Raw genomic sequence first — 115,343 nt, 5'->3', positions numbered from 1 at the left:
TTTAAATTTAAGCTATGGAGAGCTTGAGGTTGAAGTGATGAATGCTGATGAGGTTGGAGTAGAAGAAACAAATATTCATTATAGTGAGCATATGGCTTGTTTTGATTGTAAAATTTCTTTTACACCGCTTGAGCCACTGACTTTTAGTTTTAACTCAGTTAAAGGAGCTTGTGAAGAGTGTGATGGGCTTGGAGTTAGATACACAATTGATATAAATAAGATAGTAAATGAACAAAATAGTGTCCAAAAAGGTGCTATTAAACTATTATATGGTTTTAATAAAAGTTATTATCATAAATTTATGATTGCATTTTGTGAACAAAATGATATTCCAACAAACATGCCATATGGTGAGCTTAAAGAAAGTGATAAAAAACTTATTTTATATGGAAATAGCAAAGAAATAAAATTTGTATGGAAAAGACATGCATTAACTCGTAAATTTGAAGGTGCATTGAAATATGTTTATGAAATGCTCAAAAATGAGAGTGATTTTGAGGATTTCATGACAGAAAGAACTTGTCCAACTTGTAAAGGACATAGGCTAAAAGCACAAAGTTTGGCTGTTTTGGTTGCTGATAAAAATATAGCCGATATAATAGATATGAGTATAGAAAATTGTGTTGAGTTTTTTAAAAATAATAAAAATTTTAGCTATTTAAGTACTCAGCAAAAAACAATTGCAAAGCCAATATTAAAAGAAATAAGAGAAAGACTTATGTTTTTAAACAATGTAGGTCTTGGATATCTAAGTTTGGGGCGCGATAGTAGGACTATAAGTGGTGGAGAGGCTCAAAGGATAAGGATTGCTTCACAAATAGGAAGTGGCTTAAGTGGGGTTATGTATGTCCTTGATGAGCCAAGTATTGGGCTTCATGAAAGAGATACTTTAAAGCTTATTAAAACACTTGATGATTTAAGAGATAAAGGAAATACCTTAATCGTTGTTGAGCATGATAAAAAAACTATTGAAAATGCTGACTTTGTGGTAGATATCGGACCAGCTGCAGGAAAAAAAGGTGGGGAAGTTATATTTGCAGGAGATGTAAAAACACTCTTAAAAAGCGATACTCAAACTGCAAAATATCTAAATGGCATAAAAAAAATCAATCATCAAAAAAATAGACCACAAAAAAATTGGCTTACTTTAAAAAATGTAACGATTAATAATATTTCAAATTTAAGTGCCAAATTTCCCCTTGGAAATTTAGTCTGCTTAACAGGTGTTAGCGGAAGTGGAAAAAGCTCACTTTTACTTCAAACTCTTTTACCAACAGCACTAGAAGAGTTAAATCATGCTAAAAAAGTAAAAACTTTAAAAAATGCAAAAATTGAAGGACTTCAAAATTTAGATAAAGTTATCTATCTTGATCAAAGTCCAATAGGAAGAACTCCAAGAAGCAATCCAGCAACTTATACTGGCGTAATGGATGAGATAAGAAATTTATTTGCACAAACCAAAGAAGCAAAAGCAAGAGGTTATAAAATAGGTAGATTTAGCTTTAATGTAAAAGGTGGAAGATGTGAAAAATGCAGTGGTGATGGTGTTATAAAAATAGAAATGCACTTTTTACCAGATATTACTGTTGAGTGTGATACTTGTCATGGAACTCGCTACAACGACCAAACTTTGGAAATTTTATATAAAGGAAAAAACATAGCTGAGGTTTTGGCAATGAGCGTGGATGAGGCTTTTGAGTTTTTTAAAGCAGTTCCAAAGATAAAAGCAAAACTAAAAACTATGAAAGATGTTGGGCTTGGTTATGTAACTTTGGGGCAAAATGCAACTACCCTAAGTGGTGGCGAAGCTCAAAGAGTAAAGCTTGCAAAAGAGTTAAGTAAAGCAGATACTGGTAAAACTCTTTATATTTTAGATGAACCAACCACTGGGCTTCACTTTGCAGATGTTGATAAGCTTGTTGGAGTTTTGGGTCATTTAGTTGATCTTGGAAATTCAGTTTTTGTAATAGAGCATAATATGGATATGATAAAAAATGCTGATTATATTGTAGATATGGGCCCAGAAGGTGGGAGTAAAGGGGGTAAAATTATAGCTGCCGGAACTCCAAAAGAGCTTGCTAAAAACTATAAAAAAACAGGATCTTACACAGGTGAGTTTTTGGTGCAAGAATTAAAAGATATGGAATAATTTTTTAAAGGAGAAATTTGGATGAGTATATATTTAATAGATATAGAAAATGTAAATTTAGAACTATTTTTAAAAAGTAAAAAATTTGAGAAAACAGATAAATTTTATCTTGTTGGTAATTCAAATTTAAAATTTAGTATGTCTGTTTTGGAGTTTTTTGAAGATATTGAGTATAAAATTTATCATTTTAATAGTGCTGATAAAAACTATGCTGATAAAATTCTTTTTACTATTTTAGGCTCTATACTAAATAGACCCGAATATGTAAACGATAAAATTTATATGGTTAGTAATGATAATATTTTCTCTAGTCTTAGGTATACTAAAAAACTTTTCAATAAAAATGTAGAAAATATTAAATTTGACAACTCTACATCATTAGTTCCTGTAAAAAAGAAAGATTTGATGATTGTTAAAGATGATGCTACTATAGATAATTTATATAGGATAAATAAAGAAAAAATAAAGAAAATACTAATAAAAACAGATAAAAACTCAGATTTTCATAATGAACTAGTTAAAGAATTTAACAAAGATGGAATTGAGCTATACAGATTTATTAAAAACTACGATTCTAGTTTTGATCCCATGATATTTTATGTGCAAAAAAGATTAGATATCGATATTATTATTCAGGCTTATAAAGATGAAAAAGATATAAAATATTTTTTGGTTGATAAATTTTTTAATGATGGCGAAAAGCTTTTTGAGTTTTTAAAAGAAATAAATTTTATTGACAATACAGTTCAAAAAAGCAAAGAGGAAGATTTTTACAACAAACATAAAATAGAAATAGAAAATATAAAAAAATTATCTAATAACATGGGTGAATTTCATAACGCTTTGGTAAAAAAATATGGAATGGAAATAGGAAAGCACATTTATAAATTTATAAAAAATATGTAATTTAGAGGCAGCTTTCGCCTCTAAAAATTAAAAATTTTATTTAAAAATTGGTTTTTCTTTACCATTTATATTGAAAATTCCTTCGTTATTTTTATAGAAAATTTCAACTTTTTCATCTTTTGTAACAAGTCTTATACCATTTGCACTAACAGCCCTTTTAAGATCAAAAGTTCCTAGATCTGTTACGCTTAAAATTGCACTTTCAAAGTTATCATCACTATAGACTTTATATAAATTTCCATTTACATCTTTAAAAATTTCTAGTGTTGTTTTGGGAGCAACTACACCATAGTAATTTTTATAAACGCCATTGCTTCCTGCACAACCTGCTAAAAATAATCCTACAAAAGCACAAAAAATCATTTTTTTAAACATGTTTTCTCCTTAGATAATTAAATTGTGATAGAATTATACACAAAAATCACTAAATTTAAGGAAAATTTATGAAAACACTTACGATTATTGATACTTTTGGCTTTTTTTTTAGACTGTATTATGCGATGAGTTCCTTAAAAAGCAAAGATGGAAAGCCAAGTTCTATGGTATTTGGATTTGCAAATTTTATATTAAATTTGAAAAATGAATATAAAAGCGATTATTTAATTTTTGCACTTGATAGCAAGGGAAAAACTTTTAGAAGTGAAATTGATCCAAATTATAAAGCCAATCGCCAAACTCCACCCGATGGACTTTTAGCCCAGCTTCCAGTTTGTATAGAAATGATAGAAAAGATGGGACTTTGCAGTGTTTCTTATGAAGGATATGAGGCTGATGATATTATTGCAAGTGCTGTAAAAAAGCTAGAAAACGAAGATGTTTTTATAAATGTCGTAACACATGATAAAGATCTTTATCAACTGATAAAAGATGGAAAAGTTTCTATTTATAGTCCATCAAAAAAACTTTTTTATGATAGTGCGGCTTGCTATGAGAAATATGGTGTTTATCCAAATCAAATTAGAGATTTTTTAGCAATTACAGGCGATAGTAGTGATAATATTCCAGGAGTTAAAGGTATTGGCGACAAGGGAGCCAAGAAACTTTTAGAAGAATTTAAAAACATTGAAGAAATTTATGAAAATTTAGATAAAGTTTCAAATAAAAGACATCAAAATTTACTTCTTGAAAGCAAAGAAAATGCTTTTTTAAGTAAAAAACTAGCATCTTTATATGATAATTTAGAAATTCCAAATTTAGAAAATGCTAAATTTCCAACCTTAAATCCACTTTTGAAAGTTACAGATATTTTAAAAAGTTACTCTTTAAGTAAAATTTTAGCTACTTTGGAAACCCATTTAAATTTTGGTAATAATGAGGTTCAAAATGATGAAAATTTTAAAGAAAATAATGATAAATTTGAAGCTATTTTACTGAATGATGAAAAAAAACTTAAAGAAGTATTAGAAAAAATAGATAAAGACTCAATTGTTGCTTTTGATACAGAGACAACAGGACTTGATAGTAGAAATGCTAAAATTGTTGGGTTTTCATTTTGTTTTGAGTCTAAGAAAGCTTACTATGTTCCACTAAATCACAACTATTTAGGTGTGGATAGGCAAATTGATTACAATATTGCAAAAAAAGCTATTTTAAAGCTTTATGATTCGATCCTAGTAGGGCATAATTTAAAATTTGACTTTGATATTATAAAACATAATTTTGACATAGATACACCTAAGAATTATTTTGATACTATGATTCTATCATGGCTTGAAAATCCAGAAAAAAGTGCTGGGATGGATAATTTAGCAAAAAGATTGTTTGATTATGATACGGTTAAATTTGAAAATATTGTAAAAAAAGGAGAAAATTTTTCTAATGTATCTTTAAAAAATGCTAGTAAATATGCAGCTGAAGATGCTTGGATAACACTCAAATTTTATCAATATTTTAATAACAATCTTGATAAAAAACTTTTAAATTTGGCTCAAAATTTAGAATTTCCTTTTATAAAAGTGCTTTTGCATATGGAAAATTTAGGAATTTTAACTGATTCTAAAAAATTAAAAGAAATGAGTATTTTTCTAGATAAAGAGCTTAAAGATTTAACTAATAAGATTTATGAATTAAGTGAAGAAAAATTTAATATAAACTCTCCAAAACAGCTTGGCATAATCCTTTTTGAAAAACTAAATTTACCTTCTAAGAAAAAAACTAAAACTGGCTATAGCACAGATGAAAGTGTCCTAAACTCACTTTTAAACGAACATAAAGTTATAAAAAAACTACTTGATTACAGAGAACTTTACAAACTTTCAAGTACTTATGTGGAGCCACTTTTAAAATACTCTTTAGAAGATAAGAGAAATGGTGGTGAGGGTAGGATTTATACTCAGTTTTTACAAACTGGAACAATCACAGGAAGATTATCATCCAAAAATCCAAACCTTCAAAATATTCCAGCAAGAGGAATTTTGGCAAAAGATATAAGAGATTGCTTTGTTGCTAAAAGTGGTTTTAGTTTGATTTCACTTGATTATTCTCAAATTGAGCTTAGACTTTTGGCTCATTTTAGTAAAGATCCATCGCTTCTAAAAGCATTTAATGATGGTGAGGATATTCATACAAGAACGGCTATTAGCATATTTGGAAACAGTGATAAAGATAAAAGAGCTATTGCAAAAAGTATAAATTTTGGACTAATATACGGAATGGGAGCTAATAAGCTTTCAAATGAACTTGGAATTTCAAGAAGCGAAGCAAAAGATTATATCGAGCGTTATTTTAAGGCTTTTGTTACAATAAAAGAGTTTTTAGAGAGTATAAAAATAAGTGCTAAAAATAGTGGTTTTACAACTACTATTTTAGGAAGAAAAAGATTTTTTGATTTTGCAAATGCTAGACCGAGAGAATTGGCTATGTACGAAAGAGAAAGTGTTAATACTAAATTTCAAGGAAGTGCAGCTGATATTATAAAAATGGCGATGGTAAAAATTTATCCTTTGTTAAGTGAAAATGCTAGGATGCTTTTACAAATTCACGATGAACTTATTTTTGAGGTAAAAGATGAAATGATTGATGAGTTTGGAAAGACAGCTAGGGATATTATGCAAAATGTTTATATGCTAAATGTTCCATTGATAAGTAGTCTTTCAGTTGCAAAAAGTTGGGGCGAGCTAAAGTAAATTAAGTAAAAAGCCTTAACTTTAAGGCTTTTAAAATTCTAAATGCAACTATTCACAGCTTCTTTTAGATTTTGAACATATCCATCTTTGTCAGTTATTAAAGCTCTTTCACAACAGTTTTTTTCAGGGATTGTTGAACAACCATTATCATCGCATACATTAACCATAGTGCCTGTTGGTTTACAGTTTTCCCAAATGTAGATTTTATTTCCAGCCGAGTTTTGTCTTGTTGAGGTTGGATTTCCCCAAGTGTTTATTATTGTGTCTATGTGGAAGTTATTTTTATTATTGTTTATCTTTTCTTTTGACTTAGACATCTCTTCTTTTTTTGTGTTTTCCATTGTGGTTTTACCAATATTCCAATTTGAAACACTACATCCAGATATAAAAAGAGCTATCATAAAGATACTAAAATTTATTTTTTTCATAACCTATCCCTTTATTTGTTGAATTCTTAAACCTTCATTATATCTTAAATTTGATTAAATATTTTTTATAGGTTATTTAAAACTATTCCTTATATTAAAAATTCATAATATTTTAATGAAATTCCTTATATAATATGTCTACATTTTAGCAAAAAGGAGAAAATATGAAAAAGTTATCAATAGTTCTTTGTTCAGCTTTAGCTCTAAACTTTGCTTTTGCAAGCTCATTAGCTGATGATGCAAAAAATTTAGGTCTTATGCCTTTACCAAAAAGTGAAAAGAATTTAAAAAAGCTAATTGAAGATAGTTCGCCTGATGCACAAGCTTTCCCTACAACAAAGGAAAGAGTTGAGCTTGGAAAAATGCTATATTTTGATCCAAGACTTTCTAAAAGTGGAATTATTTCTTGTAATACCTGTCATAATTTAGGATATGGCGGAGCTGATAATATACCTGCTTCAACAGGACATAAATGGACTCCAAACCCACATCATGTAAATGCTCCAACAGTTTATAACTCAGTATTTAACTCAGTTCAATTTTGGGATGGTAGAGCAGCTCATCTTGCAGAGCAAGCAGCTGGACCTATGACAGCTATGCCTGAGATGGCATCAACTCTTGAAAGAGTAGAAAAAGTTATTAACTCAATTCCTGAGTATGTTGAGTTGTTTGGAAAAGCATTTGATCTTAAAAAAGATGAGCCTGTAAATTTTGATCTTGTAACTACAGCTATTGGAGTTTTTGAAAGAACATTGGTTACTCCAACAAGATTTGATGATTTTCTAAATGGCGATAAAAATGCTCTTACAAAAGATGAACAAGATGGTTTAAAACTATTTTTAGAAAAAGGTTGTACAACTTGTCACAATGGTGTAAATTTAGGTGGCAATATGCAGGCATTCGGCGTGGTTGCTAAGTATAAATTTGCCAATGTTGGTGACTTTACAGGAGATAAAAATGGAATGGTAAAAACTCCTGTTTTAAGAAATGTTTTATTAACTCAACCATATTTCCATAATGGAGCTATTTGGGATGTAGAAGATGCCATAAAGGAGATGGGAAGTATTCAGCTTGGCATCCAAATTTCAGATGAAGAAGCTGCTTCAATAGCAACATTCTTTGAATCATTAAATGGTAAAATGCCTGAAATAATTTATCCTGTTTTACCAGCTTCAACAAAAAATACTCCAAAACCAGAACTTGACTATTAATCATAGATAAGTTAAGTAAGTTCAAAACCTTGTATTTTAAGGTTTTGAACTGTTAAGAATATAAATATTAAACTTATAAAAATTGGATGACTAAAAAAATTATAACTGCCCTCACTTTATCTAAGTAGAATTATAAAAAATAAGCTTAGATTAAAATTTTTAAGATATAATAATCAGCTTATGGATCATTTTGGCTTTTTAAAATCTTGTTATAAGGCAAGTGCCAAATGGTTACTTACCAAAATATAAAGGATGGTTTGATGTATGCAATTATCAAACACAGCGGAAAACAGTATAAAGTTAGCGAAGGTGACTTTCTAAATTTAGACCGTTTTGAGGCTGAGAAAAAAGACACTATCGAGATTACTGATGTTTTGGCAGTGAACAAAGATGGTGATTTAAAGGTAGGAGCACCGTTTGTAGAGGGTGCAAAAGTTGTCTTGGAAGTAGTAAATCTTGGAAAAGATAAAAAAGTTGTTATCTTTAAAAAAAGACGCAGAAAAGACTCAAAATTAAAACGCGGTTTTAGAAGACAATATACTCGCGTAAAAGTAACTGAAATTTCAGCCTAAGGAGTAGATATGGCACACAAAAAAGGTCAAGGTTCAACCCAGAATAATAGAGATTCTATTGGACGCCGCTTAGGTGTTAAGAAATTTGGCGGTGAGTTTGTAAGAGCTGGAAATATTATTGTTCGTCAAAGAGGTACCGCAACACACGCTGGAAATAATGTAGGATTAGGAAGAGATCATACACTTTTTGCATTAACTGATGGTTTTGTTAAATTTGAAAGATTTGATAAAACCAGAAAACAAGTTTCTGTTTATCCAGCAGAATAAAATTTACGGCTTAAAGCCGTAAATTCTTTAATTTTATACAAACTTATATTTTTAATTTACTTATATTTCAAAAAGGTAAAAATTTGTTTATCGATAGTGTTAAATTTAGCGTAAAAGCTGGAAAAGGTGGCGCTGGAGCAAAAAGCTTTAGAAGAGAAAAGTATATTCCATTAGGCGGACCAGATGGTGGTGATGGTGGTGATGGGGGCAATGTCTATTTTCTAGTAGATAACAATACTCACGCACTTGCACATTATAGAGGAAAAAAATACTTTAAAGCTAAAAATGGCGAACCAGGTGGTGGCAAAGGAATGACTGGAAAAAATGGTGAAGATTTGATTTTAAAAGTTCCACCCGGAACTCAAGTTTTAGATGAAAATGGAACTATTTTGCTTGATTTAGTAGAAAGTGATAAAAAGGTTCTTTTTTTAAAAGGTGGAAAAGGTGGTCTTGGAAATGCCAGATTTAAAAACTCAACTAATCAGGCACCAAATTATGCTCAGCCAGGACTTGATGGTGAGAGTAAAAATATCTCATTAGAACTTAAATTAATAGGTGATGTAGGACTTGTTGGATTTCCAAATGTTGGTAAATCAACTTTGATTTCTACTATTTCAAACGCAAGACCTCAAATTGCAAACTATGAATTTACAACCCTTTCGCCAAAGCTTGGTATGGTTGAAATCGATGAATTTAGTTCTTTTATAATGGCAGATATTCCTGGAATTATCGAAGGTGCAAGCGATGGTAGGGGTCTTGGAGTTCAGTTTTTAAGACATATTGAAAGAAATAAGATTTTACTTTTTGTTCTTGATAGTGTAAACCATAGAGATTTAAAAGAACAGTTTATAACCCTAAAAGATGAAATTTCAAAGTTTTCTTCATCATTATCCGAAAAACCATTTGCTATTATTTTTACAAAATCTGAAATTTGTGAAAGTTTAGATGAAATTTACAGTGCATTTTTAAACGAATTTGGTTTTGAAAAAAAACAAAATATAGATATTTATAATAAATTTGATACAAAAAAACCATATTTTGTTTTACCAATTTCAAGTGCTGCAAATTTAAATATCGATAAGCTTAAAAATTATTTGCTCGAAATGTTAAAAATATTAGATTAAAAAGGGGAGTAAATGAGAGTTATTTTTATGGGAACACCAAGCTATGCGGTAGCTATTTTAGATAAACTTATAAAAAAAAAATATAATATTGTTGGTGTTTTTACTCAACCAGATAAAGTCGTAGGTAGAAAAAAAATATTAACTCCGCCTGATGTTAAAAACTATATTTTAAAAAATAATTTAAATATTGAAATTTTTCAGCCAAATAGCTTGAAGGAAGATACTATTTATGAAGAAGTTTTAACTTTAAAACCAGATATTATAATAGTTGCAGCTTATGGGCAGATTTTACCAAAAAACATTTTAGAAATTTGCCCTTGTATAAATTTACACGCTTCAATTCTTCCAAAATACCGAGGAGCTAGTCCAATACAATCAGCTATTTTAAACGATGATAAAATTAGTGGTGTAACAGCTATGAAAATGGGTGAAAAACTCGATGATGGAGATATGCTTGGATTTTCATTTTTAGATATCAGCCGTTTTAAGAGTGATGAGGTTTTTAAACAAATGGAAGAATTAGCTTCAAATTTAACAGTTAAAATTTTAAAAAATTTAAATAATATAGAAAATTTTTCCCAATTTGATGCTCTTTCATCTAAATGTTCAAAGATAAAAAAAGATGATGGTTTAATTAAATTTAGTGATGATGCAAAAGAAGTTTTTCAAAAATTTAAAGCATTTTATCCATGGCCTGGAATATTTTTAGAAAATGGAACTAAACTTTTAGATATTGAGTTTATTGATGATAATGAAAGTAGTGATTTTGGAAAAATTGTAAATTTGGATAGAAAAAGCTTTGATTTGCAATTTAAAAATGGCGTCATAAAGGTTTTTAAAATACAGGAAAAAGCTAAAAAGCCACTTTTGGCAAGTGATTTTATTAATGGAAAAAGATTAAAAATAGGTGATATTTTATGAAAAATTTTTTAATTGCATTTGCTATTTTAGCTATTGTGATTGGTTTTTATAAATATCAAAAAATAAAAGAGGAAGCTAAAATAGAAGCTGTTAAAAAGTTATCAGATGAAGAACTTGAAGATTTGTGTTTGAATAAATATAATAAAGCAGCTTGCACGGTTAGAGGCACGAGATTTATAAAAGGAAATAAATAAATGGAGATTTTTTATATTCAAACTTGTTCTTCAACCCAAAATGAAATTTTAGAAATTTTAAAAGAGAATGTTAAAAAACCTCCATTTGCAATTGTGTCAAAAACCCAAACTAATGGTATTGGCAGCAGGGGAAATAATTGGCAAAGTAGTGAGGGAAGTTTATTTTTATCATTTTGTATCGAAAAAAATGATTTAAATAGTGATATTAATACATCATCTTTAAGTATATATTTTTCTTATATTTTTAAAATTATTTTAAGTGAACTTGGCTCAAGTGTTTGGGTCAAGTGGCCAAATGACTTCTATATTGATAAAGATAAGATTGGCGGAGTTATAACCACTAAATTTAAGGATATTTATATTTGCGGAATAGGACTTAATTTGGTTTCAAATGGTGAATATATTAAACACTTAGATATACAAGTAGATGTTAACGAATTACTCATAAAATATTTTAAAAAACTAGAAGAAAAAATTTCATGGAAGAATATTTTTAGCAAGTTTTTGATAGAATTTGAAAAATCAAAAGAGTTTTGTTCGCACATCGATGATAAAAGTGTTTTGTTAAAAAATGCTATATTGTGCGATGATGGATCGATTTTAATAGATAATAAAAAGGTGTATAGTTTAAGATGATTGAAATTATTACTATTGCCAACCAAAAAGGTGGAGTTGGTAAAACGACAACAGCTATAAATTTGTCAGCTTCTTTAGCAGTTGCTGGAAAGAGAGTTTTGCTAATTGATGTAGATCCTCAGGCAAATGCAACAACAGGACTTGGATTTAGTAGAAGTGAGTATGAGTTTAATATTTATCATGTTTTAACAGGTAGAAAAAAACTCTCTCAGGTTATACTGAAAACTGAAATTCCAACTTTATTTTTAGCACCTTCAAATATTGGTCTTGTTGGAATAGAACAAGAATTTGCAAATAATGATGGGGATTTTAAGTTGATTTTACAAAAAAAAATTAATGAAGTTTTGGATAGATATGATTATATAATCATTGATTCACCCCCAACTCTTGGAAGTATAACTGTAAATGCTCTTAGTGCAAGTGATAGTGTGATAATACCAATACAGTGTGAATTTTATGCATTAGAAGGATTGGCGCTTATTTTAAATACGGTTAAAATTATTAAAAAAACAATAAATCCAAAACTTACAATAAAGGGTTTTTTGCCTACTATGTATAGTTCGCAAAACAACCTTTCTAAAGAGACTGTTTCAAATTTAGAACAACATTTTAAAAATAAACTTTTTAAAACAAAAAACGACCATGGTTTTGTTGTAATTCCTAGAAATGTTAGACTTGCTGAAAGTCCAAGTTTTGGTAAACCTGCTATACTTTATGATGCTAAATCAATAGGCAGTATTGCTTATCAAAATTTAGCAACTTGCATTATGGAGATACAAAATGGCTAAAAGTAAAAAGTTAAGTCTTGGAAGAGGATTAGATGCTATTTTGGGTGATGTTGAAATGGCATATACAAAAGAATTTGAAAGTGGAAAAAAAGATTTTGTTTTAGAGATAAGCGTAGATAAAATAAAACCAAACCCATATCAACCAAGAAAATATTTTGATGAAACTGCTATAAATGAGCTTAGTGCTTCCATTAAGAGACATGGACTTATTCAGCCAATTATTGTTTTTAAAAAAGATGACGAGTATGTTTTAATAGCTGGTGAAAGAAGATTAAGAGCTGTTAGGCTTTTAGGAAATAGCACCATAAAGGCAATTGTTGCTGATATAGAGTCCAAAAACTTAAGAGAGCTTGCGTTAATAGAAAATGTTCAAAGGCAAGATCTAAATCCTATGGAACTTGCAAATTCATATAAAGAGTTAATTGATGAGTATAAAATAACTCAAGATGATTTATCTGATATTATTAAAAAATCTAGATCGCAAATTACAAATACTCTTAGGCTTTTGACGCTTTTAGATAAAACAAAAGAAGCACTAAGTGATAATAAAATTTCACAAGGTCATGCAAAAGTTTTAGTTGGTCTTAATAAAGAAAATGAAGAAGAAGTTTTAAACACAATAATTGGTCAAAAATTAAGCGTTAGACAAACTGAAGATCTAGTTAAAAAAATTAAAAATGGCAAAAAACTAGGAATAAAAAAAGAAAAATTAGATTTTAATTTTATCAGTGAGATTAAAAATCTAAAAACAAAACTTTCGAATTTTGGAAAAATAAGCATTAAAGATAGAAAAATTTCAATAGAATTTAAAGACATTAGTGAAATTAAAAAATTAATCAATAAAATTAGTTAAAAAAATTTTTAGCTTTAATCAAACTTTCATAAAATTTATTGTATGATAGCCGAGTTATGTTTTTGAATAAAAGGAGTGCAATGTGATAGAAATCAGTGTATTTGCATATATCTTCACCATAGTAGTATTTATAGGACTTATTGGCTATCTGAACAGGCGCCTTTATCAACCTATGCTTAATTTTATGGATGCAAGGGATGCTGCTATACAAAAGGATGAAAAACTAGCTAATCAAAATTTAGCAGATGTCGGCTCTGAGGCTTTGGAAATAGAAAATATTCTAAGTAAAGCAAGAGATGAGGCTGCAAAAATAAGAGAAGCGGGACTTAGTGGGATAGAGAGTGAAAACAGCAAAAAAATAGAAGAAAAAACTACTTCTTTGGAAAATGACTTGGCTTCGTATTTGCAAGATTTATCTAAACAAAAAGATGAAATTAAAAAAGCTCTTGAAAAACAAATTCCTGATTTTAAAGCAGGAATAAAAGAAAAATTGGCAAGGATATAATATGAAAAAATATCTATTTTTATTTATTATTCCGGTAGCAATTTTTGCTAGTGATGGTTCAAAAAATTATGATATAATCCCAAGGCTTTTTAACTTTGTTTTATTTTTTGGAATTTTATTTTATCTTTTAAAAGATTTTGCTATAAAAGCATATAATGCTAGGATTAAGTCAATTGCGGATAGGCTAGATGATATCCAAAATAAATTAAGAGATTCAAAAGCAAAAAAAGAACAAGCTAAAAAAGATGTAGAACTTGCCAAAGTTAGAGCTAAAGACCTTCTAGAGGTAGCAAAAAATGAAGTTGAAACAACAAAGACAAAATCAGCTGATTCATTAAAACAAACTCTACTTGATTTGGAAAAAAATTATGAAAATAAAAAAGAATTTGAAAGTAAAAAGGCAACAAAAGAAGTTGTCGCTGATGTTTTAAGTCAAACTTTTAATGATCCAAGTGTAAAGCTAGAGCAATCAAAACTTATAGATATCATAAATAAGAAGGTTGGCTAATGAGTAGTGCAATAGTAGAAAAATATGCAAAAGCTATTATGAGTGAATTTAAAGGCAGTGAGCTTGATCAATTTCTGTTAGATTTAAAAACCATCTCTCTTGCCTTTAGAGAGGATAAATTCAGTTCTCTTATAAACTCTCCAATAGTTGATACAAAAACTAAAGAGCATTTGGTTATGTCTCTTTTTGAGAAAAAAATATCACAGAAATTTGAGAATTTATTAAAGCTTTTATCACAAAATAAAAGGCTTGATTTAATACCAGATCTTTTTGAAAGGGTAAGTTCTATTTTAAGAACTTCCAAAAATAAATTTAAAGGTGTGATATATTCAAATGAGGATCTTACAAAAGATCAAATTTTAAAACTTGAATCAATTTTTTCTAAAAAATTTGATGCAGATATATCTTTAGATTTTGATAAAGGAGATTATAGTGGTGTTAAAGTTGATTTAGAAGAACTTGGAGTAGAGATAAGTTTTTCTATGGATAGATTAAAACACGATATGAGTGATTATATATTAAAAGCAATATGATAAGGAGAAAAAGGTGAGTTCTAAGATTAAAGCTGATGAAATTAGCAGTATTATCAAAGAAAGAATTGAAAAATTTGATATTGGTATTGATATCGAAGAAACGGGAAAAGTAATAACAGTTGGTGATGGTGTTGCAACTGTTTATGGTCTTAAAAATGTTATGGTTAATGAGATGGTTGAGTTTGAAAATGGAACTCAAGGAATAGCACTTAACCTAGAAGAGAGCATTGTTGGTGTTATTATATTAGGTAGCATGGATGGTATCTCAGAAGGTGTTAGTGTAAAAAGACTAAATAAGCTTTTACAAGTTCCAGTTGGAGATGGACTAATAGGCAGAGTTGTAAATGCTTTGGGTGAACCAATTGATGGTAAAGGCACTATTGAAACAAAAGAAACAAAATTTGTTGAGGAAAAAGCCAAGGGAATTATGGCTAGGAAAAGTGTTCATGAACCACTTCAGACAGGTCTTAAATCAATTGATGCACTTGTTCCAATCGGTAGAGGCCAAAGAGAGCTTATTATTGGAGATAGACAAACAGGAAAAACAACAATAGCTCTTGATACGATAATAAATCAAAAGGGTCAAGATGTTATTTGTATTTATGTAGCTATTGGTCAAAAACAATCAACTGTTGCTCAGGCTGTTAAAAAACTTGAAGAATATGGTGCTATGGATTACACTATAGTTGTAGCTGCTGGAGCTAGTGATCCTGCTACACTTCAATATCTTGCACCTTACTCTGGTTGTACAATGGGTGAATATTTCAGAGATAATGCAAGACATGCTTTAATAATTTATGATGATTTAAGTAAGCACGCTGTTGCCTACCGTGAAATATCTCTTATTTTAAGACGTCCACCAGGTCGTGAAGCATATCCTGGAGATGTTTTTTATCTTCATTCAAGACTACTTGAAAGAGCAAGTAAGTTAAATGATGAGCTAGGAGCTGGTAGTTTAACTGCGCTTCCTATCATTGAAACACAAGCAGGAGATGTTTCAGCTTATATCCCAACCAACGTTATTTCAATTACGGATGGTCAAATTTTTCTTGAAACAAACTTATTTAACTCAGGTGTAAGACCAGCTATTAACGTTGGATTATCAGTTTCAAGAGTTGGTGGTTCAGCACAGATCAAAGCTATTAAAAAAGTTTCAGGCACATTAAGACTTGATCTTGCTCAATATAGAGAGCTTCAAGCTTTTGCTCAGTTTGCAAGCGATTTGGATGAAAGCAGCAGAAAACAACTTGATCGTGGTCAAAGAATGGTTGAAATTTTAAAACAACCTCCATATTCACCGCTTGCTGTTGAAAAGCAAGTTGTTATTATTTATGCAGGAACAAAAGGCTTTTTAGATGATGTTGCAGTATCGGCTATCGGCAAATTTGAAGCTGAGCTTTATCCATATATAGAGGCAAGATATCCTCAAATTTTTGAAGATATAGTCAATAAAAAGACTTTAGATAAGGATACTGAAGAAACTTTGGTAAAAGCATTAAATGAATTTAAAGCGACTTTTTCTGCAGAATAGGAAAAATTAATGGCAAATTTAAAAGACATTAAGGCTCAAATCAAAAGTGTTCAAAACACACAAAAAACAACAAAAGCCATGAAGCTTGTCTCTAATGTCAAATTAAAAAGAGCAAAATTTGCTGCTCTTCAATCAAGTGCTTATGCTATAAAAATCAATGAGGTTTTAAGCGAGATAGCAAATTATGCACAAGATATTGAAGAAGGAAGTAAATTAAAAAGACTTTTTGATACGAATAATGAGATAAAAGTAATGGATATTATCTTTGTTACTGCTGATAAGGGACTTTGTGGCGGCTTTAACGCTCACACTATTAATGCTGTTAAAAACCTTATCAAAGAGTATCAAGATAAAAAAATAAAAGTAAGATTAAGAGCTGTTGGTAAAAAAGGTATAGAGTATTTTAAATTTCAAGGCGTTGAAATTTATAAAAGCTTTATAGGAGTAAGTTCGTCACCTACATATGAAAAAGCTCAAGAGATTATTGAAGAGGCAATTGATGAGTTTAACAGAGGTGAGACAGATAAAGTTGTCATGGTTCATAATGGCTATAAAAATATGATAACTCAAGAAATAAGGATAAATGATATAGCTCCAGTTCTCCCACCTGTTAAGTCTGATATTTCTCAAAATAATTCTGTTATAGAATTTGAACCTGCAAAAAACAGTGAAAAAATTCTTGAAGAATTAATGGTTAAATATTTGGAATACAGCATGTATTATGCATTAGTTGATAGTTTAGCTGGCGAACACAGTGCTAGAATGAACGCTATGGAAAATGCCAGTAATAATGCAAAAGAAAGAGTAGCATATTTAAACCTTGCTTATAATAAAGCAAGACAGGGTTCTATTACGACTGAGCTTATTGAGATTATCAGTGGCGTTGAATCAATGAAATAATTTAAGGAGAGTTTATGAAAGGTATGATTAGTCAGGTTTTAGGGCCTGTTGTAGATATAGATTTTTCTTCTGATTATCTACCGCAAATTAACGAAGCAATTGAAGTTAAGTTTAGCGTTGAAGGTATTGAAAGAAGACTTATTTTAGAAGTTGCCGCACATCTTGGCGACAATAGAGTTAGAACTATTGCTATGGATGCAAGTGATGGTCTTACAAGAGGTCTTGAGGTTACAGCTCTTGGAGCTCCTATCTCTGTTCCAGTTGGTGAAAAAGTTTTAGGTAGAATTTTCAATGTTGTAGGTGAACTTATTGATGAAGGTGAGGAGACTGAGTTTGAAACAAAGTGGTCAATTCATAGAAGACCACCTGCTTTTGAAGATCAAAGTACAAAAAGTGAAATTTTTGAAACAGGTATAAAAGTAGTTGATCTTTTGGCCCCTTATGCAAAAGGTGGAAAAGTTGGACTATTTGGTGGCGCTGGTGTTGGAAAAACGGTTATTATTATGGAACTTATCCATAATGTTGCTTATAAGCACAGTGGTTATTCAATCTTTGCTGGTGTTGGTGAAAGAACAAGAGAGGGTAACGACCTTTATAACGAAATGAAAGAAAGTGGAGTTTTGGATAAAGTTGCCTTATGCTATGGACAGATGAATGAGCCACCAGGGGCAAGAAATAGAATCGCTTTTACTGGTCTTACAATGGCTGAGTATTTTAGAGATGAAATGGGACTTGATGTTTTAATGTTTATTGATAATATCTTTAGATTTTCACAAGCAGGATCTGAAATGTCAGCACTTCTTGGAAGAATTCCATCAGCTGTTGGTTATCAGCCAACATTAGCGAGCGAAATGGGAAAACTACAAGAAAGAATTACATCAACAAAAAAAGGTTCAATCACATCAGTTCAGGCTGTATATGTTCCTGCAGATGACTTAACTGACCCAGCTCCAGCAGCTGTTTTTGCTCACCTTGATGCAACAACAGTTTTAAATAGAAGTATAGCTGAAAAAGGTATTTATCCAGCTGTTGATCCACTTGATTCAACATCAAGAATGCTTGATCCTCAAATTGTTGGTGAAGAGCATTATGAGGTTGCAAGAGGCGTTCAGCAAATTTTACAAAAATATAAAGATTTGCAAGACATAATTGCAATTTTAGGTATGGATGAGTTAAGTGAAGAAGATAAACTTGTTGTTGAAAGAGCTAGAAAAATAGAAAGATATTTATCTCAGCCATTCTTTGTCGCTGAAGTATTTACAGGAAGTCCTGGTAAATATATAACCCTAGAAGAGACAATTGCTGCCTTTAAAGGAATTTTAGAGGGTAAATATGATGATCTCCCAGAAGCAGCATTTTACATGGTTGGAAATATTGATGAAGTAATAGCTAAGGCTGAAAAATTAAAAGCATAAGGATAAATTATGAAAGATAAATTTCAGTTAGAGATAGTTACTCCAAAAGGTACAATTTTCTCAGGTGAAGTTAAATCTGCTCAATTTCCTGGAAGTGAGGGTGAATTAGGAGTTCTTCCTAATCACTCACCATTAATAACACTTTTAAATACAGGCCTTATTGAGCTAGTTGATGAAAATAATGAAAAAGATATGGTTGCTATAAACTGGGGCTATTTAAAAGTTGATGAAGAAAAAGTTACTGTTCTTGCAGATGGTGCCGTATATGTTGGTGGAAAATCTGATAGTTCGATAGCTGAATCTTTAGATAAAGCAAAAGAGTTAATTGAATCAATGGGAAGTGAGAATGTTACATATGCTTCAACCATAGCAAAAATGGAAAATATGGCAAGGTCAAAATAAATAAATGCTAGATATTTTTCTTAGTTATATATCAAGAAGTTCATTTATAACTTTATTTGTTTTAATTTGGTTGTCTATTTATTTTATTACAACTTTTTCTATTTTAATTTCAAAGATGATATCTCTAAATTTATGGATATCATCTGAGATTAAAGCACTTGATTCTCTTTTGCTTGGTGGTAAAATTTCAAATTTAACTACAGTTGTTAAAAAATATGCAACAGGAGAAACTACAAAGGAAAAACTTTCTGTTTGTAAGGCAATGGCTGAGAAAAATTCTACATCAGGACTTACTTGGTTATCAATAATAGCTTCTACATCTCCTTTTATAGGACTTTTTGGAACTGTTGTTGGAATACTTGAAACTTTTACAAAAATAGGAACTTCAAATGCAAGTTTGTCTGTAATTGCTCCTGCTATAAGTGAAGCTTTAGTTGCAACAGGTGCTGGTATATTTGTAGCAATTCCTGCATATACTTTTCATCTTTTGCTAAAAAGAAAATCATATGAACTCATGAATATTATATCTAGAATTATAGATGTTGTTTTATTAAATTCACAAGAAAGAGCAAGTAAATAAATGTTTGATTATAGTGAAAAGCCAGAGCTTAACATCACACCATTAGTTGATGTTATGCTAGTTTTACTTGCTATTTTAATGGTTACAACACCAGCTATAATATATGAAGAAAACATTTCTTTGCCAGATGGTTCAAAAAAAGAAGTTTCAAATTTAACCTCTGAAAATATTATTATAAGAATAGATGATAAAAGAAAAGTTTATATAAATAAAGAATCTATGAGTTTTAGTGAATTTAGTGATAATATAGTATTGAAATCTGCAAATTTAGATCTAAATTCGCCAGTCTATATACAAGCTGATAAAAATTTAATCTACAATGATGTTATGTATATTTTAAAAACACTCAAACAAGCAGGTTTTACGAAAATATCTCTTCAAACAGCTGGATAGTGGAGTCTTTTGTGAAAAAAGATAAAACTATAAATTTCTTATCTTTTATTTTTAGTACTTTAATTTATATTTTAATTATACTTTCTATGCTTTTTTTTGCATATAATTCTAAAGTTAAATATTTTGAAGGTCAAAAATATACAAAAGACAAAGATGCCTTTATGGATATTATGATAATGGACATTGATGATTCTCTAGCTCCTGTTTCAAAAGATAGTCAAGAATTAGAGGATGAAAAAGAAGAAATTATTGAAAAAAAACCAAATTTACAAGATGAAGATGAAAGCTTAAAAACCACAAATAAAAAAGTTTCACCAAAAGAAGAAAAAAAAGAAACTCCTAAGCCTGTAGAAAAACAAAAAAATGAAGAGTTATCTGATCTTTTTAAAGACATAAATAAAACCAAACTTGAGGAAAATATAAAACAAGAAGATCTTGTCCAAAGTAGAAAAAAGAGCGATAAAACTACAAAAACAATTCAAAAAACAGCTTCTAAAAATAATACATCCAACATAAAAGGCGAAAAAGCAAAAGGCAAATCACAAAGAACTGGAGTTTATAATAAATTTATAGGTGAAGTCCAAAGTATTTTAACTAATGTTTGGAGCACATATAGGGCCTTGCCAAATCAAGATGCGACAGTTGAAATCACAATAAATAAAAATGGAAGATTAAGTTATGAAATTATTGAGTTATCATATAGTACAGAATTTAATCAAAAATTTAGAGATTATCTAAATAGGCTTGAAAATATTCAATTTCCAGCCCCACCTAATGGTGAAATTTATAAACATAAATATAAAATGAAAGATTTAATACGATAAATTTAAAAATTAGTATTAAAATTACAAAAATTTCTAAAGGAGAAATAAGTGAAGAAAATTTTTTTAATGTTTAGTTTTTGCATTTTCATGTTTGCAAGCGATGCAACAACTACTATTGTTAATGAAGGCTTGAATTTGCCAAAAATTACAATTCAAGATGCTTCAAACCTAAATGATAAAAATCTTCAAAGTCAGTTTTTTAAACTAATACTTGGAGATTTAAAAGTGGGCGCAACTTTCGATGTTGATGATGGATACTATACAAGCTCATATGATGGTGGTTATAGTTCAAATTTAACAACCAATTCATCACTAATTGTTCGTTATGAATTAGATGGTGATGTATATACGGAGTTAGTTTTAAAAATAAAAGTAATTGATGGTAAAAGTGGTAAAACATTATATGAATCAAATTTTTCTCAAAAAAATGGTGCAAAATTTCCTTTTTTAGCACATAATGCAGTATCTGAAATAGTTAAAAATTTTGGTTATTCAGATGTTGACTGGATGAATAAAATGCTAATTTATGCAGTTTATACATCTTCAGCAAATAGTTCTATTTTCGTATCTGATTATACTTTAACCTATCAAAAAGAAGTATTAAGTGGCGGGCTTAATATTTTTCCCAAATGGGGTTCAAAAGATCAAGATGAGTTTTATTACACACATTATGTAAATGATGTTGAGCCAGTTATTTATAAGTACAATTTAAAAAATGCTAAAAAAACTAAAATATTGGAAGGAAGTGGTATGCTTACAGTGTCTGATGTAAGTAGTGATGGTACAAAACTGCTTATTACAGATGCACCAAGTGATCAGCCAGATATTTTCTTATATGATTTAAGAAGTAGAACCAAAACTAAAATTACAAATTATCCTGGAATTGATGTAAATGGAAATTTTGTAGACGATGATACAAAAGTTGTTTTTGTAAGTGATAGACTTGGTTATCCAAATGTTTTTGCCACTGGTATAAATGGTGGTGGGATAGAACAAATGGTATTTCACGGTAAGAATAATAGTTCAATAAGTACCTCTGGAAATTATGTAGTTTATTCAAGCAGGGAAGAAAATAGGGATTTTAATCTTTATTTAATATCAACAAAAACAGATTATATTCGCCAATTAACAGCTGGTGGAAAAAATTTATTTCCTAGATTTTCACACGATGGTGGAACTGTGGTATTTATAAAAGATGCAAATTATCAAAGCGCTGTTGGAATTATAAGAATAAACGAAAATAAAAGTTTCCAATTTCCTTTGAAAGTTGGAAAATTTCAATCACTTGATTGGTAAAAATTTAAATTTTGTGGTATAATTCTGACAAATTTCATTTTAAAGGAAAATTATGAAAAAAACAGTTTTAACTTCAATCGCTATAGTTGCCATACTAATGGCTGGTTGTAGTAAAAAAAGACCAGAAGTTGCAGTTCAAGAAGCTCCTGTAATGTCAGATGCTCAAATGCTTGCTCAGCTTGCATCTCAAATTCAAAATCAAGTTCAAAATGTATATTTTGATTTTGATAAATACAATGTTAAACCTGAGATGCGCTCAGTTGTTAATAGCAACGCTGCATTATTTAATCAAGCAGGTGCAGACAGAATCAATGTAAAAGTTGAAGGAAACTGCGATGAGTGGGGAACAGATGAGTATAACTATGCACTTGGTCTAAAAAGAGCTAAATCTGTAAAAGATGCTTTAGTTGCAAATGGCGTAAGAGCAGATAGAATTTCTGTTGTAAGCTATGGTGAAAGCAACCCTGTGTGCAAAGATAAGAGTAAATCATGCGATGCTCAAAATAGACGCGATGAGTTTAGAGTATTTTATTAATAAATGAGAAAAATTTTATCAATGGTGGTTTTTTTAGGAACCACCATTTTAGCACAGGAAGTTTCTGTTTTTGGAGCGGGAAATATAGCTTCTGAAAATCCTTATGGATTAACAGAAAATGAACAAGTCTTATTATCAAATAAAAAAAGAGTTGATGAAGTTGAGAGCAAGCTAAACTCATACAACGAAGATATGATAGGTGTAAAGAGTGTAGTTGAGGGAACAAATTCTCAAATAGCTAAACTTGAAAGCAGGGTTTCTGATTTGGAAATTAGAACTACTGGTAAAGTTAGCAAACTAGCAAATAAACAAACTTCTGTCGTTACAGAACAAGATATTTTAGATTTAAGAAACGATATAGCTGATTTAAAAAGACAAGTTGAAATAATTAATCAAAGATTAGAAATCAATGTAAAAAAAAACTCTGAAGTAGTGGTTACTACCAAAAATCAACCAAAAAAAGAATTTACAAAAAAGCAAGAGGCTTTGCCACAACCAAATAAACTAGAAACAAAAGAAACACAAACAAAAAATACAAATAAAGTTGTTGCATTTGATGATATGAAACCAAGTGAGATTGAAAAAATAGCACATAGGCTTTTTAATGAAAATAAATATATTGAATCAAAAATTCATTATGAATATTTAGCAAGTAAAAAATACAATCTTGCAAAAACAAATTTCATGTTAGGTGAAATTGCTTTTAATCAAAAATCTTATGCAAACGCCATAAAAAACTATCAAGAAAGCATAAAAAATGATGACAAGGCAGACTATATGCCAAAACTTTTGCTTAATGCTGGTATTAGTTTAGAAAAAATTGGTGATAAAAATAACGCAGATAAGTTTTTTAAAGTTTTAAAATCACAATTTCCTAACAGCCCACAAGCAAAATCACTTAAATAATTATTTATTTCTTAATCTTTTTATGATAAAATTAAAAAACATTTTAATAGGAGAATAATATGGAAAATAGAGTTATAACTATGTTTTATGAGTTAAAAGACAAACAAAATAATGAAATTTTGGAAACAAATTTTAATCTTGAGCCATTTAAATTTCTAACAGGTTTAGGACATGTTCTAGAAAAGCTTGAAAATGAAGTTTTAAATTTAAGAGCAAATGAAGAAAAAATTATAAATATTTCTAAAGAAGAGGGTGCTATAGAGTATAATCCTGATGGAGTAAGATCTATTCCAAAAGAAGAATTCGCTGGAATTGAGCTAAAAGAAGGAATGGAGCTTATCGGAGAGAGCGAAGATGGAAGAAGTGCTAGAGTTATAGTAAAAGAAATTGGTGATGATGAAGTTATAGTTGATTTTAATCATCCTTATGCTGGTAAAGATTTAGAATTTAGAGTTAAAATTGTAGAAAATAGACTTGCAAGTGATGATGAAGTAGCAAGTGGAAGAGTTGAGGGTGAGCATGTTTGTGGTTGTCATAGTGATGATGATTGTTGTGGTGGGCATCACCACGATGAGCATGAGTTCTGCGGTGGTCATCACCATGATGAACATGAGTGTTGTGGAAAACATAAGTAGGCAAATATGAAATACGCTTTTATTTTTCCAGGACAAGGATCGCAAAAAGTTGGAATGGGCAAAGATGTATATGAAAACTTTGCTCAATCAAGAGAGATTTTAGATAGAGCTTCAGATTACTGCGAGATTGATTTTAAAAATTTACTTTTTACTGAAAATGAAAATCTTAGTAAATCTGAATTTACCCAACCAGCTATTGTACTAAATTCATTTATGGCTTATTTAGCAATTGAAGAAACGCTTGCTTTAAAGCCAGCTGTTTGTTTGGGTCATTCATTAGGAGAGTTCAGTGCGCTTGGCGTAAGTGATGCTTTTGATCTTTTAGATGCAATAAAACTTGTAAATAAAAGAGGCAAATTTATGCAAAAAGCATGTGAGGGAAAAAATGCTTCTATGATGGTAGTGCTTGGATTATCTGATGAGAGTATAGAAGAAATTTGTAAGAATGCTCAAGATAGTGGCAAACAAATTTGGGCGGCAAATTACAACTGCGATGGACAAGTAGTTGTAGCTGGAAATAAAGATGATCTTGCTTTATATGAAAAAGAATTTAAAGATGCAGGTGCAAAAAGAGCTATGCTTTTAGATATGAGTGTTGCAAGCCATTGTCCTATTTTAGAGAGTGCAAGCCTAGAACTTGTAAGTGAGCTTGAACCACTTTTAAGGGATGAGTTTGGCCCTGTTGTATCAAATGCTTCTTCACAAATTTATTGTACAAAAAGTGATGCATTAACTCTTTTAAAAGATCAGCTTGTAAAGCCTGTTTTATATAAACAAAGCATTGAAAATATTGATGATATGGTTGATTGTTATGTTGAGTTTGGAGCAAGTGTTTTGGGTGGTTTAAACAAAAGAATTACAAAAAAACCTACTTTTAGTCTGTATGATGTAAAAACAATTAATGAATTTATTAAATACGCAAAGGAAAATAGTTGAAAATAGCCATTTTGGGAGCCATGCCAGAGGAAATTGAGCCTTTTTTAGAAAAATTTGAATGCAAAAAAGTAGATTATGCAAACAATAGCTTTTATTTTACAAATTTTAAAAATCATGAGTTAATCATAGCTTATTCTAAAATTGGCAAAGTAAACTCCACACTAACTGCAACCATTATGATAGAAAAATTTAAAGCTGAAATTTTACTTTTTTCAGGTGTTGCTGGAGCGTTAAAAGATGGACTTAAAATTGGAGATATGTTAAGTGGCTCATCATTAGTACAGCATGATCTTGATATTACGGCTTTTGGACATCCTTATGGCTATGTTCCAGGAAGCCCTATATTTATTAATAGTGATGAAAAACTTAATCTAATTGCGCAAAAGACTGCAAAAGAGTTGGATTTAAAGCTTCTTTCTGGTATTATCGCAAGTGGTGATCAATTTATCTGTGATGAAGATAAAAAAGAGTGGATAAAAAATATCTTTAAAGCGGATATGACAGAGATGGAGGGTGCAAGTGTAGCCCTTGTTTGTGATGCTTTAAAAGTACCATTTTTCGTAATTAGAACAGTTAGTGATGAAGCTGGCCATAAGGCTGAGTTTGACTTTGATAAATTTATGGTTAAAAGTGCCAAAATAAGTGCAAATTTCATACTAAAAATGATAGAAAAAATAAATTAATTTTTTATGCAAATTAGTAAAAAACTTCTTAGAATTGTCGGTCAAACAAATGCAAAATATGAAATGTTTGAAGAAAATGACAGAATTTTACTTGGTTTAAGCGGTGGAAAAGATAGTCTTATTTTATCTCACATCTTAAATCATTTTCAAAAAGTTAGTCCTAAAAATTGGAAATTTAAAGCTGTTACTGTGGATTATGGTATAGGGCAAGATTTTTCTTATTTAATAGAGCATTTTAAAAATCATTGTATTGATTATGAGATTATAAAGACAAACTCTTTTGATATTATGCAAGAAAAGGCTAAACAAAATACTACGATTTGTAGTTTTTGTGCAAGGCTTAGGAGAGGGCATTTATATACTTATGCTTTAAAAAATGGCTTCAACAAAGTAGCTTTAGGGCATCATTTAGATGATGCGGTCGAAAGCTTTTTTATGAATTTTACATATAATGGAGCTTTAAGAACATTAGCTCCAAAATATACAGCCAAAAATGGACTTGTTTTAATAAGGCCATTAATTTTTGCAAGAGAAAGGCAAATAAGAGATTGTGCTATAAGAAATGAGTTAAAAGTAGTGGGTGATGAGTGTTGTCCAGCTTATAGTATGGAAAATAAAATGCCTCATGCAAGGGCAAATACAAAAGAACTTCTTTTAAATTTAGAAAAAAATAACTCAAAACTTTTTATAAGCTTAAAATCTGCATTTGAAAACATACATAAAGATACATTTTTTTAATAGTAGCTATAGTTGGTTATCTTTTTTTAGATGCTCTGTTATTTTGATGTATTTGAAATGTTTGTACTATTTGTATAGACTAATAAAAGATATTGATAAGATTTAAAAAATTGAAATATTTTGTATGTAATATCACTTATAATTTTATTGTTAAAAATAGTTAATATAGTATCTTGATATGTAAAATAATAAAAATATTATATTTATAAATCGGCTTAATCTATTTTTTAAAAAATAATATAAATATGCACGACTTTTGTAGAACTTATACATACAATTTTATCTACTGCGTGAGCTATGCTATTTCTAATTTTATTTAAGCAAAATTACTTATTTTTAAGCTGTATTTTACTTTTATTTTCATTATTTATTCCCCAACCTATGCTTATTTTGTATATATTTAGTTTATTATCTTCACGAATGACCAATACTATTATATCTTTTAGTATTGTATAGCTGTGTATAATTGCGATTTTTTTCTGTATTATTTTGCAAGATTATATTAAAAGAGTGAAAAACTTTGAATATATAAGACATCTTCAAAATCATCAAGTTCTTTTAAAATATGTTTATAAATTTTATTTTTTTTAAATTTTTTAAAGCTAGAATCTTTATTCTAAGTTGCATAACTAACTTTCATAGATTACATATTTGAGATGCTTAATGCATTGAGAAAGGGAATAAACACTAAATTAAAATTATCAATATTGATTTAGTAAGCCGTAGAATATCTCTTGCATTTCCATGTTGGTAAAAAAACTCCAATTACTTTTTTAAAGTAATTATTGGTGTTATGACAGATATTATTCTCAAGGTTGTATTCAAAAACATTTCATAATAAACGCCTTTTATATTTAATTATATTTTTCTTAAATTTGATATGATTCCACTCATTGTAAAACTCATCAAAGATAAGGAACTAAAAGAATGAATTATGTCTAAATAAAATTTTATTATTTGTTTCTAATCTTTTTTAATATGTTTCAAAATATTCAAAATTTTCAAGTAATTCATCCTAGTTTATACTATATTTCATAATACAATATTTTGAAACTCCTATTTTTAGAGAAAAATCAAGCTGTTTTTTATATTAATAATATAAAATATTTTATATTTCTTTTTCACTTATGATTTTTTTATAATTAAAATATTATTTTCATCTTCTAAGACTTCGTAAAACAACCTCCTGGATTTAAATTTAGTTCCAATTATAAAAAATTTATAAATTTTTATAATTTTATACAAAGCTCAAGCTATAAATTTCTCATCTTTATGCATTTCCAATTTATTTCATAATTAGCTGTTTTTGTAGGTTTTCTATTTGTTTGAGCTCTTACTTGCAGATGTCATATTCAATACTTTTATTAAAAAGATTATTAATGAAAACATGGTATAATTTTACAAATTAAATGATTACTTTTTTTGAGTTAAAATATTCAATTAGACAAATAATGTCCAAAATAATCTTTATAATTAACCGTGAAATTAAATTAAAGGAGTTATTATGATTAGTTGGACAGTTATTATCGCGATGATTGAAAGTGGGGCTATTGCAGACGTTGTATCTTTATATTGTGTAACTAAAAAAATTTTAGATGAAGTGTTTGGTGATTAAAACAATAAAAATCAATAAAACATTTATATATTTTTCAAAAAAAGAGATGATTTTAAATGTAAAGATAGTAAAATTGAACAAATCATACATCAAAAAAGAAAAAAATAGATTAAATAAATTTATCAATTTTTAGAAAATAACGATTCCAAAAACTTTTTAAAATTTTTTTAAATAGTATAGTTTAATGACTTTACTTTTTAGATTAACAAAAATTCAGAGTTTAAATGTGAATGAAAATTTTTATTTGGTTTATTGTATCAAACAAATTTTAATTTTATTAAAGACTTGATTTATAGTATAAAAAGATTGGGATTTTAAAATATAATTTTAATATAAATATATACAATTTTATTGAAAATATTCAAAATATTTTTTAGTAAGTAAAAGAAATGCGAGACATAAATTAAATAAAATGTTTTTTAAAAAACAGAAAAAGAAATTTATTATTTTAAATAAAACTGATGAATATAAAAATATCTATTTTGAGCATATTAATTTATTTGTTTTGCTTTAAAATGTTGTAATAGCACTGAAGACCATTTGGATAAAAATTAAAAATTATGTTTTATACGCACTGAAGTAATCAATAAAGCATAATAATCAAAACCCTTCCTTTAAAATTTCATAAAGTCTATCAACTTCTTCATCATTTAAGTTTATTGTTGATATATTTTTGTAATATTCATAAATTTTATTTTTTATAAAACCGTTCTTGCCGATACACTTTTCGTGAGCTGGTAAAAAAGCTCTTGCTAATGCTATTTTTTCATTTCCTATTTTTTTATCACAAAAAAAACAAATTTCTTCGTCATGAAGTCTTCCTTCAAATTTTAAAATTTGAATATAACTTTCTAAAAAAACTCTTTTTGGATTTTGTTTTTCAATCTTTATGGCTGATTGATCTAAAATTTCTAAGTAGAATTTATTAACTTCTTCAAGGTCCTTTAGGTGATTGTAAAAAAGCCTAATAAACATTTGCCAATATAAAAGTCTATCTCTGTCTAAAAGCCAATTATAACCAAGGTGCATTGTATTTTTTAAAGATGGTAAAAAATTAATTGAATTTTCCAGTTCAAAATCAAGCTTATATCCTAGTGTAATTTTAGAATGTCTTGCACCATAAAATCTATAGCAGCAAACTAATAACTCATTTGTTAAAATGTAAACTATACAATCTTCATCTTTTACTTTTTGAACTCTTAAAATATATCCTTGCATGAGTGTATTCTAGTAAAATTTGAATTTATTTTTGCTAAAATTAAGCTATAAAAGAAAAGATAAGGTTAGTTTTGTTATAATGTTGATTATTTTTATGAAGGTGGTAGAATGAATTTTGGTGATATATTTTCAAAAATAAGAAGAAAACAAGCAGATCCAAGCGAAGCTCCTACACATTGGATTAAGTGTCCAAACTGTCATTCTTTGATGTATTACAAAGAGGTTGAAGCATCATTTAATGTCTGTCCAAAATGTGCTCATCATATGCGATTATCAGCAAGAGAAAGAATTTCCATTTTAGAAGATGAGGGAACTTTTGTAGAATTTGATAAAAATTTAGAGCCAATTGATCCATTAAAATTTGTAGATAAAAAGTCTTATAAAAAAAGAATAAGTGAAGGGGAAAGCAAAACTGGAAGACAAAGCTCAGTTATTAGTGGTGAGATTGAAATTTATGGTATTGCTGCTCAAATAGTTGTATTTGATTTTGCATTTATGGGTGGATCTTTGGGGTCTGTTGAAGGTGAAAAGATAGTAAGAGCAGTTAAAAGATGCATTGCTAAAACACAACCTCTTATAATAATAAGTGCTAGTGGTGGAGCAAGAATGCAGGAAAGTACTTATTCTTTGATGCAAATGAGTAAAACATCAGCTGCGATTAAAAAACTTGGAGAATATAAACTTCCTTATATTTCTATTTTAACAGATCCAACAATGGGCGGAGTAAGTGCTTCTTTTGCTTGGCTAGGAGATGTTATTATAGCTGAGCCAGGTGCTTTAATAGGCTTTGCAGGTCAAAGAGTTATTAAGCAAACCATTGGAGCTGATTTGCCAGAAGGTTTTCAAAGATCTGAGTTTTTATTAGAACATGGTTTAATTGATGCAATTGTTCCAAGAGGTGAGCATAAAAAATATCTAAGTGATATGTTAGAGCTTTTAGGTGCCCATAGAAAAGAAAATGTTAAAATGGATACTATAGAGCTGAAAATAGAAGATAAAGAGATAGAAGAAAACAAAGAAGAGATAAAAGAGTAAAATTGGAAATTTTAGTTTATTCAATCTCAAAAGAAAAAATTGAGTTTTATTCTGAGATTAATGAATATATTAAGATGTCTAAAAAATATGCCAATATCAAAGATAAAGTTCTTTTTAATAATCAAATAGCAAAAGCCCAATCAAGTTCAAAAGATATGGCTTTAAAAGCCTATGATGAGGCTTATGAGCCTTTAATAGATGGGTTTTGTATTGGGCTTGATGAGGGCGGAAAGATGTTTGATAGTTTTGAGTTTAGCAAACTTTTTTTAGCCAAAAATAAAGTTTCGTTTTTTATAGGCGGGGCTTATGGTTTAAGCACCGATTTTAAATCAAAAATGGATAAAATTATAAGCCTTAGCAAAATGACATTTGCACACAAGATAGCAAAACTTGTTTTATATGAACAAATTTTTAGAGGGCTTTGCATAAATGCAAACCACCCATATCATAAATAAAGAGGTAATATGAAAAAAACCGAGTTAGAACATTTTAAAAATATTCTTGAACAAAGAAAGCAAGAGATTATTGATAATATTAATGATTCTACAAAACAGATTGATGAATTAAGACAAAATGGTGCTGTGGATGAATTTGATGTGGCAAGTATAAGCACAGACTCTGATTTGGAATATTCAATAAGCAGCAAACAAAAAATAGAGTTAAATGCAATAAATGAATCTTTAAGAAAAATAGCAAATGGAACTTACGGAATATGTGAAATGTGTGATGAAAATATATCCATTGCGAGACTTAAGGCAAAACCTAATGTAAAACTTTGCATAACTTGTCAAGAAATTTCAGAGAAAAACAACAATTAGCAAAAGGAGGTTTTTATGAGATTAAAGCATTTTATAGTATATTCGCTTATTTATATAGGCTTAGTTGGCATTTTTGCTTTTGTACAAAATGCATCTAGTTACAAAGTTTCTTTGTTAGGTGTTGGGCTTGAACTTCCTGTAGCATTGTGGTTTGTCTTGCCAATTATCATATTTGCAATTTTAGCTATTTTTCATGTTGCTTGGAGTGGGATTGCAAATTTTAGACAAAAACAAGCTATAAAAAACGATGAAGATATTTATGAAAATTATGCAAAAGAAATACTTTTAGGCATTGAAAGTGATAAAAAATTTAAGACTGATACTTTCAAAACTTCAAATGAAATAACTAAATTTTTATCTCCTTGGCATACACATTCAGTAAATATTGAAAATGAAGATATTTCAGAAATCATCAATGTTCTTGAGAAACTAAAAAACGGAGAAGTTGTTGAACTTAAAAAGTATAAATTAAATAATGACAATCCTTTAGTTATTCAAAATGAGTTTAATAAGCTTCAAGAAAATAGCTCTTATGCAAAAGAAATCTTAAAAGATAAAAAAACTCTTGATGATGAACTTAGTAAAAAAGCCTATAAAGTTGCTCTTAAAACATTCAGTTATTTTGATATAAAAAAATTTCCTTTTGAAATTTCAAAAGATGATGCTTTTCTTCTTGTTGAAAGATATGCAAAAGAAGAAAATTTTGAAATGACAAAAGATGATCTTTTGAATCTTTTGATTATATGTGATTTGGACAAATACGGTTATGTAAATGTTGCTAAATCTTTGAATAAAAAAATAGAACCAGATGTTTTAATAGCCTTATTTAATAAACTTAATTCTGAAAAGGAAAGTGCATCTTATGCATATTTATATCTTTTATATGAGTTTGGAATGATGGAAGAGTTAAAAGATATTTTAAATTACAGCGATGAATATCCGGAGTTTGAAATTTTAATGGATTTAAGAGACCAGGGCAAAAACATCTCTGCAAATTACTTTTTTAGATAATAAATGATTGATTTTTCTAAAAAGCCACTTTTTTTAGCTCCTTTAGCTGGATTTTCAGACATTGCTTTGAGGGGTGTTGTAAAGCGTTTTGGTTGTGATGTTACAACCAGTGAGATGATAAGTTCAAACGCACTTGCTCATAATGATAAAAAAACTATTAAAATGCTTGAAAAAAATGAGGAAGAAGTTCCTTATATTGTTCAAATAGCAGGAAATAATACTGACATTATAAAAGAGGCTGTTTTAGTTTTAAATAAATTTGATTTTATCGATGGTATAGACTTAAACTGTGGCTGCCCTGCTACAAAAGTGGTTAAAAACGGTTCTGGCTCTGCACTTTTAAAAGATATAGACCTATTAAAAGAAATTCTTTTCACCATAAAAGAATATTCCAATAAAAAATATTTAAGTATTAAAATCAGACTTGGTTTCGATGAGAAAATTCCTGAAATTCTAGTTAAAGAAATAGAAAAATGTGGTGTTGATTATATTGCTATTCATGGCAGAACAAAAGTTGGAGGATATAGCTCAAAAATTGATTATGAGGCTATCTTAAGAGCTAAAAATACAACTTTTATTCCAATTATTGCAAATGGAGATATAAGTTATAAAAATGCAAAAGAAGTTTTAAATTATACAAAAGCTGATGGACTTATGATAGGTAGAGCTAGTATTGGAAACCCATGGATTTTTTACGAAATAAAACATAATGAAAAAGTTAGCGATAAGATAAAAAAAGAGATTATTTTATGTCATTTTGATGAGATGATAAAACACTATAAAAATCAAGGAATTGTTATTTTTAGAAAGCATCTTCATCAGTATTCAAAAGGATACGATGGAGCTAGTGAATTTAGAAATGAGATTAATCATATAAATGATGAAAATTTAATGAGAGAAAAAATCGAACAGTTTTTTTAATAAACTAATTATTTTTGATGTTTTTATTGTCTTTTTGGCTGTACGATGCCTAGATAATGTGTTAACTAGGATAATAAATACTTAATTTTTTTTAAGATAAATATGTGGTTTATACAAAAGAAGAGCTAAAAAAGCAGTTAAACTAAGCAAAAAACCATAATAGCTAAAAATAGTAATTTAGCAAATGAGATTTTAAGATATAGTCAAGATTTAAATCCTGAAAATTATAGTGGCAGTTTTTGGTTTTGCTAATTTATGGTTGTTAATTATATCTTTTTTATGGATCGGACTCCTGAAAGTAATAAATAAAGTATATAATATTGAGATTTCAGGAGAACTAATTTGGTGTTAAGTTGTAAGCTAAACCATTAATACCAAATTAGATACTAGAAGTAGTTTTTTATTATTTGTGATATTTGTTAAAGTTTGTTTTTTAAATCTCTTTCATCTTTGCTATTTCATCTCTTAAACTTGCTGCTTTTTCAAACTCTAAATTTGATGCTGCTTCAAGCATCTGTTTTCTTAACTCTTTTATGATTTTTGCTCTTTCACTTGCTGGCATTTTTTCTAAATTTTTACTTGCTCTTAAAATTTCAGCTTCATCTTCTATTTTTAAGCTATCTTCTAAGTTTCTAGTTGCTGAATGTGGTGTTATACCATTTTTTTTGTTGTATTCATCTTGATATTTTCTTCTTTGTGTTGTAATATCAATGGCTTCTTTCATTGAATTTGTAATTTTTTTATGAAACATTACAACTTTTCCATTTACATTTCTTGCAGCCCTTCCCATTGTTTGAATTAAGCTTGTTTGAGATCTTAAAAATCCCTCTTTATCAGCATCCATTATGGCTATTAAGCTAACTTCTGGCAAATCAAGTCCTTCTCTAAGTAAGTTTATACCTATTAACATGTCAAATTTTCCTTGTCTTAGACCTCTAATTAGCTCATTTCTTTGTATTGCATCAATGTCTGAATGCATATATTTTACTTTAATTCCAAGTTCAAGATAATATTTTGTTAACTCTTCTGCCATTTTTTTTGTTAGAACAGTTACTAAAACACGCTCATTTTTAGCTATCACCTCTTTGGCCATATCGTATAAAATTTCAACTTGGTTATCGCTATCTTTTAAAATTATTTCAGGATCCAAAAGTCCAGTAGGGCGAAGTATTTGGTAAAACACCTTACCTTTTGAAAGCTCTATTTCAAGATCATTTGGAGTAGCTGAAACAAATAAAAATTTCCCTTTTTTATTTATAAACTCTTCAAATTTAAGTGGTCTGTTATCAAGAGCTGATGGAAGTCTAAAACCATACTCAACAAGAGTGTCTTTTCTGCTTTTATCTCCTGCATACATACCGCGAAATTGTGGCAAACTTACATGACTTTCATCTACAATTACTAAATAATCTTTGTTTTTTATCTCATAGTAATCAAACATAGAATATGGCGTTCCACCTGGCTTCATACCTGTAATATATCTAGAGTAGTTTTCAACGCCTTTTGTTGAGCCAGTTGCTCTAAGCATTTCTAAGTCAAACTCAACTCTTTGTTTAAGTCGCTGTGCTTCAACTAGCTTTCCAGTATCTTTGAAAAATTTAAGTCTTTCATCTAGTTCTATTTCTATTCCTTTTATAGCTTCTTTTAACCTATTTTGACCAACAATAAACTGACTTGCTGGATATAAAATAAATTTATTTATGGTTTTAGTTCTTTTGTTTTCTAAAAAATCAAAATGATAAATTTCATCTATTTCATCACCAAAAAATTCAATTCTTACTGCTTCATCGTTAAAATAAGCTGGATAAATATCAATTACATCACCATTTACTCTAAAATTTCCTCTATCAAAAAAGTTATCATTTCTTGTATAGCCCATTTCAACTAGTTTTATAAGCATATCTTTTTGTGAGATTTTAAAACCATTTTCTAAAAACATAACCATACCTTGATACTCAGCTGGATTACCTAAACCATAATTTGCTGAAACAGAGGCTACTGTTATAACATCATCAAAGCTTAGTAAATTCGCAGTTGTACTAAGTCTAAGTCGCTCTAATTCATCATTTATTGAGCTATCTTTTTCTATAAATAAATCTTGCCTTGGAATGTATGCTTCTGGCTGATAATAATCATAGTAACTTATAAAATATTCAACTTTGTTTTTTGGAAAAAAACCCTTAAATTCACTATATAATTGAGCTGCAAGACTTTTATTGTGCGTCATTATTAAAGTTGGAATATTTAAATTTTTAATAATATTTGCCATTGTGAAGGTCTTACCACTTCCTGTAACGCCTAGTAATGTTTGATATTTATTTCCTTTTAAAATAGAATTTACAATGTCATCAATTGCTTTTTGTTGATCGTTGCTTGGACTAAATTTGCTAATTAATTCAAAATTTTTCAAAAAACTCCTTTATTATTAAGCACATTTTTGATACAATCGAACATTATAACAAAAAAAGGTATAACAATGTTTGAAGAACAAAAAATAGTTCCTACTTTGGGTGATAAAATTAAGGAGTTAATTGAAAAATACAAAGAGGCTACTAGTGAAAACGAGAAACTGAGAAATGAGATAGTTGCCGTTAAAGCTCAAAATGAAGCACTTACTTCAAGGCTTGGAAAACTTGAAGAGGATATGGTGGTTAAAAATTTAACCGAGGATGAACTTTTCAAAGAAATTGAAAATGTTTTAGATAAATGAAAACAATAGAAGTAAATTTAACTAGTAAATCAATCTCAAGATCATACAAGATTAAAGTTGATGATGAGTTTGCTTTGGTCTTATCAAAAGAATTCGCCATGATGAGTGATGGCAATAATGATCTTGATGCAAAAGATTTATTAAGTGCTTTTGTAAAAAAAAGTTATGAAAAATATATGCAAACAAAAGAGTTAAATAAAATACTTGAAGAACTGAAAGGAAAAGAATATGAAAAAAGGTTTTAGTATAGGACAAATGGTTTTTTTAATAGTTGCAGCAATTGTTATTTTTAAAGTAGTTATCCCAAAATTCATGAATAAAACTGGTGGCGGAATTGCTATTTATCAAGCTGCAAGTGAGCTAAAAACAGGAATTGATGATATAAGAAGTTATTACTTTAGAAATGGAAAATTTACAAATATTGGTATTATGACAATATCTGCCGGATTTGAAGATAAAGATATTCTGTTTGATTTTGATAAACCTGTACGATATGGTGTAAATGAAAAAGGTGTTATGAATTACTGTGTAGAAGTAGTTGCAAAACAAGAAAATGGTGGTGAATATATTTACGTAAATAATACTTCAAATAGTAGTGATGTTTGTAGGGAATTTAGAGAGCATTCTATTGTGCAAGACTTAAAAAAAGTAAATTTAGCATATAATTAAAATTTTAGGCTCAAAAACTGAGCCTAAAATTAAAATATAAATTTTTCAAAGCCAAATTTCATCATAGCTCCAACACTCATTAAAGTTAAAAGTCCTGCAAAAAATCCAGCTAACACATCATCTAAAACGACACCATATCCACCTTTTACTTCTCTGTCAATCCTACCAATTAAAGATGGTTTGTAAATATCAAAAAGTCTAAAATAAATAAAAGACAAAATAATAACTAAATAACTCATTGTGCCATTTTCTAGATTTATAGCAAGTCCCATACTCAAAGTTATCCAAATTCCTATAACTTCATCTATAACTATACTTGAATTATCGTGTTCTCCACCATTTGCCTCATATGCATTTACCTCTTTTATAGCAATTAAGCTTAGTAAAATTGCAAGTAAAAAAAGAGTTGTAATTCCTAAAAAATAGGCTATTAAAACTCCTAAAATAAGACCAAAAAAACTCCCCCAAGTTCCAGGGGCCGGTCTTAAAAGCCCACTATAAAAAAATGTTAAAAAAAGTTTATTCATAAATTTCCTTTAAGTTAAAGATCCAGTTTGATAAAGCTTAGCAAGTTCTTTATAAAAATCTTCATAAGTGTGAGTTTCTAAAATACCTGCATTAGGAAAAATTTCATCATAAATTTGCTGCAAATTTTCAAATCTATTTGGAAATAAGTCACTTAAAATAATGCTAGAAATTTCTTTTCTCATTAAAATTGGCGGCGGTAAAACTCCATTTAAAAGAAGTGTTCTTATAGTTGGACTGTGGTATTTTATATGATGATGTTGTCCATGAGGGCATGTTTTTACACTAACTATTGTTTTGCATTCATTGCAATAAACATATTCAGGCATTACTAAAATTTCAATATCAAAGTTTTTTCTTATTTTATCGATTATAGTATGGGCTTGATTGTCATCAAAAAACATCCCAATTGAGCCATGATTTTGTCCAATTATTACTTTATTTGCACCAAAATTATATGCAGCGATACATTCAAGCTCTGGATTTTTATGAGCTGAAAAAAGTGTTGTGTTTTCTAAATCTATTAATAAAACCTTGTCTTTTGGTAAAAAGTTATTTATAAAATATTCCATTGTTTTTTTTCTAAGAGCATGGTTTAGTCTATTTTCTCGTGTACTTCTTAAAAGAAATATTATTAAAAAATCAGCCTTATCAATAGTTAGTCTAATAAGCCTTTCATGGACTCTATGAAAAGGATTTGCACAAAGCATTAGTGATGTTACTTTTTTTAGATTAAGTTCTTTTTTTAAGGTTTGAATTTTATTTTTTATCAAAGCTATTTTATCTTCATAAATTTCTATAAAACCACTTATGCAAAAACTTCCTATAAGCTCATCATTTGGACTATTGGATGCATCGGCTTCAAATATTGAAAAAAACTTCCAATATCCTTTAAATCTAAAATTATTTGTTACAATTACCTTTCCAACTATTTTTTCTTCACATTCTAAAAGTAAAGTTTGTGAAAATTCTACATTTTTTGCTATTTTTTGATTTTCTTCTCCAGGTGGGGCAAAAATATAGGCATATGGAATAAGCTCATTATTCAAATACCCACTTTGTATAACCTCATCTATTTCATTTTCATCCATTAGCTTATCAAAATTTGACAAAATTTGATTTTTTATAAGAGTTAAAGTTCCAAGTGTTTCTCTTGAAATTTTTAGAGTTTTATTTTTGTTTTTGGATGCCATATTTCTTTCTCTTTTCCCATAAAGATTTTCTTGAAATTCCAAGTTTCTTTGCTAAATCAGTATCTGAAAAAAGCTTTTGATTTTCTTTTATTATGTATTCAAAATACTCATCAACCGATAAAATTTCACCTTTAGCTATACTTGGTTTATCATCTTCAATAAGCGTAATTTGATCAAAGTTACTTGTATTTTCTAAGCCCATTCCATTTATGATGACTGGTTTGTTTTGAACTATTTCAAAAAGTTTTGTTTGATCTTTTAAAAGATTAGCGCTTAGAATATAAATTGGCATATCAAAACTTTCATTTTCTAGTGTTAAAAGCGCTTCAGGTTCATTTAAAAACAGTATCTTAATACCTTTTTTTACCCATTTTGAGTATTCATAAACAAATTTATCCGCCATTTTTTTTGAATTTGTTTCTATAAAAAGTGGAAATTTTAAAGATTCAAAGTTAAACTCAGGTATTTTTACAGAGGCAAAACTTTTTTCAAAATATTTCATAAAAGAGTTATTTATAATTTTTAATTTATTAAATTCTTCAAAATGATTTATTTTTCTTATTAGTTCTTCTACCATAAATGGTTTTTGGATATAATCATTTGCTCCTGCTTTTATTGGGCGAGATACTGTATCGTTGCTAATATATGGGATTAGCAAAATTATAATGGAACTTTTAAATTTTTTAATTATTTCATATATTTCTTCACCAAAAATACTTGTTGATAAAAGAACAGCATCTTTTTTTGAAGTATTTAATATATCTTTTATCTTTGTTAAAATCTCGCAATTATGTCCCAAAGAAGTAAGCTTATTTGCAATACTTTGAGCTAGGTACGCCTCATTTTCTACTATTAAAATATTCAAGCTTTTGTCCAATCAAAGTATTTAACCATAACACTTGCCATTACACTAATTCCCTCGCTTCTTCCAATAAAACCAAGTTTTTCTGTTGTTGTAGCTTTTATATTTACTCTATTTATGCCTAAAATTTCACTCACTTTTTTTTGCATATCTTTTTTAAAATATCCAAGTTTAGGACTTTGGGCTATGATTGTGATATCTGTATTTACTACTTCATATCCATAGCTTTTTATCTTTTTAAGTATATCTTTTAGTAAGATAACTGAACTAATATCTTTAAATTTTTCATCATTATCAGGATAAAGCTCTCCAATATCTCCAAGTCCGCATGCTCCAAGTAAGGCATCAGATAGTGCATGAAGTGCTACATCCCCGTCACTATGAGCAATAAAATCATACTCACAAGGCACTTTTATGCCACAAAGCATTATTCCATTTCCATTTGTAAATTTATGTACATCAAAGCCGTTACCAACAAAAAAGTCATTTGCAGGCGCTTTTAAGCATATTTTCTTTAAATCATCCTTATAAGTTATTTTAAGTGCTTTTTCATCACCCTTTACAAAGCCAAGTTTTCCGCCAACGCTTTTGATCGCTGCACTATCATCTGTGAAAATTTCATCTTTTAAAAGAGCTTTTTTTAATAAATTTGTTTTGCTTAATTGTGGTGTTTGAATTAATTTTATTTTTTTTCTATCTATTAAATTTGTATCTAAATACGCAGTATCCACAACTTCTAAATACGGGCTTATGCAGTCAAAACCTTCATCTTTTTTTGAGATTATTTTTTCTACCATATCTATGCTAACTCCAGCTCTAGCTACATCACTTACCAAAACCCACTCGCTATTTACCAAATTTAAAGCATTTTTAAGTGAAACTTGCCTTTCATTTCCACCTTCTACAAATTTAAAACCATCATCAAAGCTTTTCATATACTCTAAATCATCTTTATTTGAAACGATAATAATATCATCAAAATATGGCTTAAATTTATTAGCCACATGCTGCCAAAGAGGTTCGTGTCCAACCCTAATCCACTGTTTTTTTACACCAAGATTAAATCTAGTTGAACCTCCAGCAGCCAAAAGTATTAAAGAAATCAAATTTTGCCTTTTATTTATAAAGTTGTAGTATTATACATAAAAAAAGCTTTTAAATTTGTTACAAGGAAATTTATATGAATAAAAATGAAGTTTTAGAAAAACTTAAAAGTGTTATTTATCCAGGCTTTAAAAAAAGTATTGTTGAGTTTGGATTTGTAAAAAATATTGAGATTGGAGATAGAATTTTTATAGAAGTTGAGATAGTTTCAAGCAAACCTGAAGTTGCTCAAAAGTTAAAAAAAGATATCTCAGACATAATTCCAAATAGTGAAATTTTAATCAAACAGCCACAAATTCAAAAAGAAAAAAGCAATACAATAAGTGGTAAAAATATCGCTCCTCAAATTAAACATTTTGTTATGGTAAGTAGTGGAAAAGGCGGTGTTGGAAAAAGCACAACAACTGTAAATTTAGCTATTTCTATGGCAAAACTAGGTTTTAAAGTTGGTGTTTTAGATGCTGATATTTATGGGCCAAATATTCCTAGAATGCTTGGATGTGATAAAGTAAAGCCTGTCGTTGTTGGAAATATGTTAAAGCCTATCTTAACTCATGGTATACAGATGATGAGTATGGGAATTTTAATTGAAAGTGGTCAAGGGCTTATGTGGAGAGGTGCGATGATAATGAAAGCAATAGAACAGCTTTTAAGAGATGTTTCTTGGGATGAGCTAGATGTGCTTTTTATCGATATGCCACCAGGAACTGGAGATGCGCAAATAACTCTTGCGCAAAGTGTTCCAGTAACTGCTGGAGTCTGTGTTACAACACCACAAGTTGTAGCTATGGATGATACTGCAAGAAGTCTTGACATGTTTGAAAAACTTCATATTCCAATTGCTGGAGTTATAGAAAACATGAGTGGATTTATCTGCCCTGATAATGGCAAAGAGTATGATATTTTTGGAAAAAGTGGAAGCAGTGAACTTGTAAAAAAATACAATACTGAAATTTTAGGTGAAATTCCAATAGAAATTGCTATTAGAGAAGGTGGAGATAGTGGAAAGCCAGTAAGCTTTTATGAGCCAAATAGCATAAGTGCTAAAAGATATGAAAAAGCATCTTCTAGACTTTGGGAAATAATGCAAAATATAGATAAAGAAAACTTAGCTGGAAATGAGGCAATTCAACCACGAACTGATGGCAAGGCAAATTGTCATTAAAATTTAAAAAAGGAAAAAAATGAATAAAATTAAAAATATAGATGAGTTTAACAAATTTGTTGATGAAATTAAAAAAAGTAAATTTTATAAAGAGCCGATAGCTTGGGCTTTTGGAAGAGTTAATAAAGGCATTGTTGATACAAAAAAAACTTTAAGTGTTGATTATGCAGTTGTTAATTATAAAGAAAATTTAGGCTCAGCAGCAGTTGTTTTATGGGCTTTAAATGAATGCGGTGTTAAGTTAGGCTTAAATGATAGTGAGGTTGTTTTTGAGATAGATGATAAAATTACAAAAAAAGTTTTAAGTGTATTTGAGTTTTTAAAAGATGAGGCTGAGGGAAATAAACATAAAAATTTACAAAATTTAATGGTTATAAATGAAATTTTAACTAATAGCGAGTATGGTGATGAAAATCACTTTTGCGTTACTTTTTTATTTAGTGATGAAAAGCCAAAAAGTGTTGCAAGTGTTTATTTAAAACTATATCTTTTATCTCTTGGTAAGGTTGAGCTTAGGAGTATAAATTTAGATGGAGCTTTTGGAGTTCTTCCAAATGTTGCTTGGGATGAGTTTGCAAAACCTGTTGAACTTGAATGGTTAAGAGAAAATGAGATATTTTTAAAGATGAGTGGCGCATATCCAGTGATTTCAAGTGTTGATAAATTTCCAAGGTTTTTAAATCATATTATTCCTGATGATAGTGTTAGAATTTTAGATGCCGCAAAAGTTAGAATGGGCGCTCAAATAGCAAATGGAACAACAGTAATGCCAGGAGCAAGTTATATAAACTTTAACGCAGGAACTACTGGAAAAGTTATGATTGAAGGAAGAGTTTCAAGCTCAGTTGTAGTTGGAGAGGGAACTGATATTGGTGGTGGAGCAAGTATTTTAGGTGTTCTTAGTGGCACAAGTGGAAATCCAATAAGTATTGGAAAAAGATGTCTTTTAGGGGCAAATTCTGTTACTGGAATTCCATTGGGAGATGATTGCATAGTTGATGGTGGAATTGCTATTTTAGAGGGCACAAAAGTTTATATTGATGAAAAAAATAGAACTTCACTTGGCAAAATAAATCCAAATTTTGATTTTAAAAACGAAATTTATAAGGCAAAAGAGTTGGCAAATTTAAATGGACTTCATTTTAGACAAAATAGCCAAACTGGACAAATAACTGCAAGTTCAAGTAAAAAAGCAGTTAAGTTAAATAAAGATTTACATTAAGGGTGAAATGTGGTTGAAGTACATGGTTTAACTATGAGATTTGGTACTCAGTTATTGTTTGAAGATATTAATTTAAGCCTTGATAAAGGAAATAGATATGGACTTATTGGTGCAAATGGAGCTGGTAAATCAACATTTTTAAAAATTTTAAGTGGTGAAATAGAAGCAAGCAGTGGAGAGGTTTTAATTGATAGTGGTTTAAAAGTTGGAGTTTTAGGTCAAGATCAGTTTGCTTTTGAAAATTTTACTTTAAAAGATGCGGTTTTGTATGGAAATAAACGGCTTTATGATGCAGTTAAGGAAAAAGAAAAGCTTTACTTAAGCGAGGAATTTACAGATGAAATAAATGAGCGTTTAGGTGAGCTAGAAATGATAACAGCTGAGGAAGATCCAACTTATGAGTATGAAACAAGATGTGAAAAAATTCTCTCATCTTTGGGGCTTAATGAGTATGATAAATTAATGAGTGAGGTTGAAAACTCAGATAAATTTAAAGTTTTATTAGCTCAAGTTTTATTTCCAAAACCAGATGTGCTTTTTTTAGATGAACCTACAAACAACCTTGACATTGAGGCAATTTCATGGCTTGAAAATGAGCTTAATCATCACGCTGGAACACTTGTTGTAATAAGTCATGATAGACACTTTTTAAACAGAGTTTGCACTGATATTTTAGATGTTGATTTTAAAAAGATTAGAGAGTTTGCGGGAAATTATGATGATTGGTATATTGCCTCAAACTTGATGAATAAAAAAGCTCAAATGGAAAGAGATAAAAAGCTAAAAGAAAAAGAGGAATTAGAAAAATTTATCGCTCGTTTTAGTGCAAATGCTAGTAAGGCAAAACAAGCAACAAGCAGACAAAAAAGACTTGACAAACTTGATATTAGTGAAGTTATGACAAGCTCTAGAAGAGAACCAAGCATTTTATTTCGCCCAAATAGGGAAATAGGAAATGAATTAATTAGCCTAAATGAAATTTCAAAAAAATTTGATAAAAAAGTAATTTTAGATAATTTTAACTTTAAACTTGAAAAGGGTGATAAGGTTGCAATAATTGGTAAAAATGGTGTTGGAAAAAGCACACTTTGTAAAATCATAATGAATGAAATTGCCCCTGATAGTGGAAATGTACATATTGGAGCAACTATTGAGCTTGGGTACTTTGCACAAGACATAAATAATAAATTAACAAGCAATTTAAAGCTTTATGAATATCTACAAGATAATAAAAATAAAGATTTAGATGAAATTAGAAAATGTCTTGGTAGGATGCTTTTTAGCGGGGCTGAGCAAGAAAAAAGTGTAAAAGATCTAAGTGGAGGTGAAAAACATCGCGTAATGCTTAGTAAATTAATGCTAATAAAGCCTAATTTGCTTATTTTGGATGAGCCAAACAATCACCTTGATTTAGAGGCAATTATTGCTTTAGGTGAAGCACTTTATCAATTTAAAGGAAGTGCAATTTGCGTAAGTCACGATAGAGAGTTAATTGATGCTTTTGCAAATAGAATACTTCATCTAAAAGGTGATGGAGAAATAGTTGATTTTAGGGGAACTTTTGAAGAGTATAGACAAAGTTTGGGTCAAGATTAACGCTAAAGAGGTTGAGGTTAAAAATGGTACAAAATTGCTTGAAATTATAAAAGACTTTAAATTTGACATTAGTCGTATTGCTGTTGAAAAAAATGGCGAAATTTTAAGCAAAAATCTTTGGAAATACGATCTTGTAAGCAAAGATGATAATTATGAAATAGTTGAGTTTGTAGGTGGTGGATAGTATTTTATGCAAAAAAAATATTTCGAAAGCGAAATTTACAAAAGAAATGATGAGTTAGTTACAAAAAAAGTTAAAAATTCTAAAGTTGTGATTTTAGGACTTGGCGGACTTGGTTCAAATATCGCTTCAATGCTTGCTAGAGTAGGAGTTGGAAATTTAAAACTAGTTGATTTTGATAAGGTTGAATTAAACAATCTAAATCGTCAGTTTTATAATAAAACCCATATTGGACTTTTTAAAACAGATGCCTTAAAATCCGAACTTGAGCTAATAAATCCTTACTTAAATTTTGAAATTTTAAATTTAAAAATTACAAGCCAAAATTTAAATTCCGTTTTAAAAGATGATTTTTTAATATGTGAGGCTTTTGATAATGCTGATTTAAAAGCCTTACTCATGGATTACGCCTCTAAAAATTTAGATAAATATTTTGTTTTTGGAAGTGGAATGGGCGGATATGAGAGCTCAAATTTAATGAAAGTAAAAAGATTTGGTACAAACTGCTATATTTGTGGCGATTTTAGTTCAAAAGCATCATTAATGGCTCCAAAGGTTGTGCAATGTGCCTCAATGCAGGCAAATACAATTTTAAGAATTATTATGAATGAGTTTGAAATTTAGCATTTAAATTTTCAAATTTTAAAAAATTTATCATTTTATAAAACTAAAACAGTAGAATTTTATTTATTTTAATTATAAAAGGATAATTTTTATGGAAAATGATAATCTAAAATTAGGCGAATATGAGTTTAATTCAAGGTTTATTTTAGGCTCTGGCAAGTTTAATCCAGAACTCATAAAAGCTTGTGTGGATGAAGCAGGAGTAGAGATTATAACATTAGCACTTAGACGAGTAAATGAAAGCCAAAATAAGAATATCCTTGATTTTATCCCCAAAAATATTACTATTTTACCGAATACAAGTGGAGCTAGAAATGCAAATGAAGCTGTGAGAATTGCAAGACTTTGCAAAGAACTTAACGTTAGTAAATTTATAAAACTTGAAGTTATAGATGACTCAAAATATCTTTTTCCAAATAATTATGAAACTTTAAAAGCAACTGAGATTTTAGCAAAAGAAGGCTTTATAGTTATGGTTTATATGCATGCTGATTTAGGAATAGCACGAAGTTTGGAAAGTGCAGGAGCAGCAGCTATTATGCCTCTTGCATCTCCAATTGGCAGTAATCAGGGCTTAACCCAAAAAGAAATGATTAAAATATTAATAAATGAGATTAAAACTCCAATTGTTGTTGATGCTGGCATTGGTAGACCATCACAAGCTTGTGAGGCTATGGAAATTGGGTGTGATGCAGTTATGATAAATACTGCAGTTGCAACAGCTGGGAATTTACCACAAATGGCAAGAGCTTTTAAAAATGCTGTAATTGCAGGTCGAGATGCTTATTTGGCAGGTTTTGGAAGAGTTAAAAAAACAGCTTCGCCAAGTTCACCGTTAACTGGATTTTTAAGAGATTAAAATTATGAAAAATTCTAATCCATTCGCATATCAAAACGGCATGATTGATATAAAAAGTGATATTTTAAAAATAGTTTTAGATGAAACTTCTAAATTTGAGTATAAAAACTATACAAAAAATGATATATATAAGGCATTAAATTCTAAAATTAGAACGCAAAATGATTTAAAAGTGCTTTTAAGCATTGAAGCAGGGGAGTGTTTAGAAGAAATTGCAGAAGTTTGTAAAAATGAAACAAGAGCAAAATTTGGTAAGAATATAAATATTTTTACTCCACTTTATATATCAAATTTTTGTGATAGTCATTGCGTTTATTGTGGATTTAATACAAAAAATAATATTAAAAGAGCAAAACTAAGTTTTGAAGCTATAAAAACTGAGCTTATAAATATAAAAAAAACAGGCTTAGAAGAAATTTTGATTTTAACAGGAGAAAGTAGAGTTAACTCAGATGTAGAATATATCGCTAAAGCATGCAAAATGGCAAGTGGGTATTTTAAAATAGTTGGAGTTGAAATTTACCCATTAAATGTTGATGAGTATTCATTTTTACATGAAAACGGAGTTGATTATGTAAATGTCTATCAAGAAACATATAATCCTTCGAAATATCAAAAAATTCACCTACTTGGTGAAAAAATGAGTTTTATATATCGTTTTAATTCTCAAGAAAGGGCAATTTTAGGTGGTATGCGTGGTGTTGGGTTCGGTGCACTTTTAGGTATTGATGATTTTAGAAAAGATGCTTTTGCTACTGCGCTTCATGCAAATTTAATATATCAAAAATATCCGTTTGTTGAAATCTCACTTTCAGTTCCAAGGCTTCGTCCTGTTATAAATAACTCTCGAATAAACCCACGCGATGTTCATGAAAAAGAGCTTTTGCAAGTAGTTATGGCATATAGGCTTTTTATGCCACATGCAACTATTACGATTTCAACTAGGGAAAGAGCTGGATTTAGAGATAATGCCATTAAGATTGCAGCCAACAAACTTTCAGCTGGAGTAAGTGTAGGAATTGGTGGTCATAGTAAAAAAATAGGCGATGAACAATTTAATATAAATGATGAAAGAAGTGTTGATGAAGTTTGCAAAAGCGTTGAAAATAGTGGATTTTATCCTTTAATGAGTGAATATATTTATGTCTAATTTAGTTGTAATTACTGATTTAAAGCTTTGCGAGGACAATATTTATAAAAGAGTTTTTAAATTTTTAAATTATGGTGCAAATGTAGTTTTAAGAGCAAAAGAACTTAGTGAAAATGAGTATTTTAAATTTGCAAATGAGGTTTTTAAATCTTGCGCTAGTTTTAAAGAGCAAATTTTTATACATAAATTTGTAAATATTGCATTGAGCTTGGAATGTAAAAATATCTGGTTACCACTGAAAGAGCTTGAAATCTACAAAGGTGATTTAGTTAAATTTGATAAAATTGTAGCCTCAACTCATAGTGTAGATGAAGTAAAAAGTGCTTTAAATTTAGGAGCTAGTTCAATCTGTCTAAGTCATATTTATAAAACTGATTGTAAATTTAATCTTGCCCCAAAGGGGTTAAATTTAATTAATGATGTAAGAAAATTTTATAATGGTGAAATTTACGCACTTGGTGGAATAAATAGTTTAAATTTCAGGAATTGTTTAAACGTAGGAGCTAATAAAATTTGTATAATGAGTGAAGCTATGAAATGCAAAGATGAAAGTGAGTTTGTAAAAAGTTTTTGTTAAAAGCATAACAAGTTTTGTTGTGCTTTTAAAATAGGCTTAAAATTTATAATTTTTTACTAGAAGTAAGCCGCTTTTTGGCTTACTTCTTAAAATTTACATTTTTTTAGCAGCAGTTTCTACAACATATAAAACTTCTGATAAGTCTGTATAGGCAATTCTACTTTTTCCATCTGTTCCAGTGAAATTTGTAGTTAGTTCTATGCCAAGCTTGTTTGATAAAAACTCATAAAGATCAGCTCTTTGGTTATTTGCACCATCTTTATTTGCATATTCTTTTAATGCATCTAAAACTTTTTGAATTTTATCCATTTGGTCTGTGTTTATAGCCATTTTTTATCCTTTTTATTAAAATTTAGATAATTATACTAAAATTTTATAAATAAAAAAACTTTACAAATTAACAATGAAGAACTTTAATATATTAAAATTAAATCTTATTGTTTTTACTTATTTTATTAATAGCATCATCGACGCTTAATACAATATCACTATCTGGTTTTAAAATCTTATTATTTTCTTTTCCATCATATTCAAAATTATAAAGTATAGATTTTATTGTGTTTATGCGAGCTTTTTTCTTATCATTAGCATCTATTATCATCCATGGGTTTTCTTGTGAACTTGTTTTTATAAGCATATTGTAAATTGCAGCTGAGTAATCATCCCAAAGAGTTTGTGCTTTTTCATCAACAGTTGAAATTTTATAAGACTTTAGTGGATTGATTCTTCTGTCTTTAAATCTTTTTGCTTGAGTTTTCTTATCAATTGAAAGAAAAATTTTAAAAATTTTAATGCCCGATTTACTTAAAAGATGCTCAAACAAAGGCACATCTTCTAAAAATTCTTTTGTTTGTGAGGTGGTGCAAAATTCCATAACAGGCTCAACTACAGCTCTGTTATACCATGATCTATCAAATATCACTATTTCACCACCGCTTGGGAGATTTGCAACATATCTTTGAAAATACCACTGAGTTATTTCAACATCACTTGGTTTTGGTAGCGCAACTATGCGAGCACCTCTTGGGTTTAAATGTTCAGTTATTCTTTTTATCGTACCACCTTTTCCAGCAGCATCTCTTCCTTCCATAATAATAAGAAGTTTTAAAGAGTGTTTTTTTATATGATTTTGAAGTTTTAAAAGCTCAATTTGTAACTTTACAAGCTCTTCTTTGTATAATTTCATTTTTTTAGACCTTGTGATAAATTAGTTATATTATACAGTAAAAATATAAAATTTTTATTTTATTTAGATAAATATATTAAAATGCATCTCATGATTTTTAATAAAAGGTTAAATTTGATAAGAAATATTTTTTTATTTATTCTTACGATATGTTTTTTAAACGCAGAACCAGTAAATGTAAGTGAAGCTTTTAAAATTAATGAAAAAGCTGGTTCTTCTGGCATTAGCTTTGATATAGCTATAGATAAAAGTGTTTATCTTTATGAAGATGAGTTTAAGGTGTTTTTAGGAAGTGAAAATATTACAAAAATTTTAGATTTACCAAAGCCTAAAAAACACAAAGAGTATTTGATTTATGATGAAAATTTTACTCTTTTTATACCATCAAATTTGATCTTAAACAATTCAACTATAACGCTTAAATTTTTAGGTTGTGCTTATAATGGATATTGCTACAATCCTCAAAATTTCAAATTTAGTCTTTTGAAGGCTGAAAATGGATTTACAATATCAAAAGTTGAAGATAAAAAAGTTAGCAATAATAATAAAAATTATGAAAATAAAATTTCATCAGATATAAAAAACAATAATTTTTTTATCACTATAATAACATTTTTTGGGTATGGACTTTTGTTGGCTTTAACGCCTTGTGTTTTTCCTATGATTCCGATTTTATCATCTATTATAGTTTCAAAATGTAAAAATAGTAAAAACAATAATAAAAAAGCTTTTCTAATAAGTTTTATTTATGTTTTTGCTATGTCGCTAGCTTATTCTATTGCTGGTATTTTGGCTACATATTTTGGCTCCAGCGTTCAAGGATTTTTACAAATTCCTTGGGTTATTATTTTATTTGGTTTAATTTTTATAGTCTTAGCTTTTAGTATGTTTGGATTTTATGAGTTACAGCTTCCTGCTTCACTTCAAAGTAAAATTAGTAAAAAAAGTGAGAGTAAAAATGGGCTAATTGGGGTTTTTATAATGGGTTTTTTATCAGCTTTGATAGTTGGCCCTTGTGTGGCTGCACCACTTGCTGGAGCATTAGTCTACATAGCTCAAAGCGGTAATTTATTACTTGGTGGAAGTGCATTATTTATAATGAGTTTTGGTATGGGAATGCCACTTTTGCTGATAGGACTTGGAGCTAATAGGTTTTTACCAAAACCTGGATACTGGATGAATGAGATAAGTAAAATTTTTGGATTTATTATGTTATTTATGGCAGTTTGGATGCTTTCAAGACTAATAAGTTCAAATTTGAGTCTGCTTTTATACGGAGTTATTGGTATATTTTTTGGTGTAAGTTTATTTCCTGTAAAAAAAGATAGTGCCACATTTAAAAAATTCAAATTTGGATTTAGCTTATCGATAATAATTTACTCAGTTATCTTAATATTTGGTTTTGCAAGCGGTTCAAATAGTCTAATCAATCCGCTTAATATTACTTTTAAAAGCCAACTAAAAGAAAATTTAAATTTCAAAAAAGTATCAAATTTAAATGAATTAAAAGAAGTCGTTAGAGGCAGTAAAAAACCAGTTTTAATTGACTTTTGGGCTACTTGGTGTGTTAATTGTAAAGAGTTAGATGATACTTTAAACTTAGCAGAAATTTCTGAAATTTTATCAAATTTTGAGCTTATAAAAGTTGATGTTACGAAAAATAGTAAGGATGATTTGGAGTTGATGAAAGAATTTCAAATATATGGACCACCTGCTTTAATATTTTTTAAAAATGGCAAAGAACTTCAAGAATACAAAGTTATAGGTGATATAAAAAAAATTGAACTTGCTAAAAATTTAAATGAAATTTTAAATTTATAAAAAATTTATTTTTTAAATAGTATAATCAAAGTTTTTGATGCCTTATAGTTTAGTGGTAGAACTGCTGACTCTGGATCAGCTAACACTGGTTCGAATCCAGTTAAGGCATCCATTGAATTGTTTATAAAATCCTCTTATGTATCATAAAATCTTATTTAAGCCTTATTTTAGGCACTTTTATTACTCTCACTATTTAAGTTGTATTATAAAATACAAAGTAATATTAGGTCATGTAAAACATTTTTGTGGTATTGTTGTGGAATGGAATAAAAAGTTAAAAATCATTTTTTATAAAAAAATGTCAAAGATACCAAAGCCATTCAACAATATATCTAAAAAATAGTTTACAAATCTTCTAAATAATTTTTATTAATAAGGAATAATTTATGACCGATAAAGATATTGAGAACGTGGCTATATTGATTAAAGAGTAAGGAATTAAACTTTCTAATAATTTAGTTTGATAGCTAAAAAGTATAAAGACTTTTACTTAGAAACAACCTTGAATATTATTGTAAAAACTAGATGGATTTTTCAATGAATCTTAAGTATTTTTTTATAGTTAAAACTATATTATGTCAGTCATTTAAATGTGTTAAAAATAACTAAAATTAAATTACTTCAAAAGCATCATTTTCTATTTTGAAGTAAATCTCATCACCAGTTTTTAAGTCTAAATTTTTAGAAGAATGGCATTTTAAAAGATAATCTCCAAATTTGATTTTTACCAATAAAGTATTTTTATTTATTAATGATATTGAATGCAAAAGTCCTTTATAAAAGTCTTGTGATGGCATTTTTTCAAGTGTGATTTTACTTGGATCTATAGCTACTTTTCTAGTTTCTTTAAATGGGATTTTGTAGTTTAAATTTTTACCAAAATTTATTTTTCCATTTTTTGTTTCAAATACATTTTTATACTCAAATTTTGCAACTTTTCCATTATATAAAAAAATATTTTCATCTGTTAAAACGCTAAGCCATTTTTCATCATGACTTGCTATTATAAAGCCACAATTATGTTTTAAATTTAGCTCTTTTATGGCTTTACTAAAAAGCCTCGCGGTTTGTAAATCAACACTATTAGTTGGTTCATCAAGCAAAATAAGCCTATTTTTTATGGCAATTATTAAAGCAAAAGCAACTCTTACAGTTTGCCCACTGCTTAATTCGTAGTATTTCTTATCCAAAAAACTTTCATTAAGTCCTGCGTAATTTAAAGATTTTTTTACTCTTTTTTTAAACTCACTCATAAGTCCATTATTTTTTAAAACAAATTCAAAATTTTTCCTGATACTTCTTTTTAAAAGCATTGGTTCAGGCAAAAGTATCGATATGTCTTTTGTGGAAATATTTAAATCAACAGTTCCACTAGTTGGCTTCTCAATGCCGGAAATTATTCTTAAAAGTGTGCTTTTTCCACTTCCATTGGTACCTGTTAGTCCTATTATTTTTGTAGTGTCAATATTTAAATTTTTTATATCTAAAATAAGATGTGAATTATATATTTTGGTTAAATTTGAAATTTTCATTTATCAAACTTTTTTAAAGCATAAATAAATAAATTTACTAAAAATGCTATTGTTATAAGGACGCTTGCAAGGGCTATTCCCATTGCAAATTCTCCTTTATTTGTCTCAAGGGAAATAGCGGTTGTGATGGTTCTTGTATGCCATTTAATGTTTCCTCCTACCATCATTGCAACTCCAACTTCTGCAACAATTCTGCCATAAGTGGTTGCTATAACTACCATTAATGGGTATCTATTTTCAAATAAAACAGTTAAAATTTGTTTATAGCCTCTTAAATGATAACTTTTTATAAGTCTTAAGTGTTTTATTTCCATATTTTCTATCACACTTGCAGTTAGAGAAATCACTATTGGTAAAGATAAACAAATTTGACCAATTATAACAGCTTTTAAAGTAAATAAAAGACCTAAATTGCCAAGTGGGCCTCTATTTGAAAACAAAGCGTATAAAATAAGTCCAATTGCAACAGTTGGCATAGCTAGACCAGTATCGCTTAAAATTCTTAAAAATTTTTTTCCAAAAAAGTTAAAATATCCCAAACAAAATCCAAGTGGCATACCGATAATTAAGGCTATAATGATGGAAAAAAATGATGAATAAAGTGTTGTTTTAATGGCAAAATAAGTCTCTTCATCAAAAGAAATAAGAAGTCTTAAAGCTTCATAAATTCCATCTAATATAAAATCCAAGATTTTCCTTTTCATATAATTTGAAATATTTTATTAAGTTTATTTAAAATTTCTTTTATATATGCTGAAAAAATATAATTAATATGCAAAATTTACATATTTTCAATTTAAATATGATAGAATATTTGAAAATTTATTTAAAAGGATAAAAATGCAAAATAAATTAGCTTTATTAGCACTTAGTTTTATAACTGCTTTGTCATTAAATGCAAAAGATAGTGATTTGGTTATGGCAACAACTACAAGCACTGATAATACTGGCTTGCTAGATGCCATTGCTCCTGTTTATAAAGATAAAACTGGAGTTGAACTAAAATGGGTTGCTGTTGGAACAGGTCAAGCACTAGAAATGGGTAAAAACTGTGATGCAGATATTTTATTTGTTCATTCACCTGCAGTTGAGAAAAAATTTGTAGAAGATGGTTATGGCATAGATAGAACAGCTGTTATGTATAATGATTTTATTTTAATTGCTGATAAATCTTTAGCTGGTAAATTTAAAGATAAAAGCTTATCTGAAATCTTTAAAATTATCAAAGATGAAAAGATTAAATTCTTTAGTCGTGGTGATAAGAGTGGAACTCACAATAAAGAAATTTCTGTTTGGAAAAAAGTAGCTGGGGATGTGCCTGAGAAAGAGAGTTGGTATAATCAAACAGGACAAGGAATGATAGCTACTATAAATATAGCTGCAGAGCAAAAAGGTGTAACTTTAACTGATAAAGGAACCTTTATAAAATACGAAGATGGCTTAAAAGGCAACTCAAATATGGAAATTATAAGTCAAGGTGATGAAAGTTTAAAGAATTTCTATTCAGTAATGGCTGTAAATACTAAAAACTGTCCAAAAGCTGATTATGAGAATGCAAAAGAGTTTATAAATTGGATAGTAAGTGATGAAGCTCAAAAATTTATAGCTGATTTTAAACTTATGGGAAAACCTTTATTTACTCCTGATGCAGGAAAAAGAATAGAGTAGTTATTTATCAAAGCTCCAAATTTTTTGGAGCTTTGTCTTAAAATAAAAGTGAGTTTCCACCACCAGTTCCGTCTTCATATCCTAAATCAAGTGGTAATGTATCTTGATAAGGAAGTGGTGAAGTTGTAGTATAAAGCTCATCTTTTCCTTTGTAAATTTTATGATAGACCCCTTCTGGAGCATTGAAATTTCTTTTTGTTTCTGGGTGAATTGTTAGGTAGTTTTCCATAAATTTTTTAAATACAGGGGCTGAACTTCTACCACCAACTTCAACATATCTCATAGGCTTGTAGTTATCATTTCCATACCAAACCATGACTAAAAGCTCAGGTGTATATCCACAAAACCATGCATCAATATTGTTATTTGAAGTGCCTGTTTTTCCAGCTATTTCTATACCATTAACTTTTGCGTTTCTTGCAGTTCCTTCATTTACAACATCTTTCATCATATCAACCATTAAATATGCTTGTTCAGGTTTTGTAACAGTAACTTGTTCAGCTTTAAAAACAGTTTCAATACCACTAAAGCTAGTTGCTCGTTCTATAAATTTAGGTGTTGTGGCAATTCCACCACCAGGAAATATAGAGTAAAATTTAGAATATTCTAAAGGTGAAATTCCATAACTTCCTAATGAAACTGAAAGTGCATATGGTATATTTCTAAAACCAGCTTCTTTTAGCCTATCAATTACATTTTTAACACCAAGTGAATGCATTAAATTTACAGTTGCTAAGTTTCTTGATTTTAAAAGTGCTCTTCGCATAGTTATGTAGCCTTCATAGTTTTTGCTAAAATTTTTTGGTGTCCACTCTTTATTTGAGCCATCATTAAAGCTTCTTGGAATATCTGGTATTTCGCTAGCTGGTGAATAACCCTCATCAAGGGCAATTTGATAAATAAAAGGTTTAAAGCTTGATCCAGTTTGTCTTTGGCTTTGTGTTGCGCGATTAAAATTACTTTTTTGATAATCAACTCCACCAACAAGAGCTAAAATATCACCATTTATTGGATCTGTTACAACTATTGCTCCATTTAGTACACTCTCATTTGCATCTTTATCTCTTTTTAAAATTTCATTATATCCCCAAATAAGAGCATCTCTTGCTAGATTTTGAACTTCTAAATCAACGCTTGTGTAAATTTTATATCCAGCTGTTTTTATGTCTGGTAGAAATCTTGAAGCCTCTTTCATGACTTCGTCTGCGACATAAGGAGCTTTATTTTTAGTTAAGCTATCATCATAAATAATAGGTTCTTCATTCATAGCAAGCTCGTACTCATTTCTTCCTATCCATCCTATTTCATACATCCTCTCAACAACTCTATTTGCTCTTGATAGGGAAAGATCCGGATGTCTTGTTGGATCATAGCTACTTGGTGCTTTTGGAAGTCCTACAAGTATTGCTGCCTCTTTTAAACTAAGTTCATCCAAATCTTTTCTAAAATATCCTAAAGCTGCAGTTTTAATTCCATAGTATCCATGCCCAAAATAAACTTCATTTAAATATCGTTCTAAAATTTGTTCTTTTGTTAGCTCATTTTCAAGTTTTAGAGCTAAAATTATCTCTTTTATCTTTCTATCGATTTTTTTTTCATTGCTTAAAGCTATGTTTTTTATAAGTTGTTGAGTCAGAGTAGATGCTCCTTGTGTAAAACTCATAGTTTTTAAGTCTTTTATAATTGCTCTAAAAATAGCCTCAACATTTATTCCTTTATGTTCAAAAAAATTTGTATCTTCTATGGCAACAAGGGCTTCTATTACGCGTCCAGGAATATCATCATATTTTACATAAACTCTATTTTCTTCATCAAATACATTTGCTATGAGGTTATTGTTTCTATCATAAATTTCAGTTGTAAGCTTTGGATGATAGTTAATGATAGCATTCATATCATGTTTTACTTCTGTATAAAAATACATAAATATCCCACCAGCTGCAAAAAAACACACCGCAATAAAACCAAAAATAAATCTAACTATCATATATAAGCCTTTAAAATTTCAGCATTTAGTCCCATTGCTGTGCTTGTATTTCCTTTTTGTGATACAATATACTTTTTATTAAAACCTTCTATCATCATTGCTCCTGCTTTTCCAATATATTCTCTTTTGTCAATATAGTTTTTTAAATCTTTTTCATCAAATTTTTTAAATCTAAAAGTTGTAATACTTAAATTTATAAGTTTGAGTTTTTTGTCTTCATAAATCATAGCCGTTATTACACTTGCTTCATTGTTACTTTGTTTTTTAAGCATATAAAAAGCATCTTCATCATTTTTTGCTTTTCCAAAAATTTCATTATCAACTATAACTGAGCTATCGGCAAAAAGTAAATTTTCCAAATTTGGATAAACTTTTTTGAACTGTAAATATTTAGCACATACAACATTATAGGCATAAGTTAAAGGCTCTTTTTTTGCAATAAAACTTTCATCATAATTAAACAAAACTTGTTTAAAGTTAAATCCAAAATCTCTTAAAATTTTTGCTCTAGTCTTTGAGCTTGATGCCAAATTTATCATTTAAAACTCACTATAACAACTCCTAAATAGGTACTTATAAGTAAAAGCACAATATCAAGGATCATAAAATAATTTACAGCAATTATTAAGTGCTCGTTCATCTCATCATAGTCAGCTTTTTTATAACATTCCTTTGCAAGGAAAAATCTATAAATTATATAGCTAAAATTACAAAGCAGTAAAAAAGCAATTGCATATTTTGTATTTATAACACTTTCTATCATTGGATCCGAAAATTTAAAATCTCCATTTTGAGATAGTAAAAAACCAGTTAACACTGTAACACTAAATGTTATAAAAAAGGCAATTGCCAAATTTTTGCAAGATTTGAAAATAAAACTATAGTTTTTTTCTAAATTTAAAAACCTAGTTATACAGATTATTAAACCTTGCAAGGTTATAAGTACTACGATAGAAACAATGTGCAAAAATGGCAAAATATGATCTATTCTTGCAAATGAGCTATCAATTTCGCTTGTTAAGATAGTTTTTCCTTTATATATTTTAGGCCAAATTTCAAAGCCTCTTTACTTTTTGAAATATCTTTTCCGCCTGCTGTTGCAAAGTCATCTCGTCCACCACCATTTCCACCGACAATTAAAGCAGTTTGTTTTACTAAATCCCCAGCTTTTATAGGAGCATTTTTAACTCCTGCACAAAGTGTGATTTTATCATCTTTAATGTTTTCAAGTAAAACTACAACTTTTTCATATCTGTTTTTAAGCTCATCAATTTTAGTTTTTATATCACCATCAAACTTGCTAACTATGACACTTACTCCATTTATATTATGAACTTCAAGCTCTTTATTGTTTGAAGTTTTTTTAAGTTCGTTTTTAAGCTCTTTTATCTCATTTTTAAGCTTATCAATGGCAATAAGTGGTTCGTTTGATTTAAGCTCTGAATTTATTGTCTCTAACTCATCCCTTAAATGATTTGTGTAATTTATTACTTCTTTACTGCAAATTGCTTCTATTCTTCTAACTCCAGCACTTACACCACTTTCTTTTGTAATTAAAAATGCTCCAATTTCAGAACTGTTTTTTACATGTGTTCCACCGCAAAGCTCTTTGCTAAAGTCACCAAAGCTCAAAACTCTTACTTTATTTGCATATTTTTCTCCAAATAAAGCAATTGCACCACTTTTTTTAGCTTCACTTAGTTCCAAAATTTCAGTTTTAGCAGGAATAGCTTTTAAAATTTCAAAATTTACCAAATTTTCAACTTCTTTAATTTCTTCAAAATTCATAGCTTTTGGATGAGTAAAATCAAATCTTAATCTACTTGCTTCTACACTACTTCCAGCTTGTGATATATGATCTCCTAAAACTTTTCTTAGTGCTGCGTGAAGTAGGTGAGTAGCACTGTGGTTTCTTTTTATCATCTCTCTTTCGTATCCAACAACGGCTTTTATTATTTGATTTGTTTTGAAATTCTCAGCTGCTTTGACAAAAGATAAATTCAATTCAAAAAATTTCTCAGTTTTTAAAACTTCACTTTTGCTAATAGTGCCCTTATCGCCGCATTGTCCACCACTTGTTGCATAAAATGGAGTATTATCTAGCATTATCCAACCATTTTCACCATTTTTAAGATCATCTATTATTTTAAAATTTTCATCTAAAATAGCTAAAATTTTAGCTTCACATTCTAATTTTTCATAGCCGACAAAATTATTTTTACCAAATTTTTCTAAAAGATTTTTAAAGTCACCTTCTGTTTTTGCCTTATCTCCACTTCCTTTCCAGCTAGCTTTTGAGCGGAGTTTTTGCTCTTTCATGAGTTCATCAAACTTAGCCTCATCAACTTTTAAATTTGACTCTCTTAGCATATCAGCAGTTAAATCAAGCGGAAAACCATAAGTATCATAAAGTTTAAACGCAACTTCGCCACTAAAAATATCTTTTGTGTTTTTAAGCTCTTCATTGAATAGCTCAATTCCAGATGCTATTGTTGTGTAAAATCTTTCTTCTTCAAGTTTTATAAGCTCTTTTACAAACTCTTTTTTATCTTTTAAGTAAGAGTAGTGTGAGCCCATAACTTCACACACAATATCTACTAACTTATACATAAATGGCTCTTTTAGCCCAAGTAAATACCCATGTCTTACAGCTCTTCTTAAAATTCTCCTTAAAACATATCCACGACCCTCTTTATCGAAATTTGTACCTTGAGCTAGTAAAAACACAGTTGATCTTATATGATCTGCAATAACTCTATAACTTGCTCCTTTGTCATATTCATATTTAACACCTACAAGATTCTCAATTTTTTTAATTATTGGCATAAAAAGTGAACTGTCAAAGTTGCTAAAAACTCCTTCTTTTATAGCAACAACCCTCTCAAGTCCCATTCCGGTATCAATGCTTGGTTTTGGAAGTTTTGATATATTTCCTTTTTCGTCTTTTTCGAACTGCATAAAAACCAAATTCCAAATTTCCAAAAATCTATCACCATCGCCACCCATATAATCTTCATCAGAGTGAAATTTCTCACTTCCTTGATCATAGAAAATTTCACTACATGGCCCACAAGGTCCAGTTTCTCCCATGGCCCAGAAGTTATCTTTATCTCCAAATTTATAAATTCTTTCTTTATCAATGTGAGTTTGCCAAATTTCATATGCTTCATCATCACTTTCATGAACTGTTACATAAAGCCTATCTTTAGGAAGTTTTAAAACCTCAGTTATAAATTCCCAAGCATATGAAATAGCTTCTTTTTTAAAATATTCTCCAAAGCTAAAATTTCCAAGCATTTCAAAAAAAGTATGATGTCTAGCGGTGTATCCGACATTATCAAGGTCATTGTGCTTTCCACCAGCTCTTATGCAAGTTTGGCAACTTGTTCTAATTGGTGGGGTAGGGCGAGGAACTTTTCCTGTAAAAATATCCTTAAACGGAACCATTCCCGCGTTTGTAAAAAGTAATGAGTCATCATTTGGTACTAGCGCGGCACTTGGAACAACCTCATGCCCTTTGCTTTTAAAAAAATCTAAATATGCCTTTCTAACATCCATGAAATTTATCCTAACTTTATATAAAATTTTTAAAGCCCATTTTATCTAAAAATTATTAAATTTAAGCTTTTTGAGTTAAATTTAAAGTTTATTTAGTTAAATTCAAGGTATAAAAACTAAATATTTATTGAGTTAAGATATAATAGATTTTAAACAAAAAACTCAAGGATTTTGATGAAGAAAAAGATTTCGATAATTGGACTTGGAAAAATCGGTAAAAAACATTTTAGCGAGCTTAGAAGATCTGATTATTTTGAGCTTGTTGGAGTCTGCGATAAGGATGAAAAGCTTGATAATTTCGCAAGATTTGAGTTTTTTAGTGATATTGAAAATATGTTTGTAACTTCAAAGCCTCAAGCTGTGATAATAGCAACACCATCAAAAACACATAAAGAAATCATTTTAAAATCTATGAAGTATGTGAAAAATATATTTGTTGAAAGTCCTTGTACTGAAAATTTAGAGCAAGTTAGAGAGATGCGCTATGCTGCAAATACAAGTCAAACAAAGATAGCTGTTGGATTTAATGAAAGATTCAATCCTACCGTAATATCTCTTTTAAGGGAATTTAAAAAAGAAAATGAAGAAATTTATTCTATTAGCATTATTAGATCTTGTGATTGCTATCAAAATATAGATATAATAAACGATTTGCTTTTAAAAGATTTGGACTTAATAAGGTTTATTTTAAAAACTGAAATTAGTAATATTGATGTTAAAAAATCATCTTTTGAAAATAAAGAAGTTGTTTCATCAAATTTAAAAACTAAAAATGGAATTTTAGTTAATATAATTTCTGGATCTTTATATCCTATAGATAGAGTTTTTATGGAAATTTCAGCTAAAAGTGGTGTTTATCTTGCTGATTTAGTAAATTTTACACTTCATAAAATTACAATGAATGGAAGAGTAAATTTAAGAGTTGAAAATGAGGATTTTTCCATAAGAAATGAACATAAGTGTTTTTTAGATGTTTGCGAAAATAAAGAGTTTGGAAATTTAGCAAATATGGAAGATGTGATAAAAATAAGGGAGATTTTAAGATGAAAAAAGTAGTTTTGCTTCTAAATATGGGAGGACCAAATAATCTTGATGAGGTTAGTGTTTTTTTAAAAAATATGTTTAATGATAAATATATTTTAAATATTAAAAATGAAAAACTAAGAGATAATATTTCATCGTTGATAACACGTTTAAGAAAAAAATCAGCAACTAAAAACTATGAATTAATTGGTGGAAAATCACCACTAGTTGATATTACATATTCTTTGGTTAAAAAACTATCTAAAACAAAAGAATATGATTTTGATTTTATTATGCGTTATACTCCCCCATTTGCAAAAGATGTGCTTAAAAAATATAAAGGATATGATGAAATTGTGTTATTTCCTCTTTATCCACATCATTCTATTACTACTGTTGTTTCTAGTTTAGAAGATGCAAAAGACTGGATTAATGAGCTTAATATAAATGCAAATATAAAAATAATTGATGTCTTTTTTAATGATTTGGAATATAATAAAATTATAATCAACTCAATCAAAAATGAAATTTATGGTATAAACGAAAATGAAGTTTCTGATATAACTTTGATTTTTTCGGCTCATTCTTTACCAAAAAGCATTATAAAAAATGGTGATTTGTATGAAAGAAATATTAAAGCTCATGTTGATATTTTGTCAAATTTAATTAAAAAAGAGGGTATTAATTTTAAGGATATAAGGCTAGCTTATCAATCTCGTCTTGGGCCAGTAAAATGGCTTGAGCCAAATTTGAGTTTTGTTTTGCCACTTTGTGTTTCAAAAAAAGCTTTAATTTATCCACTTTCATTTTGTATTGACAATTCAGAAACTATTTGTGAGCTTGATATAGAGTATAGAAAAATAGCAAACAAAAGTGGTTTTAAATACTATAGAGTTTGTAAATGTCCAAACGATAGTGATAAATTTGTAAATTTTATAGTAAATAAAGTGCAAAATTTATAAGGCAAATTTCTACATTTGCCTTAGTCTTTAATGCTATTTAAAATTTCGTGATCAACTTCTTCAAAATTTTTATCTTCAAAAGGCTTTAGGTAATTATCCTTTATGAGCAAATCAATTATTTCTTTAAAAACAGGGAGTGCATTTTGTGCTGCGTAGTAACTTCCTTTTTTAGGCTCTCTTACTAGGACACCTATTGTATAGCTTACATTACTATCATTTGCAAAACCAAAAAATGAGCTGTTATATAGTCTTGTATATTCACCTTTTTGTGCTATTCTTGCAGTTCCTGTTTTGCCACCAATAACAAGTCCTTTTGTTATTGCTTTTCTTCCAGTGCCTTTATTTACAGTTTCTATTAATATGTGTTTTATAGCATCAGCTGTTCTTTTAGAAATTATCTCTTTTTTAAAAGGTTCATTTAAATTATAAATTTTTCCATCTTTTTGCAGATGTTTTACAACTCTTGGATTTATCATAATGCCATCATTATTATAAATAGCAAAAGCATTTAAAATTTGCATAAAAGTTGCTTGTAAACCATATCCATAACTAATAGTTGCTTTGATTGAAGTGTTTTGTAGCATATTTAAAGTTGGTATATTTCCAGCTTGTTCATAAGGCATATCAATACCTGTTTTATTAGATAAACCATATTTTAAAAGCCCTTCAAAAAGCTTTATATTGTCTAGTTTTGAAGTGATTTCTATCATGCCTATATTTGATGATTTTACAACAACATCTGTTGCACTTAGGCTTTTTTGTGGGTTTGTGTCTTTTATAATTCTCGAGCCAAGTTTATATGAGCCATTATGTGTGTTTATAATATCATTTAAGTCAACTTTATTATTTTCATACACAATTGAAAAAATTATTGGTTTTATAACAGAGCCTGGCTCATAGGGATATTCAGTAGCAGTTAAGTTTAAAGCATCATAATCTTTTCTTGTTATATTTGATGGATTATAACGCATAGATGTTGCGAGAGTTAAAATTTCTCCAGTTTTTGAATTCATAATGGCTGCTACAATTTCAGTTGCATCGTATTTTAAAGCATTTTTGCTTAGCAAAAGTTCAATTTCTTTTTGAAGCTTTAAGGGGATGTTTAGAATAGCATCATAGCCATCTTCTCTGATTGATTTTATGGAGTTTTTTTCTATTATTATATTATTTCCTATATCTCTTGGACCTTTTAGGATCTGATCTTTTGTGGCAAAAAGATAATAATCATAAAATTTTTCAACACCTTTTACGCCTCTTACTCTTGTTATATCATCGACTTCAACCTTTTTTATATATCCTAAAAACGGACTCATGCTATCATTGGCTAGATAGCGCCTGTTTTCTCCGCTTTCTATTATACTCATTCCAATTGGTGGATGAAATTTTCCATCTTTTGTCATAAAAGAAATAAAAACTTTTTTTTGATTTAATGTGTGAGCAAGTTCTTTTAAATGAGTTGCTATTTTTGGATTGATTTTATAAGATAAAACTACTCTTCCTTTAGTGCTTTGAATCAATTTTTTAATTCTTGTTGCATCATCGTTTGTATAAATAGTATAAAGTTTTACAAAAAGATCAAGTTTGTCCTTATCTATGCTTCTTGTATCAATTTCAACTTTATAAAGCTTTTGTGATCTTGCTACTTTATAGCCATCAAGTGAGATTATACTTCCTCTTACTGCGCTAGTTTTATCACTACTTTGAAGTTTTGGCAAATTTCTTTGTGAACTTGACCAATAAAATACAACTGTTAAAAAAATTAAAAGTATTATAGGAGTAAGTAAAAATTTAATTAACCAACTACCTAATTTATTATCTTTTTTTATTTGCATCAAATTTTCCTAGATTAAAACCATAATTATATAAATTTAAACTTAGTTTTTAGTTATAAAAAGGTTTAAATTTTTTAAAATCTAAATTAGTATTTTCATTTATAAGCTTATGGTAAATTGTTAAAAACTCTTTTTGAGAAATTTCTTTTGCACCCATAAATTTAAGATGAGGGTTTATAACTTGAGCATCGATTAAAAAATTATATTTATTAAGATTTTTACCTAAATTTATCAAAGCCACTTTTGAAGCTTCTTTTTTTATACTAACCATGCTTTCTCCACAAAAAACTTTACCAAAAATAAGTCCATAAAGCCCTCCTATTAACTCATTTTCAAAATAAACTTCAACACTGTGAGCTATGCCTAAATTTGCAAGTTTTATATATGCTTTTAATATTTCATCGTTTAGCCAAGTTTCGTTTTTATCTCTTGATTGGTAACATAAATTTATTAAAGATGTAAAGTCATGGTCAAATTTAACTTCATATTTTTTTAAAAATGGTTTTGTTGATTTATGTAGTTTTATTTCATCTGGGAAAAATATAGCTCTTTTTTGCGGAGAGTGCCAAATTATTGGATCTCCTGGCATAAACCAAGGAAAATATCCACTTTTATAAGCTGTTATTATTGTACTTGGTTCCAAATCCCCGCCAATACAAAAAGATGCCTCTTTTGGAAGCATGGCAGGGTTTGGGAAAATATATTTTTTCATATTTTAATTAAAAGGACAATAAAGTCCTTTTAAATTTAAAGCTTTTGTGCATCTTTTCGTTTAAAGTATGCAAGAGTTGCTAAAATAATCATAACAAGCATACTTACCCAGATTGATTTTGGAACAGGTATGGCATCTCCACTAGCATAGCTATGAAGTCCTGAAAGGTAGAAATTTACTCCAAAATATGTCATCATTACGCTCCAAAATGAAAACATTGAAGCTACTGCAAACCAATATTGTGAGTTTGCACCTTTTAGTAATCTCATGTGGATTACTGCTGAGTATATTAAAATAGTTATTAGTGACCAAGTTTCTTTACTATCCCACCCCCAATATCTTCCCCAGCTTTCATTTGCCCAAACTCCACCTAGGAAGTTTCCAGCTGTAAGTAAGCAAAGTCCAAAAATTAAACTCATTTCATTTATTCTAGTTGCTTCTAGAATATTTCTTGCAAGTTCATTATCATTGCCAGGTTTTTTAATGATAAATAAAAATAGACAAAACATTGCTAAAAGCATACTTAGTCCAAAAAATCCGTAACTTGCGGTTATAACTGAAACATGTATTGTAAGCCAATATGAGTTTAAAACTGGAACCAAGGTCGTAATTTGAGGATCTATGTGGCTAAGATGAGCTACAAAAAGTGTAATTCCTGCCATTATTGATGTTAATGAAAGAGAAATTGCCGAGGTTCTTGAAAAAATTATGCCACTAAAAGAAAGAGCCCAAGCTATATAAACTAGCGATTCATAAGTATTGGACCAAGGCGCATGACCTGAGATATACCACCTAAGACCAAGACCTGTTGTGTGAAGTAAAAAAGCTATGATATTTACTAAATAAACTGCCTTAAAAGCAAAGTTCATATTTAAATTTGGGTTCATCATTCTTAAAAATACAAATATTAAAAGTGCAAAACCAGCAAGTAAATAAACAGGCATTAATCTTTTAAAAATATCAAGTTCGTTAAATAAAACTTCAAATTTAAGCTTGTTGTATGATGGAACTACCTTTGCTCCTATTTTGTTTTGATATTTTTTTATAAGATCAAGTGCTTTATCAGCCTCACTCCAATTACCACTTTCTTGAGCATCAAGAACTGACATTGTGTAGTTTTGAAGAACCATTTTAGCTCTTTTTTCTTCTGCTGCACTAAAATTTGTCATAACTCCGTAAGCTGCAAACCAAGTGTGATTAGGATCGTTTTCTTTTGGAATTATTTTAAAGATTGATTTCATTAAAGTCGCGTAGTAGATGTTGAATCTTTCATCAACCTTTATGACTTCTTTATCAAATTTTGTTCTTGTGTTTGGAGCTTTTCTATTTGTTTGTTCAGAAAGAAGCATAAGCTTATAAGAAGATTTTCCGTTTTTATCAGTTGTAAAAAAGTCTTCAAATGAAGCATGGGTTTCATTTGGCTTTAGACCAAGAATTTTTTTAAGCTCATCATCGCCTATTTTTACAAATTTAGTATGTTGCCAACTTTCAGGATTCATAGTTATTGAAAGCATAGTTTGAACGGCATTCATTCCTTCAAAGCTTTTACCTTTATATACCTTGCGTAAAATTTCATTTGCCATTGTATCAAATGGCTCCATTCTTCCATCAAATCCTTGCACTACTAAAGTAGCAGCTTTTTTGGCGTGTTCTTTATCTATATTTGGTATATCATTTGCTTTTAAGTTATTTGCTGTAAAAAAGCTAAAAAATGCAACTAAGATAAGACTTAATGCTTTTTTATTTACATTATTATTTTCTTTTTTGACAGTTTTTTTATCTCTTGAACTACTTTTATCTATAAGTCTTGCAAGTTCTAAAAATCTTGAGTTTTTGTTAAAGAAATTTAAAAACATTCCAAGCATTAAAAGAAAATATCCAATATAAGTAGGAATTTTACCTGGGTCTTTGTTAACTGATAAAATAGTTCCTTTTTCATCTAAATCATAAGAGCTTTGGAAAAACCTAAATCCACCATAATCCAAAACGTGGTTCATATAAATTTCATAATCCATTTTAAAATCTCCATCTTCTACTACAACCTCACTGCTATATCCAGAAGGCGAATTTGAACCTGGATATCTATCAAGTTTAAAATCTTTTAGATAAATACTAAAAGGAAGTTCAATCATTTTTGGAGACCAAGCAAATTTAAACTCTTTCCCTCCAACTGTATAGGTTCTTGCAAAATCTCCGAAAAAGGCAAAAACTTCTTTTGTTTCGCCATTGTATGTTAAATCACAAATTATGGCATTATTTCCTTTTTGAGTCATTGGAACTGGCTTAACTCCAAGTTTTGCTTTTGCAAGCATTGTTGTTGGGGCAAAATTTACACCATCAATTGTGTATAGTCTGTGTTCATTAAAATCAATTTCTGTATTTTTTTTAAGCTTTCCATCAGTATTGTCAGACATTTGAAAATATTTTATATCTTGATTTGTTTGCATATAAAATTTGCCATCATCTTTTAAATATATTTTTATAAAATTATGCTGTTTCGGCTCATTGTTAAAAGTAATATCTAAATCACCAATTGGTAAAATATCTCCATTATTTAAAGTAATTTTTCTTTTATTTTTATCATCTGAAAAAAGAAGCTCTACAATAGGCTTTCCATCATCTGCTTTAATCCAACCTAAATCGCCATTTAAAACTAGTTCTTTATATTTTAATACGGCATCTTTTTTTCCTAAATCAAGTTTTAGATCAAAACTATTTTTTTCATTTGTTGCTATATATCTATTTACATCTTTTGAGATGGTTTTACCTTTTTCATCTTCGCTTATAAGCTGTATGTAAACTTCTCTTGTTGAGATTAAATTTGTTTTTGTATGCTCTCTTATATGCATTGAGCCTTCTTTACCGAAGTAATGAGTCATCGTTGCACCTACAAAAATTACAATAAAACTAAAATGAAATAAAAAACCAGGTAGCTTTTTAAGTCCATAAATTTTATATTTAATCATATTGTAAATTAAATTTATAGTAAGTAAAAGCATTATAAGGCCAAACCAATTACTTCTATATATAAATGCAAACGCAGCATCCGTTCCTTTTATGCTCTCAACTATTGTAGCCACAGCACAGGCACAGGCAAATATTAAAAGTAGAGCATTCATTGCTCTAATACTTAAAAGCCCTCGCAAAAATTTCCCCATATGTATTCCTTTAAGATTTTAAAATAAGCGTAGATTTTATTGTAGAATTTATAACATTTAGCATATAAATTTTAAACTTTATTATTTAACTTTAACAGGCATAAATAAAAAGTCATAAATTCTCCATTTTGCATCTATCATATGTAATACTATGTTTTTTTCAAAAATATGATTTTGTTTTTTGTAATTTGATGTAAGTTTTACAACCGCAATTGTAGGGCTGCTTTGATCTTTTAAGTAATCAAATTTAAGTTCAACAATATCATCATTTCCCTTGTAATCATAATCTATATAAAAAAGATCTTTTCCGTTATTTTTTTCTTTAAATTTATCCATATAATCAAGATTGTTTTTTGGTGCTAAGAGTTTTTCAGCTTCAGCTATCTTGCCTTCTTCACACAACAGTATAAAGTTATATACAACATCTACGGGGTTTTCTTCATTTATTTTTTTAGAGCATCCTGTTATAAATAAAAAAACAAATAAAGTTAAAATAAGTTTTTTATACATTTTATATCCTTTTAAAATTTAGTAAGATTTATTTTACCTTAAATTTATAAATATTTAAGTAAATGCAAATTATCTCTTTTTATGGCTTATATTTTACTTAAAGTTTTTATTTAAACAAATGATAAAATATTTGTTGTTTAAATTTCATTAATTAAATTCTAGTATTTAATAAAATATATTATATCTATAAAAAATATATATTATATATATTAAAATATAATTATGTAATCATTTTGAAACAATGAATTTAAGCATTTTGCACTTCATTATCAAAAAAGAAGTATATATTGTTGAATAAAAAGAATTTATTTATATAAATTGTTTATTTTAAAGTTAAATTCAGTAAAAATTAAATAAAATACTAACACATTGTTTGAGATATTAAATAAAAGTGAATAAATTTTACATTTTTGTTTAAATATCTTTAAAATATTGTAAATTATGAAAAATGAGTAAATGAAAGTTTATCAAGGAGGATACTCATGAAAGCAAAATGGTTTAAAAAGGCATCACTTGCCTGTTTTATGGTTTTGTTTGCAGGAACAGCCTGTTTGCAAGCTGAAGAAAACGTTTCAGCACAAAATGTACCTGTTAAAACAGAGAAAAAAGTTAGTGAGTCAACACTTGCTGATAAATATCAAGAAGAGATGAAGCAAAATTTAAAGCTTTATCATGATGAAGACCCACTATTTCAAGGTAAGCCAAGAACATTGGAAGACTATGTAAGAGGAGCAGATACTTTTTTTGATATTTTAATTGATCAGCACCCAATGTTTAAGTACGAAAAAGCAGGTAGACTTAAAGGCAAATACACAATGAGTGATAGGCAAGAAGAATTTGTTGAAATAAACAAAGGCCCTAAATTTGCTGAAAAGTCTGGTCTTGCTCATGCTGCTGTTACATATAGACTTGGAATGGAATCAATTTTGGATTATCCAAATAAATTTGTAGGACCAAAAAAATGCGGTGAGTGTCACCCAGCTCAATATGATCAATGGCAAAGATCAAGACATGCAAAAGTTGTAAGATTTCCTGATGAAATGTCAGAAGTTGGCGGAGCAGAAGGTCTTAAAAAACCTATGTATAATTCACCTTCTACAATATTGCCTTTAGGAATTTATCCTGATGATGTTTATGCGGTTATTGGTACCCCTAGAACAAAATATGGATTTATTGATAGATGGTTAGTTAGAGGAACCTATCATGTTCAAGATGGTAATTTAAGTGATTTAACTGGTACTATGGTAGCAGGAGGTAATCAATTTTCAAGACTTTGGTCTGAGCACATTACTCCAGATATGGCTAAAAAAATAGCTGAATTTAGTCCAGGTTTCCCAACTAAAATGGAGGATTTTGCACATTCAAGATCAACTGTTTGGGGTACAAATTCATATGGTTCAAAATATGCTGAAACTATGATGTTCCAACCAGCTAGTTCATACTGTGAAGTTTGTCATAGTTTTAAATTTGATTTTAAATCAAAAGAAGATTTTTATAATGCAATAGGTGATGCAAAAAAACTTAGAGAACATACTATTTCACAAGGTATTAGCTGTGAAGAGTGTCATGGAGCAGGAGCTCACCTTTATGGCGCAAGAGGTGCCGGTATGCCATCAAATTGTGAAAGATGTCACCAAAGATTTGCTTATCAAGACGATGAAAAAAATCCAAATCCAAGAAAACCATTTAATGTTTATTTTAAATCAAGTTGTCCAGCTTGTGGAACAGAGGGTTCTCAAATGTATAGCTCACTTCACTATGATAAAGGTATGAGATGTACAACTTGTCATGATCCACATGAAGTTACAGCAAATGATTGGACAACAGAATATACAAGAGTTGGACTTAAAAAAACTTGTCAAGATTGTCACGAAACTCAAGCAGAGTTTTTCAAAGCAATGGGTGGAATTCATGCAAAAGATAATTGTACTGGATGTCACATGCCAAATATGATGAGTTGTGAAAACTTTGCTGCTATTCAAAACCCTGATAAAGCAGGATTTGATAATGTTAGAGCAAGCCATATCTGGAAAATAGATATTCATCCAACAAGAAAGTCAATCAACCCACCTGAGGGTAAACCAAGAGATCCGCTAAAAGTAAAAGGTTGGAGAATGGAAAGAGATCAGAACGGAAGGTTCTTTGTTGACTTAATGTGGAGTTGTGGTAGAACAAGCTTTAGTGATCCAGATTTAATTGAAAAAGATGCAAGTGGATGCCATAGTCCTGTTCAATCAACATTGCCAAATGACTTGAAATTTACAAATCAAGAGATGATTTATGAAAAAGTTATGGCATGGCAAACTCCTGTAAAAGAAGGATATGAAAAAATTAAACAAGGCTTAAGAGAGTTGGATAAAGCTTTAGCTAATTCTCAAGGATTAGATGTTGAGAAAAGATCAAAAGCAATATTCTTAACAAATGAAGCTAATAAAATTAAGAAAAAACTTGAAGATGATGGTGCTTGGGGTGTTCATGGACCACAATATTCAAAGAAAATTGTTAATGAGGCATTAGTATATATCGAGCAAGCTCAAAATATACTAAAATCAACTAAAACTACTAAAAAATAGAGTAGCCTTCTAAAAAGTTTGGCTTTAATTAGCCAAACTTTTATGTATATTTAAGGATAAAAGATGAATAAATTAATAAAAAATATATTTATTGCTACTTTTGTGGTTTTAGCTTCTGCAGTTATTACTCCACAAGTTCATGCTTCAGGTAATGGAAGTATGGCTTTCGTAGATGGTGTAGTGCCTATTAGTATTTCAAAAGCAAAAGAGCTTATGAATGATGGTGCTTATATCTTTGATGCAAATGAGCTTGAAGTTAGACAAGAATATGGACATGTTGAAGGTGCTGTTCATATAAACGTAGATAATTGGGAAAGATTATTACCAAAAGATAAAAACTCTGTTATTATTGTTTATTGTTTAAATAGAATTTGTTATATAAGTAGCGAAATTGCACTTGAGATTTCAAAGCTTGGATATAAAAATGTCTATGTAATGATAGAGGGAATTGAGCAGTGGATATTAAGTGGTAATCCTGTTATAAAAGATGCAGTAGATCCAGCCGATCTTAAAAATAAATATTTAGGAAACAATAATTGGGAAAAGTCATCTAAAGTAACTGATTATACTGATACAATCCATAGACAAATTTTATTTGGCGAAATTCCTTCATGTAGAGATTGTCACGGTATAAATGTAGGAAGCGATGCAAAAAGTATCAATGCTGATTTTGCAAGTCTAAGGCAAAATGTAAATAAAAACTGTATGTCTTGTCACGATGATGTTGGAGAAGAATTTAAATCAAGTGTTCATGGCAATGTTATGAGTACTAAAAAAGGTCTTCCATTGTGTTCTGATTGTCATAGCATACATATGGGACCAGCTGTTTCAAGTATAAATATGAAGAAATTTGCTGATAAGAAATGTGGAGATTGTCACCAAAAAGAACAAGCTATGTATCATACAACTTTCCATGGTAAAGCTATGCTTTTAGAAAATCCAGGAAAAGCTATTAGTGTTGCAGCTTGTTATGATTGCCATGGAACACACAATATTTACTCTGTAGATGATGCTAGATCAACACTTTATAATGGTGAAAAAAGAATAGAAACTTGTGCTTCTTGTCACCCTGGTGGAAATCAAAACTTTTCAGAGTTTATGGCTCATGCTGATCATACAGATGGTGAGAATTACCCAGTATTAAACTTTGCTTATAAATTTATGACAGCACTTATTATAGTAGTGTTTGGATTCTTTGGTATTCATACTTTGTTGTGGTTTATAAGACTTACAATGACAAGAATGAAATATTCAAAAGAATGGAAAGAAGCTAAAAACAGAGCACATTCTGATAAAGTAAAAATTAAAAGATTTACAGGATTCCATAAAGTTCAACACTTCTTATTAGCAGCAAGCTTTTTGGGATTAGGCTTTTCAGGTATGCCACAAAAATATCATACAGCTGATTGGGCTCAAAGCATGATTGATTTAATGGGTGGACCAATAGGTGCAACTAAGATTCACCACATTTCAGCATTTATAATGCTAGCTGTTGTATTTAGTCACTTTGTAGAGATAGTCGTGGTTGCTTACAGAAATAGACAAGCTGTAATTGATCCAAATACTGGTAAATTTAGTTGGAAAATTTTCTGGAGAAAATTCTTTGGACCTGATTCATTAGTTCCAAATTTCCAAGACTTTAGGGATTTGAAAAACAATTTCTTATGGTTTATCGGTAAAAAAGATAAAATGCCTCAATTTGACAGATGGACTTATTGGGAAAAATTTGACTATATTGCAGTTTTCTGGGGTATGTTAATCATCGGTTTATCAGGGCTTATGCTTTGGTTCCCAGTTACATTTACAAAAGTTTTACCAGGACAAATGCTAAATCTTGCTACATTCTTACACTCAGATGAGGCGTTACTAGCATTAGGATTTATCTTTGCGGTGCATTTCTTCCATACGCACTTTAGGGCAAATAAATTCCCTATGGATACAGTTATTTTCTCAGGAAATTTAACTGAAGAAGAAATGAAACAAGAAAGAACTCCTTGGTATAACAGATTAAAAGAAAGTGGTAAATTTGATGAATTAATTGTTAAAGACGACAACTTTGATAAGTGGAAATGGCTTGCTTATATAGTAGGTTATGCGATGCTTATAACAGGTATTGTTTTCTTATTAATGATAATTTATTACTACATCTTCTAATTTTTAAGCCACCTTTTTTAAAGGTGGCTTTTTAAAAATATCAAATAATATAAAATCTCATTTTTTCAATTTTATTGCTAAAAAATAAATTTTTATTTCATTTATTAGAATTTATAAGGTACAATTTGTATTTTATATTTTAATATAATTAAGGATAAATATGAGTAAAACTCAGCTATATTATGCTAAGCAAGGCATTATCACAGAAGCTATGAAATTTGTAGCCAAAAAAGAAAATCTTAGTGAAGAGATTATTAGAAACGAAATTGAAAAAGGACATCTTATAATACCTGCAAATATTAATCATACAAATTTACAACCGATGGGTATAGGAAGTGCTTTAAAGTGCAAGGTTAATGCTAATATAGGCTCATCAGGTTTAAATAGTAGCATAGATGAAGAAATAGAAAAATTAAATATATCTATTAAATATGGTGCAGATACTGTTATGGATCTTTCAACTGGTGGAGATTTAAACGCAATAAGAAAAGCCATTATCAATGCCTCGAGTGTTCCTATTGGCACTGTTCCAATATATCAAATGGTTCATGATATAAAAGATATAAAAATGCTTGATAAAAATACAATACTCCAGACATTAAAAACACAAGCAGAGCAGGGCGTTAGTTATTTTACAATTCATTGTGGGTTTAAGTCAGAATTTATGCCATTAGTTGCAAAGAGAAAAATGGGTATAGTAAGTAGAGGTGGTAGTTTAACAGCTTCTTGGATGATGCATCACCATAAGCAAAATCCTTTTTATGAATTATTTGATGAGATATGCGAAATTTGTGCTAAATATGATGTGTCTTTATCGCTAGGAGATGGTTTAAGGCCAGGATGTCTTTATGACGCAACTGATGAAGCTCAAATAAGCGAGCTTAAAGTTTTAGGTGAGTTAGCAAAAAGAGCTTATGATAATGATGTTCAAGTCATGATAGAAGGACCTGGGCATATTCCTTTAAATGAAATAGAAAAAAATGTAAAATTGGAGCAAGAGTTTTGTAATAATGCACCTTTTTACGTACTTGGACCTTTGGTTACTGACATAGGTGCTGGATATGATCACATAACAAGCGCTATTGGAGGAGCTTTAGCAGCTTATCATGGTGTAAGTATGCTTTGTTACGTAACACCTAAAGAGCATCTTGGGCTCCCAAATGCTAATGATGTAAGAGAGGGGCTTATAGCTCATAAAATAGCAGCTCATGCAGCCGATATAGCAAGATCTAGAATTGGAGCTATTGATAGAGACCATGCCATGAGTGATGCAAGATATAATTTTGATTGGAATAAGCAGTTTGAATTAGCACTAGATCCTAAAAGAGCAAGGGAGTATCATGATGAGAGCTTACCAGAAGAAAGTTTCAAAAATGCTCATTTTTGTTCAATGTGTGGACCAAAATTTTGTGCTTATAAAATAAGTAAAGAAGTAGCAGCTAAAAGTTGCGAATACTTTAAAGAGTAATTTATTCTAATTTTAGTGATATAAGATTTTTAAAGATTAAATTCTATATTTTTTAAGGCTGATAAAATTTAAAATATTTATCAGCTTTTTAATATTTAGTCTAAAAATTCAAACTCAAGTTCATTATTTACTGCATCAATTTTAACAATTCCACCATTTTTAAGTTTGCCAAACAAAACCTCTTTGCTTATTTCATCGCTTATTTTAGAAGTTATTATCCTTTTTAAGTTTCTTGCACCAAATTCCGGACTATATGAGATGTTTATTAAAAACTCTTTTGCCTCTTTTGATAAATCTATCTTAACATTTTTAAGCTTTTCTTCTAGTTCTTTAACTACTTTATCTACGATTTTTAGTAAAATTTCATTATTTAAGACATTAAAATTTATAACTTCATCTATTCTATTTCTAAACTCAGGCGAAAAGAAATCTCTTATCGCGGCATTTATTTTATAACTTTCATCTTTGGTAAAGCCCATTTGAGGGGCTTCTTTTGTTCCTAAATTCGAAGTCATTATAATAATTGTATTTTTAAAATCAGTTTTTTCGCCACTATTATCACTTAAAACTGCATTATCGAAAATTTGTAAAAATATATTTAATAAACTTTGATTTGCTTTTTCTACTTCATCAATTAAAATTACACTATAAGGATGTTTTTTAATACTATTTGTAAGAAGTCCACCTTCCTCAAATCCAATATATCCAGGAGGGGAGCCAATAAGTTTTGAAACACTGTGAGATTCCATATATTCACTCATATCAAATCTTTGAAAATTTACACCTAAATTTAGAGCAAGCTCTTTTGCTAGTTCACTTTTTCCAACACCACTACTTCCTGTAAATAAAAATACTCCTATTGGACTGTTTTCATTTTTAAGCCCAGCGTAAGATCTAAAAAGAGCATTGCAAAGTGAATTTATAGCTTCATCTTGTCCAAAAATTCTAGTTTTTAGTTTTTCTTTTAAATTTTTCAAAACTTCTGTATTATCTTCGCTTTTTACGATATTACTTATATTTGCGTTTTTAGAAAGCGTTTCTATAATATCATCTTTTGTAACTTCATAATCTTTTTTTTCAAGTAGTGAAAATTTAGCTCCAACTTCATCTATTAAATCAATTGCACTATCAGGTAAAAATTTATCATTTTGGTATTTTTTTACTAAATTTATAGCTGTTTTTATAATCTCATCACTAAATTTAACATTGTGATGAGCCTCATATTTACTTTTTAAGCCTTGCAAAATTTTAAAAGTATCATCAACTGATGGTTCATCGATATCGATTTTTGCAAAGCGTCTAAGAAGGGCTTTATCTTTACTAAAATTTCTAAATTCGCTATAAGTTGTAGCTCCAATGCATGAAATTTCACCCTTTGAAAGAAGTGGTTTTAAGATATTTGCCATATCAAGACTGCTATTTCCTGCATCACCAGTTCCAATAATAGTGTGAATTTCATCTATGAATAAAATAGCATCTTTATCTTTTTTTAGCTCATCCATAATATTTTTTAGACGCTCTTCAAAATCTCCTCTATATTTTGTTCCAGCTACCAAGTCAGCACTATTTAAGGCATAAATTGTTTTGTTTTTAAGCTTATTTGGAACTTCACCATTTGCTATTTTTAAAGCAATCCCTTCTACAATAGCAGTTTTTCCAACTCCAGCTTCGCCGACTAATATTGGATTATTTTTTTTTCTTCTACAAAGAGTTTGCATAGTTTGGGCTATCTCTTTTTGGCGTCCTATTAAAGGATCGATTTTTCCATTTTTGGCAAGCTCGTTTAAGTTAGATGTATATAATGCAAGTAAATTTTCTTTTTTATCATCCTTAGTTTCATTTTCTAAATTTTCATTAAAATTAAAAATATTATGATAGTTTAAAACTTTAGCGCAATCACCTTCCTTATCTTCTAAAAGTGTTTTGAAAAACTGCATGGCATCAAAATTAATATTTGAGTTGTTTGCTTTATTTAGTATAATTTCAAGTGAGTAGCTAAGAGTTGGTGCTAGGTTTGAGCTAACTTTTGGGTTTGCTTTTGTTATAACTTCTATATGTTTTATTAAATCATTTAAATTTGTATTTTTGCACTCATTTTTGATGAAATTTCTAAGTCCTTCATCATATTTTAAAATTATATATAAAAGGTGCATTGTTGTTATGTATTCGTGTGAATTACTTTTTGCATAATCACTTGCTTTTTGCAAATAGTATGTAAAAGTATAATCTATCATTTTTCTCTCTTTTTATTTATTATCTTTTTTCTTTTACTGTGCATTTTAGTGGGAAATTTGCCACTTTTGATGCCATTAAAACTTCATTTTGTTTTGTTAGGGCAATTTCTTTTGTGTATGTTCCACAAACTGCAAGTCCTTGGTTGTGAATTTTAAGCATCAAATTCACTGCCTCATCTGTGGTTTTATTAAAAATTTGCACGATGATATCAACTACAAAATCCATTGTTGTTTTATCATCATTGTGTAAAATCACATCATATAAAGTTGGAAAAAATAGCTCTTTTTTATCTTTTGTTTCTACAACTTCATTAGTTTTTACTTCTTGCATTGTTAATTCTTTCAAAATCATCTTTTAAAACACTTGTGCTTATTGCACCATTGTAGTAGTATTCACCTGCTGGATTGTTGAAATTTGATAGCTTTTCAAGCTCTCCATTTTGGTTATACATAACTTTAAATGGCACTGTTAGGCTTCTTTGATAGTTTAAATCAGATAAAATTTGATTAATTATTTCTTCATTTGGGTTTTTATCGGAATTTGCTATAAAATAATATGCATTATATTTTTTAGCAAAATTTTCCATTATATACTCATCACTTACTTCTTCAAAATGAATTAGTCCAATCATCATAAAGTCATCTTTGTTATTTAGTTGAAAATCCATTAAATGTGGAGCTTCTGTTTGGCAAGGCTTACAAAATGTTCCAAATATATCTATCATCAAAAGTTTATTTTCGCCATCAAGCTTAAAACCTTTTTGAGTTCTTACAATGGTTACTTCTTTTCCTAAAATATTTTTTAAAGTTATTTTTTCACCAACTTTAAAATAGCTTTTATCTTGGGATATTGAGATATTTTCTTGTTTTTGTTCTTTTTCATTTGAACAACCAAATATTAAAAATGCTGCCAGTAATGTTAATAAATACTTTTTCATAATTTTTCCTTTTTTAAATTTTACCTTTTTTAAAATTTGCCATTGCTATTTTTGCCTCTTTATCGGCAGTTTTTCTTTTTAAGGTTTCTCTTTTATCATGCAAAGTTTTTCCTTTTGCAATAGCAATTTGAACTTTTATTATATTTTTATTATTTAAATAAAGCAATAACGCAACTATTGTAAGCCCATCTTTTGTTACCATACCAAGAAGTTTATCGATTTGATATCTATGCATCAAAAGTTTTCTAGGAGCTTTTTCATCTGGCTTATAGTATGGATTTGTCGTATTTAAATGGCTAATATGCGCATTTAGTAAAAAAAGTTCGCCTTTTATAATTCTTACAAAGCTATCTTTAAGGTTTGCTCTGCCAGCTCTTAAAGCTTTTACTTCGCTGCCTTTAAGCACAACACCGGCTTCAAATTTTTCTAAAATTTCATAGTCAAAAAAAGCTTTTTTATTTTTTGCTAATACTTTCAAATTTTCCCTTTTATTTTAAAATAACTGCTCCCACTCCCACTAAAAAACTCATTTTCTTTTAACTTAAAATTTGGGTTTATAGCTTGAAATGGAGCTAAAAGATCGTTTAGTTCATAATTTTTATATTTTTTTAAAATCTCTTTTGTTGATAGATTTTTTAATTTTTTGGCTAAATTTAAATCGATCTTATTCATAAAATCAGCTCTAAATTTAGCATAAATTTCAGGCGTTGAGGCAAAAATACTTGGTGTAAATACTTCTAAATTTGGAATATCATCATTAAAATTTTCTACTATTTCGCCAACACCACTTACATTTGCACTTTCAAACTCAGTTATAAAAAAAGCCACATCGCTTCCAATATTTTTTGAAATTTCGATTAACTCTTTTTTTGAAAAGTTTAAATTTAGGGTTTGATCTGTTAAATTTAAAAATGCCGCAGCATTTGAGCTGCCGCCCCCAAGTCCTGCACCCATCGGAATATTTTTTTCTAAAATCACCTTATGAGTTTTAAAAAAATCAGAAATTTTATCTTTAAATTTTGTTTTTAAAAGCTCTTTAAAAGCTTTATTTATAATATTTTCTCCATTAATTTTAATATTTGATATTATATTTAAATCTTCGCCGCTGTGTTGAAACTCTGACTTTTCAAAGTAAATTTTATCAAAAAGACTTTTATATAAGATAAAGCGTGATGAAATTTCGTGATAATTTCCTCTTGTTCCAGTTATCTTTAAAAAAATATTAAGTTTTGCATAACTTTTCAAATTTTTATCCTATTCCAAAGATATTTTACTTGGTTATTTTCTATTTGTACAATGGAGTAGAATTCGCCTAAATTTAGCAAATACTCACCATCATCTAAAAATTTAAAATTTTTAAAATTTAGCTTTTTACCTAAAATCACATCATCTAAATCGCCTAAATAAAAGTTTTCTTTCAAATTTAAATATTCAAATGGATTTAAAAATTTTTCATTTTCATATTTAAATTTTCCTTCACTCACTCTATTTAAAGCACTTAGGGTGATATCGCATCCAAGTTTTTTACTAAAAAGTTCGGCATAACTTCTTATATAAGCTCCTTCGCTGACACTTAAAAGAATGGTTAAAAAAGGGTGTGAATAATTTATTATTTTAGATTCATAAATATTCATTTTACACTCTTTAAGTTCAAACTCTTCATCATTTCTAGCCATCTCATAGGCTCTTTTTCCATTAATCTTTTTAGCTGAAAACTTAGGCGGAGTATATGTTAGCTCGCCTTGTAAATTTTTTACTATCATTTCAATAATTGATTTATCAAATAAAGAGATATTTTTAATACTTTGTATATTCTCACTATCTAAACTTTTACTTTTTGCTCCAAGCCAAAGTGTTGCTTTGTAGACCTTTGGCTCTTTATCTAAAAATCTGAAAAATTTTGTATAATCACCAAACGCAATTATTAAATTTCCACTTGCAAATGGATCAAGTGTGCCTGAAAAACCTGCTTTTTTAACGCCGTATTTTCTTTTTAATTTACTAAGAAAAAAATTTGATGAAATTCCTATTGGCTTATTTGCAACAAATAAAGCATTCATACTACTTTTTCCACAAAACTCGATATTATATCTCTGTGAATTCCGCCAAAATTTATACTAAGTTTGAGTTCATTTTTATATTCACCAACATTTGTAACGCGACCAATTCCAAAAAGTTTATGTTTTACTAAATCGCCTTTTTTAAAACTAGTACTTTTTTCAAATACTAATGCACTTTCACAGAGTCCAGATTCACTTAAAAACCTACTTTTATCAAGATTTTGTCTTTTTCCTTTATAAAACCTTGAGTTAGAATAGCTTAAAGTTAGTGTTTTTTTAGCTCTTGTTATTGCCACATAAGCAAGTCTTCTTTCTTCTTCAATATCAGTGTGATCTCCAATTAAAGGGAAAAATCCCTCCTCCATCCCTATTACAAAAAGATGGTTAAATTCTAAGCCTTTGCTTGCGTGAACGCTCATTATACTAATGCCATCTTCACTTATGTTATCTTGCTCGCTTTGAAGACTTAGTTCGTTTAAAAACTCTTCTAGGTCAAAATTTGGTTCATTTACAAGTGCATCTTTAAGCATTGCTAAAAACTCATCGATATTGGCTATTTTATCATCACCTTCTGGGAGTTCTTTGTAAAATTCTTTAAGTTTAAAAGTTTCATCAAGTTCGTTAATAATATCATAAAAATTATCTTTTTCTTTTAGCTCTAAAATATCTTCATATAATTGTGTAAGCATTAATTGTGATTTTTTACCTAGATTTGAAGTGTTATTTAAAGTTTCAAATAATGGTAAATTTTGATTTTTTGCAATATTTTCAAGTTTTTCAAGAGAAGCTGCACCAACGCCTCTTTTTGGGCGATTTATAATCCTTCTTAGTGAAAAATCATCATTTGGATTTAAAATAAGTCTTATATAGCTTATCATATCTTTTATCTCAGCTCTTTCATAAAACTTCATTCCGCCAACCATTTTATATGGAATTCTTGCTTTTGTTAAGCCATCTTCCAAAGCTCTTGATAGAGCATTTACTCTATATAAAACTGCGATATTTTTAAGCTCTTCGCCGCTGTTTATAAGTTTTTTTATAGCATTTGAAATTTTATTTGTTTCGTAGTTTTCATCTTCGCTTTCCATTAAAGTTACTTCTTCGCCTTTTTCTTTTGTTCCGATTAATTTTTTACCAAGGCGGTTTTGATTGCAGTCAATTAAGTTATTTGCTGTATTTAGTATATTTTGAGTGGAGCGATAGTTATTTTCAAGTTTTATTAAAGTAACATTTTTAAACTGGTCTTTGAAATTTAAAATATTTTCAACTCTTGCGCCACGCCAGCCATAAATGCTTTGATCATCATCTCCTACAACGCATAAATTTTCATGCATTAAACAAAGTTTTTCTAAAAGTTTAAATTGCAATTCGTTTGTATCTTGATACTCATCTACCATTATATATCTATATTTTTGTGAAATTTCTTCGCAAAGTGTTCTATTTTTAGCTAAAATTTTATATGGGAGTCCAAGTAAATCATCAAAATCAACTAAATTTTCATTTTTTAATGTATCTTCGTATTCTTTATAAACTTTTGCAACTTTTTGATAAAACCCACTTTCTTTTTTAGCGTAATCATTTATTAATGTTGAGTTGCTTAAAGCATCATCAACGCTTACAAGAGAGTTTTTCATCTTCGAAATTTCATTTGCTAAAATTGAAGTTGATAGATCACTTTGAAATTTTTTAATGATTTTTTTCTTATCATCTGTATCAATTATGACAAAATTGTTTTTTCTTTTTAACTCACTCATGTAAAATTTCAAAAATAAAAGTCCAAATTTATGAAATGTGCAAAGCAAAGGATAAGCATCGAGCTTTGTTTGATTTATAAGATTTAAAGCTCTATTTCTCATCTCAAGAGCTGCTTTATTTGTAAAAGTAAGTGTTAAAGTAGAGTTTGCAGGAATGCCTTGAGATATAAGATATGCAAGACGAGAAGTTATAGTTTTTGTTTTTCCACTTCCAGCTCCAGCTAAAATAAGCATTGCTCCATCAACGTGTGTTGCTGCTTTTTTTTGTTCCTCGTTAAGTCCTTGTAAAATACTTTGCAATGATTCCTCCATATATAAAACCTTTATTTTATCAAAAATAACTTATAATAAGGTTTTTTATCTATTTGCTTGAAAATATTTTTTTTGATTTTGCTCTTTTATCCTCTTCGTTATCTTTTTTTTCTTGAATTGATAAATTTATAAAAATTGGCTGATTTTTTAAATTTATTTGTATTATGTCGCTCAAAGGCACACTTAGAGTTGAGGCGAAATTTTCATTTCCAAAACCAGCTTCAAATATTAAAAAATCATCTTCTAAAAATGCACTTTCTAAAGTATAATTACCAAGTTCAAACATTATTAAATTTGAAAAATTATCACTTATTTCTTTTGGTAGCTCTGGGTTAAATTTAACATTTTTTAAATTTACAACTATGTTAAAACCACGATGTTTTTCAAGTAGATATTCTAGGCATTCTTTTGCATGATTTTTCATTAAATCACAAAAAACACTATCTTTTAAAATGGTCATTTTAGCTCCTTAAATTTTTTTACCAATTTTTCAACTTCATTTAGTCCTATTTGCCAAAACTCTTGACTATTTATATCAAGGTTAAACATCTCAACCATTTCTTTTGGACTTTTGCTACCACCAAGAGTTAAAAATTCAGTATAAATTTCTACAAAATTTTCACATTTTTTACTTTTATAAAGTCCAAATAAAGCTAAAACTAAAAGCTGAGCGTAAGAGTAGCTGTAGCAGTAAAATGGAGTGTGGATAAAGTGTGGTATATAACTCCACCAAGATTTATAATATTCATTTAGTTTTAGACTTTTTCCAAACATTTTAGCTGATTCTTCTAGCCAAATTTTATCCAATTCATCTTTGCTTAACTCACCTTCAAAATTATGCACTCTTCTTTCAAAAGTTGTAAAATTAATTTGCCTATAAAGTGTGGCAAAAATATCTTCAAGTTTTGAAGCAAGGAGTGAAATTTTATCATCACTTTTTTGATAAATATAGTCAAATACAAGCATTTCACAAAATACTGATGCTGTTTCAGCTGTGGTAAGTGGTGTGCTTGAATTAAAATATCCGACTTTATAAGCTAAATATTGGTGAATTGCATGACCAAGCTCGTGAGCAAGGGTAAAAAGATCTCTTTTTTTGTTTGTAAAATTTAGCATTACAAAAGGATGAACACTACTTACTGCTGAGTGAGAAAATGCCCCGCTAGTTTTATTTTTATCAGGATAGACATCTATCCAGTTTTCATCAAAAGCTTTTTTTGCAATTTCTCCAAATTTAGGGCTAAATTCATTAAATGCTTTTAAAACTATTTTTTTAGATTCTTCAAAAGTTATTTCTTCATCACTTCTAATTGGAGCGTATCTATCATAATCATACAGCTCTTCAAATCCTAAAATTTCACGCTTTTTTGCGTAATAATCAATAGATAAATCAAATCTTTTCTCAACTGCTTTTATTAGGTTATCAACACTTTTTTTCTCAATTTGATTATATAAGTGCATCGAGCTTTCGCTAAATTTGTAGTTTCTTAGCTCTTTTTGAATGTTCAAATCAGTTTTTATCATATTGTAAATATATGTCAAAAGATGAGAATTTGCATCTAAGGTTTTGCTAAGACTAAGTGCAGCATTTTTTCTTTTATTTCTATCTTCATCGCTTAAATAGCTTAGTAAAGCTTCAATTTTTATCTTTTTATCCTCAAAATCAAAATCTAAATTTGCCATTGTTTCATCAAAAAGTCTTGCAAAAGCACTGCTTCCAACAGGTGAGGTTTTAAGCAAAACCTTTTCTTCTAAAAGAGAGAGTTGATGAGCTTTTTCTTTGCTTAAAAGCTCTAAGTGATATTTGTATTTTGGTGAGGCATTTATAAATTTATCTTTTTTAGTTTTTTCTAGGTTATTAAATTCGATTTCAAAAAATAGTAAATTTTGTGAAATTTCATTACAAATTAACTCACTACTTGCTAATTCTTTTCCTTTTGTGGTATCCTTAGCAAATGCAAGATATCGATAAGTTAGTGCTTTTGATATATTTTCATTTATTTTTTCAAGAGTTTGTAGGGCATTTAGAAATTTACTATTATCAAGTTTTTCTAAATGATTTTTATATGTTTTATTAAAAATTATGGCTTCATTTTTTATTTTTTTTATAAAATCATTAAACTCATTTTCACTACTAAAAAACTCTTTTAAATTCCAATTCATATATTTCCTTTTTTAAATTTTACATATTTTAATATAAATTTGTTTAAAAAAAAGTAATTGTAAAAAAGCGAGTTTAAAAATTTAAAATTAGTGGTTGTTTAGACCACTAATTTTTTAGTTAATTTTTGGTATTATTTGTAGCTTCTGAGGCAACAGCTGTAAATAAAACATCAGTTGAGCTGTTGATTGCTGTTTCAACTGAGTCTTGGATAACGCCTATTATAAATCCAACAGCTATTACTTGCATAGCAATATCATTTGGTATGTTAAACAAAGATGTTGCAAGAGGAATAAGCATAAGTGAACCACCAGCTACTCCACCACATCCGCAAGCTCCAAGAGCTGAAACAAAACAAAGTAAAAGTGCAGTTCCAAAACTAACTTCAATTCCTAAAGTAAATACTGCTGAAAGTGTTAAAATGGCAATTACCACCGCAGCTCCAGCCATGTTTACATTTGCTCCAAGAGGGATTGTTATAGAGTAAAGATCTTCATCTAAATCAAGTTTTCTACAAAGGTTTAAATTTACAGGTATGTTTGCAGCTGAGCTTCTTGTAAAAAATGCATATAAGCCACTTTCTTTAAGACAAGTAAATAAAAGTGGATAAGGGTTTTTCTTTAAAACAATTCCTGCTAAAAGTGGATTTGTTACAAAAGCAACAAAAGCCATAGCAGCAACTAAAACTATAACAAGTTTTAAATATCCCATTAAAGCTTCCCCGCCAGCAGTTGCAACGCTGTTTGCAACAAGACCCATAATACCAAAAGGGGCAAGTTGGATGATAAATTGAACTATTTTTGTGATTGCGTCTGATAAGTCTTCAAATAAGCTTTTAGTAGCAGGGCTTGCAAATTTAAGCGCTAAACCAAAGCCAATGGCCCAAGTTAAAATTCCAACATAATTTCCTGTTGTAAGAGCATTTACAGGGTTATCAACCATTTTAAATAAAAGTCCTGATAAAACTTCTACCATACTAGTTGGGGCTGAGCTTGCATCAGCTGCTGTAACATCTAAAACCAAAGTTGTTGGAAACATGAAGCTTGCTATTACTCCAATGGCTGAGGCCAAAACAGTGCTTATTAGATAGAGGATTAAAACAAATTTAAGTCCTTTTGTGTTACTAAAATTTCTAGTTATAAATGAAGCGGCTATTAATATAAAAACTAAAATTGGCGCAACTGCTTTTAAAGCTCTTACAAATAAACTTCCTAAGGTTCCAACAGCAGCAGCTAAGCTGTTTATAAAGCCAGTATCGCTATTTTGAGCTAAAAAGCCAATAATTGCACCTATAAAAACTCCAACTAGAATTTTAATAACTAAATTTTTATCTTTATAGCTTTTTACAAGCTTTTGAAATGAAGACATGATTATTCCTTAAAGTTTAAAATTATAACTTTGAAAATATATCCAAATTTTTATAAAATAAGAGTTAAATTCTTATTTGAATAAAAAATTATTATATTATTTTTAAATTTTTAGTAAATTTATAACTTTTTTACACCTTTTATAACTTTGGCAATAATATTTTAGAGATGAAATTGTTTAAACAATGTATTATTTAAACAATTTCGTATATTAAAAAGTTTGTTATTTTTTAGTTTTTTTGTAAATATAGTTTCCAACCATTTGAAAAATTTGAACCATAACAATTAAAATAAGCACAGTATAAAGCATAATATCATCATTAAATCTTTGAAATCCATATCTTAAAGCCACATCTCCAAGTCCGCCTCCACCAAGCGTTCCAGCCATCGCTGAAAAGCCAATAACAACAATAAGCGTTAAAGTTAGCACATTTACAAGCGATGGCACCGCCTCAACTAACATAACTTTAAAAACAATTTGCATTTTACTAGCACCATAGCTTTTTGCAGCTTCTATTACGCCATTATCAACCTCTATTAAGGCATTTTCTATAAGTCTTGCGATAAATGGTGCAGTTCCTATAGTAAGTGGAACGATAGCAGCGTTTGTTCCAATACTTGTGCCTATTATGAGTTTTACAAAAGGAAATAACACGATAATTAATATAATAAATGGAAAACTTCTAACAACATTTACTATAAAATCAAGCACAGTATAAACATATCTGTTTTCCATAAGTCCATTTTTTCTAGTAATTACTAAAATTATTGCTAGAATTAATCCAAAAATAGAAGCAAAAACTGTAGCTGTTATGCTCATATAAATGGTCTGCCACGAAGCATTTAGTAAAATACTTATCCAAATTTGATAGTTTTTATTTCCTAAAAGTTCTTTTAAATTTTGGCTTAAATTTGTAAAAATTCCTTCAAAAAATGGATTTTCTTTAAAAAATATATTATCAATAGTTGTAAAAATAGTATCGCCGACAAAAAATGGATAGATAAAAAATAATCCTAAAAATAGTAAAAATAAAATTAATTTTTTCATTTCAATTCCTAGACTTTTATTTAGATTATTATTTTTTTATTTTTAAAACATCAGTTGATATATGTTTTATGGTATTATTTGTGATTGCATCAAATAATTCTTCAGCATCTCCACCTAGTGCACCAATCGAAACAGAACTATATAATGTAAATTCGGATATTTTTGTTCCGTTGATATCAAAAAGCTCATTTTTGGTTTCCAGTTTTGCTTTTCCTGCACCAAAGCCTACAAAATACCTTAATGCTCTATTTCCTTTATCAAAATTCATAATCTCGCAAATTAATTTTAAATCATTTCCATAAATGTTTTTTTCTTTAAGTTTTTTATTGATGATTTCTTGCAGTTTTTTACTATCATTTTTATCTACACATTCTGCGTAAAGGTTATTATATTTGATATTCTTCTCATTTTGATGATTAAAATTTACTTTTGCTGGTTGGCTAAGTACACAACCGCTAAATACAACAGCACCAATTATTATTGAAAATATTTTATTTTTCATTCTATTATCTCCCATAAAACACCAGTTTTTTTAATAAAGTTTATAACTTTTTCTCTATCTTTTGGCTCTATATTTATAACCAAGTGTCCAAGCACAAGCTCGCTTAATTGCTCAATTTTTCCCCAAACGATGTTAAAATTTAAGTCAAGCTCACGCGCCATTTGTGTGATAACGCACTCAAAAGCAACTTCTTTTGGAAAGTAAAGTGCTATGTTTATACCATCTTGTGGAAGAACCATTTCCTCGCCCAAAAACTCACGCATATTTTTATCAGGCTTTAAAAATAGTTCGTGAATTTCGCCTTGATTTGTAATAATACCATTGCTTAAAAGAACAGCTTTGTTAGCGATACTTTTTACAACTTCCATTTCGTGAGTAACTAAAACTATAGTAATGCCAAATTCTTTATTAATACGCTTTAAAAGAGCTAAAATTTGTTTTGTTATACTTGGATCAAGTGCCGAAGTAGCCTCGTCTGAGAGTAAAATTTTAGGATTTAGCGCTAAGGCTCTAGCTATGGCAACTCGTTGTTTTTGTCCGCCAGAAAGTGCTGCTGGATAAAAATCCTTCTTATCATTAAGTCCTACGATTTCTAAAAGTTCATCAACTCTTTTTTTAGTATAATTTCTATCATAACCCCAAAAATTTAGAGGCGTTGCAACATTTTCAAAAACAGTTTTTCTATTCATTAAGGCAAAATTTTGAAAAATCATACCGATTTCTTTTCTAAGTTCTCGTAATTTTTTGCCTTTTACATCTTTTATTTCTACGCCATCAACTTTTAAGCTTCCACTTTGGTAGTCTTCAAGTCCATTTATGCAGCGAAGTAGAGTGCTTTTACCAGCGCCACTATGTCCAACAAGACCAAAAATTTCACCTTTTTTAATGTTAAAATTTATATCTTTTAGTACAAGTGTGTTGCCATAACTTTTGCTTAAATTTTTAACTTCTATCATGTTTTTATTTTGTTATAAAATAGTAAATTACATAAATCCAGCTTAAAAAGCCATGTATTATTGCCCATAAAATACTTTTGTTTGCACTCCATGAAAGTGCCACTGCTATAACTGTTCCAAGGCTAAAACCACCAATGATACCTTGCATAATTTCTCCTTTATTTTTTAAATATAAAATAGACCGCCAATATAAGAAAAATAAAACCTATTAATAATCTATAAAATATAGCTAGTAGCCATATTTGTTAAGCGTTGCAAATTCACGACAACCTTGTTGAGAACCTAAGTCGCAAGCCTTGCTATAATACTCCTTTGCCATGCTATAGCTCTGTCTTACACCTTTACCACTCTCATATAAAAATCCAAGATTGGCACAACCTGAAAACTCTTTATAATCACAAGCAATTTTAAAGTATTTAAAAGCCTCTGTATAGTTTTGCTCTACACCTTGACCACTCTCATATAAAAGTCCAAGATTGTTGCAATCTAAATAATTTCCACTGTCGCAAACTAATTTATAGTATTTAAAAGCCTCTGTATAGTTTTGCTCTACACCTTGACCACTCTCATATAAAACTCCAAGATTATGACAACCTTGATAGTCTCTATTATCGCAAGCTAATTTATAGTATTTAGAGGCTTCTTTGTAATTTTGTCTCACACCTTGACCACTCTCATATAAAAATCCAAGATTGGTGCAACTTCTACACTGTCCACTATCATAAACTAATTTATAGTATTTAAAAGCTTCTGTGTAGCTTTGTCTTACACCTTTACCACTCTCATATAAAAATCCAAGATTATGACAACCTTGATATTCTCCATTATCACAAGCAATTTTAAAGTATTTAAAGGCTTCTGTGTAGTTTTGTTCTACACCTTGACCATTGGCATATAAAATTCCAAGATAGGTGCAACCTTGATATCCTCCATCATCACAAGCAATTTTAGAGTGTTTAAAAGCTTTTTGATAGTCTCCTGTTGCATAAGCTTTGATGGCAGTTTCAAGTTCATTGCCAAGCAAAACAGCACAGAGAAAAGATAGTAAAACTATAACTTTTTTCATATCATACTCCTTTTTTTTAAATTTGGTTATTTTAACATTTTATTTTTTAAATATAAAATAGACCGCCAACACAAGAAAATAAAACCTATTTAAAATAACCTATAAAATATAGCTAGTAGCCATTTTTGTCGAGCTTTGCAAATGCATCGCAGCCTTTTTGATAACCTAAGTCGCAAGCCTTGCCGAAATGCTCCTTTGCTATGCTATAGTTCTGTCTTACACCTTGACCATTGGCATATAAAACTCCAAGATTGTAACAACTTCTATGTTCTTCATTATCACAAGCTAACTTATAGTATTTAAAAGCTTCTTTGTAATTTTGTCTTACACCTTGACCGTAAGCATATAAAAATCCAAGACTGTTGCAACCTAAATATATTCCATTATCACAAGCTAATTTATAGTATTTAGAAGCTTCTGTGTAATTTTGCTCTACACCTTGACCATTGTAATATAAAATTCCAACAATTCCACAACCTCTATACTCTCCATTATCACAAGCAATTTTAAAGTGTTTAAAAACTTTTTGATAATCTCCTGCTTCATAAGCTTTCTCAGCAATTTCAAGTTCATTGCCAAGCAAAACAGTGAAGACAAAAGATAGCAAAACTATAACTTTTCTCATCTTATATTCCTTTTTAAATTTGGTTATTTTAGCATTTTTATTTTTTAAATATAAAATAGACCGCCAATACAAGAAAAATAAAACCTATTATGTGATTTAGTCTTAAAGTTTCATTTTTAAAAACAAGCAGTGTAAATGTCGTAAATACAACTAGCGTGATAACTTCTTGCAATACTTTTAACTGCCATATATTAAACGCACCACCATTTTCTACAAAGCCATATCTGTTTGCAGGAATTTGAAAACAATATTCAAAAAATGCAACTCCCCAACTAAGTAAAATTATCCAAATAAGACTAAGTGAGCTAAAAGTTGGTAATTTGCTAAGTTTTAAATGCCCATACCACGCAATTGTCATAAATATATTTGATAAAATTAGCAAAATTATCGTGTAGTATGGCTTCATTTTAGTTCTTTAAAAATTTTAAAGTCATCAATTTTATTAAAAATTTTATCTCTGTTTTCATCAAGCTCTTTTTTTCTAGCTAAACTAATATCAATAAATTCTTTTTCTTTTTCAATTCCTATAAAATTTCGACCTAGTAAATTTGCAGCAATTCCAGTTGTAGAGCTTCCACTAAATGGATCACAGATAGTTGAATTTTCATAACTTGCCATTAAAATAAGCCTTACTAAAAGCCTTAAAGGTTTTTGAGTTGGGTGTTTACCACAACTTTTTTCCCAAGGTGCAATGGCAGGAAATGCCCAAACATCTTTCATCTGCTTATTGTCATTTATCTTTTTCATAAGTTCATAGTTGAAAATGTGTTTATGTTTTTCACTCTTTCTAGCCCAAATAATTTGTTCTGTTGAATGAGTGAGATAACGACAACTGAAATTTGGTGGTGGATTTGTCTTTTGCCAAGTAATAATATTTAGAATTTTGAAATCTAGTTTTTGTAAAGCTCTGCCAATAGAAAAGATATTGTGATAGGTTCCACTAATCATCACGCTTCCATTGTCATTTAAAGCATTTTTTGCCATTTCTAGCCACTCTAAATTAAACTTATCAATCTCATCGATACCATAACTTTTATCCCAATTGCCCTTATTTACGCTTACAATTTTTCCACTTTGGATGCTAAGTCCGTCATTTGAAAGAAAATAGGGTGGATCGGCAAAAATAAGGTCAAATTTACTTTTAAATTTCGGCAAAATTTCAAAAGTATCACCATTATAAAGTATAAATTTTTTATCATTGCTTATAAATTTAGCCATTTTTTACCTTGTCAATAAAGTCTTTTAAGTTGAATAAGTTGTAAATTTCAACACTTTTATAGGCTTCTTCAAGTTTGTTTTTGGCGCTTAACCAACCTTGTCCGTCTGTTATCCAAATAAATTTATATTTATTATTTAAAGAAATTTTTGCATTTAGCTCGGTGTAACCTCTTGCAACTTCGTTTAATTTTGAACCGCCAGAGTTATAGAAATTTGTTTCAATTAAATATGTAAAATTTTTAGATTTTATAACAAAATCAAATCTTTTTAGATCTTTTCCCAAATCCAAATCTACAAAATTAGTGCTTTGCACCTCTTTTTTATACTGAATTTTTTCTTTATCTAGTTTTTTGGCAATTAAATTCTCAAAATTTGTTCCGCCTCGATTTTTCCTAGCATTTGTATCCAAGCCAACTTCTATACCAAAAACATAATCATTTAAATTTTTAATTTCTGAGTTTTTGAAAATTCCTTCAAGCCCTGTTTGTTTGAAAAAATCATAAATTTGTTTTGGGTCTTCAAAATAGGTTTTTAAATCTACTAAATTTCCATATTCATCAAGTAGTTTTGTATTTTTATCTCGCACAGCAATTAACAAATTTAACACAGAAAAACACTCTTTATTTATATTAAATAAAAACTCAATTTCTGACTTTAAATCCTGTTTATTTAACAAATAATTTAATTGGTTTAAATGAGCAGAGATCTTTTTTATGTTTGTAGAGCATTTTTTAAAATTTACAAAATACTCAAGTGTTGCATTTGTTTTTTGTAGAGCTTTTAAAAAATCATCAAATGAAATTTTGTTTTTCATTTTCAAACTTCCAAACTTCTTATCTCATTTTCAACTTTACTAAGTTGATCTTTTGCATTTTCTAGTCCTTCGCGGTTGGTTTGCACAACCTCAGCTGGGGCATTAGCGATAAATTTTTCATTTTTAAGCATTCCCTCAAGTTTTAAAATCTCTTTTTCAAGCTTTGTTTTTTGTGCGTTAAGACGTTTTAAAATCTCACTTAAATCAACTCCGCTTAAAGGCACAAAAACGCTTAAATTTTGGCTTACATCAGCCACTGCGTCAGTTACTTTCTCGTTCACAAATTTAACATCGTCGCATTTTGCAAGAAGTTTTATAAACTCAAGTTCATTTTCTAAATTTATATTTTCATTTAGCTTGATATAGGCAAGTGGAATTTTTGAATTTCCTAAATCAATAGTCGCTTTTGCACGGCGGATTGCTACGATACTTTCTATAATAAGGCTAAATTTGGCCTCAATTTCGCTGTTTTGTTTATTGGCTTTTGGATATGGCATTATCATAATTGAGTCTGAGTTTTGCAAGCTTGTCCCGCTTAGCTCATGCCACAAATATTCACTTAAAAAAGGCATAAAAGGATTTAAAAGTTTCATGGCCTCTTTAAAAATCGCACCAAGTTCTTTAACTGCACTTTTTTGGGCCTTGCTTAACTCAATTCCCCAGTCGCAAAATTCATCCCATAAGAATTTATAGATTTCATTTGCAGCATCGTTAAATCGGTATTCATCAAGGTTTTTTCTAGTTTCACTCACACAGTTTTGAAAACGAGAAAACATATAAATTCCAAGCTCTGTTTTAAGCTCTAACTCGCTTAAATTTGGAAATTTATTTTCATTTAAAAGCAGGAATTTATGAGCGTTGTATAGTTTGTTTGTAAAATTTCTAACTAAGATAAGTTTTTCCTCGCTTAGTCTAATATCGCGTCCTTGAATGCATAAAAGTGCCAAAGTAAAGCGTAAAATATCAGCACTATACTCATCAATTTTAACGAGTGGATCAATGACATTACCGCTACTTTTGCTCATTTTTTCGCCTGTTGCAGTTTTAACAAGAGCGTGAAGATAGATATCCTTAAATGGTAGTTTTTCTAGAGCATTTTCGCTTTGAAACATCATCCTTGCAACCCAAAAAAACAAAATATCGAAGCCAGTTATTAGCATAGTATTTGGGTAAAACTCTTTTAGGTCATCCTCAAACCATTTTTCATTTTTATAGTTTTCATTATTACCCCAACCAAGTGTTGAAAATGGCCAAAGTCCGCTACTAAACCAAGTATCAAGGACATCAGGATCTTGATAGAAATTTTTGCTTTTACATTTTGGACAACATGATGGATTTTCATCTTCATCCGCCCATTCATGACCACACTCATTGCAGTAAAATACAGGAATTTGATGCCCCCACCAAAGCTGTCTTGAGATACACCAATCCTTTAATTCTCTCATCCATGCGTTAAAACTATTTATCCAATGAGCTGGGAAAAACTGAGCTTCGCCATCATTTACAGCTTTTATGGCATCAGTTGCAATCTCTTTTTTTACAAACCACTGCTTTGAGATATATGGTTCAACGATATTTTTGCAGCGATAACAATATCCAACTTGATTGGTATAGTCTTCTGTTTTTTCAATATTGCCGATTTCTTGAAGTTTTGCTACAACTTTTTCTCTTGCGTCTAGTCTTTCAAGTCCTTTAAACTCACCACATTCATCGTTTAGTATACCTTTTTCATCAAAAATTGTAATAAACTCAAGGTTGTGGCGGTTGCCAACTTCATAGTCGTTTTGATCGTGCGCTGGAGTTACCTTTACCACGCCAGTTCCAAAACTCATATCAACATGCTCATCGGCAATTATTTGAATTTCGCGACCAATTAGTGGTAAAACTACTTTTTTGCCAATTAGGCTAGTATATCTTTCATCGTTTGGATTTACCATAACAGCTGTGTCGCCAAAGTAAGTTTCAGGGCGAGTTGTGGCAACTACTACAAACTCATCACTATCTTTTAAAAAATATCTTAAATAATAGAGCTTTCCAACATGCTCTTTGTGTTCAACTTCTACGTCACTTAGTGCTCCGTCGTGCGTGCACCAATTTACCATATAATTTCCGCGGATTATAAGACCTGAGTTATAAAGACTTACAAATGCCTTTCTAACAGCACTTTTAAGCCCATCGTCCATTGTAAAACGAAGTCTTGACCAAGCAGGGGTAATGCCTAGTTTTCTCATCTGTTTTAGGATAGTGCCGCCACTTTCTTCTTTCCATTTCCAAATTTCATCAACGAATTTTTCACGCCCAAGACTCTCTTTTGTGATACCTTTTGCTAAAAGTTTTTTTTCAACAACATTTTGAGTTGCTATTCCTGCGTGATCCATACCTGGTTGATAGAGTGTTTTAAAGCCGTCCATTCTTTTGTAACGAGTCATAATATCTTGCAAGGTAAAAGTTAAAGAATGTCCGATATGAAGCACTCCTGTGACATTTGGTGGTGGCATCATAATACAGAATTTTTTTCCATTTTGGATATTTTTATTGCCATCAACTTCAAAATAGCCTCTGTTTTCACAAATTTGATAATATTTTTCTTCAATCTCTTTTGGGTTGTAAAAATCCACTTCAAACTTCCTTTTCTTATAAAAATAGCTTAATATTAGCTAAATTTGGCTTAAAATTCATTTATTTAACCTTGATTTCATAAGCTTCAAGGCTATAATCATTTATCTTTTCATCATACATTGACTCAGCGTTTGCTTGTGGAAGTTTGCAAGTTCCACTTAAAACAACTTTAAAAGGAGTATAAAATGTTATGCTTTCACCGCTATAAACAGGTGGTAAAAAGTCTGTTACAGAGCCATCTTTTATCTCTTTGTGAACCATTAAGATATCATCTTTAAGTCTTTTATCTCTTATGTTTTGGATAATTCTTTCATTGACTATCTCAAGGCAAGATGGGACTTTTTGATAGACTAAGATGTCATTAAAGTTTTGATTGAACTTAAGTGTAATTTTGGCAAATATCAAATCATTTATTTTTAAATTTGCTAAATCAACTAAGTTTCCACTACTATCTACAAATTCCCTCTTTATGTTTAAACTCTTCATCTCTAAACTATTTTTAATAGGCTTTGGTTTGTAGTCATAGCTAATTAGCGAATAATAGGCTTTATTGCTTGACTCGATAGTTAAATTTCTATCTTTTAAGTCTATGTTTAAATTTGCATTTTGGCTAAACATATAGAGATCATCGCCATTTTTTACCTTTATTTTTAAGCTTTTGTCTTTGACTTGTTCTTTTTCAAACTCGTTTATTGCTAAAAGAACAAAAGCTCTATCTTGGGTTGATTTAATGCTGTTTTTCAATAAAACTATCTCATTTAAAAGTTTTTGACTTAGCTCATCATCTTTCAAATATCTTAAATTTAGATAGAGCGAAAAGCTTAAATCTCTAATTTTTGAGGCGAAATTTAGCTCTTTATTTTGCATTTTATCTATCTCAAAAGCCTTTATCTGCTCTTTTATGCTTTCTAACTCTTTGTTTAGTCCAGCATTTTTCAAAATAGCAGCTGTTAAGAAAAGCTTAAGCAAGTCATCTTTATAAAATTTATTGTCTAAAAGTAGATTTATCTTTTCATCTAAGTTGTTTTTTGAATTTTGGCTTAAAATATACAAGGCGTAAATACTACTTAAATTTGAGTTTATGCCTTTTTCTTTTAAGGATTTTAGGGCTTTGCTAAGTGAGATTTGTGGCACTTCAAAGCCATTTTCTTTTAGAAGTAAAAGCGCGTGAGTTGCATAAATACTAGAAAACTCATCTACATTTGAGTTAGCCCTCCAATATCCAAAGTCGCCATTTTCATTCTGTAAAGCCAAAAGATCTCTTATGCCCAAATTTATGAAATTTTCTCTGTCTGTTTTGCCTGCTTTATTTGCTGGGTTTAAAAACATAAGTGCTAGAAGTTGTGAGCTTTTTTGTTCGCTGCAGCCATACGGATAGTTTATGAGTTTATCCATCTCATCTATAAAAAGTGTTTGCAAATTTGATGAAATTTGAACTTTTACTTTATCTAATTTATCAAGCATAAACTCTTTTTTACCTTTAAGTATGCCGCTTTTTATCTCGGTATTTAATGAGCTTGGCTCTAAAATTTCAAAATTTAAATTTGTAGTTTTATCATCTATTGTGATATTTATATCTCCTTTTCCTAGGCTTAAAGCCTTTGTTTTTACAATAATATCTTTAAAACTATTTTGTGCAATGCTTAAATTTTTATCATAATAAAGTTCTAAATTTGGGCTTTGTGATAGAGTAATTTTTGGTTTTAACTCTTTATCTGTGTTGTTAAAAATTTTAAAGACTAAATTTACTTCATCGCCATTTAAAAGATAGGCAATGAGCGGAACTTTGACTAAAATATCATCTTTTATAACCACAAAAGTACTTTCTTCACCGATTTGATTTTCATCAATGGCAATGGCGTCAAGGCGGATCTTTGTGTTGAGATTTGCTGGGATAAATTTGCTAAATTTAGCGGTGCCATTTTCATCGGCAATTGCTGTTTGCATAAAGATAAAAGTATCGATTTTTTTATTTTCCAATGGATCTAGATATTTTTTCATAGCAGCACTTTTTAACATCTCGCCACTTCCAAATTTAAGCACTTTTCCATCATTTATAAAGTTTGTAAGCTTGTCATAAATGTCAAAATCACTTCCTAAAACTGCTAATTTTGTCTTAAAAAACTCATAGCTTTTTGGACTTTTTTGATTAAGTAGATTTAAAATTCCCTCTTCAACCCCAAATAGGGCGATTTTGGTGTTTGGTTTGGTGCGAACTTCAACTTCTAAATTTTGAGCAGATTTTACTAAATTTGGAGCTAAAATTTGTGGTCTGAGATTAAATTTGGAGCTGTTGTTTTCTATGTAAATTTGATCCCATGCTTTAAATGGCAAGAAAGCTGAAGGAGTATCACTAAGTCTTAAAAGTTTGGCCTTTATATATCCACCTTTGAAATTTAGCGGCACTTTAAAGCTTAAATTTGTCGCTTTGCCAGATAGTTTTACTATCTTATAATCGATTAATTTATCACTCTCAAAGCTTACTAACATTAAAGGATCTTTTAGGGCTGAGCTAATAGTTACGGATATATTTTCATCATCATTATAGATGAGTTTATCGGTTTTTATTGAGGCTTTGCTAAGTCTTTTTGTAGGTACTAGCTCGTCACTTCCAAAGCCACTTACTTCAAAACTTACCACGCTTTTATGAGAGCTGTTTAGATCCAAAACTTCAAGTTTATAGTTTCCAAAACCGGGATTTTTTATAGTTAAAAAATTATCTTTTATATCAAAATCTTTAAGTTTGCTATCTTTTTTAAACCATGATAAAAAGCCCTTTTCATTGAGTGTGTAAATCCACTCCTCTTTGTATAGGCTAGCTTTTAAAGAGCTTTTTGTCTCATTTAGAGTTACAGGGTCGATAGTTATAAAACTAGCTTTTAGATCTTGGTTTTGATCTAGGATATTTTTCTCTAAATTTATGCCAACAATGCTTTTAAATGGATAAAGCTTACTTTGCGAATATCCAGCTACATTTTTGCCACTGTCATTTAGTAAAAAACTTGCTTTGATGTTTATAACTGAGTTTAGCGGGGCGTTAAAAGTTGGTAGGATGAGAATTTTAGAACTTGCATTTTTATCTAATAATATAGTTTTTTCATCAAAATATAAATCTTTTTCATTTAAAGAGTTGTCATCAAAAGTATAATCTTTGAATTTATCATTTTTAAAGGTGCTATTTAAAAAAGATACGCTTAAATCGCCGCTTAAATTTGAGGCATTTTGACCAAAGAGATAATTTGCACTCAAATTCAAAAGTGGTTTTTCATCTTTTGTATAAAATTCTTTGCTAAATTTAACATTTACTTTTAAATTTTGTGGGATAAAAGACTCGATAAAAAAATCTTTTCTTGCTAAGATTTTATTTTCAAAGATAACTTCAAGCCTTTGTTTTCCACTTGTTTTAAAGCCTTTTTCTATTTTAAAATCTAGGCTTCCAAACTCATCTAATATAAAAGATTTTTCATAGATTTTAGAGTTTTGTGCGTCATAAACCCTAACTTTTATCGGCAAATTTTTAAGAGATTTAAAGTTTTCTTTAAGGACGATGATGCCTGAAATTTCGCTATTAGGTCTTATAATATCACTTGTTAAATAGACATAAGCTTTTGGTTTTTGAGTAGACTTTAGATTTTGAAATAAAACATCTGCACCCTTTGAAGTGCTTTCTACTGGTTCTTGAGTAGTATTTGTATTTTGAAACTCATCTAATATAAGGAAATTTCTCTCATTATTTAAATTTGCCAAAATAGACTTTGGTTTTTTATCAATTATGTTTTTTTGACTAAACTTAAAGACACCTTTTTCATCGGTTATTCCTTTTGCAATGATTTTATTTTTATTTGAAAAAATGGTGATTTGGGCGTTTTTTACCACTTCATTGTTTGAAAGCCTGTTTACAACAACAAAAATTTCATCTTTAAAAACCTTTGTATGAAGTGCTAAATCACTATAGTAGATAAATTTATTTATACTTTTTAATCTCTCATCTTTGTCTTTATAGAAAATCTCAAGATTATAAATTCCATCTTTGTCAAAATCAAACTCCAAAAGAGTTTTTATCTCTTTGTTTGGCTCAAAATCAAGATGTAAATTTTGACTTTTTTCATCGCTAAAGGTATTTGTGCCATCATCGAAATTTAAAAAATATCTTAGATTTTCATCTTCAACTTTTGATAAAACAGTCTTTATCTCTTTTAAGTTTATACTTTTTAGGGCGATTTTTCCTTTGCTTGAGATATAGGGTTTATCATCTAAAAACCAAATTTCAGGGGCAAAATCAGCTGTTTTTAGTCTAAAATTTAGATCTTTTTTTAGAACTTTATAATTCTTCTCGCCAAAACCTTTTTTAAGAGTTATCTCATACTCGCTATTATCCTTTAAATCGCTACTTACGATATCAAAATAACTTTTGGAGTTTTCATATCCACTATTTATGACTTTGAAATTTTGCGTATCATCGCAACTTACCAAAACGCTATTTAACCATAGATAATCATCCATATAGAGCCTAAAACCAAGCATTTTATCTGGATATGAGAGTGGCTTGATAAGAGTGGTATCAAGTTCTAAAGTTTTAGAGCTTTTAAGTTCATCATCACTTTGGCTAAAACTATTTAAAATAGCGTCATATTCTAAGGAACTATTTTTAGGATTTTTTACATTTTTAGAGATTTTTAAGGTGTAAGAATTGCTACTTAAAACTTCTATTATTGCCTCAGATGAGCTTAAAATATGCAGTTTAAAAGGTACTATTTTTTCATCTAGAGTTATAGCTTTTATATTTTCTTTTAAATTTGTAACTTCATCATTAAAAGAGATAAAATATCTATTTTTATCCATTTGTTGAAATTTTTCTATTTGAAATTTATCGCTTTTAAAACTAATTTTTTCGTCATTGTATGAGCAGTTAAAAGTAGTCGATGTTGGCAGTATTGTTTTTGAGTAAAAGGTTATAAGCTCATTACTTTCTTGATGAAAAATACCATCAATTTTAGGCTCGCAAGTTATAAAATCATCCCTAAAAACTTTACCAATTTTGGAGTTATCAAACGTTTTACTATAAAACTCAACTCTATCTTTATAAACTTTTATCTCATCTATGGCATTAGCAAAAATAAAATTTAAAACCAGTAAAAAAACAGCTACAAATTTCATCTAAAATCCTTTTATCTCTATATTTGAAGTGGATAAATTTGAGTTTTCATCTAGGCAATAAATGGTATGCTTGCCACTTTTAAGCTCAACAAAATTATCACTTGCGCTATCAACTTTTTTATAATCCTCATCATCAACTTTTATAAAAACACTTTTACCTAAAAAGCTCATACATTTTACACTAATTTTGCTTATATCTCCCATAATCACGGCATTGTTATAAGGAGTGGCTATGAGCGGGGGTTTGTTTGTAAAAAGCTCTTTGCAAGGACTATTTAAGATCTCTTTTTCATCTATTATTTTGTTAATTAAGAGGTGATTTAACTGCTCATTTGTAAGGAGTTGGCAGATATCTTTAAGAGCAACATTTTCTATCAAAAAGTCATCTTTATAGTTTTTGCACTCTTGAAATTTAAACTCATCAACACATCTTTTTTCTTTTATTATCCCACTTGGCTCTTTTAAAAATTCCAGTTTTTCTCTTTTGTTTAGAAAGCTGTAAATTTCAAATAAAAGTTTAGCCGAACTTTGTGCGGCACTTATATTTTTGGTTGGCAAGCCACTAAAGTTTCCAAGCCAAATTCCAATGGTATAGTTTTTATCATAGCCAACTACTAAAAGATCAACGCCGTTTGCACTAGTGCCAGTTTTAAAGGCTATTTTTGGCATATCCAAAGTATTTTGCCAGACTGAGTTTAAATAGCTTCTTGGTGAATTGCTTAAAATCTCACTTACTAAATAAGCGCTTTGTTTTGAAAAAAGCTTTTCATTTTTATCTATCACAAAACCAGCAAACTTAAGTGGTTTTAGCTCACCGCCATTTGCAAAAGAGGTGTAGAGATGAGCTAGGTCTAAAAGACTTAAAGATAGCCCTCCAAGTGCGATTGATGAGCCATAAAAGTTTTTGTTATTTTTAACTAAATTTGCCTTTAAAAGTAGTTCATAGAGCGAGTTGCTTTCTAATTTGTCATTTAGATAGACAGATATTGTGTTGATAGAAAAATTAAGTGCCAAATCAGCAGAAACAACGCCTAAGTAGTCTTCATAAAAATTTGTAGGCCTGTACTCATTTATATAAATTTCACTATCGATTAAACGCTGTTTTGGGGTGATTAATCCGCTATCAAAAGAGAGAGCATAAATAAATGGTTTAAGTGTTGAGCCGACATTTCTTTTGGCTAAAACGCCGTCATTAAAGCCGTTTTGAGTCTTTAGGTCATGACTTCCTACATAAGCAACTACCTCCATCAAAATATTGTCAATAACAACAATAGAAGCGTTGTTTATATTGTGATTTTGTAAATTTAAAATTAGATTTTTAGCACTTTGTTCTATATAGTTTTGCAAACTAAGATCTAAATTTGAGTTTTTTAAGTTGTTTTTAAAAGCTAAATTGCAATAGTGAAAGGCGCTATTTTTTGCGCTAAATCTTTTTGGTGAAAAACTCTCTTTTAAAGCTCTTTTGTAGGAATTTTCATCTATAATTTTATCTTTTAAAAGATTTTTTAAAACCCTATTTTTAAGGGTTGTTAAGTTTTTATTTTTATCTAGGCGATTTTGGTTTGGGTTTTTAGGAATTGTTGTTAAAAGTGCTATTTGAGAGAGACTTAGCTCATCTAAGTTTTTATTAAAATAAAAATAACTTGCCGCTTTTATTCCTGTGATGTTTCCACCGTATGGGGCTAGATTAAAATAGAGTGTTAAAATTTCATCTTTTGTGTAGTTTAGCTCGATCTGCAGGGCTCTAAAAATTTCTATCAATTTATTTTTATAGCTTCTTTTTTTTGGCTCTATCATCCTTGCAATTTGCATTGTTATGGTTGAAGCGCCGATTTTGTTTGGGCTTGTTAGGTTGTGAGAAAATGCTCTTATGATAGAAAATGGATTTACACCAAAATGATAGTAGAAGTATCTATCTTCAAAGCTTATGATACTTTTTTTTAAAATAGGTGGAATTTCATCTGTTTTATAAAACCAAAGACCATCATCATTTACCCTTTGTGAGACTATTTTGCCATTTTTATCATATAAAATGTAAGACTCTTTTAAAAAGAGCTCTGTTTTATCAAGTGGAAATGCCAAATTTAAGATAAAAAATAAAAAAGATAAAAAAAATACGATGAGAAGTAGGGCAACGATAAATTTTTTCATAAAGTTATAAAAATTTATAATGTTTCATAAGCCCAAAATGGGCTTATATCAGTAGTTTTCAACTAATTTTTTTATTCTATCAAGTGCTGTTTTTATCTCATCTAAACTAGTTGCAAAAGAGAGTCTAAAATATCCATCCATTCCAAAGCCAACACCTGGAACAACTGCAACTTTTGCTTTTTCAAGGATATCTTTGCAAAGTTTCATTGAATCTTGCTCAACTTCTTTACAATTTACAAAAAGATAAAAAGCTCCATCTGGGTTTAGTGTTTTTAAACCTTTTATGTTCTCATTTATAAACTTAACTGCGTAATCTCTTCTTTTTTGATACTCTTTTCTCATAAACTCAATATCTTTATCACTTTGTCCTAAAAGTGATGGAATAGCTCCTGCTTGAACTATTGAGCTTATATTCGAAACACTTTGGCTTTGAAGTGCTTTACAAGCTTTTATTAGTTGTGTATTTGGTGTTGCCATGTATCCAAATCTCCAGCCTGGCATTGCTCCACATTTGCTAAGTCCATTTACTGTAATTGTTCTTTTAAACATATCATCATTAATGCTTGCTACTGCATAAAATTCATGTTTGTAATTTACTTTTTCATAAATTTCATCACTAGCTACCATTATATCTGTGTCTTTAAGCACATCAGCTAATGAAATTAACTCATCTTTTGAATAAATTGCTCCAGTTGGGTTGCTTGGAGAGTTTAAAATTAAAAGTTTTGTTTTTGGTGTTATGGCATCTTTTAGTTGCTTAGCTGAAATCTTAAAATTTGTTTTTTCACAAGTTTTTAAAAATACTGGAGTCCCACCAGCATATTTTACCATTTGTGGATAGCTTACCCAATATGGAGATGGAATTATAACTTCATCACCATCATCGATTAGGCATTGAATAATGTTAAAAAGTGAATGTTTTGCTCCAACATTTGTAAGAATTTCAGAAGTTTTATAGTCTAAGTTATTATCTTTTTTTAATTTTGTTTGAATTGCTTTTAAGACTTCTGGAGTTCCTGGGATTGCGGTATATTTAGAACAACCTTTTTCCATAGCTTTTATAACGGCATCTTTTATAACTTTTGGTGTGTCAAAGTCTGGCTCTCCTGCACTTAGGCTTATAACATCTTCGCCTCTTGCTTTCATCTCTTTAGCTAGTGAGCTAATTGCAATTGTTATGGACTCTTCTAAAACGCTTACTCTTTTGGAAAGTTTCATTTTCGTTCCTTTTTATGAAATTTGGTTAATTATATCTTTTATTTTAAAGAATTCAAATAAGCCTTATAAAACTCTTCAAGTTTTTTATCTTTTTTAAGCTCATTTATGTCATCTTTACACAATGCATCTTCTAAAATGCAAATTCTTTCTATTAAATATAAAAATAACTCTTTATTTATATCAGGAATTTGGTTATGAGAAAGTGGTTTTTCCTTTTTTGAACCTATTATTTTAGCAGGAATTCCTACTGCTGTTGAGTTAGCAGGAACATCTTTTACCACAACTGAGTTTGCACCGATTTTTGAATTTTTACCAATTGTAATATTTCCAAGTACTTTTGCTCCAGCTCCTACAACCACTCCATTTTCAAGTGTTGGGTGGCGTTTTTCTTTTTCTAAACTAACTCCACCTAAAGTAACTCCTTGATACAGTAAAACTTCATTTCCAATTATTGCAGTTTCTCCTATAACAGTTCCTGTTGCATGATCTATAAAAACTCTTCTTCCTATCGTTGCACCAGGGTGGATATCAACTCCGGTTAAAAATTTTGAAATTCCAGATATTGCTCTAGCTATCCTTTTGAAATTTTTTTTATATAAAAAATGAGCAAAGCGGTGATTTACAATAGCCCAAACTCCAGGATAGTTAAAAAAAAGATCCACAAAGCTATTATAAGCTGGATCTTGCCTTTTAGGCTCATTAAAATCTTCTTTAATAATATTAAAAAATTCCATTACTAGCCTCTTAGCCAAAAGATTTTAAATATCCATTGTCATTTAAAAATAGATAAAGTTCTCCTAAAATATGCTTTTTTTGTTTTTCATCAACTAAATTTGAACTTTCTATTCTTTGATTTAAAATTTCTTGAATTTCACTTACATCATAATCCATATCTTCTAATATATCAAGAACTGATTGGGATTCTAAAATATCTTTTACTTCAAAACTGCCATCTTCTTTTAGCATAATGGTTGCTTCTGTTGGATGGACAAAAAGATTGTGATCCATTCCAAGAACTTCTTGGTATGCCCCAACCATAAAAAATCCTAAAAAATAATTCTCTTTTTCGACATCTACATCGTGTAAAAATAAAGGATTATTAACTGAATTAAAGCTTATTTCTCCATCGCTATCACAAGTTATATCCCAAATTGAAGCCGATCTTGTTGCACGCTCATCAAGTTTAGTAAGTGGCATAATAGGAAAATGCTGTTTCAAGCCCCAAAAATCAGGCAAAGACTGAAATAATGAGAAATTTACTAAATATCTTTCTTGAACTTCGTCTTGAATTTTTAATAAATTTGAATAATTTAATTTATTTCCTAAAATTTCCACTGATTTTTTTATAATTAAATGAACTAAAATTTCTCCATTTGATCTATCTATTAAATCAACATATCCTAGATCAAATAGTGTTAAAATGCTTTCCATATGAGCAATTGCATCGTTTAAATATTCAAGTGCGTTTGAGCTTTTTATGTTTTCATACAAGTAGGCAAGTTCTGTTATTAGAGGCGGATTTTCACCCTTTAAAGATAATTTTTCTTCTGTATATTCTTGTGAAAAAAGTTCCAATACAGATGCTACTAAAACAGCATGAGAAGCAGCTACATAACGACCAGATTCTATAAAAATATCAGGTTGAGCAACATTTTTAGATTCAGCAATTGTTTTAAACAAGAACACGACATCATTTGCATACTCTCTTAAAGTGTAGTTTTTTTCTGCTGTTTCTTTGGTTTGTGAATATTCAACTGATAAGCCTCCACCTATATTTATAGCTCTTAGATTTTTGGCTCCCATTTTCCTAAGTTCTGCGTAGATATTTCCAGCTTCTGTTAGGGCTTTTTTGAGTGGGTTAATCTCATTTATTTGCGATCCTATATGAAAATGAATCATTGTAAATTTTTCTATAAGTCCGGCATCTTTTAATAAATTTATAGCCTCAATAAGCTCTGTTGCAGTTAGACCAAATTTTGAGTTTATGCCACCACTTTTTTCCCATATTCCGCTACCTGAACTATGAAGTCTTATCCTAAGACCAATATTTGGCTTTGGTGTAAAACGCTCTTTTGCTGTTTCTATAATAGCCTCAAGCTCACTTAACCCCTCAATTGTTAAGGTTATATCATGACCCATTTCAGCTGCGATAAAGCCAATATTTATAAGTTCTTTATCTTTAAAACCATTTACTGTAATTGGAGCTTTAAAATTATTATAAGCCATAGCTAGTAAAAGCTCAGCCTTACTTCCTGCTTCAAGCCCATAATTAAAAGGCTTTCCAATCTCAACTAAGTGCTTTACAAAGCCAGGATATTGATTTACTTTAAGTGGAAAAACAGCATTAAAAGTTCCATTGTAATCATTATCTTTTCTAGCTCTTTCAAAGTTTGAATAAATATCAACAATTTGCTTTTTGATAAGGTGTGGAAAACGAAGTAAAATAGGGCCTTTTATACCATCATTTCTAATTTCTTTTACAATATCTATTAGTGATGGCTTAAAATCAGTATTTAAACAAATCTCTCCATCTTCAACAATAAAATTTGAATTTCCCCAAATATTTAATCCATAAAGATTACTGTTCATTTAATTTTCCTTCTAAATTTGAAAGTTTTATTTTTTGATCATCACCATTTTCTAGGTTTTTATACCAAATTTCGTTATTTTTAAATTCATTGTCGCCAATGCAAAGAAATATTAATTTATTTAAGTTATCAGCTGATTTTAGATGTTTTGCAGGATTTTTAGCTTCATAACTTACTTCGACTTTATATTTTTTTCTTAAATTTAGTCCCAAAGAGTAAATTTCATTTATAAATTTATCATTTAGTGCACAAAGATAAATTCCATCTCTTTTTTCTTCTTTATTTCTTATAGATAAAATTTCCATTACCCTTTCAATTCCAAGAGCAAATCCAACACCAAAAGTAGGTTTTCCACCTAAATACTCAACTAAATTATCATATCTTCCACCACCTAAAACTGCACTTTGTGAGCCAAGTTCATCGCTTACAAATTCAAAAGCTGTTTTAGTGTAATAATCAAGCCCTCGAACTAGCTTTGGATCAACTTCAAATTCAATGTTGTTTTTAGTTAGTATTTCTTTAAGTTTGTCAAAATCACTTTTACACTCGTCGTTTAAATTTTCTGTTATTAAAGGTGCGTTTTGAAGAGCTTTTTGGCAAGCCTCATTTTTGCAGTCTAAAACTCTTATTGGGTTTGTTTTAATTCTTCTTTGGCAATCATCACAAAGAGTTTGTGAGTTTAAAAACTTAACTAGTTTTTCTTTATAAATAGGCATACAGTTTTTATCACCTAAGGAGTTTATTTTTAAAGTTGTTTTTATGCCAAGATTTTTTAAAATTAAAGAACCAATTATTATAACACTTGCATCTTCATAAACTGAATTCTCCCCAAAACACTCTATTCCAAATTGATGAAATTCTCTAAAACGACCTTTTTGTGGTCTTTCGTACCTAAACATAGAGCCATGATAAAAGTATTTTCTAACTCCACCAGCTTTATCGTATTTATGTTCTATAAAGGCTCTTACAACGCCTGCAGTTCCTTCTGGTCTAAGACAAATACTATTATCGTTTTTGTCTTTAAACTCATACATCTCTTTATTTACTATATCACTGCTTTCACCAACGCTTCTTATAAAAAGTGAAGTTTCTTCAAGTTTTGGAATTTCTACAAAGTTATACCCAAAATTTTCTGCTGTTTTTTCACAAATTTTAATAATATGTCTATATAAATTACCATTATCTATGATATCTTTCATCCCTCTAAGTGCTTTTATCATTTTATAAACTCCTTGATTTTTGCGTGAATATTTAAAATTTCATCACTTGCATTTATTTTTAAAACTTCAAATTTGAGATAATTTAAAATCATCTCCATATTTTCTTGAACTGTTAAAAGATATTTTATACCTCTTTTTTCTATATTGTCTAATTTTTTATTGAAAAGTCTGTTTTTAAGTGTATTTTCATCAGCTTTTAAAAAGATAAATTTATCGCCAAAATGACCATTTAGTGCAAATTTATTAAGATTGATTAGTTCATCTATATTTAAATTTTTGTCATTTGTCAAAGCATAGCTAATACCAGATATAAAACTTCTATCGCTTAATATCAAATTATTTAAATTTGGTTTTATAACTTTTTCATAATGTTCATTTCTATCGGCTAAAAACAAAAATAACTCAGCTTTTTTTGAAATTTCATCACCGTTTAATAATAAATTTCTTATCTTTTTTCCAAATTCGGTTCCACCAGGCTCTTTTGTTATAATAGCATCTTTGTAAATTTCTTTTAAAAGATTAATTTGTGTCGTTTTGCCGACGCAATCAATTCCTTCAAATATCACTAGCATTTTCATCCTTTAAAATATCTAAAATTTCCTTTGGAACTAAATGTGAAATATCACCTTTATGATGAAAAATAGATCTTACAACAGAACTACTTATAAAAGCGTTTTGTAATGTTGGCATAAGATACACGGTTTCAAATTCATTCCATAAGGATGAGTTTGCATATCCCATTTGAAGTTCATATTCAAAGTCACTAACAGCTCTTAATCCCCTTATAACTGTAGAAATTTTTTGTTCTTTTGCAAAATCTACTAATAAATTTTCAAAACTTACTACTTCAACATTTCCTAAATTTATAGTTGCAGCTTTTACCATTTTAAGTCTTTTTTCTATATTAAAACTAGGCTTTTTTGCATCATTTAAAGCAACTGCAACAACAACTTTATCAAAAAATCTTAAAGCCCTTTTTATAACATCAATATGTCCGTTTGTAATGGGATCAAAGGTTCCAGGATATATGCAAGCTCTTCTCAAATTTCCCACCTTTTATAAATTTCGTTTTTTATATCTAATAAATCAAGCCACTTCCCAAGTATAAAATTTTCTATTTCTAAAATATTTTTAAATCCAGCATAACTTCCTAAAACTGGTGGAGATATACTGACTCCTTGACTAGAGAGCTCATACATCTGTTTTAGAGATATTGTAGAAAACGGCATTTCTCTGACACATAAAATTAATTTTTTTCTCTCTTTTAGTGCAACTGCTGCGGCTCTTGTTATTAAAGTATCACAAATTCCTGAGTGAATTTTTGCCAAAGTATTTATAGAGCAGGGTGCAATTATGGTTTTATCTATTTTAAATGAGCCAGATGCTGGACCCTCAAATATATTGTCATCATCAAAAAATTTAACATCTTTATAGTTACTTTCATTAAAAATTTGATTATTTTCTTTTTCTAAAACTATTTTTGCATTTTTACTTAAAACTACAAAAAGTTCATTTTCTTTTTTTATATGTGGTATGAGTTTTAAACCTAAATTTATAAGGCTTGCACCTGATATACAAAGTAAAATTCTCATAGATTCTTGCCTGTAAAATTTGTTAGGTCTGAGAATCTAAAAATGGAGCGGGAAACGAGATTCGAACTCGCGACCCCAACCTTGGCAAGGTTATGCTCTACCCCTGAGCTATTCCCGCATAAAGAATAAAAAGATTTTAATCTTATCATACCAATCCTTAATCCAACTTTAAAATTTCTATAATTTCACCATCTTTTAACTCTTTTTTATCCAAATCTGAGAGGTAAAGATGAGTTGCTTTTGCAAGTGGAGAAATTGTTCCTGAGCCAAATTTATTATCATCAATGACTTTAAAACAAAAATTATCATAAATTCCTAAAATTGAATTTATTCTTCCACTTTTAAGTTTTAAATTTCCACTAAATTTTGCCTTTGAAATTTCAAAAAAATCATTATTTTGATTAATTAATTTCTTAAGTGTTGGAATTACTAATAAAAATGCTAGTAAATATGCGGCTGTTGGATTTCCAGCCAAAACAAAAACTATTTTTTCATCTTTTATAAAACATTTTGTAGGACGACCAGGTTTTATGTTTACATGGTCAAAAATTTCTTTAAAACCAAAATCTTTTAAAATTCCATCCATATAGTCTTTATCTCCAGCACTTGCACCGCCACTTGTTATAATAAAATCAAATTCTTTAAAGCACTTTTCAAAACTTTCTTTTATAGTCAAGGGTTCATCTTTTATTATTCCTAGATACTTACTTTTAAAGCCATTGTTTTTTAAAAGAGCTTCTATCCCGCTTGCATTTGCGTTATATATTTCGTATTCATTTGCTTTTTGCCATGGCTCTTTTAGTTCATCTCCACTTGAAAATAGGGCAATTTTTGGTTTTTTGTAAACTTCAACTTCACTTATTCCCTGACTTGCTAATAGCATAATTTTTCTAGGAGTTAGAATCTCTCCTTTTTTAATTAATATTTTACCTTTTGTAACTTCCTCACCTTTTAGTCTATATCCATCAAATTTTTTAATCTCATTTGAAAGAAATAAAACATCATTTTTAACATTTGCATCTTCTATTCTTAGAACAGTATCAGCTCCTTTGGGCATAATCGCGCCTGTCATTATCTTATAACACTCATCATCTTTTAAGTGAAATTCTTTTTTGTCTCCTGCGTAAATTACGCCTTTTATTTTTAGAGTTTTTCCTACATTTTTGTGATTAAATGCATATCCATCAAGTGCAGAGTTATCAAAACAAGGAAGATCTTTGATAGCGACTATATCTTTTGTGCAAATTTCATTTAAAGCTTCATTTAAATGTACAATTTTTTTTAAGTTTAGGCTTTTTATCTCATTATAGATTAAATTTAAAGTTTCATTTATCATAATTTAATCCTCTTTTTTTCGTGTTATTTTTGCACCAAGACTTGATAGTTTTTTTTCTAAACCCTCATAGCCTCTATCAAGATGATAAATTCTATGAACTTTTGTTGTGCCTTTTGCTACAAGTCCTGCTATAACGAGTGCTGAACTTGCTCTTAAGTCAGTTGCCATAACATCTGCTGCACTTAAGCTTTTACCATTAATTGTGGCTGTGTGGGTGCTTAGTTTTATATCAGCTCCCATTCTAAGAAGCTCTGCAACATGCATAAAGCGGTTTTCAAAAAGTCTCTCATCTATTATACTAGTTCCATTTGCAACACAGCAAACGGCCATAAATTGAGCTTGCATATCTGTTGGAAAACCAGGATATTCAGTTGTTATTATTTCAGTGGAGTTTATTTTTTCAGCCGGTAAAATTGTAATTTTATCTTTTTTAATTTCAAATTTAAAACCCATATCTTCAAATTTACTTAAAATAGCGCCAAGATGATTTGGTTCACACTTTGAAATAGTTATTTTAGAATTTGTTATAGCAGCTGCACAAAGGTATGTTCCAGCTTCTATTCTATCAGGAATAACTTCAATATTTTTAATATTTAAAAGATCTTTTTTTGTACCTTTTATAGTTAGTTCATCACTTCCAATGCCTGAAATTTCAACTCCACTATTTTTTAAAGCCTGACACAAAGCGACAACTTCAGGTTCTTTTGCTGCATTTATTAATTTTGTAGTTCCATTTGCAAGAGCTGCTGCCATTATTATATTTTCAGTTCCAGTAACTGTAATTTTGTCAAAAGTAATAGTTGCACCTTTTAAGCCATCTTTTGGGGCAGTTGCAACTACATATCCATCTTTTATTTCTATTTTTGCACCCATTTTTTCTAATGCTAAAAGATGTAAATCAATTGGTCTTGCACCAATTGCACATCCTCCTGGAAGTGAAACTTCACATTTTCCAAATCTTGCTAAAAGTGGTCCTAAAACCAAAATTGAAGCTCTCATTTTTCTAACTATATCGTATGTGGCTTTTGTCGAGTTAATGGAGTTTGTGTTTATTTTAATACTGTGGTTGTCTAAAAACTCAGTTTTTGCGCCTAAGTTTTCTAAAAGTTTTATAAGTGTTTTTATATCAACTACATTTGGCAAATTTGAAATAACTAAATCATTTTTTGCCAAAATACTAAGAGCGATTAACGGCAGAGCCGCATTTTTTGCTCCAGAAATTACAACTTCACCACTAAGTTTTTTTCCACCTACTATTTCTAAATACTCCATTTAAAATCACCTTTTTAAAAAATAGTTAAAATTATACAAAATTTTTACTTACAAAAATGTAATAGTGCTAAATATCGTAAAATTTACAAAAATTTGATAAAATTACCTAAGTTTTTGATTTTTAATTTTTATTTGAAATTTAAGTAATGGAAATTTTTATGAAAAAAAAGTTATTATTAGTTTTTTTATCGCTATTTTTTTTAACAGGATGTGTTAAAAAACAATCCATGATAGATGTTCCTATAGCCCAGGATTTAGACTTTGAAAGCGGGTTTTATGTCAATGAAAACTTTATAAAGACTTTAGAATCTCTTGAAGAAAAGAAAAAAGGCAGAGATTGTTCAGGGCTTATTTATCTCATAAATGAAAAAAATGATAATATCTATTTTTTAGAAGAAGAAATTTATAAGTTTACTCCAAAAAGCGGCAGAAGATCTGCTGGAATTTATAATTTTTATAAATCAAATAATAATATAATTTTTAAATCTCCAAAAATAGGTGATTTAATATTTTTTTATAATACTACAAAAAACACTAAATATTCCAAAATAAAACAAATCACGCATATTGGCGTTGTAAAAGATGTTTTTAGTGATGGAAGAGTAAGTTTTTTACACAATGTCCGTGGAGTAAATCGAATTGATTATATCAATTTGTATCAAAAAAATAGCCATAAAGTAAATGATAAAATAGAAAATAGTTATATTGTAAGATGCTCTAAAAACAAAATTTCTTGCCTTGCGTCAAACCGTTTTGCAGGATATGGAAAAGTAGACCATGAAAAAATATATTTTGAAAAATAATCGTAGCAAAAGGATAAAAATTTGAAAGTTACCAACACACTAATTGTATTAAATTTAATAATATTTATTTTAAGCCAGTATGTCCTAAGTACAAATTTAGTAATGAGCTATTTTGGACTTAATTATCTATTTTTTAGTGGATTTTATTGGCAAGTATTTACTACTATGTTTTTACACGCTTCATTTTTACATGTTGCTATGAATATGGCAGTGCTTTATCAATTTGGCTATATTTTAGAAAGATATTTTGGAAGTTTAAAATTTGGATTTATTTATATTATTGGTGGAGTTATAACATCTATTTTAAGTCTTGCTTACACATATTACATGGCAAGACATGGTGTTGTTGTAAATTTAGTAGGAGCTAGTGGGGCGATATCTGTTTTACTTGGAGTTTTGGCTAAATTAGATAAAAATATGAGAAATGGTTTAATAATGGCAATTTTAGTTATAAGCTTTGTTCCAATGCTTGTTGGTATAAGAGTTGGTTGGTATGCGCATCTTTTTGGTTTTGGTATTGGATATTTATATGCTAAAATTTCATTAAAAAGATAAATTTGAAAGGATAAAAAATGATAAATGAAAAAAGATTTAAAGCAGAATTTGTAGAAATTTCAAAATTTGGAGCTATTAAAGAAGATAGGTATTTAGACAATGGAGTTTTAAGTGGTGGCTTAACTCGTCTTGCATTTAGCGATGAAGAAAAAGAAGCTAGAAAATATTTAGAAAGCTTAGCCTTAGAGGCAGGACTTAAATATAAAACCGATGAAGTTGGAAATATTTTTATAAGATATGATGATGTAATAGAGCCAAATTTGCCGGCTGTAAGTGCTGGTTCACATATTGATAGCGTTCCAAATGGTGGATTTTATGATGGAACACTTGGTGTTATGGCTGGACTTGAAGCTATAAAAAGCATAAAAGATAGTGGTAAAAAACTAAAAAGACCACTTGAGCTAATAATTTTTGCCTGCGAAGAATCAAGCAGGTTTAAAATGGCAACTGTTGGAAGTAAACTAATAGCTGGAAAATTAAATCTCGATCAACTTAATTTTTTAAAAGATAAAAATGGTATTTCGCTTTTTGATGCGATGCGAAATTTCGGACTTAGTCCAAATAAATATTATAATGCTGTTTTAGAGCAATCAACATACAAAAGTTATTTAGAGCTTCACATTGAGCAAGGTCCAGTTTTAGAAAATCATAATATTTCAGTAGGAATTGTTACAGGAATAGCCGCTCCAATTCGCTATGAACTTAAAATTTATGGAAGAGCTGATCATAGTGGTGCAACTCCTATGAATATGCGAAGTGATGCACTTTTATGTGCTTCAAAAATAATTTGTGAGGTTAATAAAATTGCATTAAAGGGAAAAACAACAGTTGCAACTGTTGGATATGCAAATGCAAAACCAGGTGTTTTAAATGTAATTCCTGGAGAGTGTGTTTTAGGAATCGATATAAGGGATATAGACAAAGAGATGCTTTACAAAATAGATGGTGAAATTACTAAGATGATAGATCAAATTTGCAAAAATGATGATTTTGATTATGAGCTTACAAATTTAGTAAAAGATACACCTGTTGTGCTTAGCAAAAATCTTATAAACATGCTTGAAAAAAATGCTAATGAACTTGATATCAAAACTATGAAACTTCCAAGTGGGGCAGGACATGATGCTATGAATATGGTCGGAATTGCTGATGAGGTTGGGATGATATTTATTCCTTGTAATGAAGGTGTTAGTCACAACATCAATGAAAATATAGATTTTAAAGATGCCATCTTAGGGGCTAATGTTTTGGCAAAAACTATGCTTGAACTTGCAATGTAGGTTATAAAATTTAGCATAATTTTTAAGAAAGAAAAAAAATGAAATTCGTTTATTTTATAAGGCACGCAAAAGCAAAAAAAGAAGCAAGTAGTGATTTTTTAAGAAAATTAAATAAAAGAGGCAGGGAAAATGCCTCATCTTTGGGAAAGTTTTTAAATGAACTTAGTATAATTCCACAAGCTTTTTATACAAGTAGTGCAGTTAGGGCATTAAGTACAGCAAATATTATAGCCGAAAAAATAAATTTTAAAGGTGAGTTTAAGAGTTTTGATGAGCTTTATGATTTTGAGGGAAAAAATCTTTTGAAATTTATAAAAAATTTAGATGATAAATTTGAGACAGTTTTTATAGTAGGGCATAATTACGCAATTACAAATATTTGTGAAATTTTAAGTGATTCTGCTATTGGAAATATTCCAACATGTGGAATTTTTGGTATTGGTTTCGATATTAAAAAATTTTGTGATATTGAAGAAAAAATAGGCAAAGTATTGCTTTATGATTATCCAAAAAAACATCTTAGTTAAGGAGATATTTTGCAAGGTCAAGTTATAAGTGATCAATTTATTATAGGTGATGATGGGCTTTATTATAGATATAACAAAAGCCTTACGCAAAATGTTGCTATCGGAGATATAGTTAGTTTTGAAGAAAGTGATAATATCGCTATAAACATTACTTTTATTAGTAAAAAACCTCCAAAGGAGGAGCCAAAAGAAAGCGTTTTAGAAAAAATCAAGAATGTAGATATTGAAAAACTTAAAAATCGTGATTTTCCAAAGATAGACTTTAAAAAATTTTTAAATCTATTTAAATTTAGAAAAAAAGATGATAAAAAAGAAACTATTTTTGAAGAGTATGAAAGCCATTTAGATGATAATTCTGATGGATTAATTGTAAAAAATAGCAAAATAGATAAGAATTTAGAAAATAAAATTGAAAAAGTAAAAACAAGCAAGAACGATAGTAAAGATGATAGCAAATTTGTTTTTACATTTAATGTCGGCAATGATAAAAATAAAGATACTAAATTTCCAAATTATGATAATTTTGATAAAAAACCTTCTTCAACAAAATCACTTTTTGGAAAAATTAAAGATCATAAAAACGACAAAAAAGAAAAAGATTTTACTATTAAAGACGATATGATTAAAAAACCAAGTAAAAACCAAAAAGAGATTTTTACGGCTAAAACTATTGCTATTTTTTCGCTTTTAATTCCTGTTTTAGTAGTCACTATAATTTTTTATCTAAATTATGGATTATTAGACACTTCTTATAAAAACATGCCTTTAAATATAGCTATTTTAGTGCTTGGCTCTTTATTAATAATGCCTATTGGAACATACATAGCACTTAAAATAATTTCAAATTTAAGTGGCTCTGCAATTCATATAAATTATCTTAAAGCGATATTTTATCCATTGATTTTGATGTTTTTATTTATGTTTATTTTTGGATTATCAAATGCATTTTTAGTAGATTTACAATCCAAGGAAATATTAATTATTGGAAATTTAGCTCTTTTTATTATTTTAATATTATTAATTATATATTGTATTAAATTACAGCTTAGGATATTTTTCGAGCTTGCTAGACTTACAAATGTTGAGCTTTTTAAACTTTATGCTGTATTAATTGTCGTTTCTGTTTTTTTAAACTCACTCCCATATTTATTTGGAATATTTATGGTTTTTTTGATTATGTTTGGAAATTTTTTCATAAATATTTTACCAATTTTAAATCTAATAAGCTTTGCATCTTATTTTGTTGGCCTTTTAAGTTTTTTTGTTTATTTAATTGCATGGATAAAAGTAAAGAATGTAAAAAAAGCTATGTTTGCTTAAAATTATAAAGCTCAAATTTTAAATTTGAGCCTATTTTTTAATATGTTTCTTCAAAAACTTCAAAATGTGCTTGTGGATGATCACAGGCTGGACAAACTTCAGGAGCTTCCTTTCCTTCGTGTAAATATCCACAGTTGTTACATTTCCAAATGCAAACTCCATCTTTTTTAAATACCTTACCGCTTTCAATATTAGAAATAAGTTTTTTATATCTTGTATCGTGAGCTTTTTCAGCTATTGCAATATGTTCAAATACACTTGCAATTTCATCAAAGCCTTCTTCTTTTGCTATTTTTGCAAATTCTGGATACATGTGTGAGTGCTCTTCATGTTCACCTTCAGCAGCAGCTTTTAAATTTGATAAAGTATCTGCTAATGCAACAGGAAAATCATTTGAAATTTCTATTTTTTTACCTTGAAAATCTTGCATTAGAAATTTATAAAGCCTTTTTGCGTGAGCTTTTTCATTTCTTGCTGTTTCTAAAAATATATTTTGAATTTGAACATAGCCATCTTTTTTTGCTTGAGCACCATAATACTCATATCTTATTGCAGCTTGTGTCTCGCCGATAAATGATTTCATTAAATTTACAGCAGTTTTTGTTCCTTTTATACTTTTCATATCTTTCCTCCTAAATAAAAGTCTTATCATGTTATCATATTGTTGATAAATAAAAAATAAAAATTTTGATATCTCAATAAAATAATTAAAAAATATAATTCTATCGCGTGGATATTACGACTTTTAAACAATAGATTACATGGATTAAAATATATAAGAAATTTTCTTTATTATATATGGTTAAAAAAATACAAGTGTATTTTTCATCTTTTTCATCTCCCCCAAATTTCTTCCAACATTTTCTCCCACTTTAATGAAACTTTAAGCTTTATGTTTGTATAATTTCATTTCCGTTTTACGAAAGACCTCTTAAACGAGTTGTTTAAACAGTTCTT

General features: G+C 29.1%; 109 protein-coding genes and 2 tRNA genes (1 of these 111 running past the window's edge). 58 read left to right on the top strand and 53 right to left on the bottom strand.

The genetic code is table 11. The features are described 5' to 3' along the window. Together uvrA and O6B72_RS03305 are read left to right on the top strand one after the other, a co-directional pair. A protein-coding gene (gene uvrA, locus O6B72_RS03310; protein ID WP_269492203.1) for an excinuclease ABC subunit UvrA crosses the window boundary here: on the top strand, positions 1-2,149 show its 3' portion. 674 nt of this gene lie to the left of the window's left edge; the window shows 2,149 of its 2,823 coding nt (coding positions 675-2,823); its start codon lies beyond the left edge, outside the window; its stop codon occupies positions 2,147-2,149. Between the two features lie 21 nt (positions 2,150-2,170). Continuing rightward, a complete protein-coding gene (locus O6B72_RS03305; RefSeq protein ID WP_269492202.1) occupies positions 2,171-3,055 on the top strand; it encodes a hypothetical protein in 885 nt (294 codons plus the stop codon). A gap of 36 nt (positions 3,056-3,091) precedes the next feature. On the opposite strand, the gene O6B72_RS03300 is transcribed toward O6B72_RS03305, so the two are convergent. Next, on the bottom strand, positions 3,092-3,430 hold the full coding sequence (locus O6B72_RS03300) for a hypothetical protein (protein ID WP_156847793.1): 339 nt from the start codon (positions 3,428-3,430) through the stop codon (positions 3,092-3,094). A gap of 68 nt (positions 3,431-3,498) precedes the next feature. On the opposite strand from O6B72_RS03300, the gene polA reads away from it, so the two are divergent. Then, positions 3,499-6,180: a DNA polymerase I gene (polA, locus tag O6B72_RS03295; RefSeq protein WP_269492201.1), complete on the top strand. Its 2,682-nt coding sequence runs from the start codon at positions 3,499-3,501 to the stop codon at positions 6,178-6,180. A 38-nt stretch (positions 6,181-6,218) separates the two neighbouring features. Here polA and O6B72_RS03290 read toward each other — a convergent pair whose 3' ends face one another. Further along, a complete protein-coding gene (locus O6B72_RS03290) occupies positions 6,219-6,608 on the bottom strand; it encodes a hypothetical protein (RefSeq protein WP_024961929.1) in 390 nt (129 codons plus the stop codon). Between the two features lie 164 nt (positions 6,609-6,772). On the opposite strand from O6B72_RS03290, the gene O6B72_RS03285 reads away from it, so the two are divergent. From O6B72_RS03285 to O6B72_RS03160, 26 genes are all read left to right on the top strand, one after another. Next, positions 6,773-7,819 (top strand): cytochrome-c peroxidase, encoded by a 1,047-nt coding sequence (locus tag O6B72_RS03285; RefSeq protein ID WP_258298567.1) that lies wholly within the window; start codon positions 6,773-6,775, stop codon positions 7,817-7,819. A gap of 260 nt (positions 7,820-8,079) precedes the next feature. Beyond that, positions 8,080-8,391, top strand: a complete 312-nt coding sequence (gene rplU / locus O6B72_RS03280) for a 50S ribosomal protein L21 (RefSeq protein ID WP_101637503.1) — start codon at positions 8,080-8,082, stop codon at positions 8,389-8,391. 9 nt (positions 8,392-8,400) lie between these two features. Beyond that, positions 8,401-8,658 (top strand): 50S ribosomal protein L27, encoded by a 258-nt coding sequence (gene rpmA / locus O6B72_RS03275; protein ID WP_016647350.1) that lies wholly within the window; start codon positions 8,401-8,403, stop codon positions 8,656-8,658. An 83-nt stretch (positions 8,659-8,741) separates the two neighbouring features. After that, on the top strand, positions 8,742-9,782 hold the full coding sequence (gene obgE / locus O6B72_RS03270; protein ID WP_269492200.1) for a GTPase ObgE: 1,041 nt from the start codon (positions 8,742-8,744) through the stop codon (positions 9,780-9,782). A 12-nt stretch (positions 9,783-9,794) separates the two neighbouring features. Next, positions 9,795-10,703 carry a methionyl-tRNA formyltransferase gene (gene fmt, locus O6B72_RS03265; RefSeq protein ID WP_101637506.1) on the top strand — a complete coding sequence of 303 codons (909 nt, stop codon included), beginning with the start codon at positions 9,795-9,797 and terminating at the stop codon, positions 10,701-10,703. Continuing rightward, positions 10,700-10,897: a hypothetical protein gene (locus O6B72_RS03260; RefSeq protein WP_101637507.1), complete on the top strand. Its 198-nt coding sequence runs from the start codon at positions 10,700-10,702 to the stop codon at positions 10,895-10,897. Before fmt ends, O6B72_RS03260 begins: the two co-directional genes overlap by 4 nt. Further along, positions 10,898-11,533 (top strand): biotin--[acetyl-CoA-carboxylase] ligase, encoded by a 636-nt coding sequence (locus tag O6B72_RS03255; protein WP_258298570.1) that lies wholly within the window; start codon positions 10,898-10,900, stop codon positions 11,531-11,533. Next, the gene (locus O6B72_RS03250) at positions 11,530-12,321 is read left to right on the top strand and encodes a ParA family protein (protein WP_101637509.1); all 792 of its coding nucleotides are present in this window, start codon (positions 11,530-11,532) and stop codon (positions 12,319-12,321) included. The genes O6B72_RS03255 and O6B72_RS03250 overlap by 4 nt, the downstream gene beginning before the upstream one ends. Then, positions 12,314-13,174, top strand: coding sequence for a ParB/RepB/Spo0J family partition protein (locus O6B72_RS03245; protein WP_258298572.1), 861 nt, complete (start codon positions 12,314-12,316; stop codon positions 13,172-13,174). The genes O6B72_RS03250 and O6B72_RS03245 overlap by 8 nt, the downstream gene beginning before the upstream one ends. Before the next feature lie 82 nt (positions 13,175-13,256). Further along, entirely contained in the window at positions 13,257-13,679 is a 423-nt protein-coding gene (locus O6B72_RS03240; protein ID WP_269492199.1) for a F0F1 ATP synthase subunit B family protein, read from the top strand. 1 nt (position 13,680) lies between these two features. Next, positions 13,681-14,187, top strand: a complete 507-nt coding sequence (locus O6B72_RS03235; protein ID WP_269492198.1) for a F0F1 ATP synthase subunit B family protein — start codon at positions 13,681-13,683, stop codon at positions 14,185-14,187. Further along, on the top strand, positions 14,187-14,720 hold the full coding sequence (locus tag O6B72_RS03230) for a F0F1 ATP synthase subunit delta (RefSeq protein ID WP_258298574.1): 534 nt from the start codon (positions 14,187-14,189) through the stop codon (positions 14,718-14,720). The genes O6B72_RS03235 and O6B72_RS03230 overlap by 1 nt, the downstream gene beginning before the upstream one ends. A gap of 13 nt (positions 14,721-14,733) precedes the next feature. Further along, positions 14,734-16,251 (top strand): F0F1 ATP synthase subunit alpha, encoded by a 1,518-nt coding sequence (atpA, locus tag O6B72_RS03225; RefSeq protein WP_101637514.1) that lies wholly within the window; start codon positions 14,734-14,736, stop codon positions 16,249-16,251. A gap of 9 nt (positions 16,252-16,260) precedes the next feature. Further along, positions 16,261-17,151 carry an ATP synthase F1 subunit gamma gene (gene atpG / locus O6B72_RS03220; RefSeq protein ID WP_258298575.1) on the top strand — a complete coding sequence of 297 codons (891 nt, stop codon included), beginning with the start codon at positions 16,261-16,263 and terminating at the stop codon, positions 17,149-17,151. Between the two features lie 14 nt (positions 17,152-17,165). Then, positions 17,166-18,566: a F0F1 ATP synthase subunit beta gene (gene atpD, locus O6B72_RS03215; RefSeq protein WP_101637516.1), complete on the top strand. Its 1,401-nt coding sequence runs from the start codon at positions 17,166-17,168 to the stop codon at positions 18,564-18,566. Positions 18,567-18,575: 9 nt separating this feature from the next. Beyond that, positions 18,576-18,968 carry an ATP synthase F1 subunit epsilon gene (atpC, locus tag O6B72_RS03210; protein ID WP_024961943.1) on the top strand — a complete coding sequence of 131 codons (393 nt, stop codon included), beginning with the start codon at positions 18,576-18,578 and terminating at the stop codon, positions 18,966-18,968. Between the two features lie 4 nt (positions 18,969-18,972). Next, positions 18,973-19,548, top strand: a complete 576-nt coding sequence (locus tag O6B72_RS03205; protein WP_258298576.1) for a MotA/TolQ/ExbB proton channel family protein — start codon at positions 18,973-18,975, stop codon at positions 19,546-19,548. Continuing rightward, entirely contained in the window at positions 19,549-19,941 is a 393-nt protein-coding gene (locus O6B72_RS03200; RefSeq protein ID WP_018713283.1) for a biopolymer transporter ExbD, read from the top strand. It abuts the gene before it with no gap. Between the two features lie 11 nt (positions 19,942-19,952). After that, positions 19,953-20,765 carry a TonB C-terminal domain-containing protein gene (locus O6B72_RS03195; protein WP_269492197.1) on the top strand — a complete coding sequence of 271 codons (813 nt, stop codon included), beginning with the start codon at positions 19,953-19,955 and terminating at the stop codon, positions 20,763-20,765. A gap of 48 nt (positions 20,766-20,813) precedes the next feature. After that, complete coding sequence (tolB, locus tag O6B72_RS03190; protein WP_269492196.1) at positions 20,814-22,061, top strand: Tol-Pal system protein TolB; 1,248 nt, start codon at positions 20,814-20,816, stop codon at positions 22,059-22,061. Between the two features lie 52 nt (positions 22,062-22,113). Further along, on the top strand, positions 22,114-22,596 hold the full coding sequence (locus O6B72_RS03185; RefSeq protein ID WP_018713286.1) for an OmpA family protein: 483 nt from the start codon (positions 22,114-22,116) through the stop codon (positions 22,594-22,596). A 3-nt stretch (positions 22,597-22,599) separates the two neighbouring features. Then, positions 22,600-23,502 carry a tetratricopeptide repeat protein gene (locus O6B72_RS03180; RefSeq protein ID WP_269492194.1) on the top strand — a complete coding sequence of 301 codons (903 nt, stop codon included), beginning with the start codon at positions 22,600-22,602 and terminating at the stop codon, positions 23,500-23,502. A 59-nt stretch (positions 23,503-23,561) separates the two neighbouring features. Then, positions 23,562-24,137: an FKBP-type peptidyl-prolyl cis-trans isomerase gene (locus O6B72_RS03175; RefSeq protein ID WP_269492193.1), complete on the top strand. Its 576-nt coding sequence runs from the start codon at positions 23,562-23,564 to the stop codon at positions 24,135-24,137. A 6-nt stretch (positions 24,138-24,143) separates the two neighbouring features. After that, complete coding sequence (fabD, locus tag O6B72_RS03170) at positions 24,144-25,073, top strand: ACP S-malonyltransferase (RefSeq protein WP_101637523.1); 930 nt, start codon at positions 24,144-24,146, stop codon at positions 25,071-25,073. Next, positions 25,070-25,756, top strand: a complete 687-nt coding sequence (locus O6B72_RS03165) for a 5'-methylthioadenosine/adenosylhomocysteine nucleosidase (protein ID WP_269492192.1) — start codon at positions 25,070-25,072, stop codon at positions 25,754-25,756. Before fabD ends, O6B72_RS03165 begins: the two co-directional genes overlap by 4 nt. Positions 25,757-25,762: 6 nt before the next feature. Continuing rightward, complete coding sequence (locus O6B72_RS03160) at positions 25,763-26,494, top strand: tRNA 2-thiocytidine biosynthesis TtcA family protein (protein WP_269492191.1); 732 nt, start codon at positions 25,763-25,765, stop codon at positions 26,492-26,494. A 2,215-nt stretch (positions 26,495-28,709) separates the two neighbouring features. On the opposite strand, the gene recO is transcribed toward O6B72_RS03160, so the two are convergent. Then, positions 28,710-29,327 (bottom strand): recombination protein RecO, encoded by a 618-nt coding sequence (gene recO / locus O6B72_RS03155; protein WP_258298582.1) that lies wholly within the window; start codon positions 29,325-29,327, stop codon positions 28,710-28,712. A gap of 108 nt (positions 29,328-29,435) precedes the next feature. Between recO and accD the strand changes: the two genes are divergently transcribed. The 5 genes from accD to O6B72_RS03130 are packed head-to-tail and all read left to right on the top strand — an operon-like array spanning position 29,436 to position 33,112. Beyond that, positions 29,436-30,362 carry an acetyl-CoA carboxylase, carboxyltransferase subunit beta gene (gene accD, locus O6B72_RS03150; RefSeq protein ID WP_101637527.1) on the top strand — a complete coding sequence of 309 codons (927 nt, stop codon included), beginning with the start codon at positions 29,436-29,438 and terminating at the stop codon, positions 30,360-30,362. Positions 30,363-30,364: 2 nt separating this feature from the next. Then, positions 30,365-30,817 (top strand): 23S rRNA (pseudouridine(1915)-N(3))-methyltransferase RlmH, encoded by a 453-nt coding sequence (locus O6B72_RS03145; RefSeq protein WP_258298583.1) that lies wholly within the window; start codon positions 30,365-30,367, stop codon positions 30,815-30,817. A 9-nt stretch (positions 30,818-30,826) separates the two neighbouring features. Beyond that, a complete protein-coding gene (dksA, locus tag O6B72_RS03140; protein WP_018713294.1) occupies positions 30,827-31,180 on the top strand; it encodes an RNA polymerase-binding protein DksA in 354 nt (117 codons plus the stop codon). Between the two features lie 15 nt (positions 31,181-31,195). Then, on the top strand, positions 31,196-32,191 hold the full coding sequence (locus O6B72_RS03135; protein ID WP_258298584.1) for a LapA family protein: 996 nt from the start codon (positions 31,196-31,198) through the stop codon (positions 32,189-32,191). A 3-nt stretch (positions 32,192-32,194) separates the two neighbouring features. Next, positions 32,195-33,112 carry a tRNA dihydrouridine synthase gene (locus tag O6B72_RS03130; protein WP_101637530.1) on the top strand — a complete coding sequence of 306 codons (918 nt, stop codon included), beginning with the start codon at positions 32,195-32,197 and terminating at the stop codon, positions 33,110-33,112. 433 nt (positions 33,113-33,545) lie between these two features. Here the strand turns inward: O6B72_RS03130 and uvrB are convergent, their stop codons facing one another. Beyond that, positions 33,546-35,522, bottom strand: a complete 1,977-nt coding sequence (gene uvrB / locus O6B72_RS03125) for an excinuclease ABC subunit UvrB (RefSeq protein WP_258298586.1) — start codon at positions 35,520-35,522, stop codon at positions 33,546-33,548. A gap of 66 nt (positions 35,523-35,588) precedes the next feature. On the opposite strand from uvrB, the gene O6B72_RS03120 reads away from it, so the two are divergent. The 3 genes from O6B72_RS03120 to O6B72_RS03110 are packed head-to-tail and all read left to right on the top strand — an operon-like array spanning position 35,589 to position 36,491. Next, positions 35,589-35,822, top strand: a complete 234-nt coding sequence (locus tag O6B72_RS03120; protein ID WP_018713298.1) for a hypothetical protein — start codon at positions 35,589-35,591, stop codon at positions 35,820-35,822. After that, the gene (locus tag O6B72_RS03115; protein ID WP_016647382.1) at positions 35,819-36,067 is read left to right on the top strand and encodes a hypothetical protein; all 249 of its coding nucleotides are present in this window, start codon (positions 35,819-35,821) and stop codon (positions 36,065-36,067) included. The genes O6B72_RS03120 and O6B72_RS03115 overlap by 4 nt, the downstream gene beginning before the upstream one ends. Next, a complete protein-coding gene (locus O6B72_RS03110; RefSeq protein WP_269492190.1) occupies positions 36,051-36,491 on the top strand; it encodes a hypothetical protein in 441 nt (146 codons plus the stop codon). Before O6B72_RS03115 ends, O6B72_RS03110 begins: the two co-directional genes overlap by 17 nt. A gap of 29 nt (positions 36,492-36,520) precedes the next feature. On the opposite strand, the gene O6B72_RS03105 is transcribed toward O6B72_RS03110, so the two are convergent. From O6B72_RS03105 to O6B72_RS03090, 4 genes are read right to left on the bottom strand one after another with little or no spacing between them, the layout of a single operon-like run. Next, positions 36,521-37,018 (bottom strand): phosphatidylglycerophosphatase A family protein, encoded by a 498-nt coding sequence (locus O6B72_RS03105; RefSeq protein ID WP_269492189.1) that lies wholly within the window; start codon positions 37,016-37,018, stop codon positions 36,521-36,523. 9 nt (positions 37,019-37,027) lie between these two features. Next, complete coding sequence (locus O6B72_RS03100) at positions 37,028-38,209, bottom strand: sulfate adenylyltransferase (protein WP_269492187.1); 1,182 nt, start codon at positions 38,207-38,209, stop codon at positions 37,028-37,030. Continuing rightward, the gene (locus O6B72_RS03095; protein ID WP_269488205.1) at positions 38,187-39,074 is read right to left on the bottom strand and encodes a DNA-binding transcriptional response regulator; all 888 of its coding nucleotides are present in this window, start codon (positions 39,072-39,074) and stop codon (positions 38,187-38,189) included. Before O6B72_RS03095 ends, O6B72_RS03100 begins: the two co-directional genes overlap by 23 nt. Beyond that, positions 39,071-40,177, bottom strand: coding sequence for a bifunctional 2-C-methyl-D-erythritol 4-phosphate cytidylyltransferase/2-C-methyl-D-erythritol 2,4-cyclodiphosphate synthase (locus tag O6B72_RS03090; protein ID WP_269492185.1), 1,107 nt, complete (start codon positions 40,175-40,177; stop codon positions 39,071-39,073). Before O6B72_RS03090 ends, O6B72_RS03095 begins: the two co-directional genes overlap by 4 nt. A gap of 74 nt (positions 40,178-40,251) precedes the next feature. Here O6B72_RS03090 and O6B72_RS03085 point away from each other — a divergent pair, with 74 nt between their 5' ends. From O6B72_RS03085 to O6B72_RS03050, 8 genes are all read left to right on the top strand, one after another. Beyond that, the gene (locus tag O6B72_RS03085) at positions 40,252-41,340 is read left to right on the top strand and encodes an Mrp/NBP35 family ATP-binding protein (RefSeq protein WP_101637536.1); all 1,089 of its coding nucleotides are present in this window, start codon (positions 40,252-40,254) and stop codon (positions 41,338-41,340) included. 19 nt (positions 41,341-41,359) lie between these two features. Beyond that, positions 41,360-42,562, top strand: a complete 1,203-nt coding sequence (locus tag O6B72_RS03080; protein WP_016647389.1) for a tetrahydrodipicolinate N-succinyltransferase N-terminal domain-containing protein — start codon at positions 41,360-41,362, stop codon at positions 42,560-42,562. A gap of 9 nt (positions 42,563-42,571) precedes the next feature. Then, the gene (locus O6B72_RS03075; RefSeq protein WP_269492184.1) at positions 42,572-44,158 is read left to right on the top strand and encodes an ABC-F family ATP-binding cassette domain-containing protein; all 1,587 of its coding nucleotides are present in this window, start codon (positions 42,572-42,574) and stop codon (positions 44,156-44,158) included. Beyond that, a complete protein-coding gene (thiS, locus tag O6B72_RS03070) occupies positions 44,124-44,342 on the top strand; it encodes a sulfur carrier protein ThiS (RefSeq protein WP_258298592.1) in 219 nt (72 codons plus the stop codon). Before O6B72_RS03075 ends, thiS begins: the two co-directional genes overlap by 35 nt. Positions 44,343-44,348: 6 nt before the next feature. Next, positions 44,349-44,963 carry a sulfur carrier protein ThiS adenylyltransferase ThiF gene (gene thiF / locus O6B72_RS03065; RefSeq protein WP_101637539.1) on the top strand — a complete coding sequence of 205 codons (615 nt, stop codon included), beginning with the start codon at positions 44,349-44,351 and terminating at the stop codon, positions 44,961-44,963. A gap of 91 nt (positions 44,964-45,054) precedes the next feature. Continuing rightward, a complete protein-coding gene (locus O6B72_RS03060; RefSeq protein WP_101637540.1) occupies positions 45,055-45,822 on the top strand; it encodes a thiazole synthase in 768 nt (255 codons plus the stop codon). 4 nt (positions 45,823-45,826) lie between these two features. After that, a complete protein-coding gene (gene thiH / locus O6B72_RS03055; protein ID WP_269492183.1) occupies positions 45,827-46,972 on the top strand; it encodes a 2-iminoacetate synthase ThiH in 1,146 nt (381 codons plus the stop codon). Further along, a complete protein-coding gene (locus O6B72_RS03050; protein WP_269492181.1) occupies positions 46,965-47,549 on the top strand; it encodes a thiamine phosphate synthase in 585 nt (194 codons plus the stop codon). Before thiH ends, O6B72_RS03050 begins: the two co-directional genes overlap by 8 nt. 93 nt (positions 47,550-47,642) lie before the next feature. Here O6B72_RS03050 and O6B72_RS03045 read toward each other — a convergent pair whose 3' ends face one another. Further along, positions 47,643-47,879 (bottom strand): hypothetical protein, encoded by a 237-nt coding sequence (locus tag O6B72_RS03045; protein WP_016647396.1) that lies wholly within the window; start codon positions 47,877-47,879, stop codon positions 47,643-47,645. A gap of 97 nt (positions 47,880-47,976) precedes the next feature. Further along, a complete protein-coding gene (ppk2, locus tag O6B72_RS03040) occupies positions 47,977-48,735 on the bottom strand; it encodes a polyphosphate kinase 2 (RefSeq protein WP_244078531.1) in 759 nt (252 codons plus the stop codon). Positions 48,736-48,849: 114 nt separating this feature from the next. Here ppk2 and dsbD point away from each other — a divergent pair, with 114 nt between their 5' ends. Both dsbD and O6B72_RS03030 read left to right on the top strand, forming a co-directional pair. Then, positions 48,850-50,556 (top strand): protein-disulfide reductase DsbD, encoded by a 1,707-nt coding sequence (gene dsbD, locus O6B72_RS03035; RefSeq protein ID WP_269492179.1) that lies wholly within the window; start codon positions 48,850-48,852, stop codon positions 50,554-50,556. A gap of 38 nt (positions 50,557-50,594) precedes the next feature. After that, positions 50,595-50,668: transfer RNA gene (locus O6B72_RS03030), tRNA-Gln, on the top strand. A gap of 499 nt (positions 50,669-51,167) precedes the next feature. Here O6B72_RS03030 and tupC read toward each other — a convergent pair. Next, on the bottom strand, positions 51,168-52,088 hold the full coding sequence (gene tupC / locus O6B72_RS03025; RefSeq protein ID WP_269492178.1) for a tungstate ABC transporter ATP-binding protein TupC: 921 nt from the start codon (positions 52,086-52,088) through the stop codon (positions 51,168-51,170). Next, on the bottom strand, positions 52,085-52,777 hold the full coding sequence (gene tupB / locus O6B72_RS03020; protein WP_269492177.1) for a tungstate ABC transporter permease TupB: 693 nt from the start codon (positions 52,775-52,777) through the stop codon (positions 52,085-52,087). The genes tupC and tupB overlap by 4 nt, the downstream gene beginning before the upstream one ends. Positions 52,778-52,928: 151 nt before the next feature. Here tupB and tupA point away from each other — a divergent pair, with 151 nt between their 5' ends. Further along, positions 52,929-53,756, top strand: a complete 828-nt coding sequence (tupA, locus tag O6B72_RS03015; RefSeq protein WP_269492176.1) for a tungstate ABC transporter substrate-binding protein TupA — start codon at positions 52,929-52,931, stop codon at positions 53,754-53,756. A gap of 37 nt (positions 53,757-53,793) precedes the next feature. Here the strand turns inward: tupA and O6B72_RS03010 are convergent, their stop codons facing one another. The 4 genes from O6B72_RS03010 to alaS are packed head-to-tail and all read right to left on the bottom strand — an operon-like array spanning position 53,794 to position 59,301. Next, positions 53,794-55,743 carry a transglycosylase domain-containing protein gene (locus O6B72_RS03010; protein WP_269492174.1) on the bottom strand — a complete coding sequence of 650 codons (1,950 nt, stop codon included), beginning with the start codon at positions 55,741-55,743 and terminating at the stop codon, positions 53,794-53,796. Continuing rightward, positions 55,740-56,282: a septum formation inhibitor Maf gene (maf, locus tag O6B72_RS03005; protein WP_258298815.1), complete on the bottom strand. Its 543-nt coding sequence runs from the start codon at positions 56,280-56,282 to the stop codon at positions 55,740-55,742. The genes O6B72_RS03010 and maf overlap by 4 nt, the downstream gene beginning before the upstream one ends. Further along, positions 56,279-56,710, bottom strand: a complete 432-nt coding sequence (locus O6B72_RS03000) for a hypothetical protein (protein WP_269492173.1) — start codon at positions 56,708-56,710, stop codon at positions 56,279-56,281. The genes maf and O6B72_RS03000 overlap by 4 nt, the downstream gene beginning before the upstream one ends. 50 nt (positions 56,711-56,760) lie before the next feature. Then, entirely contained in the window at positions 56,761-59,301 is a 2,541-nt protein-coding gene (gene alaS, locus O6B72_RS02995; RefSeq protein WP_269492172.1) for an alanine--tRNA ligase, read from the bottom strand. Between the two features lie 174 nt (positions 59,302-59,475). Between alaS and O6B72_RS02990 the strand changes: the two genes are divergently transcribed. After that, the gene (locus tag O6B72_RS02990) at positions 59,476-60,348 is read left to right on the top strand and encodes a Gfo/Idh/MocA family protein (protein WP_258298817.1); all 873 of its coding nucleotides are present in this window, start codon (positions 59,476-59,478) and stop codon (positions 60,346-60,348) included. Beyond that, positions 60,345-61,286 carry a ferrochelatase gene (gene hemH, locus O6B72_RS02985; RefSeq protein ID WP_269484817.1) on the top strand — a complete coding sequence of 314 codons (942 nt, stop codon included), beginning with the start codon at positions 60,345-60,347 and terminating at the stop codon, positions 61,284-61,286. The genes O6B72_RS02990 and hemH overlap by 4 nt, the downstream gene beginning before the upstream one ends. Positions 61,287-61,306: 20 nt before the next feature. On the opposite strand, the gene O6B72_RS02980 is transcribed toward hemH, so the two are convergent. The 4 genes from O6B72_RS02980 to O6B72_RS02965 all read right to left on the bottom strand — a co-directional run bounded on the left by O6B72_RS02980 (position 61,307) and on the right by O6B72_RS02965 (position 67,498). After that, positions 61,307-63,118: a peptidoglycan D,D-transpeptidase FtsI family protein gene (locus O6B72_RS02980; RefSeq protein WP_269492171.1), complete on the bottom strand. Its 1,812-nt coding sequence runs from the start codon at positions 63,116-63,118 to the stop codon at positions 61,307-61,309. Positions 63,119-63,167: 49 nt separating this feature from the next. Next, positions 63,168-63,830, bottom strand: coding sequence for a leucyl/phenylalanyl-tRNA--protein transferase (aat, locus tag O6B72_RS02975; RefSeq protein WP_258298820.1), 663 nt, complete (start codon positions 63,828-63,830; stop codon positions 63,168-63,170). Between the two features lie 35 nt (positions 63,831-63,865). Further along, positions 63,866-66,988 carry a cytochrome c biogenesis protein gene (locus O6B72_RS02970; RefSeq protein WP_269492170.1) on the bottom strand — a complete coding sequence of 1,041 codons (3,123 nt, stop codon included), beginning with the start codon at positions 66,986-66,988 and terminating at the stop codon, positions 63,866-63,868. An 81-nt stretch (positions 66,989-67,069) separates the two neighbouring features. Then, positions 67,070-67,498 carry a hypothetical protein gene (locus O6B72_RS02965; protein WP_269488184.1) on the bottom strand — a complete coding sequence of 143 codons (429 nt, stop codon included), beginning with the start codon at positions 67,496-67,498 and terminating at the stop codon, positions 67,070-67,072. A 482-nt stretch (positions 67,499-67,980) separates the two neighbouring features. Here O6B72_RS02965 and O6B72_RS02960 point away from each other — a divergent pair, with 482 nt between their 5' ends. The 3 genes from O6B72_RS02960 to thiC all read left to right on the top strand — a co-directional run bounded on the left by O6B72_RS02960 (position 67,981) and on the right by thiC (position 73,693). Beyond that, complete coding sequence (locus tag O6B72_RS02960; RefSeq protein WP_156847854.1) at positions 67,981-70,071, top strand: multiheme c-type cytochrome; 2,091 nt, start codon at positions 67,981-67,983, stop codon at positions 70,069-70,071. A gap of 63 nt (positions 70,072-70,134) precedes the next feature. Continuing rightward, positions 70,135-72,225: a rhodanese-like domain-containing protein gene (locus O6B72_RS02955; protein ID WP_269492169.1), complete on the top strand. Its 2,091-nt coding sequence runs from the start codon at positions 70,135-70,137 to the stop codon at positions 72,223-72,225. 160 nt (positions 72,226-72,385) lie between these two features. Further along, positions 72,386-73,693, top strand: coding sequence for a phosphomethylpyrimidine synthase ThiC (gene thiC, locus O6B72_RS02950; protein WP_269492168.1), 1,308 nt, complete (start codon positions 72,386-72,388; stop codon positions 73,691-73,693). Positions 73,694-73,788: 95 nt separating this feature from the next. Here thiC and O6B72_RS02945 read toward each other — a convergent pair whose 3' ends face one another. From O6B72_RS02945 to murA, 32 genes are all read right to left on the bottom strand, one after another. Further along, positions 73,789-75,927 (bottom strand): AAA family ATPase, encoded by a 2,139-nt coding sequence (locus tag O6B72_RS02945; protein ID WP_050334304.1) that lies wholly within the window; start codon positions 75,925-75,927, stop codon positions 73,789-73,791. Positions 75,928-75,946: 19 nt separating this feature from the next. After that, the gene (locus O6B72_RS02940) at positions 75,947-76,258 is read right to left on the bottom strand and encodes an ATP-dependent Clp protease adaptor ClpS (protein WP_034907995.1); all 312 of its coding nucleotides are present in this window, start codon (positions 76,256-76,258) and stop codon (positions 75,947-75,949) included. Continuing rightward, positions 76,239-76,865 carry a thioredoxin domain-containing protein gene (locus O6B72_RS02935; RefSeq protein WP_050334307.1) on the bottom strand — a complete coding sequence of 209 codons (627 nt, stop codon included), beginning with the start codon at positions 76,863-76,865 and terminating at the stop codon, positions 76,239-76,241. The genes O6B72_RS02940 and O6B72_RS02935 overlap by 20 nt, the downstream gene beginning before the upstream one ends. A 13-nt stretch (positions 76,866-76,878) precedes the next feature. Further along, positions 76,879-77,343 (bottom strand): SsrA-binding protein SmpB, encoded by a 465-nt coding sequence (smpB, locus tag O6B72_RS02930; protein WP_050334310.1) that lies wholly within the window; start codon positions 77,341-77,343, stop codon positions 76,879-76,881. Next, entirely contained in the window at positions 77,340-78,110 is a 771-nt protein-coding gene (locus O6B72_RS02925) for a 4-(cytidine 5'-diphospho)-2-C-methyl-D-erythritol kinase (RefSeq protein WP_269492166.1), read from the bottom strand. The genes smpB and O6B72_RS02925 overlap by 4 nt, the downstream gene beginning before the upstream one ends. Then, on the bottom strand, positions 78,107-78,925 hold the full coding sequence (gene truB / locus O6B72_RS02920; RefSeq protein ID WP_258298827.1) for a tRNA pseudouridine(55) synthase TruB: 819 nt from the start codon (positions 78,923-78,925) through the stop codon (positions 78,107-78,109). The genes O6B72_RS02925 and truB overlap by 4 nt, the downstream gene beginning before the upstream one ends. Next, positions 78,922-80,991 (bottom strand): ATP-dependent helicase, encoded by a 2,070-nt coding sequence (locus tag O6B72_RS02915; protein ID WP_269480213.1) that lies wholly within the window; start codon positions 80,989-80,991, stop codon positions 78,922-78,924. Before O6B72_RS02915 ends, truB begins: the two co-directional genes overlap by 4 nt. 49 nt (positions 80,992-81,040) lie before the next feature. Continuing rightward, a complete protein-coding gene (locus tag O6B72_RS02910) occupies positions 81,041-81,451 on the bottom strand; it encodes a hypothetical protein (RefSeq protein ID WP_269480212.1) in 411 nt (136 codons plus the stop codon). Next, positions 81,448-83,154 carry a M3 family oligoendopeptidase gene (locus tag O6B72_RS02905; RefSeq protein WP_269492165.1) on the bottom strand — a complete coding sequence of 569 codons (1,707 nt, stop codon included), beginning with the start codon at positions 83,152-83,154 and terminating at the stop codon, positions 81,448-81,450. The genes O6B72_RS02910 and O6B72_RS02905 overlap by 4 nt, the downstream gene beginning before the upstream one ends. Before the next feature lie 118 nt (positions 83,155-83,272). Next, the gene (gene sstT, locus O6B72_RS02900) at positions 83,273-84,520 is read right to left on the bottom strand and encodes a serine/threonine transporter SstT (protein WP_101636856.1); all 1,248 of its coding nucleotides are present in this window, start codon (positions 84,518-84,520) and stop codon (positions 83,273-83,275) included. A gap of 222 nt (positions 84,521-84,742) precedes the next feature. Beyond that, positions 84,743-85,567, bottom strand: coding sequence for a methionine ABC transporter permease (locus O6B72_RS02895; protein ID WP_257876487.1), 825 nt, complete (start codon positions 85,565-85,567; stop codon positions 84,743-84,745). 28 nt (positions 85,568-85,595) lie between these two features. Next, positions 85,596-86,069: a DUF4410 domain-containing protein gene (locus O6B72_RS02890; RefSeq protein ID WP_269492164.1), complete on the bottom strand. Its 474-nt coding sequence runs from the start codon at positions 86,067-86,069 to the stop codon at positions 85,596-85,598. Next, positions 86,066-87,025, bottom strand: coding sequence for a methionine ABC transporter ATP-binding protein (locus O6B72_RS02885; RefSeq protein WP_269492162.1), 960 nt, complete (start codon positions 87,023-87,025; stop codon positions 86,066-86,068). Before O6B72_RS02885 ends, O6B72_RS02890 begins: the two co-directional genes overlap by 4 nt. Positions 87,026-87,029: 4 nt before the next feature. Then, positions 87,030-87,173: a hypothetical protein gene (locus O6B72_RS02880; protein ID WP_016647427.1), complete on the bottom strand. Its 144-nt coding sequence runs from the start codon at positions 87,171-87,173 to the stop codon at positions 87,030-87,032. Between the two features lie 81 nt (positions 87,174-87,254). Beyond that, positions 87,255-88,091, bottom strand: a complete 837-nt coding sequence (locus O6B72_RS02875; RefSeq protein ID WP_269492161.1) for an SEL1-like repeat protein — start codon at positions 88,089-88,091, stop codon at positions 87,255-87,257. 112 nt (positions 88,092-88,203) lie between these two features. Further along, on the bottom strand, positions 88,204-88,716 hold the full coding sequence (locus tag O6B72_RS02870) for a tetratricopeptide repeat protein (protein ID WP_269492160.1): 513 nt from the start codon (positions 88,714-88,716) through the stop codon (positions 88,204-88,206). A gap of 37 nt (positions 88,717-88,753) precedes the next feature. After that, complete coding sequence (locus O6B72_RS02865) at positions 88,754-89,122, bottom strand: DMT family protein (RefSeq protein WP_024962001.1); 369 nt, start codon at positions 89,120-89,122, stop codon at positions 88,754-88,756. Beyond that, a complete protein-coding gene (locus O6B72_RS02860) occupies positions 89,119-89,934 on the bottom strand; it encodes a DNA-methyltransferase (protein WP_024962002.1) in 816 nt (271 codons plus the stop codon). The genes O6B72_RS02865 and O6B72_RS02860 overlap by 4 nt, the downstream gene beginning before the upstream one ends. Next, the gene (locus O6B72_RS02855) at positions 89,927-90,748 is read right to left on the bottom strand and encodes a type II restriction endonuclease (RefSeq protein ID WP_024962003.1); all 822 of its coding nucleotides are present in this window, start codon (positions 90,746-90,748) and stop codon (positions 89,927-89,929) included. Before O6B72_RS02855 ends, O6B72_RS02860 begins: the two co-directional genes overlap by 8 nt. Positions 90,749-90,750: 2 nt before the next feature. Further along, positions 90,751-93,366 (bottom strand): valine--tRNA ligase, encoded by a 2,616-nt coding sequence (locus O6B72_RS02850; protein ID WP_269492158.1) that lies wholly within the window; start codon positions 93,364-93,366, stop codon positions 90,751-90,753. Positions 93,367-93,427: 61 nt separating this feature from the next. Then, complete coding sequence (locus tag O6B72_RS02845; RefSeq protein WP_269492157.1) at positions 93,428-98,524, bottom strand: alpha-2-macroglobulin family protein; 5,097 nt, start codon at positions 98,522-98,524, stop codon at positions 93,428-93,430. Then, the gene (pbpC, locus tag O6B72_RS02840) at positions 98,525-100,675 is read right to left on the bottom strand and encodes a penicillin-binding protein 1C (protein WP_269492156.1); all 2,151 of its coding nucleotides are present in this window, start codon (positions 100,673-100,675) and stop codon (positions 98,525-98,527) included. It lies immediately after the preceding gene. 48 nt (positions 100,676-100,723) lie between these two features. Then, positions 100,724-101,893, bottom strand: a complete 1,170-nt coding sequence (locus O6B72_RS02835; protein ID WP_269492155.1) for a pyridoxal phosphate-dependent aminotransferase — start codon at positions 101,891-101,893, stop codon at positions 100,724-100,726. Positions 101,894-101,931: 38 nt separating this feature from the next. Then, a complete protein-coding gene (cysE, locus tag O6B72_RS02830; RefSeq protein WP_258298837.1) occupies positions 101,932-102,627 on the bottom strand; it encodes a serine O-acetyltransferase in 696 nt (231 codons plus the stop codon). Positions 102,628-102,637: 10 nt separating this feature from the next. After that, complete coding sequence (gene speA / locus O6B72_RS02825; RefSeq protein WP_269492154.1) at positions 102,638-104,482, bottom strand: biosynthetic arginine decarboxylase; 1,845 nt, start codon at positions 104,480-104,482, stop codon at positions 102,638-102,640. Continuing rightward, positions 104,472-105,701, bottom strand: a complete 1,230-nt coding sequence (gene hisS / locus O6B72_RS02820) for a histidine--tRNA ligase (protein WP_269492153.1) — start codon at positions 105,699-105,701, stop codon at positions 104,472-104,474. Before hisS ends, speA begins: the two co-directional genes overlap by 11 nt. After that, positions 105,698-106,273: a dTMP kinase gene (gene tmk / locus O6B72_RS02815; protein ID WP_269492152.1), complete on the bottom strand. Its 576-nt coding sequence runs from the start codon at positions 106,271-106,273 to the stop codon at positions 105,698-105,700. The genes hisS and tmk overlap by 4 nt, the downstream gene beginning before the upstream one ends. After that, on the bottom strand, positions 106,257-106,745 hold the full coding sequence (gene coaD, locus O6B72_RS02810; RefSeq protein WP_018713358.1) for a pantetheine-phosphate adenylyltransferase: 489 nt from the start codon (positions 106,743-106,745) through the stop codon (positions 106,257-106,259). The genes tmk and coaD overlap by 17 nt, the downstream gene beginning before the upstream one ends. After that, on the bottom strand, positions 106,742-107,293 hold the full coding sequence (locus O6B72_RS02805; protein WP_018713359.1) for a UbiX family flavin prenyltransferase: 552 nt from the start codon (positions 107,291-107,293) through the stop codon (positions 106,742-106,744). Before O6B72_RS02805 ends, coaD begins: the two co-directional genes overlap by 4 nt. A 43-nt stretch (positions 107,294-107,336) precedes the next feature. After that, a tRNA-Gly gene (locus tag O6B72_RS02800) sits at positions 107,337-107,411 on the bottom strand. Positions 107,412-107,450: 39 nt separating this feature from the next. Further along, complete coding sequence (locus O6B72_RS02795) at positions 107,451-108,629, bottom strand: molybdopterin molybdotransferase MoeA (protein ID WP_018713360.1); 1,179 nt, start codon at positions 108,627-108,629, stop codon at positions 107,451-107,453. A 3-nt stretch (positions 108,630-108,632) separates the two neighbouring features. Continuing rightward, the gene (gene murA / locus O6B72_RS02790; RefSeq protein WP_269488162.1) at positions 108,633-109,901 is read right to left on the bottom strand and encodes a UDP-N-acetylglucosamine 1-carboxyvinyltransferase; all 1,269 of its coding nucleotides are present in this window, start codon (positions 109,899-109,901) and stop codon (positions 108,633-108,635) included. 158 nt (positions 109,902-110,059) lie between these two features. Between murA and O6B72_RS02785 the strand changes: the two genes are divergently transcribed. From O6B72_RS02785 to O6B72_RS02765, 5 genes are read left to right on the top strand one after another with little or no spacing between them, the layout of a single operon-like run. Beyond that, entirely contained in the window at positions 110,060-110,704 is a 645-nt protein-coding gene (locus O6B72_RS02785; RefSeq protein ID WP_114675212.1) for an NlpC/P60 family protein, read from the top strand. Positions 110,705-110,725: 21 nt separating this feature from the next. Further along, positions 110,726-111,259 (top strand): rhomboid family intramembrane serine protease, encoded by a 534-nt coding sequence (locus tag O6B72_RS02780; RefSeq protein WP_016647443.1) that lies wholly within the window; start codon positions 110,726-110,728, stop codon positions 111,257-111,259. A gap of 17 nt (positions 111,260-111,276) precedes the next feature. Continuing rightward, on the top strand, positions 111,277-112,539 hold the full coding sequence (locus tag O6B72_RS02775; protein ID WP_269492151.1) for a M20 family metallo-hydrolase: 1,263 nt from the start codon (positions 111,277-111,279) through the stop codon (positions 112,537-112,539). Between the two features lie 38 nt (positions 112,540-112,577). Further along, complete coding sequence (locus O6B72_RS02770; RefSeq protein ID WP_024962019.1) at positions 112,578-113,066, top strand: SixA phosphatase family protein; 489 nt, start codon at positions 112,578-112,580, stop codon at positions 113,064-113,066. Positions 113,067-113,075: 9 nt separating this feature from the next. Then, complete coding sequence (locus O6B72_RS02765) at positions 113,076-114,386, top strand: hypothetical protein (RefSeq protein ID WP_269492150.1); 1,311 nt, start codon at positions 113,076-113,078, stop codon at positions 114,384-114,386. Between the two features lie 37 nt (positions 114,387-114,423). Here the strand turns inward: O6B72_RS02765 and rbr are convergent, their stop codons facing one another. Next, positions 114,424-115,008 carry a rubrerythrin gene (gene rbr / locus O6B72_RS02760; protein WP_101636823.1) on the bottom strand — a complete coding sequence of 195 codons (585 nt, stop codon included), beginning with the start codon at positions 115,006-115,008 and terminating at the stop codon, positions 114,424-114,426. Positions 115,009-115,343: the final 335 nt, after the last annotated feature.

It is taken from the genome of Campylobacter ureolyticus, assembly GCF_027277485.1.
GTDB classification, from domain to species: Bacteria; Campylobacterota; Campylobacteria; order Campylobacterales; family Campylobacteraceae; genus Campylobacter_B; species Campylobacter_B ureolyticus_B.
This window is presented reverse-complemented; position numbering and strand designations above follow the sequence as displayed.

Bases quoted from the DNA above. Each gene is read 5' to 3' on its own strand.
- O6B72_RS03305 (WP_269492202.1), top strand. From the start codon at position 2,171: ATGAGTATATATTTAATAGATATAGAAAATGTAAATTTAGAACTATTT.
- O6B72_RS03300 (WP_156847793.1), bottom strand. From the start codon at position 3,430: ATGTTTAAAAAAATGATTTTTTGTGCTTTTGTAGGATTATTTTTAGCA.
- polA (WP_269492201.1), top strand. From the start codon at position 3,499: ATGAAAACACTTACGATTATTGATACTTTTGGCTTTTTTTTTAGACTG.
- O6B72_RS03290 (WP_024961929.1), bottom strand. From the start codon at position 6,608: ATGAAAAAAATAAATTTTAGTATCTTTATGATAGCTCTTTTTATATCT.
- O6B72_RS03285 (WP_258298567.1), top strand. From the start codon at position 6,773: ATGAAAAAGTTATCAATAGTTCTTTGTTCAGCTTTAGCTCTAAACTTT.
- rplU (WP_101637503.1), top strand. From the start codon at position 8,080: ATGTATGCAATTATCAAACACAGCGGAAAACAGTATAAAGTTAGCGAA.
- rpmA (WP_016647350.1), top strand. From the start codon at position 8,401: ATGGCACACAAAAAAGGTCAAGGTTCAACCCAGAATAATAGAGATTCT.
- fmt (WP_101637506.1), top strand. From the start codon at position 9,795: ATGAGAGTTATTTTTATGGGAACACCAAGCTATGCGGTAGCTATTTTA.
- O6B72_RS03260 (WP_101637507.1), top strand. From the start codon at position 10,700: ATGAAAAATTTTTTAATTGCATTTGCTATTTTAGCTATTGTGATTGGT.
- O6B72_RS03255 (WP_258298570.1), top strand. From the start codon at position 10,898: ATGGAGATTTTTTATATTCAAACTTGTTCTTCAACCCAAAATGAAATT.
- O6B72_RS03250 (WP_101637509.1), top strand. From the start codon at position 11,530: ATGATTGAAATTATTACTATTGCCAACCAAAAAGGTGGAGTTGGTAAA.
- O6B72_RS03245 (WP_258298572.1), top strand. From the start codon at position 12,314: ATGGCTAAAAGTAAAAAGTTAAGTCTTGGAAGAGGATTAGATGCTATT.
- O6B72_RS03235 (WP_269492198.1), top strand. From the start codon at position 13,681: ATGAAAAAATATCTATTTTTATTTATTATTCCGGTAGCAATTTTTGCT.
- O6B72_RS03230 (WP_258298574.1), top strand. From the start codon at position 14,187: ATGAGTAGTGCAATAGTAGAAAAATATGCAAAAGCTATTATGAGTGAA.
- atpG (WP_258298575.1), top strand. From the start codon at position 16,261: ATGGCAAATTTAAAAGACATTAAGGCTCAAATCAAAAGTGTTCAAAAC.
- atpD (WP_101637516.1), top strand. From the start codon at position 17,166: ATGAAAGGTATGATTAGTCAGGTTTTAGGGCCTGTTGTAGATATAGAT.
- atpC (WP_024961943.1), top strand. From the start codon at position 18,576: ATGAAAGATAAATTTCAGTTAGAGATAGTTACTCCAAAAGGTACAATT.
- O6B72_RS03205 (WP_258298576.1), top strand. From the start codon at position 18,973: ATGCTAGATATTTTTCTTAGTTATATATCAAGAAGTTCATTTATAACT.
- O6B72_RS03200 (WP_018713283.1), top strand. From the start codon at position 19,549: ATGTTTGATTATAGTGAAAAGCCAGAGCTTAACATCACACCATTAGTT.
- O6B72_RS03185 (WP_018713286.1), top strand. From the start codon at position 22,114: ATGAAAAAAACAGTTTTAACTTCAATCGCTATAGTTGCCATACTAATG.
- O6B72_RS03180 (WP_269492194.1), top strand. From the start codon at position 22,600: ATGAGAAAAATTTTATCAATGGTGGTTTTTTTAGGAACCACCATTTTA.
- O6B72_RS03175 (WP_269492193.1), top strand. From the start codon at position 23,562: ATGGAAAATAGAGTTATAACTATGTTTTATGAGTTAAAAGACAAACAA.
- fabD (WP_101637523.1), top strand. From the start codon at position 24,144: ATGAAATACGCTTTTATTTTTCCAGGACAAGGATCGCAAAAAGTTGGA.
- O6B72_RS03160 (WP_269492191.1), top strand. From the start codon at position 25,763: ATGCAAATTAGTAAAAAACTTCTTAGAATTGTCGGTCAAACAAATGCA.
- recO (WP_258298582.1), bottom strand. From the start codon at position 29,327: ATGCAAGGATATATTTTAAGAGTTCAAAAAGTAAAAGATGAAGATTGT.
- accD (WP_101637527.1), top strand. From the start codon at position 29,436: ATGAATTTTGGTGATATATTTTCAAAAATAAGAAGAAAACAAGCAGAT.
- dksA (WP_018713294.1), top strand. From the start codon at position 30,827: ATGAAAAAAACCGAGTTAGAACATTTTAAAAATATTCTTGAACAAAGA.
- O6B72_RS03135 (WP_258298584.1), top strand. From the start codon at position 31,196: ATGAGATTAAAGCATTTTATAGTATATTCGCTTATTTATATAGGCTTA.
- O6B72_RS03130 (WP_101637530.1), top strand. From the start codon at position 32,195: ATGATTGATTTTTCTAAAAAGCCACTTTTTTTAGCTCCTTTAGCTGGA.
- O6B72_RS03120 (WP_018713298.1), top strand. From the start codon at position 35,589: ATGTTTGAAGAACAAAAAATAGTTCCTACTTTGGGTGATAAAATTAAG.
- O6B72_RS03115 (WP_016647382.1), top strand. From the start codon at position 35,819: ATGAAAACAATAGAAGTAAATTTAACTAGTAAATCAATCTCAAGATCA.
- O6B72_RS03110 (WP_269492190.1), top strand. From the start codon at position 36,051: ATGAAAAAAGGTTTTAGTATAGGACAAATGGTTTTTTTAATAGTTGCA.
- O6B72_RS03105 (WP_269492189.1), bottom strand. From the start codon at position 37,018: ATGAATAAACTTTTTTTAACATTTTTTTATAGTGGGCTTTTAAGACCG.
- O6B72_RS03100 (WP_269492187.1), bottom strand. From the start codon at position 38,209: ATGGCATCCAAAAACAAAAATAAAACTCTAAAAATTTCAAGAGAAACA.
- O6B72_RS03085 (WP_101637536.1), top strand. From the start codon at position 40,252: ATGAATAAAAATGAAGTTTTAGAAAAACTTAAAAGTGTTATTTATCCA.
- O6B72_RS03080 (WP_016647389.1), top strand. From the start codon at position 41,360: ATGAATAAAATTAAAAATATAGATGAGTTTAACAAATTTGTTGATGAA.
- thiF (WP_101637539.1), top strand. From the start codon at position 44,349: ATGCAAAAAAAATATTTCGAAAGCGAAATTTACAAAAGAAATGATGAG.
- O6B72_RS03060 (WP_101637540.1), top strand. From the start codon at position 45,055: ATGGAAAATGATAATCTAAAATTAGGCGAATATGAGTTTAATTCAAGG.
- thiH (WP_269492183.1), top strand. From the start codon at position 45,827: ATGAAAAATTCTAATCCATTCGCATATCAAAACGGCATGATTGATATA.
- O6B72_RS03050 (WP_269492181.1), top strand. From the start codon at position 46,965: ATGTCTAATTTAGTTGTAATTACTGATTTAAAGCTTTGCGAGGACAAT.
- O6B72_RS03045 (WP_016647396.1), bottom strand. From the start codon at position 47,879: ATGGCTATAAACACAGACCAAATGGATAAAATTCAAAAAGTTTTAGAT.
- ppk2 (WP_244078531.1), bottom strand. From the start codon at position 48,735: ATGAAATTATACAAAGAAGAGCTTGTAAAGTTACAAATTGAGCTTTTA.
- tupC (WP_269492178.1), bottom strand. From the start codon at position 52,088: ATGAAAATTTCAAATTTAACCAAAATATATAATTCACATCTTATTTTA.
- tupA (WP_269492176.1), top strand. From the start codon at position 52,929: ATGCAAAATAAATTAGCTTTATTAGCACTTAGTTTTATAACTGCTTTG.
- O6B72_RS03010 (WP_269492174.1), bottom strand. From the start codon at position 55,743: ATGATAGTTAGATTTATTTTTGGTTTTATTGCGGTGTGTTTTTTTGCA.
- maf (WP_258298815.1), bottom strand. From the start codon at position 56,282: ATGATAAATTTGGCATCAAGCTCAAAGACTAGAGCAAAAATTTTAAGA.
- alaS (WP_269492172.1), bottom strand. From the start codon at position 59,301: ATGGATGTTAGAAAGGCATATTTAGATTTTTTTAAAAGCAAAGGGCAT.
- O6B72_RS02990 (WP_258298817.1), top strand. From the start codon at position 59,476: ATGAAGAAAAAGATTTCGATAATTGGACTTGGAAAAATCGGTAAAAAA.
- hemH (WP_269484817.1), top strand. From the start codon at position 60,345: ATGAAAAAAGTAGTTTTGCTTCTAAATATGGGAGGACCAAATAATCTT.
- O6B72_RS02980 (WP_269492171.1), bottom strand. From the start codon at position 63,118: ATGCAAATAAAAAAAGATAATAAATTAGGTAGTTGGTTAATTAAATTT.
- aat (WP_258298820.1), bottom strand. From the start codon at position 63,830: ATGAAAAAATATATTTTCCCAAACCCTGCCATGCTTCCAAAAGAGGCA.
- O6B72_RS02970 (WP_269492170.1), bottom strand. From the start codon at position 66,988: ATGGGGAAATTTTTGCGAGGGCTTTTAAGTATTAGAGCAATGAATGCT.
- O6B72_RS02965 (WP_269488184.1), bottom strand. From the start codon at position 67,498: ATGTATAAAAAACTTATTTTAACTTTATTTGTTTTTTTATTTATAACA.
- O6B72_RS02960 (WP_156847854.1), top strand. From the start codon at position 67,981: ATGAAAGCAAAATGGTTTAAAAAGGCATCACTTGCCTGTTTTATGGTT.
- O6B72_RS02955 (WP_269492169.1), top strand. From the start codon at position 70,135: ATGAATAAATTAATAAAAAATATATTTATTGCTACTTTTGTGGTTTTA.
- thiC (WP_269492168.1), top strand. From the start codon at position 72,386: ATGAGTAAAACTCAGCTATATTATGCTAAGCAAGGCATTATCACAGAA.
- O6B72_RS02945 (WP_050334304.1), bottom strand. From the start codon at position 75,927: ATGATAGATTATACTTTTACATACTATTTGCAAAAAGCAAGTGATTAT.
- O6B72_RS02940 (WP_034907995.1), bottom strand. From the start codon at position 76,258: ATGCAAGAAGTAAAAACTAATGAAGTTGTAGAAACAAAAGATAAAAAA.
- O6B72_RS02935 (WP_050334307.1), bottom strand. From the start codon at position 76,865: ATGAAAAAGTATTTATTAACATTACTGGCAGCATTTTTAATATTTGGT.
- truB (WP_258298827.1), bottom strand. From the start codon at position 78,925: ATGAATGCTTTATTTGTTGCAAATAAGCCAATAGGAATTTCATCAAAT.
- O6B72_RS02915 (WP_269480213.1), bottom strand. From the start codon at position 80,991: ATGGAGGAATCATTGCAAAGTATTTTACAAGGACTTAACGAGGAACAA.
- O6B72_RS02910 (WP_269480212.1), bottom strand. From the start codon at position 81,451: ATGACCATTTTAAAAGATAGTGTTTTTTGTGATTTAATGAAAAATCAT.
- O6B72_RS02905 (WP_269492165.1), bottom strand. From the start codon at position 83,154: ATGAATTGGAATTTAAAAGAGTTTTTTAGTAGTGAAAATGAGTTTAAT.
- sstT (WP_101636856.1), bottom strand. From the start codon at position 84,520: ATGTCTTCATTTCAAAAGCTTGTAAAAAGCTATAAAGATAAAAATTTA.
- O6B72_RS02895 (WP_257876487.1), bottom strand. From the start codon at position 85,567: ATGAAAAAATTAATTTTATTTTTACTATTTTTAGGATTATTTTTTATC.
- O6B72_RS02890 (WP_269492164.1), bottom strand. From the start codon at position 86,069: ATGAAAAATAAAATATTTTCAATAATAATTGGTGCTGTTGTATTTAGC.
- O6B72_RS02885 (WP_269492162.1), bottom strand. From the start codon at position 87,025: ATGATAGAAGTTAAAAATTTAAGCAAAAGTTATGGCAACACACTTGTA.
- O6B72_RS02880 (WP_016647427.1), bottom strand. From the start codon at position 87,173: ATGCAAGGTATCATTGGTGGTTTTAGCCTTGGAACAGTTATAGCAGTG.
- O6B72_RS02875 (WP_269492161.1), bottom strand. From the start codon at position 88,091: ATGAAAAAAGTTATAGTTTTACTATCTTTTCTCTGTGCTGTTTTGCTT.
- O6B72_RS02870 (WP_269492160.1), bottom strand. From the start codon at position 88,716: ATGAGAAAAGTTATAGTTTTGCTATCTTTTGTCTTCACTGTTTTGCTT.
- O6B72_RS02865 (WP_024962001.1), bottom strand. From the start codon at position 89,122: ATGAAGCCATACTACACGATAATTTTGCTAATTTTATCAAATATATTT.
- O6B72_RS02860 (WP_024962002.1), bottom strand. From the start codon at position 89,934: ATGGCTAAATTTATAAGCAATGATAAAAAATTTATACTTTATAATGGT.
- O6B72_RS02855 (WP_024962003.1), bottom strand. From the start codon at position 90,748: ATGAAAAACAAAATTTCATTTGATGATTTTTTAAAAGCTCTACAAAAA.
- O6B72_RS02845 (WP_269492157.1), bottom strand. From the start codon at position 98,524: ATGAAATTTGTAGCTGTTTTTTTACTGGTTTTAAATTTTATTTTTGCT.
- pbpC (WP_269492156.1), bottom strand. From the start codon at position 100,675: ATGAAAAAATTTATCGTTGCCCTACTTCTCATCGTATTTTTTTTATCT.
- O6B72_RS02835 (WP_269492155.1), bottom strand. From the start codon at position 101,893: ATGAAACTTTCCAAAAGAGTAAGCGTTTTAGAAGAGTCCATAACAATT.
- cysE (WP_258298837.1), bottom strand. From the start codon at position 102,627: ATGGAATTTTTTAATATTATTAAAGAAGATTTTAATGAGCCTAAAAGG.
- speA (WP_269492154.1), bottom strand. From the start codon at position 104,482: ATGAACAGTAATCTTTATGGATTAAATATTTGGGGAAATTCAAATTTT.
- hisS (WP_269492153.1), bottom strand. From the start codon at position 105,701: ATGATAAAAGCACTTAGAGGGATGAAAGATATCATAGATAATGGTAAT.
- tmk (WP_269492152.1), bottom strand. From the start codon at position 106,273: ATGCTAGTGATATTTGAAGGAATTGATTGCGTCGGCAAAACGACACAA.
- O6B72_RS02805 (WP_018713359.1), bottom strand. From the start codon at position 107,293: ATGAGAATTTTACTTTGTATATCAGGTGCAAGCCTTATAAATTTAGGT.
- O6B72_RS02795 (WP_018713360.1), bottom strand. From the start codon at position 108,629: ATGATAAATGAAACTTTAAATTTAATCTATAATGAGATAAAAAGCCTA.
- murA (WP_269488162.1), bottom strand. From the start codon at position 109,901: ATGGAGTATTTAGAAATAGTAGGTGGAAAAAAACTTAGTGGTGAAGTT.
- O6B72_RS02785 (WP_114675212.1), top strand. From the start codon at position 110,060: ATGAAAAAAAAGTTATTATTAGTTTTTTTATCGCTATTTTTTTTAACA.
- O6B72_RS02775 (WP_269492151.1), top strand. From the start codon at position 111,277: ATGATAAATGAAAAAAGATTTAAAGCAGAATTTGTAGAAATTTCAAAA.
- O6B72_RS02770 (WP_024962019.1), top strand. From the start codon at position 112,578: ATGAAATTCGTTTATTTTATAAGGCACGCAAAAGCAAAAAAAGAAGCA.
- rbr (WP_101636823.1), bottom strand. From the start codon at position 115,008: ATGAAAAGTATAAAAGGAACAAAAACTGCTGTAAATTTAATGAAATCA.